The 113,688-nt window shown below is 63.8% G+C and carries 106 protein-coding genes (2 of these 106 only partly in view); 75 read left to right on the top strand and 31 right to left on the bottom strand.

All coding sequences use genetic code 11. The features are described 5' to 3' along the window. Window positions 1-70 carry the end of a 23S rRNA (uracil(1939)-C(5))-methyltransferase RlmD gene (gene rlmD, locus LDZ23_RS07855; RefSeq protein WP_034473733.1) on the top strand. It extends 1,346 nt beyond the left edge of the window, so 70 of the gene's 1,416 nt are visible here — the last part of the coding sequence; its start codon lies beyond the left edge, outside the window; the stop codon is at window positions 68-70. Between the two features lie 76 nt (window positions 71-146). On the opposite strand, the gene LDZ23_RS07850 is transcribed toward rlmD, so the two are convergent. Continuing rightward, window positions 147-845: a Bax inhibitor-1/YccA family protein gene (locus LDZ23_RS07850; protein WP_008349366.1), complete on the bottom strand. Its 699-nt coding sequence runs from the start codon at window positions 843-845 to the stop codon at window positions 147-149. Window positions 846-1,175: 330 nt separating this feature from the next. On the opposite strand from LDZ23_RS07850, the gene ndk reads away from it, so the two are divergent. The 17 genes from ndk to LDZ23_RS07765 all read left to right on the top strand — a co-directional run bounded on the left by ndk (window position 1,176) and on the right by LDZ23_RS07765 (window position 20,691). Then, entirely contained in the window at window positions 1,176-1,601 is a 426-nt protein-coding gene (gene ndk / locus LDZ23_RS07845) for a nucleoside-diphosphate kinase (RefSeq protein ID WP_008349368.1), read from the top strand. 147 nt (window positions 1,602-1,748) lie between these two features. After that, a complete protein-coding gene (gene rlmN, locus LDZ23_RS07840; protein ID WP_008349370.1) occupies window positions 1,749-2,891 on the top strand; it encodes a dual-specificity RNA methyltransferase RlmN in 1,143 nt (380 codons plus the stop codon). Between the two features lie 184 nt (window positions 2,892-3,075). Beyond that, window positions 3,076-4,203, top strand: a complete 1,128-nt coding sequence (locus tag LDZ23_RS07835; RefSeq protein WP_034473736.1) for a helix-turn-helix domain-containing protein — start codon at window positions 3,076-3,078, stop codon at window positions 4,201-4,203. A 131-nt stretch (window positions 4,204-4,334) separates the two neighbouring features. Beyond that, on the top strand, window positions 4,335-5,651 hold the full coding sequence (gene ispG, locus LDZ23_RS07830) for a flavodoxin-dependent (E)-4-hydroxy-3-methylbut-2-enyl-diphosphate synthase (RefSeq protein ID WP_008349373.1): 1,317 nt from the start codon (window positions 4,335-4,337) through the stop codon (window positions 5,649-5,651). A 6-nt stretch (window positions 5,652-5,657) separates the two neighbouring features. Beyond that, a complete protein-coding gene (gene hisS / locus LDZ23_RS07825) occupies window positions 5,658-7,007 on the top strand; it encodes a histidine--tRNA ligase (protein WP_008349374.1) in 1,350 nt (449 codons plus the stop codon). Window positions 7,008-7,109: 102 nt separating this feature from the next. Next, on the top strand, window positions 7,110-7,739 hold the full coding sequence (locus LDZ23_RS07820; RefSeq protein WP_008349377.1) for a tetratricopeptide repeat protein: 630 nt from the start codon (window positions 7,110-7,112) through the stop codon (window positions 7,737-7,739). A gap of 135 nt (window positions 7,740-7,874) precedes the next feature. Continuing rightward, window positions 7,875-9,020, top strand: a complete 1,146-nt coding sequence (gene bamB / locus LDZ23_RS07815) for an outer membrane protein assembly factor BamB (RefSeq protein ID WP_008349379.1) — start codon at window positions 7,875-7,877, stop codon at window positions 9,018-9,020. A gap of 392 nt (window positions 9,021-9,412) precedes the next feature. Beyond that, the gene (gene der, locus LDZ23_RS07810) at window positions 9,413-10,753 is read left to right on the top strand and encodes a ribosome biogenesis GTPase Der (protein ID WP_008349381.1); all 1,341 of its coding nucleotides are present in this window, start codon (window positions 9,413-9,415) and stop codon (window positions 10,751-10,753) included. 161 nt (window positions 10,754-10,914) lie between these two features. Beyond that, entirely contained in the window at window positions 10,915-11,151 is a 237-nt protein-coding gene (gene hfq / locus LDZ23_RS07805; protein WP_008349383.1) for an RNA chaperone Hfq, read from the top strand. An 87-nt stretch (window positions 11,152-11,238) separates the two neighbouring features. Then, entirely contained in the window at window positions 11,239-12,507 is a 1,269-nt protein-coding gene (gene hflX / locus LDZ23_RS07800; RefSeq protein WP_008349385.1) for a GTPase HflX, read from the top strand. A 60-nt stretch (window positions 12,508-12,567) separates the two neighbouring features. Then, window positions 12,568-13,944: an FtsH protease activity modulator HflK gene (gene hflK, locus LDZ23_RS07795; protein ID WP_244807387.1), complete on the top strand. Its 1,377-nt coding sequence runs from the start codon at window positions 12,568-12,570 to the stop codon at window positions 13,942-13,944. Window positions 13,945-13,954: 10 nt separating this feature from the next. Then, window positions 13,955-14,857 (top strand): protease modulator HflC, encoded by a 903-nt coding sequence (gene hflC / locus LDZ23_RS07790; protein WP_008349390.1) that lies wholly within the window; start codon window positions 13,955-13,957, stop codon window positions 14,855-14,857. 57 nt (window positions 14,858-14,914) lie between these two features. Further along, window positions 14,915-15,106, top strand: coding sequence for a DUF2065 domain-containing protein (locus tag LDZ23_RS07785; protein ID WP_033536382.1), 192 nt, complete (start codon window positions 14,915-14,917; stop codon window positions 15,104-15,106). A 114-nt stretch (window positions 15,107-15,220) separates the two neighbouring features. Then, a complete protein-coding gene (locus tag LDZ23_RS07780) occupies window positions 15,221-16,372 on the top strand; it encodes an ATP phosphoribosyltransferase regulatory subunit (protein WP_008349394.1) in 1,152 nt (383 codons plus the stop codon). A gap of 155 nt (window positions 16,373-16,527) precedes the next feature. After that, the gene (locus LDZ23_RS07775) at window positions 16,528-17,874 is read left to right on the top strand and encodes an adenylosuccinate synthase (protein WP_008349396.1); all 1,347 of its coding nucleotides are present in this window, start codon (window positions 16,528-16,530) and stop codon (window positions 17,872-17,874) included. A gap of 100 nt (window positions 17,875-17,974) precedes the next feature. Then, entirely contained in the window at window positions 17,975-18,535 is a 561-nt protein-coding gene (locus tag LDZ23_RS07770) for a phosphoribosyltransferase (protein WP_008349397.1), read from the top strand. A 263-nt stretch (window positions 18,536-18,798) separates the two neighbouring features. Continuing rightward, the gene (locus tag LDZ23_RS07765; RefSeq protein WP_034473738.1) at window positions 18,799-20,691 is read left to right on the top strand and encodes a potassium transporter Kup; all 1,893 of its coding nucleotides are present in this window, start codon (window positions 18,799-18,801) and stop codon (window positions 20,689-20,691) included. A 76-nt stretch (window positions 20,692-20,767) separates the two neighbouring features. On the opposite strand, the gene LDZ23_RS07760 is transcribed toward LDZ23_RS07765, so the two are convergent. Beyond that, window positions 20,768-23,104 (bottom strand): Tex family protein, encoded by a 2,337-nt coding sequence (locus LDZ23_RS07760; protein ID WP_034473741.1) that lies wholly within the window; start codon window positions 23,102-23,104, stop codon window positions 20,768-20,770. Window positions 23,105-23,317: 213 nt separating this feature from the next. Between LDZ23_RS07760 and LDZ23_RS07755 the strand changes: the two genes are divergently transcribed. From LDZ23_RS07755 to yoaA, 3 genes are all read left to right on the top strand, one after another. Then, window positions 23,318-24,154, top strand: a complete 837-nt coding sequence (locus LDZ23_RS07755) for a flotillin family protein (protein ID WP_051996708.1) — start codon at window positions 23,318-23,320, stop codon at window positions 24,152-24,154. Between the two features lie 101 nt (window positions 24,155-24,255). Further along, window positions 24,256-24,441 (top strand): DUF465 domain-containing protein, encoded by a 186-nt coding sequence (locus LDZ23_RS07750; protein WP_008349403.1) that lies wholly within the window; start codon window positions 24,256-24,258, stop codon window positions 24,439-24,441. Between the two features lie 83 nt (window positions 24,442-24,524). Beyond that, the gene (gene yoaA, locus LDZ23_RS07745) at window positions 24,525-26,753 is read left to right on the top strand and encodes a DNA repair helicase YoaA (RefSeq protein ID WP_008349405.1); all 2,229 of its coding nucleotides are present in this window, start codon (window positions 24,525-24,527) and stop codon (window positions 26,751-26,753) included. A 77-nt stretch (window positions 26,754-26,830) separates the two neighbouring features. Here yoaA and LDZ23_RS07740 read toward each other — a convergent pair whose 3' ends face one another. Continuing rightward, entirely contained in the window at window positions 26,831-27,664 is an 834-nt protein-coding gene (locus LDZ23_RS07740; RefSeq protein ID WP_008349407.1) for an outer membrane protein assembly factor BamD, read from the bottom strand. 97 nt (window positions 27,665-27,761) lie between these two features. Between LDZ23_RS07740 and LDZ23_RS07735 the strand changes: the two genes are divergently transcribed. Together LDZ23_RS07735 and pgeF are read left to right on the top strand one after the other, a co-directional pair. Then, on the top strand, window positions 27,762-28,925 hold the full coding sequence (locus LDZ23_RS07735) for an RluA family pseudouridine synthase (RefSeq protein WP_081851903.1): 1,164 nt from the start codon (window positions 27,762-27,764) through the stop codon (window positions 28,923-28,925). Beyond that, window positions 28,922-29,758: a peptidoglycan editing factor PgeF gene (pgeF, locus tag LDZ23_RS07730; RefSeq protein ID WP_034473743.1), complete on the top strand. Its 837-nt coding sequence runs from the start codon at window positions 28,922-28,924 to the stop codon at window positions 29,756-29,758. Before LDZ23_RS07735 ends, pgeF begins: the two co-directional genes overlap by 4 nt. Window positions 29,759-30,179: 421 nt before the next feature. Here pgeF and LDZ23_RS07725 read toward each other — a convergent pair whose 3' ends face one another. Continuing rightward, the gene (locus tag LDZ23_RS07725; protein ID WP_241484910.1) at window positions 30,180-30,407 is read right to left on the bottom strand and encodes a hypothetical protein; all 228 of its coding nucleotides are present in this window, start codon (window positions 30,405-30,407) and stop codon (window positions 30,180-30,182) included. Between LDZ23_RS07725 and phaC the strand changes: the two genes are divergently transcribed. From phaC to phaR, 4 genes are all read left to right on the top strand, one after another. Beyond that, window positions 30,406-32,094: a class I poly(R)-hydroxyalkanoic acid synthase gene (gene phaC, locus LDZ23_RS07720; protein WP_239295303.1), complete on the top strand. Its 1,689-nt coding sequence runs from the start codon at window positions 30,406-30,408 to the stop codon at window positions 32,092-32,094. The two genes, LDZ23_RS07725 and phaC, sit on opposite strands and share 2 nt — an antisense overlap. A gap of 77 nt (window positions 32,095-32,171) precedes the next feature. Further along, window positions 32,172-33,353, top strand: coding sequence for an acetyl-CoA C-acetyltransferase (locus LDZ23_RS07715; RefSeq protein ID WP_175982097.1), 1,182 nt, complete (start codon window positions 32,172-32,174; stop codon window positions 33,351-33,353). Between the two features lie 87 nt (window positions 33,354-33,440). Then, complete coding sequence (locus tag LDZ23_RS07710) at window positions 33,441-34,181, top strand: 3-ketoacyl-ACP reductase (protein WP_008349413.1); 741 nt, start codon at window positions 33,441-33,443, stop codon at window positions 34,179-34,181. A 155-nt stretch (window positions 34,182-34,336) separates the two neighbouring features. Further along, complete coding sequence (gene phaR / locus LDZ23_RS07705; RefSeq protein ID WP_033537161.1) at window positions 34,337-34,912, top strand: polyhydroxyalkanoate synthesis repressor PhaR; 576 nt, start codon at window positions 34,337-34,339, stop codon at window positions 34,910-34,912. A gap of 69 nt (window positions 34,913-34,981) precedes the next feature. Here the strand turns inward: phaR and LDZ23_RS07700 are convergent, their stop codons facing one another. Together LDZ23_RS07700 and LDZ23_RS07695 are read right to left on the bottom strand one after the other, a co-directional pair. Next, a complete protein-coding gene (locus LDZ23_RS07700) occupies window positions 34,982-35,563 on the bottom strand; it encodes a hypothetical protein (RefSeq protein ID WP_241484896.1) in 582 nt (193 codons plus the stop codon). A gap of 19 nt (window positions 35,564-35,582) precedes the next feature. Then, on the bottom strand, window positions 35,583-35,765 hold the full coding sequence (locus LDZ23_RS07695; protein WP_241484897.1) for a hypothetical protein: 183 nt from the start codon (window positions 35,763-35,765) through the stop codon (window positions 35,583-35,585). A 251-nt stretch (window positions 35,766-36,016) separates the two neighbouring features. On the opposite strand from LDZ23_RS07695, the gene rimO reads away from it, so the two are divergent. The 5 genes from rimO (at window position 36,017) to LDZ23_RS07670 (ending at window position 41,402) form a co-directional block, all read left to right on the top strand. Continuing rightward, the gene (rimO, locus tag LDZ23_RS07690; protein ID WP_051996654.1) at window positions 36,017-37,354 is read left to right on the top strand and encodes a 30S ribosomal protein S12 methylthiotransferase RimO; all 1,338 of its coding nucleotides are present in this window, start codon (window positions 36,017-36,019) and stop codon (window positions 37,352-37,354) included. A 4-nt stretch (window positions 37,355-37,358) separates the two neighbouring features. After that, entirely contained in the window at window positions 37,359-38,282 is a 924-nt protein-coding gene (locus LDZ23_RS07685) for a sugar kinase (protein WP_034473400.1), read from the top strand. Between the two features lie 28 nt (window positions 38,283-38,310). After that, window positions 38,311-39,495: a beta-ketothiolase BktB gene (gene bktB, locus LDZ23_RS07680; protein ID WP_034473401.1), complete on the top strand. Its 1,185-nt coding sequence runs from the start codon at window positions 38,311-38,313 to the stop codon at window positions 39,493-39,495. Window positions 39,496-39,518: 23 nt separating this feature from the next. Continuing rightward, entirely contained in the window at window positions 39,519-40,142 is a 624-nt protein-coding gene (locus LDZ23_RS07675; protein WP_372492607.1) for a hypothetical protein, read from the top strand. A gap of 66 nt (window positions 40,143-40,208) precedes the next feature. After that, a complete protein-coding gene (locus tag LDZ23_RS07670) occupies window positions 40,209-41,402 on the top strand; it encodes a cystathionine beta-lyase (RefSeq protein ID WP_034473405.1) in 1,194 nt (397 codons plus the stop codon). A gap of 38 nt (window positions 41,403-41,440) precedes the next feature. Here LDZ23_RS07670 and serB read toward each other — a convergent pair whose 3' ends face one another. Together serB and LDZ23_RS07660 are read right to left on the bottom strand one after the other, a co-directional pair. Beyond that, the gene (gene serB / locus LDZ23_RS07665; RefSeq protein ID WP_008349420.1) at window positions 41,441-42,280 is read right to left on the bottom strand and encodes a phosphoserine phosphatase SerB; all 840 of its coding nucleotides are present in this window, start codon (window positions 42,278-42,280) and stop codon (window positions 41,441-41,443) included. Between the two features lie 46 nt (window positions 42,281-42,326). Further along, window positions 42,327-43,283, bottom strand: a complete 957-nt coding sequence (locus LDZ23_RS07660; RefSeq protein WP_034473407.1) for a LysR family transcriptional regulator — start codon at window positions 43,281-43,283, stop codon at window positions 42,327-42,329. 100 nt (window positions 43,284-43,383) lie between these two features. Here LDZ23_RS07660 and LDZ23_RS07655 point away from each other — a divergent pair, with 100 nt between their 5' ends. The 11 genes from LDZ23_RS07655 (at window position 43,384) to LDZ23_RS07605 (ending at window position 56,162) form a co-directional block, all read left to right on the top strand. Next, window positions 43,384-44,400 (top strand): zinc-binding alcohol dehydrogenase family protein, encoded by a 1,017-nt coding sequence (locus LDZ23_RS07655; protein WP_034473410.1) that lies wholly within the window; start codon window positions 43,384-43,386, stop codon window positions 44,398-44,400. Between the two features lie 157 nt (window positions 44,401-44,557). Beyond that, window positions 44,558-45,109, top strand: coding sequence for a DUF6013 family protein (locus LDZ23_RS07650; RefSeq protein ID WP_008349423.1), 552 nt, complete (start codon window positions 44,558-44,560; stop codon window positions 45,107-45,109). A 296-nt stretch (window positions 45,110-45,405) separates the two neighbouring features. Next, a complete protein-coding gene (ku, locus tag LDZ23_RS07645) occupies window positions 45,406-46,314 on the top strand; it encodes a non-homologous end joining protein Ku (RefSeq protein ID WP_008349424.1) in 909 nt (302 codons plus the stop codon). A gap of 18 nt (window positions 46,315-46,332) precedes the next feature. Next, window positions 46,333-49,047, top strand: coding sequence for a DNA ligase D (ligD, locus tag LDZ23_RS07640; protein WP_034473413.1), 2,715 nt, complete (start codon window positions 46,333-46,335; stop codon window positions 49,045-49,047). A 20-nt stretch (window positions 49,048-49,067) separates the two neighbouring features. Beyond that, complete coding sequence (locus LDZ23_RS07635) at window positions 49,068-49,370, top strand: hypothetical protein (RefSeq protein WP_034473466.1); 303 nt, start codon at window positions 49,068-49,070, stop codon at window positions 49,368-49,370. A gap of 203 nt (window positions 49,371-49,573) precedes the next feature. Then, the gene (locus LDZ23_RS07630) at window positions 49,574-50,203 is read left to right on the top strand and encodes a biliverdin-producing heme oxygenase (RefSeq protein ID WP_008349429.1); all 630 of its coding nucleotides are present in this window, start codon (window positions 49,574-49,576) and stop codon (window positions 50,201-50,203) included. Further along, a complete protein-coding gene (locus LDZ23_RS07625; protein WP_244807386.1) occupies window positions 50,200-52,572 on the top strand; it encodes an ATP-binding protein in 2,373 nt (790 codons plus the stop codon). The genes LDZ23_RS07630 and LDZ23_RS07625 overlap by 4 nt, the downstream gene beginning before the upstream one ends. After that, a complete protein-coding gene (locus LDZ23_RS07620) occupies window positions 52,565-53,029 on the top strand; it encodes a response regulator (RefSeq protein WP_008349436.1) in 465 nt (154 codons plus the stop codon). The genes LDZ23_RS07625 and LDZ23_RS07620 overlap by 8 nt, the downstream gene beginning before the upstream one ends. Before the next feature lie 74 nt (window positions 53,030-53,103). After that, a complete protein-coding gene (locus LDZ23_RS07615) occupies window positions 53,104-55,041 on the top strand; it encodes a hybrid sensor histidine kinase/response regulator (protein ID WP_008349438.1) in 1,938 nt (645 codons plus the stop codon). A 132-nt stretch (window positions 55,042-55,173) separates the two neighbouring features. Beyond that, window positions 55,174-55,647 (top strand): VOC family protein, encoded by a 474-nt coding sequence (locus tag LDZ23_RS07610; RefSeq protein WP_008349441.1) that lies wholly within the window; start codon window positions 55,174-55,176, stop codon window positions 55,645-55,647. A 38-nt stretch (window positions 55,648-55,685) separates the two neighbouring features. Continuing rightward, window positions 55,686-56,162, top strand: a complete 477-nt coding sequence (locus LDZ23_RS07605) for a VOC family protein (protein WP_008349443.1) — start codon at window positions 55,686-55,688, stop codon at window positions 56,160-56,162. A gap of 1 nt (window position 56,163) precedes the next feature. On the opposite strand, the gene LDZ23_RS07600 is transcribed toward LDZ23_RS07605, so the two are convergent. Then, complete coding sequence (locus LDZ23_RS07600; RefSeq protein WP_034473421.1) at window positions 56,164-56,979, bottom strand: ABC transporter permease; 816 nt, start codon at window positions 56,977-56,979, stop codon at window positions 56,164-56,166. Continuing rightward, window positions 56,976-57,665, bottom strand: coding sequence for an ABC transporter ATP-binding protein (locus LDZ23_RS07595; protein WP_034473423.1), 690 nt, complete (start codon window positions 57,663-57,665; stop codon window positions 56,976-56,978). Before LDZ23_RS07595 ends, LDZ23_RS07600 begins: the two co-directional genes overlap by 4 nt. 124 nt (window positions 57,666-57,789) lie before the next feature. On the opposite strand from LDZ23_RS07595, the gene LDZ23_RS07590 reads away from it, so the two are divergent. After that, window positions 57,790-60,171 carry an AsmA family protein gene (locus tag LDZ23_RS07590; RefSeq protein WP_034473425.1) on the top strand — a complete coding sequence of 794 codons (2,382 nt, stop codon included), beginning with the start codon at window positions 57,790-57,792 and terminating at the stop codon, window positions 60,169-60,171. A gap of 15 nt (window positions 60,172-60,186) precedes the next feature. On the opposite strand, the gene LDZ23_RS07585 is transcribed toward LDZ23_RS07590, so the two are convergent. The 7 genes from LDZ23_RS07585 to LDZ23_RS07555 form a co-directional block, all read right to left on the bottom strand. Next, window positions 60,187-62,274, bottom strand: coding sequence for a TonB-dependent receptor family protein (locus LDZ23_RS07585; RefSeq protein WP_034473468.1), 2,088 nt, complete (start codon window positions 62,272-62,274; stop codon window positions 60,187-60,189). A 160-nt stretch (window positions 62,275-62,434) separates the two neighbouring features. Continuing rightward, window positions 62,435-62,827 carry a DUF2946 domain-containing protein gene (locus tag LDZ23_RS07580; protein WP_033537158.1) on the bottom strand — a complete coding sequence of 131 codons (393 nt, stop codon included), beginning with the start codon at window positions 62,825-62,827 and terminating at the stop codon, window positions 62,435-62,437. A gap of 503 nt (window positions 62,828-63,330) precedes the next feature. Beyond that, on the bottom strand, window positions 63,331-63,573 hold the full coding sequence (locus LDZ23_RS07575) for a DUF2795 domain-containing protein (RefSeq protein ID WP_034473428.1): 243 nt from the start codon (window positions 63,571-63,573) through the stop codon (window positions 63,331-63,333). A 39-nt stretch (window positions 63,574-63,612) separates the two neighbouring features. Then, the gene (locus LDZ23_RS07570; RefSeq protein WP_034473429.1) at window positions 63,613-63,879 is read right to left on the bottom strand and encodes a hypothetical protein; all 267 of its coding nucleotides are present in this window, start codon (window positions 63,877-63,879) and stop codon (window positions 63,613-63,615) included. Between the two features lie 228 nt (window positions 63,880-64,107). Further along, window positions 64,108-65,844 carry a ClcB-like voltage-gated chloride channel protein gene (locus LDZ23_RS07565; RefSeq protein WP_034473430.1) on the bottom strand — a complete coding sequence of 579 codons (1,737 nt, stop codon included), beginning with the start codon at window positions 65,842-65,844 and terminating at the stop codon, window positions 64,108-64,110. Window positions 65,845-65,998: 154 nt separating this feature from the next. Beyond that, complete coding sequence (locus LDZ23_RS07560) at window positions 65,999-66,802, bottom strand: aldo/keto reductase (RefSeq protein WP_008349461.1); 804 nt, start codon at window positions 66,800-66,802, stop codon at window positions 65,999-66,001. A 26-nt stretch (window positions 66,803-66,828) separates the two neighbouring features. Beyond that, the gene (locus LDZ23_RS07555; protein ID WP_034473470.1) at window positions 66,829-67,563 is read right to left on the bottom strand and encodes a glutathione S-transferase; all 735 of its coding nucleotides are present in this window, start codon (window positions 67,561-67,563) and stop codon (window positions 66,829-66,831) included. A gap of 191 nt (window positions 67,564-67,754) precedes the next feature. On the opposite strand from LDZ23_RS07555, the gene LDZ23_RS07550 reads away from it, so the two are divergent. Then, window positions 67,755-68,996, top strand: a complete 1,242-nt coding sequence (locus LDZ23_RS07550; protein ID WP_244807385.1) for a cystathionine gamma-synthase family protein — start codon at window positions 67,755-67,757, stop codon at window positions 68,994-68,996. Window positions 68,997-69,017: 21 nt separating this feature from the next. Here LDZ23_RS07550 and LDZ23_RS07545 read toward each other — a convergent pair whose 3' ends face one another. From LDZ23_RS07545 to LDZ23_RS07530, 4 genes are all read right to left on the bottom strand, one after another. Further along, window positions 69,018-69,956 carry a dimethyl sulfoxide reductase anchor subunit family protein gene (locus LDZ23_RS07545; RefSeq protein WP_034473434.1) on the bottom strand — a complete coding sequence of 313 codons (939 nt, stop codon included), beginning with the start codon at window positions 69,954-69,956 and terminating at the stop codon, window positions 69,018-69,020. Window positions 69,957-69,975: 19 nt separating this feature from the next. Further along, on the bottom strand, window positions 69,976-70,707 hold the full coding sequence (locus tag LDZ23_RS07540) for a 4Fe-4S dicluster domain-containing protein (RefSeq protein ID WP_008349470.1): 732 nt from the start codon (window positions 70,705-70,707) through the stop codon (window positions 69,976-69,978). 11 nt (window positions 70,708-70,718) lie between these two features. Further along, on the bottom strand, window positions 70,719-73,649 hold the full coding sequence (locus tag LDZ23_RS07535; protein WP_244807384.1) for a molybdopterin oxidoreductase family protein: 2,931 nt from the start codon (window positions 73,647-73,649) through the stop codon (window positions 70,719-70,721). Between the two features lie 75 nt (window positions 73,650-73,724). After that, window positions 73,725-74,795: a YeiH family protein gene (locus LDZ23_RS07530; protein ID WP_034473438.1), complete on the bottom strand. Its 1,071-nt coding sequence runs from the start codon at window positions 74,793-74,795 to the stop codon at window positions 73,725-73,727. A gap of 114 nt (window positions 74,796-74,909) precedes the next feature. Here LDZ23_RS07530 and LDZ23_RS07525 point away from each other — a divergent pair, with 114 nt between their 5' ends. The 8 genes from LDZ23_RS07525 (at window position 74,910) to LDZ23_RS07490 (ending at window position 83,280) form a co-directional block, all read left to right on the top strand. Further along, on the top strand, window positions 74,910-75,800 hold the full coding sequence (locus tag LDZ23_RS07525) for a LysR family transcriptional regulator (RefSeq protein ID WP_008349476.1): 891 nt from the start codon (window positions 74,910-74,912) through the stop codon (window positions 75,798-75,800). Window positions 75,801-75,941: 141 nt separating this feature from the next. Then, window positions 75,942-76,751, top strand: a complete 810-nt coding sequence (locus LDZ23_RS07520; RefSeq protein ID WP_051996656.1) for a sugar phosphate isomerase/epimerase family protein — start codon at window positions 75,942-75,944, stop codon at window positions 76,749-76,751. 56 nt (window positions 76,752-76,807) lie between these two features. Beyond that, window positions 76,808-77,809 (top strand): sugar kinase, encoded by a 1,002-nt coding sequence (locus tag LDZ23_RS07515; RefSeq protein WP_034473439.1) that lies wholly within the window; start codon window positions 76,808-76,810, stop codon window positions 77,807-77,809. A 44-nt stretch (window positions 77,810-77,853) separates the two neighbouring features. Further along, window positions 77,854-79,137, top strand: coding sequence for an MFS transporter (locus tag LDZ23_RS07510; protein ID WP_008349482.1), 1,284 nt, complete (start codon window positions 77,854-77,856; stop codon window positions 79,135-79,137). 783 nt (window positions 79,138-79,920) lie between these two features. Continuing rightward, window positions 79,921-80,889 (top strand): 2-hydroxyacid dehydrogenase, encoded by a 969-nt coding sequence (locus LDZ23_RS07505; protein WP_034473440.1) that lies wholly within the window; start codon window positions 79,921-79,923, stop codon window positions 80,887-80,889. A gap of 103 nt (window positions 80,890-80,992) precedes the next feature. Beyond that, entirely contained in the window at window positions 80,993-82,084 is a 1,092-nt protein-coding gene (locus LDZ23_RS07500) for a LacI family DNA-binding transcriptional regulator (RefSeq protein WP_034473442.1), read from the top strand. Further along, window positions 82,085-82,876, top strand: coding sequence for a YhfC family intramembrane metalloprotease (locus LDZ23_RS07495; protein WP_034473443.1), 792 nt, complete (start codon window positions 82,085-82,087; stop codon window positions 82,874-82,876). A 38-nt stretch (window positions 82,877-82,914) separates the two neighbouring features. Next, complete coding sequence (locus tag LDZ23_RS07490; RefSeq protein ID WP_008349491.1) at window positions 82,915-83,280, top strand: DUF3022 domain-containing protein; 366 nt, start codon at window positions 82,915-82,917, stop codon at window positions 83,278-83,280. A gap of 6 nt (window positions 83,281-83,286) precedes the next feature. Here the strand turns inward: LDZ23_RS07490 and LDZ23_RS07485 are convergent, their stop codons facing one another. Both LDZ23_RS07485 and LDZ23_RS07480 read right to left on the bottom strand, forming a co-directional pair. Then, window positions 83,287-83,715, bottom strand: a complete 429-nt coding sequence (locus LDZ23_RS07485; protein WP_034473473.1) for a PGDYG domain-containing protein — start codon at window positions 83,713-83,715, stop codon at window positions 83,287-83,289. A 118-nt stretch (window positions 83,716-83,833) separates the two neighbouring features. Then, window positions 83,834-84,352 (bottom strand): Spy/CpxP family protein refolding chaperone, encoded by a 519-nt coding sequence (locus tag LDZ23_RS07480; protein ID WP_034473444.1) that lies wholly within the window; start codon window positions 84,350-84,352, stop codon window positions 83,834-83,836. A gap of 160 nt (window positions 84,353-84,512) precedes the next feature. Here LDZ23_RS07480 and LDZ23_RS07475 point away from each other — a divergent pair, with 160 nt between their 5' ends. The 3 genes from LDZ23_RS07475 to LDZ23_RS07465 all read left to right on the top strand — a co-directional run bounded on the left by LDZ23_RS07475 (window position 84,513) and on the right by LDZ23_RS07465 (window position 87,229). Continuing rightward, window positions 84,513-85,403: a LysR family transcriptional regulator gene (locus LDZ23_RS07475; protein ID WP_034473445.1), complete on the top strand. Its 891-nt coding sequence runs from the start codon at window positions 84,513-84,515 to the stop codon at window positions 85,401-85,403. 111 nt (window positions 85,404-85,514) lie between these two features. Continuing rightward, the gene (locus LDZ23_RS07470; RefSeq protein WP_008349499.1) at window positions 85,515-85,970 is read left to right on the top strand and encodes an Lrp/AsnC family transcriptional regulator; all 456 of its coding nucleotides are present in this window, start codon (window positions 85,515-85,517) and stop codon (window positions 85,968-85,970) included. A 149-nt stretch (window positions 85,971-86,119) separates the two neighbouring features. Then, window positions 86,120-87,229 (top strand): saccharopine dehydrogenase family protein, encoded by a 1,110-nt coding sequence (locus LDZ23_RS07465; protein ID WP_034473448.1) that lies wholly within the window; start codon window positions 86,120-86,122, stop codon window positions 87,227-87,229. Here the strand turns inward: LDZ23_RS07465 and LDZ23_RS07460 are convergent. After that, the gene (locus tag LDZ23_RS07460; RefSeq protein WP_008349502.1) at window positions 87,226-87,804 is read right to left on the bottom strand and encodes a P-loop nucleotide/nucleoside kinase family protein; all 579 of its coding nucleotides are present in this window, start codon (window positions 87,802-87,804) and stop codon (window positions 87,226-87,228) included. The genes LDZ23_RS07465 and LDZ23_RS07460 overlap by 4 nt on opposite strands. A gap of 31 nt (window positions 87,805-87,835) precedes the next feature. After that, window positions 87,836-89,149, bottom strand: coding sequence for a cation:proton antiporter (locus tag LDZ23_RS07455; protein WP_034473451.1), 1,314 nt, complete (start codon window positions 89,147-89,149; stop codon window positions 87,836-87,838). Window positions 89,150-89,387: 238 nt separating this feature from the next. Here LDZ23_RS07455 and LDZ23_RS07450 point away from each other — a divergent pair, with 238 nt between their 5' ends. Beyond that, complete coding sequence (locus LDZ23_RS07450; protein WP_034473475.1) at window positions 89,388-90,770, top strand: FAD-containing oxidoreductase; 1,383 nt, start codon at window positions 89,388-89,390, stop codon at window positions 90,768-90,770. Between the two features lie 136 nt (window positions 90,771-90,906). On the opposite strand, the gene LDZ23_RS07445 is transcribed toward LDZ23_RS07450, so the two are convergent. The 3 genes from LDZ23_RS07445 to LDZ23_RS07435 form a co-directional block, all read right to left on the bottom strand. Continuing rightward, window positions 90,907-92,148, bottom strand: a complete 1,242-nt coding sequence (locus LDZ23_RS07445) for an MFS transporter (protein WP_034473453.1) — start codon at window positions 92,146-92,148, stop codon at window positions 90,907-90,909. Between the two features lie 31 nt (window positions 92,149-92,179). Beyond that, window positions 92,180-93,352 (bottom strand): hypothetical protein, encoded by a 1,173-nt coding sequence (locus LDZ23_RS07440; RefSeq protein WP_244807383.1) that lies wholly within the window; start codon window positions 93,350-93,352, stop codon window positions 92,180-92,182. Window positions 93,353-93,495: 143 nt separating this feature from the next. Next, complete coding sequence (locus LDZ23_RS07435) at window positions 93,496-94,062, bottom strand: ankyrin repeat domain-containing protein (RefSeq protein ID WP_034473454.1); 567 nt, start codon at window positions 94,060-94,062, stop codon at window positions 93,496-93,498. Between the two features lie 348 nt (window positions 94,063-94,410). On the opposite strand from LDZ23_RS07435, the gene LDZ23_RS07430 reads away from it, so the two are divergent. Next, a complete protein-coding gene (locus tag LDZ23_RS07430; protein ID WP_051996658.1) occupies window positions 94,411-95,058 on the top strand; it encodes a DUF938 domain-containing protein in 648 nt (215 codons plus the stop codon). Window positions 95,059-95,070: 12 nt separating this feature from the next. On the opposite strand, the gene LDZ23_RS07425 is transcribed toward LDZ23_RS07430, so the two are convergent. Further along, on the bottom strand, window positions 95,071-95,988 hold the full coding sequence (locus LDZ23_RS07425) for a DMT family transporter (RefSeq protein WP_034473456.1): 918 nt from the start codon (window positions 95,986-95,988) through the stop codon (window positions 95,071-95,073). Between the two features lie 97 nt (window positions 95,989-96,085). On the opposite strand from LDZ23_RS07425, the gene LDZ23_RS07420 reads away from it, so the two are divergent. From LDZ23_RS07420 to LDZ23_RS07405, 4 genes are all read left to right on the top strand, one after another. Beyond that, entirely contained in the window at window positions 96,086-97,006 is a 921-nt protein-coding gene (locus tag LDZ23_RS07420) for a LysR family transcriptional regulator (protein WP_034473457.1), read from the top strand. A 118-nt stretch (window positions 97,007-97,124) separates the two neighbouring features. Next, a complete protein-coding gene (locus LDZ23_RS07415) occupies window positions 97,125-98,282 on the top strand; it encodes a Rieske 2Fe-2S domain-containing protein (RefSeq protein ID WP_034473459.1) in 1,158 nt (385 codons plus the stop codon). Between the two features lie 101 nt (window positions 98,283-98,383). Beyond that, window positions 98,384-98,656: a hypothetical protein gene (locus LDZ23_RS07410; RefSeq protein WP_008349524.1), complete on the top strand. Its 273-nt coding sequence runs from the start codon at window positions 98,384-98,386 to the stop codon at window positions 98,654-98,656. A 558-nt stretch (window positions 98,657-99,214) separates the two neighbouring features. Beyond that, window positions 99,215-100,462, top strand: coding sequence for a porin (locus LDZ23_RS07405; protein ID WP_244807382.1), 1,248 nt, complete (start codon window positions 99,215-99,217; stop codon window positions 100,460-100,462). A 107-nt stretch (window positions 100,463-100,569) separates the two neighbouring features. Here the strand turns inward: LDZ23_RS07405 and LDZ23_RS07400 are convergent, their stop codons facing one another. Further along, window positions 100,570-101,328, bottom strand: coding sequence for an SDR family NAD(P)-dependent oxidoreductase (locus tag LDZ23_RS07400; protein ID WP_008349527.1), 759 nt, complete (start codon window positions 101,326-101,328; stop codon window positions 100,570-100,572). Window positions 101,329-101,488: 160 nt separating this feature from the next. Here LDZ23_RS07400 and LDZ23_RS07395 point away from each other — a divergent pair, with 160 nt between their 5' ends. The 3 genes from LDZ23_RS07395 to LDZ23_RS07385 all read left to right on the top strand — a co-directional run bounded on the left by LDZ23_RS07395 (window position 101,489) and on the right by LDZ23_RS07385 (window position 103,552). Further along, window positions 101,489-101,875 carry a hypothetical protein gene (locus LDZ23_RS07395; protein WP_008349529.1) on the top strand — a complete coding sequence of 129 codons (387 nt, stop codon included), beginning with the start codon at window positions 101,489-101,491 and terminating at the stop codon, window positions 101,873-101,875. A gap of 178 nt (window positions 101,876-102,053) precedes the next feature. Beyond that, a complete protein-coding gene (locus LDZ23_RS07390; RefSeq protein WP_008349530.1) occupies window positions 102,054-102,263 on the top strand; it encodes a hypothetical protein in 210 nt (69 codons plus the stop codon). Window positions 102,264-102,436: 173 nt separating this feature from the next. After that, complete coding sequence (locus LDZ23_RS07385; protein WP_008349533.1) at window positions 102,437-103,552, top strand: hypothetical protein; 1,116 nt, start codon at window positions 102,437-102,439, stop codon at window positions 103,550-103,552. Window positions 103,553-103,712: 160 nt separating this feature from the next. Here the strand turns inward: LDZ23_RS07385 and LDZ23_RS07380 are convergent, their stop codons facing one another. Continuing rightward, window positions 103,713-104,039 (bottom strand): DUF4148 domain-containing protein, encoded by a 327-nt coding sequence (locus LDZ23_RS07380; RefSeq protein ID WP_034473461.1) that lies wholly within the window; start codon window positions 104,037-104,039, stop codon window positions 103,713-103,715. A gap of 110 nt (window positions 104,040-104,149) precedes the next feature. Between LDZ23_RS07380 and LDZ23_RS07375 the strand changes: the two genes are divergently transcribed. The 10 genes from LDZ23_RS07375 to LDZ23_RS07330 form a co-directional block, all read left to right on the top strand. Then, on the top strand, window positions 104,150-104,743 hold the full coding sequence (locus tag LDZ23_RS07375) for a DUF4148 domain-containing protein (RefSeq protein WP_241484899.1): 594 nt from the start codon (window positions 104,150-104,152) through the stop codon (window positions 104,741-104,743). Window positions 104,744-105,054: 311 nt separating this feature from the next. Then, window positions 105,055-106,059: a 1,2-phenylacetyl-CoA epoxidase subunit PaaA gene (gene paaA, locus LDZ23_RS07370; RefSeq protein WP_239295562.1), complete on the top strand. Its 1,005-nt coding sequence runs from the start codon at window positions 105,055-105,057 to the stop codon at window positions 106,057-106,059. Window positions 106,060-106,076: 17 nt separating this feature from the next. Further along, complete coding sequence (paaB, locus tag LDZ23_RS07365) at window positions 106,077-106,361, top strand: 1,2-phenylacetyl-CoA epoxidase subunit PaaB (RefSeq protein ID WP_008349546.1); 285 nt, start codon at window positions 106,077-106,079, stop codon at window positions 106,359-106,361. A gap of 11 nt (window positions 106,362-106,372) precedes the next feature. Next, a complete protein-coding gene (gene paaC, locus LDZ23_RS07360; protein ID WP_008352722.1) occupies window positions 106,373-107,173 on the top strand; it encodes a 1,2-phenylacetyl-CoA epoxidase subunit PaaC in 801 nt (266 codons plus the stop codon). Beyond that, entirely contained in the window at window positions 107,173-107,685 is a 513-nt protein-coding gene (gene paaD, locus LDZ23_RS07355) for a 1,2-phenylacetyl-CoA epoxidase subunit PaaD (RefSeq protein ID WP_008349550.1), read from the top strand. Before paaC ends, paaD begins: the two co-directional genes overlap by 1 nt. Before the next feature lie 28 nt (window positions 107,686-107,713). Continuing rightward, entirely contained in the window at window positions 107,714-108,802 is a 1,089-nt protein-coding gene (gene paaE, locus LDZ23_RS07350) for a 1,2-phenylacetyl-CoA epoxidase subunit PaaE (protein WP_008352720.1), read from the top strand. A gap of 150 nt (window positions 108,803-108,952) precedes the next feature. Beyond that, the gene (pcaF, locus tag LDZ23_RS07345) at window positions 108,953-110,155 is read left to right on the top strand and encodes a 3-oxoadipyl-CoA thiolase (RefSeq protein ID WP_034474181.1); all 1,203 of its coding nucleotides are present in this window, start codon (window positions 108,953-108,955) and stop codon (window positions 110,153-110,155) included. A gap of 13 nt (window positions 110,156-110,168) precedes the next feature. Further along, window positions 110,169-111,683: a 3-hydroxyacyl-CoA dehydrogenase gene (locus LDZ23_RS07340; protein ID WP_034474182.1), complete on the top strand. Its 1,515-nt coding sequence runs from the start codon at window positions 110,169-110,171 to the stop codon at window positions 111,681-111,683. Between the two features lie 33 nt (window positions 111,684-111,716). Continuing rightward, the gene (gene paaK / locus LDZ23_RS07335; RefSeq protein ID WP_008349558.1) at window positions 111,717-113,057 is read left to right on the top strand and encodes a phenylacetate--CoA ligase PaaK; all 1,341 of its coding nucleotides are present in this window, start codon (window positions 111,717-111,719) and stop codon (window positions 113,055-113,057) included. A 254-nt stretch (window positions 113,058-113,311) separates the two neighbouring features. Next, on the top strand, window positions 113,312-113,688 hold the start of the coding sequence (locus LDZ23_RS07330) for an efflux RND transporter permease subunit (RefSeq protein ID WP_034474185.1). It continues 2,812 nt past the right edge of the window; 377 of the gene's 3,189 nt are visible here — the first part of the coding sequence; the start codon lies at window positions 113,312-113,314; its stop codon lies beyond the right edge, outside the window.

The following is a 113,688-nucleotide window of genomic DNA, read 5'->3' as shown; positions in this document are numbered from 1 at the left end:
CGCGGGCGTCGTGAACATGTTCCCGCACACGTCGCACGTCGAATCGATTGCGTTGTTCGAGCGCGACTGATCCGGCTGCGGCGCTTCGCAGGCACAAAAAAACCGGCCCGAAGGCCGGTTTTTCGTTTCTGCCGCGTTTGGCGCGCTTAGTTGCGGTTGCCGCCGAAGATGCCGAGCAGCGCCAGCAGGTTCGTGAACACGTTATACAGGTCGAGATAGATCGCGAGCGTCGCGCTGATGTAGTTCGTCTCGCCGCCGTTCACCACGCGCTGCACGTCGAACAGCATGTACGCCGAGAAGATCACGATGGCGAGCACGGAGATCGTCATCATGAGCGCGGGCAACTGCAGGAAGATGTTCGCGAACGCCGCCAGCAGAATGACGATCACGCCCATAAACAGGAACTTGCCGAGGCCCGAGAAATCGCGCTTGCTGACGGTCGCGATGGTCGCCATGGCCGCGAAGATCACGCCCGTGCCACCGAAGGCCATCATGATCAGTTGCGGTCCGTTCGAGAACCCGAGAATGAAGCTCAGGAGACGCGAGAGCATCAGGCCCATGAAGAACGTGAAGCCGAGCAGGACGACCACGCCCATGCCGCTGTTCTTGGTTTTCTCGATGGCGAACATGAAGCCGAACGCGATCGCGAGGAACGCGATGAAGCTCATTGCCGGGCTGGTAGCCGCGAACAGCGAGAAGCCCGTCGCGACGCCGACCCATGCGCCGAGCACCGTCGGCACCATCGAGAGCGCGAGCAGCCAGTAGGTGTTGCGCAGCACGCGGTTGCGCACCTCGACCGAGGTGACGCTGCCATTACGGCCAAAGCTGTAGGGTGATTCGTTCATGGTTTCTCCTTGCTCCAATTGTCTGTCGTTCGGTCTTCCCGCGACTTCGTCATATACGAATGATAAGGTGCGCGGACTTAAGCCAATATTAGAACCGCTTGGTGCCCGCGCCGCGTGGTTCCGGTTGCAATGCAGCGTTTTGTTCCAATATGGCCCCGGCGCGCGCCGAATTCAATAGCCCGAAAGGTCAGTTCGGCCGTCCGGACAGCCAAGTCCTCGCACGGTTTGATCCTTACGATGCCGTAAGGTTTCAATCGCAATCATACATTGCTTCGTGCTACAATTGTCGATTCGTTTTAATCCGTAAACCGTTCATTTTTTGGAGTTTTTATGGCGATCGAGCGCACCCTGTCGATTATCAAGCCGGACGCAGTGGCAAAGAACGTTATCGGCCAGATCTACAGCCGTTTCGAGAACGCAGGTCTGAAGATCATTGCGTCGCGCATGGTTCATCTGTCGCGCGCCGACGCCGAGAAGTTCTACGCCGTGCACGCCGCACGTCCGTTCTTCAAGGATCTGGTCGAATTCATGATCTCGGGTCCGGTGATGATTCAAGTCTTGGAAGGCGAGAACGCCATCCTGAAGAATCGCGACCTGATGGGCGCGACCGACCCGAAGAAGGCGGACAAGGGCACGATCCGCGCCGACTTCGCCGACAGCATCGACGCGAACGCGGTTCACGGTTCGGACGCGCCGGAAACGGCAGCGCAAGAAGTTGCGTTCTTCTTCCCGCAAGTGAACGTCTACTCGCGTTAATTTTCGCGTTGAAAGCCGCGATGGCTGTTCGGTCATCGCGGGCATCGCGCCTCGACGCAATAAAAGCGGTACGAAAAGAAGCAGAAATTGGCGCGAACGGTCCCGGGAAGATGCCGGGCTTCGCAATCTGAAATGGCAGAACTTGACATGACGAGCAGCACCACCGTCAATCTCCTCGATCTCGACGCCGCCGGGCTCACCGCGTACTGCGCGAGCCTGGGCGAAAAGCCGTTTCGCGCCAAGCAATTGCAGCGCTGGATCCACCAATATGGTGCCGAAGACTTCGACGGCATGACGGATCTCGCGAAATCGCTGCGCGAAAAACTCAAGGGCCGCGCCAACATGGCGATGCCCGACATCATCAGCGACCACGTTTCCGCCGACGGCACCCGCAAATGGCTGGTCGACGTCGGCAACGGCAACGCGGTCGAAACCGTGTTCATCCCCGAAGAGACGCGCGGCACGCTGTGCGTGTCGTCGCAGGCGGGTTGCGCGGTGAACTGCCGGTTCTGTTCCACCGGCAAGCAGGGCTTTTCCCGAAACCTGACGACGGGCGAGATCATCGGCCAGTTGCGCATGGCGGAGTTCGCGCTGCGCAAGTCGCTCGGGCGCGAAGTCGGCGGGCCGGGCAAGGGCGAGCGCGTCGTCACGAACGTCGTGATGATGGGCATGGGCGAGCCGATGCTCAATTACGACGCCGTCGTGCCGGCCATGCGCCTGATGCTCGACGACAACGCCTATGGCTTGTCGCGCCGTCGCGTGACCTTGTCGACCTCCGGCGTCGTGCCGATGATGGACCGCCTCGCGGCCGACCTGCCGGTGGCGCTCGCGGTATCGCTGCACGCGCCGAACGATCCGCTGCGCGACATGCTCGTCCCGCTGAACAAGAAGTACCCACTGCGCGAATTGATGGCCGCGTGTCAGCGTTATCTGAAGGTCGCGCCGCGCGACTTCATCACGTTCGAATATTGCATGCTCGACGGCGTCAACGACACCGAAGCGCACGCGCGCGAATTGCTTGCGGTGACGCGCGACGTGCCGTGCAAGTTCAATCTGATCCCGTTCAATCCGTTTCCGGAGTCGGGGTTGACGCGCTCGAAGAACGAGCAGATCAAGCGGTTCGCGCAGGTGTTGATCGATGCGGGCGTCGTAACGACCGTGCGCAAGACGCGCGGCGACGATATCGACGCTGCGTGCGGTCAACTCGCGGGCGCGGTGCAGGACCGCACGCGTCTTGCCGAACGCATGGGCCGTGCAGGCAGCAAGACGATCGAGGTGCGGGCGGTCTGACCGGGCGTCCGCATCGAAAAAAGCCGCAGCGGAGGGCGCAGCAAGCGTCTGGATGCGGCGCTAAAAGCCGAACATTTTGTTATAAAGCGGTCTGCAATGGCGCTGCGGTTGTATCGTGCACGGGGTTTTTGGAACCGAACGACGCAACAGCGCTATATAGAAGAATCGATGCGAGGAATTTGGCATGAGTGAGCCGCAGCACCCGACGCCTTTCGGCAGTCATTCCGGCAACAACCGGTCCGGCAGTCAGTACGACGGCCTGGGCGACGCGGAAAGGGCGGCATCGAATGCGAGCCAGGCGGGGAATCTGGACTCGATACAGGCGGTCGGCGCGCGTCTCGCGCAACTTCGCCAGGCAAAAGCATGGTCGATCGACGACGTTTCCGCGCGTCTCAAGGTATCGCCGCCGAAACTGCTCGCCCTCGAAGCGGGCGATATCAGCCAGTTGCCCGATCGCACGTTCGCGGCGGGCATCGTGCGCAGTTACGCGAAGATTCTCGGCGCCGATCCGGCGCCGTTCACGCAGGCGTTCCGGCGCAGCGGCGATGACATCGCGCAGAATCTGAAGGTGCCGGCGTCGGCGGGCGCGGGTCTGCCGCGCGGACGCGTGTCGGTGCCGCTCGGCAATTCGTCGGGCCGCAAGCGCTCGTGGATGTGGGGCGTGCTCGCCATCATCGTCGTGCTGGCCGTGCTCGTGATGTGGCACACCGGCGGCGATTCGAACAACTGGCTCGCGCGCCTCAAGGCGACGACGGGCATCGGTCTGTCGTCGACGTCCGCGCCTGCTTCGGCATCGAACGAAGCGTCGGGCACGACATCCGCGCCGACGCCCGACGAGGCCGCGGCCGCCAACACCGGCGAAGCGTCGCTGCCCGAAGTGGCGGCCGGCCCCGGCGAGCAGCCGATGCCGCGTCCGCTCGGCACGAATGCGCTGCCGGCTTCGTCGTCGACGCTGTCCGCGGTGCAGGGCGCGAGCGCGCCGGCTGCGGCGGCGCCCGCATCGGCCGCGAAGCCTGCTTCGGCTGTTGCGATGGCGGCGTCGGCTCCGGCCGTCGCGGGCAGCGGTTCGAGCGCGATCGAATTGAAAGTGAAGGAAGATAGCTGGTTCAGCGTGCGCGGCAAGGACGGCAAGGAACTGTATTCCGGACTCGTGCGCGCGGGCAACACCCAGCGCGTGGAAGGCGAGGCGCCGTTCAAGGTGACCGTCGGCAACGTGAAGGGCGTCGAGTCGCTGTCGGTCGATGACGAGCCCGTCGACGCCAAACGCTATTCGTCCGCACGCGGAAACGTCGCGCGTCTCTCGCTGCCTTGAGCTTGCGAGATCGATCTGTCCAGCGCGGCGGACAAGTCGAGGGCGTCACGGTGCAAGCCGTGACGCCCGTTTGAGGTTCCACACACGCGACCGGCGCCGTATCGGCGGCAAGGTTGCCAAAGGGTTTTTCGATGCAATCCGAAGCTCAATCCCTGATCAACAGCAAGATTTGTTCGACCGAGCCGGTCTTCGGCGGTCCGTTGACGCGCCGGTCATCGCATGCCGTCGACGTGCGCTGGGGTGGCCAGCTCGTGACGATCGGCGGCGATTCGCCGGTGCGCGTGCAGTCGATGACCAACACCGACACGGCGGACGCGATTGGCACGGCCATCCAGATCAAGGAACTGGCGCAGGCGGGCTCCGAGCTCGTCCGCATTACGGTGAATACGCCGGAAGCGGCGGCGGCCGTGCCGCATATTCGCGAGCAACTCGATCGCATGGGCGTGACGGTGCCGCTCGTCGGCGATTTCCACTACAACGGCCATCTGCTGCTGCGCGATCATCCCGCGTGCGCCGAGACGCTGTCGAAATACCGGATCAATCCGGGCAACGTCGGCCAGGGCGCGAAGCGCGACACGCAATTCGCGCAGATGATCGAAGCCGCGATCAAATACGACAAGCCGGTGCGTATCGGCGTGAACTGGGGCAGTCTCGATCAGGATCTGCTCGCGCGCATGATGGACGAAAACGCCGCGCGTTCGAATCCGTGGGAACTGCAAAGCGTGATGTACGAGGCGCTGATTCAATCCGCGGTCGGCTCGGCGGAGCGCGCCGTCGAACTGGGTCTCGGCCGCGACAAGATCATCCTGTCGTGCAAGGTCAGCGGCGTGCAGGATCTGATCGCCGTGTATCGCGAACTCGCGAAGCGTTGCAGCTTCGCGCTCCATCTCGGCCTGACCGAAGCGGGCATGGGCTCGAAGGGCATCGTTGCATCGACGGCGGCGCTTTCGGTGCTGCTGCAGGAAGGCATCGGCGACACCATTCGCATTTCGCTCACGCCGGAACCGGGCGGCGCGCGCACCGGCGAAGTCGTCGTCGGCCAGGAAATCCTGCAGACGATGGGCCTGCGCTCCTTCACGCCGATGGTCATCGCGTGTCCCGGCTGCGGCCGCACGACGAGCACGCTGTTCCAGGAGTTGGCGTCGCAGATTCAAAGCTACTTGCGCAACTCGATGCCCACGTGGCGCGATCAGTACCCCGGCGTCGAGAAGATGCACGTCGCGGTGATGGGCTGCATCGTCAACGGGCCGGGCGAATCGAAGCACGCCAATATCGGCATCAGCTTGCCGGGTTCGGGCGAGAATCCGGCGGCGCCCGTGTTCATCGACGGCGTGAAGGTGAAGACGCTGCGCGGCGAGCGCATCGCCGAGGAATTCCAGCAAATCGTCAGCGACTATGTCGAGCGTACCTATGGGCAGCGCGTCGAGACGTCCGCGGCATCACTCTAAAGACAGATGACTGAACAGAAGAAACGGCTCGAGAAACTGAGCGGCGTGAAGGGCATGAACGACATCCTCCCGCAGGATGCCGCGTTGTGGGATTTCTTCGAAACCACCGTCAAGTCGATGCTGCGCGCATACGGCTATCAGAACATCCGCACGCCGATCGTCGAGCACACGCAGTTGTTCACGCGCGGCATCGGCGAAGTGACCGACATCGTCGAGAAGGAGATGTACAGCTTCACCGACGCGCTCAACGGCGAGCATCTGACGATGCGCCCGGAGAACACCGCGGCGGTCGTGCGCGCGACCATCGAGCACAACCTGTTGTACGACGGCCCGAAGCGTCTGTGGTACGTCGGTCCGATGTTCCGTCATGAGCGTCCGCAGCGCGGGCGTTATCGCCAGTTCCATCAGGTCGGCGTGGAGGCGCTCGGCTTCGCCGGGCCGGACACCGACGCCGAAATCATCATGATGTGCCAGCGTCTGTGGGACGACCTCGGACTCACCGGCATCCGCCTCGAACTGAATTCGCTCGGTCAGGCCGAAGAGCGCGCGGCGCATCGCAAGGAACTGATCGCGTATCTGGAAAAACACGTCGATTCCCTCGACGAGGAAGCGAAGCGCCGGCTCTACACGAACCCGCTGCGCGTGCTCGACACGAAGAATCCGGCGATGCAGGAGATCGCGCAGAACGCACCGAAGCTCGTCGACTTTCTCGGCGACGCATCGCGCAAGCACTTCGAGGGCGTGCAGCGGCTTTTGAAGGCGAACAACATTCCGTTTACGATCAACCCGCGTCTCGTGCGCGGTCTCGACTACTACAACCTGACCGTGTTCGAGTGGGTCACCGACAAGCTCGGCGCGCAGGGCACGGTCGCGGGCGGCGGTCGCTATGATCCGCTGATCGAACAGCTCGGCGGCAAGCCGACGGCCGCGTGCGGCTGGGCCATGGGCGTCGAGCGCATCCTCGAATTGCTGAAGGAAGAGCAGCTCGTGCCGGAAGCCGAAGGCACGGACGTCTATGTCGTGCATCAGGGCGAAGCGGCGGCGGAGCAGGCGTTCATCGTCGCCGAGCGGCTGCGCGACACGGGTCTCGACGTCATTCTGCATTGCAGCCCGGACGGCGCGTCCGCGAGCTTCAAGTCGCAGATGAAAAAGGCCGACGCGAGCGGCGCGGCGTTCGCCGTAGTGCTCGGAGAGGACGAACTCGCGCAAGGTATGATCGGCGTCAAGCCGCTGCGCCGCTCGATCGACGAAACGTCCGGCGGACAAAAGAACGAGCAAGTGAACGTTCGGGCGGAAGACTTGACCGAATACCTAATCAATGCGATGGTTGCAACCGCCGATGACGAGGGTGCCTGAGATTCAGGCGCATTGCCGCGCGCGTGGGCCTGATCGGGGCGATCCGGCATCGTGCGCGGAACTCGTTGAGGGAATTGAAACGCAGGAAGGAATAGCTGGACGATGAGCTATCACGACGAACAAGAATCACTTGAAAGCGTAAAGGCCTGGTGGGCCAAATGGGGTAACACCACGACGTGGGTTGTGCTCGTGGCGCTCGTCATTGCGGCCGGGTACAACGGATGGAATTTCTGGCAGCGTCGTCAGGCCGCCGAGGCGTCGGTGCTTTACGACCATCTGCAGCAGGCAGTGGACGGAAACAATCAGGCGTTGGTCCAGCGCGTCGCGACGGACATGGAAGACAAGTTCGGCGGCACCGGCTACGCGCAGATGACCGCGCTCGCGGCCGCGAAATCGCTCTACATGGCGGGCAACACGGCTGGCGCGAAGGCGCAACTGCAATGGGCCATCGACCACGCGAAGGACGAAGAGTACAAGCAGATCGCGAAGCTGCGTCTGGCGCTCGTGCTGCTCGACGAGAAGAACTACGACGCGGGCCTGAAACTGCTCGCCGAGCAGCCTCTCGAAGCGTTCAAAGGCGTGATCGCGGACCGCCGTGGCGACCTGCTCGCAGCTCAAGGCAAACGCGACGACGCGCGCGCGGCCTACAAGGTCGCGCTGACGGCGCTGCCCGAGAACGACACGTCCGCCCGTCAGCTGATTCAGTTCAAGCTCGACGCGCTCGGCGGCTGATCCGGCTGGTTTCCAATCGGTTCGTCTTCGATCCCTGCCATCAGTCAATCAAGCCGCCCGCCACGGTGTCGCCATGAAGCGACGCGGCGGGCAGCGCCGATCAACCCAATTCACCAATTCATGTTGCGTCCACCGATGACATTTTTGAAACGCTACGCCGTGCCGCTCGCTTGCGCGATGACCGTCTTGTTGACCGCTTGCTCGTCGACCAAGGATGAACGCCGCGTGCCGGTACCGCTCGCGGAGTTCAAGCCGGTGCTGAACGTCAACCAGGCGTGGAAGGCAAGCGTCGGCAAGGCTGGCCGTTATCTGTTCTCGCCGGTCGCGGTCGGCGATTACGTTTATGCCGCGGGCGCGAACGGCTCCGTCGCTAAAATCGACGCGAAGACCGGTCAGGACGTCTGGCGCGTCAAATTGAAGGACGATCTGTCCGCGGGCGTCGGCAGCGACGGCAATCTCACGGCCGTGGGCGGTCTGAAGGGGCAGGTCGACGTGCTCGGCCCCGACGGCAAGCTGCTGTGGACAGCAACCGCGCCGGGCGAGATCGTTTCGCCGCCGCTGGTCGGCAACGATCTCGTGATCGTGCGTACGATCGACGGTAAGGTCATCGCGTTCAACGCGCAGACCGGCGAGCAGAAGTGGATCTTCCAGTTGCGCGCGGTGCCACTGAATCTGCGCGTCGCGGCCGGCATGACGTTCGCGGCCAATCAGGCTGTGCTCGCGGGCTTCCCCGGCGGCACGTTCGCGGCGATCAACCTGCAATCGGGCGATGCCTTCTGGCAAGCGCCGGTGTCGTATCCGAAGGGCGTGACCGAAGTCGAGCGCATCAACGACGTGACCGGCGCGCCGGGACTCGTCGGCGCGCAGACTTGCGCGGTGACGTTCCAGGGCCGTATCGGCTGCTTCGATGCAAATTCGGGCCGCCCGGTTTGGGAAAAGAACTTTTCGAGCGACAGCGGCCTGGCTCAGGACGAGCAGATCGTGGCCGCCGGCGACGACTGGTCGGTCGTCAATGCGTTCCGCGCGTCGGATGGCACGCCGCTCTGGAAGACGGACGTGCTGAAGAACCGCAGTGTCAGCGTGCCGTACATTCTCGGCCGCGCGGTCGTCGTGGGCGATTACAAGGGCTTCGTGCACTTCCTGAACGTGGAAAACGGCGAACTGATCGGCCGCGCGCCGACCGATGGCAGCGCGATCACCGCTGCGCCCGTGATGGCGGGCAACACGCTCGTCGTGCAGACGCATGACGGCGATCTCTACGGTTTCCGTCCGAGCAACTGATCGCAGCCGGACCGCGAGCGAGTCAGGCTTGCTCGCGGTCCTGAATAGCAAGCGCGCCGTCGATGTTGCGCGGCGCGGCAGGCTCGCCACGGCGAGCCGCACGAGAAAGAAGCGCTGCGTCATGCCCGCATCGCGATAAAACCCGCATGCAAAAGCAGGGTCGCAAGAACGAAGCGCGACGCGCGAAGGCGTCGTGCAAGAAGAGCCTCGAACGAGGCGGAACCGGCGAACGACCGCCGACGATCCGGCCGACCAGCGCGCCTCGCGTGCGGCAGGCCGAATCCATGCTAATTTTCGACAAGCGCAGCCATTGCGCGGCGTAGCGGAACGCAACGAGACGGTTGTACCGCCCGTTCCGCGTTCGCCTTGCGTTCAACCTTGAACAAAATCAGATGAAACCCGTGATTGCCCTCGTCGGGCGCCCCAATGTTGGGAAATCGACTCTTTTCAACCGGCTGACGCGCTCGCGCGACGCGCTCGTCGCGGATTTGCCGGGCCTGACGCGCGACCGTCATTACGGCGAAGGCCGTGTGGGCGGCGAACGCCCGTATCTCGTGGTGGACACGGGCGGCTTTGAGCCGGTGGCGAAGGACGGCATTCTGCACGAGATGGCGCGGCAGACGCGCCAGGCGGTGGAAGAGGCCGATATCGTCGTGTTCATCGTCGATGGACGCAATGGGCTCGCGCCGCAGGACAAGGCGATCGCCGACTATCTGCGCAAGACGGGCCGGCCGCTCTTTCTCGTCGTCAACAAGGCCGAAGGCATGAAGTACTCGGCGGTCGCGGCGGACTTCTACGAGCTCGGTCTCGGCGATCCGCGCGCGATCTCGGCGGCGCACGGCGACGGCGTCGTCGAAATGATCAACGACGCGCTGGATATCGCGTACAAGGATCAGCCGGAAGAGTCGGAAGACGAGAAGGCGAAACATGGCGTCAAGATTGCGATCGTCGGGCGTCCGAACGTCGGCAAGTCGACGCTCGTGAACACGCTGATCGGCGAAGAGCGGGTGATCGCGTTCGACATGCCGGGCACCACGCGCGATTCGATTTATGTTGATTTCGAGCGACAAGGCCGCAAATACACATTGATCGACACGGCCGGCCTGCGTCGGCGCGGCAAGGTGTTCGAAGCGATCGAAAAGTTTTCGGTCGTGAAGACGCTGCAGTCGATCGCGGATGCCAACGTCGTCATTCTTCTCCTCGATGCGCAGCAGGACATCTCGGAACAGGACGCGCATATCGCCGGTTTCGTGGTCGAGCAGGGCCGTGCGCTCGTGGTGGGCGTGAACAAGTGGGACGGTCTCGATTCGCATGTGCGTGAGCGCACGAAGTCGGACCTGACGCGCAAGCTCAAGTTTTTGGACTTTGCTAAATTCCACTACGTTTCGGCGCTGGAGAAGACGGGCATCGGCGCGTTGATGAAATCGGTCGACGACGCCTACGCCGCCGCGATGGCCAAGCTGCCGACGCCGAAGCTGACGCGCGCGCTCATCGAGGCGGTGGAATTCCAGCAGCCGCGCCGGCGTGGCCCGGTGCGTCCGAAGCTGCGCTACGCGCATCAGGGCGGGCAAAATCCGCCGATCATCGTCGTGCACGGCAACGCGCTCGACGCGATCACGGACACGTACAAGCGATATCTGGAAGGGCGCTTTCGCGAAACTTTTGGGCTCGCCGGCACTCCACTTCGCATAGAGTTTCGATCGAGTCGAAACCCTTACGCGGACAAGGAGTAAGAGCCGCGTGAAGCCTTACGCTTCGGTGCCGCTGGCCATTTGGCCGATCCGGCTACTGAAACGTAAAACAGCGAAAATCAGCTATAGTGTAGCGATTGTCGGCGGATCTCTTTTTCTTCGCCCACAATACTTCCAACCTGCAAAAAAACACGGAGTTTGCTATGAGCAACAAAGGGCAATTGTTACAAGACCCGTTTTTGAACGCACTGCGTAAAGAGCACGTGCCGGTCTCGATCTATCTGGTCAACGGCATCAAGCTCCAAGGGAACATTGAATCGTTCGACCAGTACGTCGTGTTGCTCCGAAATACGGTCACCCAGATGGTCTATAAGCACGCCATTTCGACGGTCGTGCCCGCTCGCCCGGTGAACTTCCACCCGGACGCTGAACCGTCCTAAACCTCGTCGCGGCCGGCGCGAGATTGCCACTTCTAATGCGAACATTAAGCAACTCGCCGGTCGCTTCAAATACTTAAACATATTAATTTGATTAACGCAGCGCTCGTCGGCATCGACTTCGGCAAGATCGATTTCGAAGCCAGTCTCGAAGAACTCAGTCTGCTCGCACAAAGTGCGGGCGCCCATCCCGCCGTCACGCTCACCGGCCGCCGTCAGAGTCCCGATGCCAAGATGTTCATCGGCAGCGGCAAGGTCGAGGAACTGCGTCTGCAGTGCGAAGCGAACGACGTCGAGCTCGTCATCTTCAATCACGCGCTCGCGCCCGCGCAGCAGCGCAATCTCGAAGTCGCGCTGAATCGCCGCGTGGTCGATCGCACGAGCCTCATTCTCGATATCTTCGCGCAGCGCGCCCGCAGTCACGAAGGCAAGCTGCAGGTCGAACTCGCGCAACTGCAATATCTGTCGACGCGCCTCATTCGCGCGTGGACTCACCTCGAACGGCAGAAGGGCGGCATCGGCCTGCGCGGTCCGGGCGAAACGCAGCTCGAAACCGACCGGCGTCTGATCGGCGAGCGCATCAAGGCGCTCAAGTCGCGTCTCGAGAAACTGCGCCGCCAGCACGGCACGCAGCGACGTCAGCGCGCGCGCAATCGCACGATGTCCGTGTCGCTCGTCGGCTATACGAACGCGGGCAAGTCCACCTTGTTCAACGCGCTCACGAAAGCGCAGGCGTACGCGGCGGACCAGCTCTTCGCCACCCTCGATACGACTTCGCGCCGCGTGTTCCTCGGCGAGGAAGCGGGCCATGTCGTCGTGTCGGATACCGTCGGGTTCATCCGCGAATTGCCGCACCAACTGGTCGCCGCATTCCGCGCCACGCTCGAAGAAACCATTCATGCGGACGTGCTGCTGCACGTCGTCGATGCATCGAGCGCGGTGCGCCTCGATCAGATCGATCAGGTGAACGAGGTGTTGCGCGGCATCGGCGCGGACAACATTCGACAGATTCTCGTCTTCAACAAGATCGATGCGGTGCCCGAGCTCGCGGCCCGTGGCGAAGCGGTTGAAAGGGACGAGTATGGTAATATTTCGCGCGTTTTCTTGAGCGCACGCACGGGTCAGGGGCTCGATGCGCTGCGCGCTGCCATCGCCGAAATAGCCACGGCGGAATCCGAAGAAACCGATGCGGGCCTACCCAGCGTGCTCGCCGAATTTCCGGGGCCGCACGAGGCGTCCGAAGCAACGCAATCCACGCAGTCCGGGTCAAACGCCATACACGACACGAACGCGCAGCCGGATGACCATCGGCCGGCCGTCGAGCGTGACAATCAAAAGGTTCCCGAGCACGGACACTGAGTGCCTTCGGAATTGCATCGACCCGGCGTCGACCCCGGCTGTCTAATGGTGAATCACCGAGTGAACGACTACAAAGAGCGGACTAACCGGCAAGCTGAGCCTGCCGTCTTTTCGATCAACGATCCGCGCTGGGGGCGGGGCGACGGCAATGGCGTGAAGAACGACTCGAAGCGTCCGCAGGACGGCAAGCGTCCGAACGGCAAGGACGAAGGTCCGCCCGATCTCGACGAGATGTGGCGCGAATTCAACCGCCGCATCGCGGGCGTGTTCGGCCGGAAGCCCGGCAACGGCGCGCCGCGCGAGAATGGCCGCGGCACGAAGATCGGGCTCTGCATCGTTATCGGCGTGCTTATCGCCATCTATCTCGGCAGCGGTGTGTTCGTCGTGCAGGACGGCCATGTCGGCGTCGTCTCCCAGTTCGGACAATATCGTCAGACGGTCGCGCAAGGCATCCACTGGCGTCTGCCGTATCCGTTCCAGTCGAGCGAGATCGTCGATACGTCGCAGATCCGCTCCGTCGAAGTCGGGCGCGGCACCGCGCTGTCGCAAGGCAACGTGCGCGACGCGTCGCTGCTGACGAACGACGCGGATATCGTCGACGTGCGCTTCGCCGTTCAATACCAGATCAAGTCGCCCACCGATTTCCTGTTCCGCAGCATCAACGCCGACGACAGCGTCACGCAAGCGGCGCAGTCGGCGATCCGCGAGATCGCCGGCAGTCTTTCGACGGACGACATGCTCTACAAGGATCGCGAAGCGCTCCGCGCGCGCCTCATCGAAACGATCCAGCGCTCGCTCGATACCTATCGCACCGGTCTGCAAGTGACGGGCGTCGCCGTGCAAAGCGTGCAGGTGCCGCAACAGGTGCAGTCGGCGTTCGAGGAAGCGGCGCGCGTGCGTCAGGACAACGAGCGCGCCCGCGATACGGCGCAAGCCTACGCGGATCAATTGTTGCCGCGCGCGAAGGCCGATGCCGCCAAGCTGATCGACGAGGCGAGGGCGTACAGCAATCGCGAAGTCACGCAGGCGCAGGGCGACGCGGAGCGCTTCAAAGAGGTGTACGCGGAATATTCGAAGGCGCCCGCGGTCATTCGTCAACGCATGTACCTGGACACGATGCAGCAGATCTACTCGCGCACGACGAAGGTGTTCGTCGATAGCAAGGCCGGCAATAACGTGGTGTATCTGCCGCTCGACAAGCTCGTCGAGGCCAATCGACAGCAGGTGAAGGAATCGGCGGATGCCGCCAGCGGCGCGGTGGCGTCGGGCGCGTCGGAAGCGCCTCAGGCGCGCGCGCAGGGCGCGGCGAGCGCATCGGCGCCGGCCGCGGTTGCGCCGGCCAGCGCGGCCAGCGGCGCGAGCGCCAATGCCGGCGGCGATCCGCTGCGTTCGCGCGATGCGTTCCGCTCCCGCAGTCGTCAAGACGACCTGCAATAAGGAGCGCGACATGAATCGAATTTTTGCGCTCATCGTCGCTGTCGTGATCGTGCTGTTCATCGGATCGTCGATGATCTTCACCGTCGACGAACGGCATGCCGCCGTCGTCGCCGCGCATGGCGAAGGCAATCCGCGTCTCGAAGGCCCGGGGCTGCATTTCAAGCTGCCGCCGCCGTTCCAGACGCTCACGCTCATCGACACGCGTACGCTCACCATCGACGAATCCGGCGCCGATCGTTTCTCGACATCGGACAAGAACGAAGTGCTGGTGAACACGGTGATCAAGTATCGCGTCGCCGATCCCTTGAAGCTCTTCGAAAGCAACGAGAAGAACACGCAGACGGCCGAGGAACGCATCACCGCGCTCACGCGCACCGCGCTCGCGAGCGGCTTCGCGAAGCGCTCGCTGACGGACGCGCTCGGCAATCAGCAGGCCATCGAAACCGACGCGCAAAAGAGCGTGGAAGGCGCGGCCGCGGCATTCGGCGTGCAAATGGTCGATTTGCAGATGACGCGCATCGACTTCCCGCCGGCCGTAGCGGATGCGGTCTACAAGCGCATGATTGCGGCGCGCCAGCAGGCGGCGGCGAACGAGCGCGCGAAGGGCACGGCGGAGGCGGACAAGATCAAGGCCGACGCCGAGCGCACGCAGCAGGCGATTCTCGCCGACGCGTACAGCCAGGCGCAGTCGATCAAGGGCGAAGGAGACAGCAAGGCGGCGGCCATAGCGGCCGATGCGTACGGACGCGATCCGCAGTTCTACCAGTTCTATCAGAGCCTCGAAGCGTATAAGAAGACGTTCAAGCCGGGCGACGTCATCGTCGTCGATCCGAGCAGCGACTTCTTCCGCTTCATGAAGAGCCCGACCGGCGGCGCGGCTGACACGCCGGCTCCGGCCACGGTGAAGCGCTGATCCCGTGCGCGCGCCGCGCGGCCAGCCTGTGCTGGCTGCGTGGCCTATAAAAATCCCTTGGACATGGCCGAGACGTTACTGCTCGCTCTTGCGTTGATGCTGATCATCGAAGGTATGTTTCCCTTCGTTTTTCCGACCGCGTGGCGCGACACTTTTCGCCGCATCGCGGAGCGGCCGACGCACCACATCCGCATCGGCGGGCTGGTCGCGATGGTGCTCGGCCTGATCCTGCTCCTGATCGCGACGTGAGCCGCGCCCGGCAGCATCGCACCGTTTCGCCTATCTTGTTTCTATCTTTTCGTCCCTGACCGACGAGCGCCACGCACGAAGCGTCGAGCCTCGCGTCCCGTAGGAATCGCATCGATGTCCACCTGGTTACTTCCCGAGAATATCGCCGACGTTCTGCCGTCGGAAGCCCGCAAGATCGAAGAGTTGCGCCGCCGTCTGCTCGACCGTTTCCGGTCCTACGGCTACGAACTCGTCATGCCGCCGATGCTCGAGTATCTCGAATCGCTGCTGACGAGCGGCGGAAGCGACCTGAATCTGCGCACCTTCAAGCTCGTCGATCAGCTGTCCGGGCGCACGCTCGGCCTGCGCGCGGACATCACGCCGCAGGTGTCGCGCATCGACGCGCATCTGCTGAATCGTCAGGGCGTGACGCGTCTGTGCTACGCGGGCGTCGTGCTGCATACGCGTCCGCGCGGCCTGCACGCCACGCGCGAGCAGATTCAGATCGGCGCGGAAATCTACGGGCACGCGGGACTGGAAGCGGATCTCGAGATCCAGCAATTGATGCTCGACTCGCTGCATCTCGCAGGTCTGACGAAAGTGCGTCTCGATCTGTGTCACGCGGGTGTGCTTGCCGCGTTGCTGGAACTCGAGCCGGCCGCGGCGTCGCTCGGCGAGGCGCTCTACGACGCGCTCGCGAGCAAGGACGTGCCGCGCCTCCACGAACTGACCGCGCATCTCGGACAGGTACCGCGCGAGGCGCTGCGCGCGCTGCCGTCGCTGTACGGCGATGCGTCGGTGCTGCAGATCGCGCGTGGCCGTCTGCCGAATCTGCCGGTGATCGCGCGCGCGCTCGACGATCTCGCGTTTCTCGCAGGGCAAGTCGAAGGCGCGGAACTGATGATCGATCTCGCGGACTTGCGCGGCTATGCGTATCACAGCGGCGTGATGTTCTCGGCTTACGTCGATGGCGTGCCGAACGCGGTCGCGCGCGGCGGCCGGTACGACGACGTCGGTCTGGCCTACGGCCGTGCGCGGCCCGCGACGGGCTTTTCGCTCGATCTGCGCGAAGTGGCGCGCATTTCCCCGGTCGACGCGCGCGGTAGCGCGATCCTCGCACCGTGGAAGCACGACGAGCCGCTGCGCGCGGCGATTCTCGCGCTCCGCGACGCGGGCGAAGTGGTGATCCAGGCGCTGCCCGGCCATGAACACGATCTGGACGAATTCGCGTTCGATCGCGTGCTCGTCGAACGTGACGGCAAGTGGACGGTCGAAACCCGCCCCTGAAGCGGCCAGCGCATACAGTCGCTTGATCGGCAAGGGATTTTGCTTAGCCGATTCCAATCGCGCGAGCGTGACGAAATCGCGAAACGCGTCCCGAAAAACTCGGAACCTTTCGCGAACATAGGTAAAATACGTTTTTAACCAGCTAACGAATCAACATGTCTGCCAGTGCAGTGAATGTGAACCCGGGGCGCAACGTCGTCGTGGTGGGCACCCAGTGGGGTGATGAGGGCAAGGGCAAGATCGTCGACTGGCTGACGGACCACGCCCAAGGCGTCGTGCGCTTCCAGGGCGGTCACAACGCCGGCCATACGCTCATCATCGGCGGCAAGAAGACCATTCTGCGCCTCATTCCGTCGGGCATCATGCGCGCGGGCACGGCCTGTTACATCGGCAATGGCGTCGTGTTGTCGCCGGAAGCGCTGTTCAAGGAAATCGACGAACTGGAAGCGGCTGGCATCGACGTCCAGAAGCGCCTTTTCATTTCCGAAGCCGCCACGCTCGTTCTGCCGTACCACGTTGCCATCGACCAGGCGCGCGAAGCCAAGCGCGGCGCCGGCAAGATCGGCACGACCGGCCGCGGCATCGGCCCGGCGTACGAAGACAAGGTCGCGCGTCGCGGCTTGCGCGTGCAGGATCTCTTCGACCGTGCGGTGTTCGAGGAACGCCTGCGCGAAGCGCTCGACTTCCACAACTTCGTGCTGACGCAATACCTCGGCGCGAAAGCCGTCGATTTCCAGGAAACGCTCGACACGATGCTCGGCTATGCCGACCGTCTCGCGCCCATGGTCACGGACGTCTCCCGCCGCCTCTACGACGCGAACCACACCGGCAGCAATCTGCTGTTCGAAGGCGCGCAAGGCACGCTGCTCGATATCGACCACGGCACGTATCCGTTCGTCACGTCGAGCAACTGCGTCGCGGGCGCGGCAACGGCCGGCGCGGGCATCGGGCCGCAGCGTCTGAACTACATTCTCGGCATCACGAAGGCGTATTGCACGCGCGTCGGCTCGGGCCCGTTCCCGAGCGAGCTGTACGATGCCGACAATCCGCAACGCCAGGAAAAGGTCGGCCTGGATCTCGCGACCGTCGGCAAGGAATTCGGTTCGGTCACGGGCCGTCCGCGCCGCACCGGCTGGCTCGACGCCGCCGCGCTGCGCCGTGCGATCCAGATCAACGGCGTCTCGGGCTTGTGCATCACGAAGCTCGACGTGCTCGACGGCCTCGATGAAGTGAAGCTCTGCACCGGCTACACGCTCGACGGCAAGCCGGTCGATATCCTGCCGCGCGGCGCATCGGAAGTCGCGCGTTGCGAGCCGGTATACGAAACGTTCGGCGGCTGGAAGGAAAGCACCATCGGCATCACGCAATGGGACGGCCTGCCGGAGAACGCGCGCGCCTATCTCACGCGCGTGCAGGAAGTCGCGGGCGTGCCGATCGACATGGTGTCGACCGGTCCGGACCGTGACGAAACCATCCTGCTCCGTCATCCGTTCAAGGTCTGAGCGCGACAAGCGCCTCGACCGCAACCGGACGCTGTAAAGAATGTGGCCGCATCTGCGGCCACATTTCGTATATAACCTAAGCATTTGAAAGAGTCTCACCATGATCGCGATGACGGACCCGCGCAACGACGACAAGAACCTCTGGGTCGGCTGGGATGAATACCACCGGCTGATCGAACTGCTCGCACTGAAGGTGCACGAGTCGGGCTGGAAGTTCGACAAGATCCTATGCCTCGCGCGCGGCGGCCTGCGCGTGGGCGACCAGCTCTCGCGCATCTACGACCTGCCGCTCGCCATTCTCGCAACGAGCTCGTACCGCGAGGCGGCGGGCACGGAGCAGGGCGATCTCGACATCGCGCAATACATCACGATGACGCGCGGCGATCTGTCCGGCAACGTGCTGCTCGTCGACGATCTGGTCGATTCGGGCGTCACGCTCGCACGCGTGCAGGAGCATCTGAAGGAACGTTATCCGGCAATCACGGCCGTGCGCTCCGCGGTGCTCTGGTACAAGGCATGCTCCAAGGTCAAGCCCGACTATCACGTTCAGCATCTTGAAACGAATCCGTGGATTCATCAGCCGTTCGAGGAGTGGGACACGGTCCGTCCGCACAACCTCGGCGCATGGATCAAGCGCGGCACGCAAAACGGCCGCGGCTGAGCGCCACGGCCTGACCGTTCGCGCCGATAACGCCGTTCGCCTGGCACCAAGCCGGGCGCAACGGCGTTTTTCATTGGCTGCAGCGAACAGCGAAGCGCGAAGGATTGTGTCCGACGCGCTTGCCGACGCGTGCGAGGCGCGATGCTACACTCTCAATCGCGTCTCTCGTGGCGCTGCAGCAACACGAGAGACGGCATCTTGGCGTGCGACGTTAGATAGAATGGCGTTCGTTTCTTTCCGCTCTGGACGGATATCTCGCTTTTATGACTAACACGACTCACGCGCACGAGCATAAACAACCATTGCCCTCGCTTGCGCTCGCGGCCATCGGCGTCGTTTTCGGCGACATCGGCACGAGTCCTCTCTACTCATTGAAGGAAGCCTTTAGCCCGTCGCACGGCATCGGCCTGTCCGAGGCGTCGATTCTCGGCGTCATCTCATTGCTCTTCTGGGCGATCGTCATGGTCGTCGCCGTCAAGTACGTGCTCTTCGTCATGCGCGCCGACAACAACGGCGAAGGCGGCGTGTTCGCAATGACGACGCTCGCGCTGCGCAGCGTGAGAGAGGCCGGCAAGGTCTCCGGCGTGCTCATGATGCTCGGCATCTTCGGCGCATGCATGTTCTATGGCGATGCGGTCATCACGCCCGCGATGTCGGTGCTCTCGGCAGTCGAAGGTCTGGAGATCGCGGCGCCCAAACTCACGCCCTACGTGCTGCCGATCACGATCGTCATCCTGATCCTGCTCTTCTGGATTCAGCGCCACGGCACGGCAGTGGTCGGCAAGCTCTTCGGCCCGATCATGGTCGTGTGGTTCGCGACGCTCGCTGTGCTCGGCGCCGCGCATATCGTGATCGAGCCGCGCATCATCGTCGCGCTCAATCCGTACTACGCGATTTCCTTCATGGCGCAGCACGTATTGCAGGCGTATATCGTGCTCGGGTCGGTCGTGCTCGTGCTGACCGGCGCGGAAGCGCTGTACGCGGACATGGGTCACTTCGGCGTGAAGCCGATCCGTTACGGCTGGTATGGCTTCGTGATGCCGTCGCTGCTGCTGAACTATTTCGGCCAGGGCGCGTTGCTGATGCACGATCCGAAGGCAATAGAGAATCCGTTCTTCCTGCTCGCGCCCGACTGGGCTTTGCTGCCGCTCGTGATCCTGTCGACGGTCGCGACGGTGATCGCATCGCAGGCGGTCATTTCCGGCGCGTATTCGCTGACGAGCCAGGCGATCCAGCTCGGCTACGTGCCGCGCATGAAGATCCTGCATACCTCGGAGCTCGCGATCGGCCAGATCTACATTCCGCTCGTCAACTGGATGCTGCTTTTCATCATCCTGTGCATCGTCATCGGCTTCAAGAGCTCGGAGAATCTTGCCGCCGCGTACGGTCTGGCCGTCACCGCGACCATGTTGACGACCACGATCCTCGTGTCGGTCGTGATGGTGAATCTGTGGGGCTGGAACCGCTGGCTCGTCGGCGGGATGATCGCCGTGTTCCTGATGATCGACATCGGCTTTTTCGGCGCGAGCCTGCTGAAAGTCGAGCAGGGCGGCTGGCTGCCGCTGTGCATCGGCGGGGCGCTCTTCTTCCTGCTGATGACCTGGTACAAGGGCCGCATGATCGTGAAGGACCGCACGGCCGCGGACGGCATTCCGCTGATGCCGTTTCTGCAGGGCCTGCTCGCGCATCCGCCGCATCGCGTGTCGGGCACGGCGATCTATCTCACCGGCAGCGATTCGCTCGTGCCCGTGAGCCTGCTGCACAATCTCAAGCACAACAAGGTGCTGCACGAGCGCACCATTTTCATGAACTTCACGACGCGTGACATTCCTTACGTCGACGACGCGCATCGTCTCCAAGTGAAGGACATCGGCGGCGGGCTGTTCCTCGTGAAGGCGGCGTACGGTTTCAACGAGACGCCGGACGTGAAGGCCGTGCTCGAACAGATCACGCGCACCCACGCAATGACCTTCGAGCTGATGGACACGTCGTTCTTCATGGCGCGCGAGACAGTCGTGCCGACGGAACTGCCGGGCATGTCGGTGTGGCGCGAGCGCGTGTTCGCGTGGATGCATCAGAACGCGGCGAAGCCCACCGATTTCTTTAGCATTCCCGCAAATCGCGTGGTGGAGCTGGGCACGAAGATCGAAATCTGACGCTGCATCGTTGCGAAGCGCAAAAAGACAACCCCACGTCGCAAGACGTGGGGTTTTTTGCTGACGCCGTGAGGCTTTATCGTTTCAGTTTTGCGAACGCCGCTGCCATCGCGCCGGCCGGTTCCGGCTCGCGACGCTGTTGCGGACGCTGACCCGACCGACGATCCTGACCGCCGCCGCGCTGCGAACCCGCGCCGCCGCCCGCGCCCGATGAAGCCGGAGCGAAGTCGTCGTCCAGACGCATGGTGAGGGCGATGCGCTGGCGCTTCACGTCTACCTCCAGCACTTTCACCTTCACGACCTGACCGGCCTTCACGACTTCGTGCGGATCCTTGATGAACTTCGTTGACATCGCCGAGACGTGCACGAGGCCGTCCTGATGCACGCCGATATCCACGAACGCGCCGAACGCCGCCACGTTCGTCACTACGCCTTCGAGGATCATGCCCGGCACGAGATCCGAAATCTTCTCGATGCCTTCCTTGAACGTCGCCGTCTTGAACTCGGGGCGCGGATCGCGGCCCGGCTTTTCAAGCTCGGCGAGAATGTCGCGCACGGTCGGCAGGCCGAAACTATCGTCGACGAATTCGGTCGGCGAGAGACCGGTCAACGCTTCGCGCTTGCCGAGCACATCGCCGATATGCTTCTTGATCTTCGCGAGAATGCGCTCGACGACGGGATACGCTTCCGGGTGCACCGACGAGCGATCGAGCGGATTCTCGCCGTTGTTGATGCGCAGAAAACCGGCTGCCTGCTCGAAGGTCTTGTCGCCCAAACGCGGCACCTTCTTCAGATGCTCGCGCGACGGGAACGGCCCGTTGGCATCGCGAAAATCGACTATATTGCGCGCGAGCGTCGCGTTCAGTCCCGACACGCGCGCGAGCAGCGCGACGGAGGCCGTGTTCGCATCGACGCCGACGGCGTTCACGCAATCCTCGACGACAGCATCGAGCGAACGCGCGAGTTCGCGCTGATTCACGTCGTGCTGATACTGGCCGACGCCGATCGCCTTGGGTTCGATCTTGACGAGCTCCGCGAGCGGATCCTGCAGACGCCGCGCGATGGAAACCGCGCCGCGCAGCGAGACGTCGAGTTCCGGAAACTCCTTCGCGGCGAGTTCGGACGCCGAATACACCGACGCGCCCGCTTCCGACACGACGATCTTCTGCAGCTTCAGTTCCGGATGCTTCGCGATGAGTTCGCTCGCGAGCTTGTCGGTTTCGCGCGAGGCCGTGCCGTTACCGATCGAGATGAGTTCCGCTTGCGTGGCTTGCGCGATGCGCGCGAGCTTCGCGAGGGAGCCGTCCCAGTCGCGGCGCGGCTCGTGCGGATAGATAGTGTCGGTCGCGAGCAGCTTGCCGGTGCGATCGACGACCGCCACCTTCACGCCCGTACGCAGGCCGGGATCGAGGCCGATCACGGCCTTCGGACCCGCGGGCGCGGCGAGCAGCAAGTCCTTCAGGTTGCGCGCGAACACGCGAATGGCTTCGTGCTCGGCTTCTTCGCGCAATTGCGTGAGCAGTTCGGTTTCGATATGCGGCTGAACCTTCACGCGCCAGCACCAGCGGCAGACGTCGGCGAGCCATTTGTCGGCAGCGCGTGAGCGGTTCACGATGCCGAAGTGGCCCGCGATCATCGCTTCGCACGGATGCGGAATCTGCGCGTCGAGTTCTTCGCCCAAGCCCAGCTTGACGCTCAGCACGCCTGCGTTGCGGCCACGGAACAGCGCGAGCGCGCGGTGCGACGGCACGGTGCGGATCGTTTCGCTGTAGTCGTAGTAGTCGCGGAATTTTTCGCCTTCCTCGCCTTCCTTGCCGTCCACCACCTTCGACATGACGAGTCCCTGATTGAACAGATGCTCGCGCAGCTTGCCGAGGATCTCGGCGGTTTCGCCGAACTGCTCGGAGAGGATGTCGCGCGCGCCGTCGAGCGCGGCTTTGGTATCGGCGACGCCTTTTTCCGCATCGACGAATTTCGCGGCTTCCGTTTGAGGATCGAGCGTGGGATCGGCGAGGAGCGCCTGCGCGAGCGGCTCGAGACCGGCTTCGCGGGCGATTTGCGCGCGCGTGCGCCGCTTGGGCTTGTACGGCAGATAGAGGTCTTCCAGCACCTGCTTGCTGTCGGCGCTTTCGATGGCGCCGCGCAGTTCGTCGGTGAGCTTGCCTTGCTCGTCGATGCTTTGCAGGATGGCCGCGCGGCGATCTTCGAGTTCGCGCAAGTAGAGCAGGCGCTCTTCGAGCGTGCGCAGTTGCGTGTCGTCGAGATTGCCGGTGACTTCCTTGCGATACCGGGCGATGAACGGGACAGTCGAGCCTTCGTCGAGAAGCTGCACGGCGGCGGCGACCTGGCGCGGCTGCACGGTGAGTTCGGTGGCAATGCGCTGTACGATCTTGAGTGCTACGGTTTCCGTCATGATTCTGCGCTGTCTGCGGCTCGCCGGCGAGATCCGCGCCGTGTGCGCGGCTTCGCGAAAGCGAGGCGCCGCGGGCGGGTGACGCTGTGACGAGCCAGGTTCGGACCGGGTTGCTGAAGCGGGGGATTTTGCCATAAATGGCGAAGCGCTCCGGCGTGCGGTGATAGAATTTGGGCATCGCACGAGCCGTTTTGCGCCTGATTCTTTATCACGTTGCCGTCCATCCATTTGCCCAACTTTCGCCTTCCAAACGTGCCGGTTGCCGCGGCGGTTTTGCTGCTTTGCGCAGCGGGCGCATTCGCGCCGCAGCGCGCGCTCGCTCAAGCCGCCAAGCCCGTCGATCCGGACACGTCCGTGAGTGCTCGTGCCCCGGATGCAGCGGCTCAGCCAAGCGCCGATGATTCCCTCCAAGCCGATTTCGCCCAGCGCCAGAAGGTGCTCGACCGGCGCACCGAGGAAAACAACTACCGCTACGGCGTGAAAGAGCACGACTGCTATAGCAAGTTCTTCGTGAATCATTGTCTGGACAACGCGCGCAACGAGATGCGCGAGACGCGCCAGCAGATCCGCCAGGAACAGCTCGCGCTCGACGACGAGCAGCGCGCCGAGCGGGCGAAGCAACGCGATCAGCAGAAGGCGATCAAGCGGGCGCAATACGAGGCCGAAGCGCCGCAGCGCGCGGCGAACGAGAAAGCGAGCCAGCAGGCCTACGAGGACAGGCAACGTCAGAACGCGCTGGCCGCCGCCCAGCGCGAAGCCGAAGCGCCGCAACGCGCGGCCAACCAGGCGGCGTACGACCGCAAGCAGGCGGACTACCAGAAGCAACTCGACGAAGCGCGCGCGCGCGGCGTGCAGGACGCGCAGGACCGCGAGCAAAAGGCGCAGCGCTACGAGCAGAAGCAGCAGGAAGCCGCGCAGCATCGCGCGGAAGTCGAAGCGCGTCAGAAAGAAGCCGCGAGAAAAGCGCAGGAAAAGGCGCAGCAGCAAGAGCAGCAGCGCCAGGAGCAATTGAAACTGCAGCAGCAGCAACAACAGCAGCAAGGTAAATAGGGCAGTCGGGCTCGTCGAACGGGCCCGCGCCAAGTGGATGAAAGGAGGCGAGCATGCAGCAGCGCTTTAGTGAATCCCCGCGCGCACCCCGACAACCCGCCATGGATGCCGCCCTGCTGCGCGATCGCATCGCGCAGTTGCAGGACGAGCATCACAGTCTGGACACGCTGATCGACAAGATGTCCGGCATCGATGACCTCGAGCTGAGGCGCCTGAAAAAGCGCAAGCTCAAGGTGAAAGACACCATACTCCTGCTGCAATTGCAGCTTGACTCGGACGCGCACTGAACGCCGCGTGCCCGCCGCGAGCGCGTGCTGCGACGGCGCCTCGCGTGCGCGGCCGCGCCGAAACCCGCAGGATTTAGCACGCCTTGAACTCACCCGCACAACCCAGTGATGACGCGAACGCGCCGCTCGCGCTGACCGATAAACGCGGCGTCGAGCTGGACGCCATCTTTTCCGCGCAAGGTCTGCTCGCACGCGCGATCGACGGTTATCGGCCGCGTGCATCGCAGATCGAAATGGCGCGTTCCGTCGCCGCCGCGATGGAAGCGTCCGGCCGCGCAATGCCCGAGCCCGCGATGTTCGAGGCGCAGCGCCGCCCGGCGCGCAAGCTCGGCCCGTCCGACAAACCCTATGCGCCCGACGAGCAGCCGGCCGATGACATCGGCATCGCGACGGCGAAGGCGGCTATCGACGGCGGCGAGAACACGCTCATCGTCGAGGCGGGCACGGGCACCGGCAAGACGTACGCGTATCTCGTGCCGGCGATGCTGTGGGGCGGCAAGGTCATCGTGTCGACGGGCACGAAGCATCTGCAGGATCAGCTTTTTCAGCGCGACATTCCGACCGTGCGCGACGCGCTCGCCGTCCCGGTTTCGGTCGCGATGCTCAAAGGCCGCGCCAACTATCTGTGTCACTACTATCTGGAGCGCACCGCGGACAACGGCCGTCTGCCGACGCGCCAGGACACGTCGCATCTACAGGAGATCGTCCGTTTCGCGAAGATCACGCGCACCGGCGACAAGGCCGAACTCGCGAGCGTGCCGGAGAATTCGCCCGTCTGGCCGATGGTCACGTCCACGCGCGACAACTGTCTCGGCCAGGAATGCCCGCACTACAAGGAATGCTTCGTGATGCAGGCGCGCAAGGAGGCGCAGCAGGCGGACATCGTCGTGGTGAATCACCATCTGTTCTTCGCCGATGTGATGCTGCGCGACACCGGCATGGCCGAGCTTCTGCCGACGGCGAACACGATCATCTTCGACGAAGCGCATCAGTTGCCCGAAACCGCGACACTCTTCTTCGGCGAGACGCTTTCGACGACGCAACTGCTCGAACTCGCCCGCGATACCGTCGCCGAAGGTCTGTCGCACGCGCGTGACGCCGCCGACTGGACCAAGCTCGGCGCGGCGCTGGAGCGCGCCGCGCGCGACGTGCGGCTCGCGTTCAAGGAAGATTCGGTGCGTCTGTCGCTCGGCCAGTTGCCGGACGACCATCCGATCTTCGAGGCGCTCGACACGCTCGAGACGCATCTTTCGGCGCTTGCCGCGGCGCTGTCCTCGCATGCGGAACGCGCCGAATCGTTGCAGGCGCTCGTGCGCCGCGCGCGCGAGTTGCAGGATCTGCTCGCGGGCTGGACGACGCCGCCGACATCGCTCGAACGCGCCGTCGTCGCGGATGAGGACGTCGCGAAGGAGGCCGCGAAGGAAGAGCCGAACGAAATGGTGCGCTGGATCGAGGTGTTTTCGCACACGGTGCAGTTGCACGAAACGCCGCTTTCGGTCGCGCCGATCTTCGCGAAGCAGCGCGCAGGCGTGCCGCGCGCGTGGATTTTCACGTCCGCGACGCTCTCGGTGCGCGGCGACTTCACGCATTACGCGGCGCAGATGGGCCTTAACGCGCGCCGTTCGATGACGCTGCCGAGCCCGTTCGATTATCCGTCGCAAGGGCTTTTGTACGTGCCGCGCAATCTGCCGCAACCGTCGTCGCCGCAATTCACCGATGCCGTCTTCGATGCCGCGCTGCCGGTGATCGAATCGGCGGGCGGCGGCGTGTTCGTGCTGTGCACGACGCTGCGCGCGGTCGACCGCATCGCCAATCGCATGCGCGATGTGATCGAGCGGCGCGGCTGGGACAATCCGCTGCTCGTGCAGGGCGATGCGAGCCGCACCGAACTGCTCGACCGTTTCCGCGCCTATGGCAACGCGATCCTAGTGGGCAGCCAGAGCTTCTGGGAAGGCGTCGATGTGCGCGGCGATGCGTTGTCGCTCGTCGTCATCGACAAGCTGCCGTTCGCGCCGCCCGACGATCCGGTGCTGGCCGCGCGCCTCGACGCGCTGACGAAGAAAGGTTTGAGCCCGTTCGCCGTGCATCAGTTGCCGCAGGCGGTCATCACGCTCAAGCAGGGCGCGGGGCGGCTGATTCGCGCGGAGACGGATCGCGGCGTGCTGATGATCTGCGACACGCGGCTCGTCGACAAGCCTTACGGCCGGCGCATCTGGCAAAGCCTGCCGCCGTTCAAGCGCACGCGCGAGCTGGACGTGGTGCGCGAGTTTTTCAGCGATGCCGCGAAGTGGAAGACGGAACTGGCCGAATAAGCATCGGGTTCGCAATTCTCGTCGACATGAAAAAACGGCCGGTGATCAACCGGCCGTTTCGCTTTTTGCTTTCTGGACTACCAGATCTGATACCACGGCTTGTCAGCGCCCGCGCGCCGCTTGCCGGTGACATACGGGCTGTCCGGGAACGTCGCTGCGAGCACGCGCTTGGTGTCGTCGGCGAGTTGCGGCTGATCGAGACGCTCGTACGACAGCATCATGATGTGCAGCGCGTCTTCGGTTGCCGGCGCGTTCTTGTACTCGCGAATGGCGAGCTGCGCGCGGTTGATCGCGGCCACATAAGCGCCACGGCGATAGTAATAATCGGCGGCGTGCACTTCATGCGATGCGAGCGCGTTCACGATATAGCGCATGCGCTGCGCGGCATCGGGCGCGTACTTGCTTTGCGGATACTTGTCGACGACGACCTTGAACGCGTCGTAGGACTCGCGCAGCGACTTCGGATCGCGCTCGCTCATGTCCTGACCCGAGAAGCGGCCGAAGAGGCCCAAGTCGTCGTTGAAGTGGATCATGCCCTTGAGATAGTACGCATACGCGATTTCGGGATGATCCGGGTGCAGCTTGATGAAACGGTCGATGGCCTGGTCGGCGTTGGCGGTTTCGCCGTCCTTCCAGTTGCAGTACGCGACGTTGATCTGCGCCTGCTGTGCGAAATGGCCGAACGGATCGCGGCCTTCGAGCCCTTCGAAATACTTCGCGCACTTGCCCCAGTCGCTGCCGGATAGCGCGTCCTGGGCCTCCGTATATAATTTGTTGTTATTCCATGTTGCCGTTTCGTCGGTCTTCTCGGGCAGGCCGTGACAGGCCGTGACGATGGCGACGCTCGCGGCCAGCGCCAGATACTTGATCGATTGACGCATCGAGAGATGAATGGTGTTGAAGGCTCGCATCAGTGCTTGCTGTTCCTGGCTGAATCTAGTTGATTCTTCGCTGTTCTAGCTGTTTTTCCGGCGCGGCTGTTCTTCCATGCCGCCGAATCTCGTTCAAATGACCCGCTCAAGTACTCGTCGTACCAAAGACCAACTCAAAGATTATAGCCCATGCGCTACCCCCGACGACGCAGCGCAGGCCGATTCGGGCGGCGGCGCGGCTCGCGAAGCGCCGCGCACGGCCCGCGTGCCCGACGAGCTCGCGGGCGACCGGCTCGACAAGGTGCTCGCGAAAATCTTCCCCGAGTTCTCGCGCAGCCGGTTGCAGGGCTGGATCGAGGAAGGGCGCGTGCTGGTCGACGGCGCGGGCGCGAAAGTGCGCCAGCCCGTCCCGCTCGGCGCGACGATCACGCTCGTCCCCGACCTTCTGCCCGAGCAGCTCGCGTTCGCGCCGGAGCCGGTGCCGCTGCATATCGTCTATGAGGACGAGGCGCTCGTCGTCATCAACAAGCCCGCGGGCATGGTCGTGCATCCGGCCGCGGGCAACTGGAGCGGCACGCTGCTCAACGGCCTGCTGCATCGTTACGGCGATGCCGCCGCCGGGCTGCCGCGCGCGGGCATCGTGCATCGGCTGGACAAGGAAACGTCCGGGCTGATGGTCGTCGCGCGCACGCTCGAGGCGCAAACCGACCTCGTGCGGCAGTTGCAGGCGCGGACGGTGAAACGCCGCTACGTCGCGTTCGTGTGGGGCAACATGCCCGACGAAGGCACGATCGACGCGCCCATCGGCCGCGATCCGCGCGAGCGCACGCGCATGGCGGTGGTAAAGACTGCGTCGGGAAAGCCCGCGCGCACGCATTTCCGCACCATCGACCGCACGACGTGGCACGGCCAGCCCGTCAGCGCCATCCATTGCGATCTGGAAACCGGCCGGACGCATCAGATTCGCGTGCATTGCGCGCATATCCAGCATCCGCTGCTGGGCGACCCGGTGTACGGGCACGCGCGCGGCAAGCGGTCGGTCAAGCCGCTGCCCAACGAATTCGCGCGACAGGCGCTGCACGCGTGGCGCCTCGGCTTGATCCATCCCGCGACGGGCAAGGAAGTGCACTGGCGCGCGGACGTTCCCGAAGACATCGCGACGCTCGCCGCGGAGCTCGGCTTCGGACAGGACGAAGAAGTCGAGTTCGATGAGGACGACGATTTCGCCGAAGTCTATGAAATGGGCGAAGGCGAAGAAGGCGACTGGGACGACGAAGATTACGAGGACGACGAAGCATGACGCGCGACGCTGCCGATTTGCCATCGAAAGACTGTCTCTGGCCGCAATGGAACGTGTCGCCGCGCGTGCGGGCATTCGTCACGACGCGTAATGGCGGCGTGAGCGATGCGCCTTATGGCGGCGGCGAGCCCGGCGCGGGCGGCCTCAATCTCGGTTTTTCCACGGGCGATGCGCCTGACGCGGTGAAGGAAAATCGCCGCCGCGCGCTCGCGTTGACGGGTTCGCGCGAAGCCGCGTGGCTCGAGCAGATCCACGGCACGGAAGTCGTGGAGGCGGGCGCCGTCATCGAGCGCCTCGCGCAGGGCGAGCGCACGCGCGCCGACGCCAGCGTGACGGATCGCGCGGGCGTTGTGTGCGTCGTGATGACGGCCGATTGTCTCCCGGTGCTGTTTTGCGACAACGACGGCCGCGCGGTCGGCGCCGCGCACGCGGGTTGGCGCGGTCTCGCGGGCGGCATCATCGAAAAGACGGGCGAGCGCGTCGCGTCGCTCGCGGGCGTGCCGGCCTCGTCGCTCAACGCGTTTCTCGGGCCGGCCATCGGGCCGCAGGCGTTCGAAGTGGGCGAAGACGTGCTCGACGCCTTCATCGCGGCGTCGCAAGAGGATCGCCGCGACGCGACGCGCGCCGCGTTCCGTCCCGTCGGCGGCGCACCGGCCAAGTATTTCGCCGATATCTACGCGCTCGCGCGTATGCGTCTTGCCGATCTAGGCATCGATGCCGCGCGCGTTCACGGCGGCACGCATTGCACCGTCACGGAAAAAGAGCGCTTTTATTCATATCGACGCGATCGCGTGACGGGCCGCATGGCCGCAATGATCTGGCTCAATGAATGACCATTGTCATTAGTGTTGGAACATACCCAACTATCGTTTCTTGCCTATGACGAAACCCCTTGCGAACGCAACATTTCGCATGGGGGAAAACGATAATTAAAAAAATATCGCACTGCGGCAAAATCGGGACGAAGCATTGACATGCCTGACATCCTAGAGCAAGAATGTTCCTGGAATTCAATCAATCGGGCACGGCGTAGCAAGGCTCAGACTTGCCACGCGCATAAGGCGCACCAACACTTGCGCGCTGGTCGAGGAAAGCCCGGCGATGCCTGCATCAGCAATCCAAGTCTTCCGAGACTCACAGGTCAATAGCGGGTATGGCTTCCAAATCTACTTCCTCATCTTCCCGCTCCCGTTCCGCCGACAGCACCTCGGCAGAAGCATCCGCCGAAACGACTGGCGTACAGCAGGCGTTCGATCAATGGCTGAACGCGTGGCGCAGCGTCGCCGATCCCGCGCAGTGGTCGAAATTCACTCCGCAGACGAATAGCGCGAATGATGCGGCCGCGGCGGCGGCATCGCCGTTCGCTGCTTTCAGTGCATTCGCCAACGGATTTCCGAACGGATTTCCGTCGACGGCATTCCCGTCGTTTCCGATGTCCGGCGCCATGCCGCAGATGCCCGATTTCACGAAGATGAACGGCATGGCGGAATTCGCCAAACTCGCGAGCAGCATGCCGGGCTTCGGCGCGGCGATGCAGGGGTTGCCCACGTTGCCGAAGATTCCGACCGCCGCGATCGCGCCCGAGCGTCTGCACGAGTTGCAGAGCAACTATTCGCGCGATGCCGCCGAGTTGCTCAAGCAGGCGGGCGCGCAGAGCATCGATCCGTCGGCGCTGAAGGATCGTCGCTTCACCGACACCGCATGGCAATCCACGCCGGCATATGCGTTCACCGCCGCGTGGTATCTGCTGAACGCGCGCTATCTGCAGGAACTCGCCGACGCCGTGCAGAGCGATCCGAAGACGCGCGAGCGCATCCGCTTCACGGTGCAGCAGTGGGCGGCCGCGGCCGCGCCGAGCAACTTCCTCGCGCTCAATCCCGACGCGCAGAAGACGCTCATCGAAAGCAAGGGCGAGAGCCTGCGCCAGGGCATGTTGAACCTGCTCGCCGACATGCAGCGCGGCAAGATTTCGCAGTCGGACGAATCGCGCTTTCTCGTCGGCAAGAACATCGCATCGACGGAAGGCTCGGTCGTGTACGAGAACGAACTCGTGCAACTGATCCAGTACAAGCCGCTCGCGCCGAAGGTGTATGCGCGCCCGCTTCTGATCGTGCCGCCTTGCATCAACAAGTTCTACATTCTCGATCTGTCGCCGGAAAGCTCGCTCGTGCGCTATGCGCTCGAAGAAGGGCATCAGGTGTTCATCCTGTCGTGGCGCAACGCGGATCAGTCGATCGCGCACAAGACGTGGGACGACTACGTCGAACAAGGCGTGCTGGAGACGATCGGCGTCGTGCAGGAGATCACGGGCGAAGACAAGATCAACACGCTCGGTTTCTGCATCGGCGGGACGCTTCTCGCGACCGCGCTCGCGGTGGCGGCGGCGCGCGGCGAGGAACCGGCCGCATCGATGACATTGCTCACCTCGATGCTCGACTTCTCGGATACCGGCGTGCTCGACGTGTTCGTCGACGAGGCGCACGTGCAGATGCGCGAGCAGGCGATCGGCGGCAAGAACGGCGCGCCAGCCGGTCTCATGCGCGGCATCGAGTTCGCGAATACGTTCTCGTATCTGCGACCGAACGATCTGGTGTGGAATTACGTCGTCGATAACTATCTCAAGGGCCGCACGCCGCAAGCGTTCGATCTGCTCTTCTGGAACAGCGATTCGACGAACCTGCCCGGCCCGATGTGCGTCTGGTATCTGCGCAACACGTATCTCGAGAACAAGCTGAAAACGCCGAATGCGCTGAAGGTGTGCGGCGAGCCGGTCGACCTGTCGCGTCTCACGGTGCCGACCTTCATCTACGGCTCGCGCGAAGATCACATCGTGCCGTGGAAATCGGCCTATGCGTCCGCGCCGATTCTCTCCGGACCGCAGACCTTCGTGCTCGGCGCGTCGGGGCATATCGCGGGCGTGATCAATCCGCCGTCGAAGAACAAGCGCAGCTTCTGGATGATCGACAGCAACGACGGGCATCTGCCCGAGAACCCCGACGCGTGGTTCGATGCCGCCGCCGAGCATCCCGGAAGCTGGTGGCCGACCTGGTCGAAGTGGCTCGCCGCGAACGCGGGCGAGCAGGTCAAGGCGGGCGCGGCGCAGGGATCGAAGACTTACCCGGTGATCGAGGCCGCCCCCGGCCGTTACGTGCTGGAACGCGACTTCTGAGCGGCGCGTGACCGTGCGCGCGAGCGCATGGAACCGTTCGTAGCCGCATTAACATTCGATGCCAAGAGGAAACTGAAATGACTGACGTAGTGATCGTATCGGCCGCGCGTACGGCGGTAGGCAAATTCGGCGGCTCGCTCGCGAAAATCGCGGCGCCGGAACTCGGCGCGACGGTCATCAAGGCCGTGCTGGAGCGCGCGGGCGTGAAGCCGGATCAGGTGAGCGAAGTGATCCTGGGCCAAGTGCTCGCGGCCGGTTCGGGCCAGAATCCGGCGCGCCAGTCGCTCATCAAGGCGGGCTTGCCCGACATGGTGCCGGGCATGACGATCAACAAGGTCTGCGGCTCGGGCCTCAAAGCGGTGATGCTGGCAGCGAACGCGATCATCGCGGGCGACGCGGAGATCGTCGTCGCGGGCGGCCAGGAAAACATGAGCGCGGCGCCGCACGTGCTGCCGGGCTCGCGCGACGGCTTCCGCATGGGCGACGCGAAGCTGATCGACACGATGATCGTCGATGGCCTGTGGGACGTCTATAACAACTATCACATGGGCACGACGGCGGAAAACGTCGCGAAGGAATTCGGCATCACGCGCGAGCAGCAGGACGCATTCGCGGCGCTGTCGCAGAACAAGGCGGAAGCCGCGCAGAAAGCGGGCCGCTTCAACGACGAAATCGTGCCGGTCGCGATTCCGCAACGTAAAGGCGAGCCGCTGCAATTCAACACCGACGAATTCGTGCGTCACGGCGTGACGCCCGAAGCGCTCGCGGGCCTGAAGCCGGCGTTCTCGAAGGAAGGCACCGTCACCGCTGCAAACGCATCGGGCATCAACGACGGCGCGGCGGCGGTCGTCGTGATGTCGGCGAAAAAGGCCGAAGCGCTCGGCTTGACGCCGCTCGCGCGCATCAAGGCGTACGCGAACGCGGGCGTCGATCCGAAGATCATGGGCATGGGCCCGGTGCCGGCGTCGAAGCGCTGTCTGGAGCGTGCGGGCTGGAGCGTGAACGATCTCGATCTGATGGAAATCAACGAGGCGTTCGCGGCGCAAGCGCTGGCGGTGCACAAGCAGATGGGCTGGGATCAGTCGAAGATCAACGTGAACGGCGGGGCGATCGCGATCGGTCATCCGATCGGCGCGTCGGGCTGCCGGATTCTCGTCACGCTGCTGCACGAAATGCAGAAGCGCGATGCGAAGAAGGGTCTGGCGTCGCTGTGCATCGGCGGCGGCATGGGTGTCGCGCTGGCGGTGGAACGTCCGTAACAAGTCACAGATAGTCACTGGCGGGATTGGGAAGGGCCAGCGGGCGGCAAGGAGATCGCCGTCCGCATAACGAAAATGGAGTGAGGAATGGCGAAGCGTATAGCGTATGTAACCGGCGGGATGGGCGGCATCGGCACCAGCATCAGCCAGCGCCTGCTTAAAGATGGCTTTACGGTCGTCGTGGGCTGCGGTCCGAATTCGCCGCGCCGGGTGAAATGGCTGGAAGACCAGAAGGCGCTCGGCTTCGAATTCATCGCCTCGGAAGGCAACGTCGGCGACTGGGAATCGACCAAGAACGCGTTCGACAAGGTCAAGGCCGAAGTCGGCGAGATCGATGTCCTCGTGAATAACGCGGGCATCACGCGCGACGTCGTGTTCCGCAAGATGACGCACGAAGACTGGACCGCCGTCATCGACACGAACCTGACGAGCCTCTTCAACGTGACGAAGCAGGTCATCGACGGCATGGTCGAGCGCGGCTGGGGCCGGATCATCAACATTTCTTCGGTGAACGGGCAGAAAGGCCAGTTCGGCCAGACGAACTACTCGACCGCCAAGGCCGGCATTCACGGCTTCACGATGGCGCTCGCGCAGGAAGTGGCCACCAAGGGCGTGACGGTCAACACGGTGTCGCCGGGCTATATCGGCACGGACATGGTGAAGGCGATCCGTCCGGAAGTGCTGGAGAAGATCGTCGCGACCATTCCGGTGCGCCGTCTCGGCACCCCGGACGAAATCGGCTCGATCTGCGCGTGGCTCGCGTCCGAAGAATCGGGCTTCGCGACCGGCGCGGACTTCTCGCTGAACGGCGGCTTGCATATGGGCTGACGGGCGGCGGCTTCCCGCAACGCCGAAACGCGCGCGGGAAGTCACCACTCGCCGGATTTATCAACGATGCGGCGAACATGCAGCAGCGCTTTTTTGCGACAACGCAAGACCTGCTTGCTGCCATCGCAGTAAAGTTTTGCGTTTAAAGGCGTTAAATGACCACCACTACTACTACAAAGAAACCCGCCGAACGACTCATCAAAAAGTATCCAAACCGTCGGCTGTACGACACGGAAACGAGCACCTACATCACGTTGTCGGATGTGAAACAGCTCGTGCTCGATCAGGAAGATTTCAAGGTGCTCGACGCGAAGTCCAACGACGACCTCACGCGCAGCATCCTTCTGCAGATCATTCTGGAAGAAGAGAGCGGCGGCCTGCCGATGTTCTCGTCGGTGATGCTCTCGCAGATCATCCGTTTCTACGGCCACGCGATGCAGGGCATGATGGGCACGTATCTGGAGAAGAACATCCAGGCGTTCATCGACATCCAGCAGAAGCTGACCGAGCAGAGCAAGGGCATCTACGACGGCAACGCGCTCAACCCCGAAGTCTGGTCGCAGTTCATGAACATGCAGGCGCCGATGATGCAGGGCATGATGACGAGCTACATCGAGCAGTCGAAAAACATGTTCGTGCAGATGCAGGAGCAGATGCAGTCGCAGGCGAAGTCGATGTTCAACACGTTTCCGTTCCCGACGCCCACGCCTTCGTCGACGGAAAAGAAGTAGTCCGGTTCGAGGGCGCGTGCGGGCGTCGAGGCTTGCGCGCCTCGGCGTGAGCGCTCGCGCGCCGTCCGTTCATTGCCCGCCCACGGCTTTCGTCGAATCGTACGCCAGCGCCGCGCCGAAATCGCCGCGATACGTATAGGCGCCGTGGTGCTCCAGTGTCGAGCGTGCATCCACGTACACCTTTCCGCCAGAATCCCGCCAGCGGCGGCAAAACGCGTAGTCCTCGGAAAGATAGCGCCCGGTTTCCGGCTCGACCATCACGTCGAAGAAGCGATGGCAGTAGCCGTGCAACGGCGAATCCGGCGGCGCGTCGGGCACGTAGCGCAACTCGGGCATGCGCGCGATCATCGTTTCGAGCACCGCGCGGCGTATGCACATGAAGCCCGTCGGCGCCTCGTCCACTTTCATGAAGCCGTCGTCGTCCACTTCGAGGCGCGCGCCGTCATGCAAATTCACCGGATAGCGCAACGCCCGTTCGAGAAACTGCGCTTGCGTGAGCCCGGCGGGAATCTCGCCCGTCCAGTCGATGCGCTCGAGCGGATACACGCCGGCGACGACATCGCGACCCGCGAGCAGCAGACGCAGCGCCTGCTCCGGCGTGAAGCCGATATCGGCATCGATCCAGAAGAGATGCGTGTGCTCCGTATGCATCAGAGAATGCGCGACGGCTTCATTGCGCGCGCGTGACGAGACTTTCGCCGGCGCAGATGCGCATCGAGCCTCGCACGCCGAGGCGCCAGAGCTCGTTGGTGAGCGCGAGCATGCTGGTGGCGTAGCCGGACGTCACTTGGCCCGAGTAGCAGGGCGTGACGAAGAGCGGATTGAAATGGCGCAGCGCTGAGTAGTCGAGCATGAAACCGATGTGTGATTCGAAGCAATGAGAGACGCGGGAAGCCGCGGATTCGCTCGAGTTTGCTGCGCGCCAGCTTCAATCGGAATGAGACAAAGGAAAAGGGGGCCGAGCCGTGTCCGCGGCTCGCCGATGTAAAATAGTGGATTGGCCTCTTGCGCTCCCACAAGACACTCTTCCCCGTGAAAAATTCTTTAGATTCAATCGATTCAATCGATTCACTCGCCAGGACGAAGCCCGCGCCGAAAATCGGCATGGTGTCGCTCGGCTGCCCGAAAGCGCTCGTCGATTCCGAGCAGATCATGACGCAGTTGCGCGCCGAAGGTTACGAAATCTCCGGCACCTATGACGGCGCGGACCTCGTCGTCGTCAACACCTGCGGCTTCATCGACGAAGCCGTGCAGGAAAGCCTCGACGCCATCGGCGAGGCGTTGAACGAGAACGGCAAGGTCATCGTGACCGGCTGTCTCGGCGCGAAAAAGAGCGCGAGCGGTTCGGGCCTCATCGAGGAAGTGCATCCGAAAGTGCTGGCCGTCACCGGTCCGCACGCGACCAACGAAGTCATGAACGCGGTGCATACGCATCTGCCGAAACCGCACGATCCGTTCACCGATCTCGTGCCGCCCGCCGGCATCAAGCTGACGCCGCGCCACTACGCTTACCTGAAGATTTCGGAAGGCTGCAACCATCGCTGCACGTTCTGCATCATCCCGTCGATGCGCGGCGATCTCGTCTCGCGCCCCGTCGCCGAAGTCATGCTGGAAGCCGAAAATCTGTTCAAGTCCGGCGTGAAGGAACTGCTCGTGATTTCGCAGGACACGAGCGCGTACGGCGTCGACGTGAAATACCGCACGGGTTTCTGGAATGGCAAGCCGCTCAAGACGCGCATGACCGAGCTCGTCGGCGCACTCGGCGAACTCGCCGCGCAGTACGGCGCGTGGGTGCGCCTGCATTACGTGTATCCGTATCCGAGCGTCGACGAAGTCATCCCGATGATGGCCGAAGGCCCGCTGCGCGGCCACGTTCTGCCGTATCTCGACGTGCCGTTCCAGCACGCGCATCCCGAAGTGCTGAAGCGCATGAAGCGCCCGGCGAACGCGGAAAAGGTGCTCGAGCGCGTGAAGACATGGCGCGAAATCTGTCCCGATCTGACGATTCGCAGCACGTTCATCGCGGGCTTTCCGGGCGAGACGGAAGAGCAGTTTCAGACGCTGCTGGATTTCCTGAAGGAAGCGGATCTGGATCGCGTCGGCTGCTTCGCGTATTCGCCGGTCGAAGGCGCAACGGCGAACGAACTCGACGGCGCGTTGCCCGACGAAGTGCGCGAGGATCGCCGCGCGCGCTTCATGGAACTCGCGGAAGAACTGTCCGCGAAGCGCATGAAGAAGAAGGTCGGCAAGACGCTCAAAGTGCTCGTCGATGAAGTGGGCGCGGAAGGCGGCATCGGCCGCACGGCGGCGGACGCGCCGGAAATCGACGGCGTCGTGTACATCGCGCCGACGACGAAGGCATCGAAGCGCTACAAGGCCGGCGACTTCGTGTCGGTGAAGATCACCGGCGCCGATGGCCACGATCTCTGGGGCGAGGTCTAAAGCCATGCCAGGGATGCCGCACGTCCTCGCGCTCGGCGAGGCCATGATCGAGTTCAATCAGTCGACGCGCGATCAGCCGAACTATCTGCAAGGCTTCGGCGGCGACGTCTCCAACTTCCTGATCGCGGCATCGCGCCAGGGCGCGGCGACGGGCTTCGTGTCCGCGGTCGGCAACGATCACTTCGGGCAATTGCTGCTCGATCTGTGGCGCGCGGAAAACGTCGATACGTCGACGGTGCGCGTCGATCACGATGCGCCCACGGGCGTCTATTTCGTGTCGCACGGCGAGAGCGGGCATCGCTTCGACTATCTGCGCGCGGGTTCGGCGGCGAGCCGCTACGCGCCGTCGCACTTGCCGCTCGATGCGATCGCCGCCGCGAAGGTCGTGCATCTGTCGGGCATCAGTCTCGCGATCGGCGTGGCCGCCTGCGATGCCGCGCTCGCCGCGATCGACCATGCGCGCACGCACGGCGTCAAGGTCAGCTTCGACACGAACCTGCGGCTGAAGCTGTGGCCGCTCGCGCGCGCCCGCGCGGTCATGCTCGAAGCGATCCGCGCAACCGACATCTGCCTGCCGAGCTGGGACGACGTCACGCTGCTCACCGGCCACGAAGACAAAGACGCGATCGTCGATGCGCTGCTGAAACTCGGTCCGAAGGTCGTCGCGCTGAAGCTCGGCAAGGAAGGCGCGTATATCGCGACGCCGGACGAGCGGCGCGTGGTGCCGGGCCGCGTCGTGCAGGCGGTCGATGCGACGGGGGCGGGCGACTGCTTCGGCGGCGCGTTCATCGCGCGCATCGTTGCAGGCGACGATCCTTTCGCCGCGGCGCGCTACGCGAACGTCGCCGCGGCTTTGTCGACGCAAGGTTTTGGCGCAGTGGCGCCAATCCCGCGAAAGGACGAGGTCGAGCGCGCGCTGGCAGAATAGCCGAACCTCAAACGAAGGAGACGACAACATGCAACGTGAAGTGGTGGTGGTAAGCGGCGTGCGCACGGCGATCGGCGATTTCGGCGGTTCGCTGAAGGACTTCAGCCCGACCGATCTCGGTGCACGCGTCGTGCGCGAAGCGCTGTCCCGCGCGAACGTCGCGGGCGATGAAGTCGGTCACGTCGTGTTCGGCAACGTCGTGCATACGGAGCCGCGCGACATGTATCTCGCGCGCGTCGCGGCGCTCGACGGCGGCGTCACGCAGCACGCGCCCGCGCTCACGGTGAACCGTTTGTGCGGCTCGGGCTTGCAGGCGATCGTGTCGGCGTCGCAGTCCATTCTGCTCGGCGATGCCGATGTCGCCATCGGCGGCGGCGCGGAAAGCATGAGCCGCGCGGCGTACATCATGCCCGCCGCGCGCTTCGGCCAGCGCATGGGCGACACGCGCATCGTCGACATGATGGTCGGCGCGCTGAACGACCCGTTCGACAAGATCCACATGGGCGTGACGGCCGAGAACGTCGCGGCGAAGTTCGGCATCACGCGCGAGATGCAGGACGCGCTCGCGCTCGAATCGCACCGGCGCGCGGCGAAAGCGATCGAAGCCGGCTATTTCAAGGATCAGATTCTGCCGATCACGCTCGCTTCGAAGAAAGGCGACACCGTGTTCGACCGCGACGAGCACGTTCGCCTGAACGCCACCGCCGAAGACTTCGCGAAGCTCAAGCCGGTTTTTGCGAAGGAAAACGGCACGGTGACGGCGGGCAACGCGTCGGGCATCAACGATGCGGCCGCGGCCGTCGTGCTGATGGAGCGCTCGGTTGCGGAAAAGCGCGGCGCGAAACCGCTCGCGCGGCTCGTCGCGTACGCGCACGCGGGCGTCGATCCGAAGATCATGGGCATCGGCCCGGTTCCCGCGACGCAGAAGGTGCTGGAGCGCGCGGGCCTCTCCGTCGACGATCTCGACGTCATCGAAGCAAACGAGGCGTTCGCCGCGCAGGCGTGCGCCGTATCGCAGGAACTGAAGCTCGATCCCGCGAAGGTCAATCCGAACGGCTCGGGCATTTCGCTCGGGCATCCGATCGGCGCGACCGGCGCGCTCATCACCGTGAAGGCGTTGTACGAACTGCAGCGCATCGGCGGGCGTTACGCGCTCGTGACGATGTGCATCGGCGGCGGCCAGGGCATCGCGGCGATCTTCGAGCGCATTTGAAGGACTCACGGATGATGCCAAGCATGAAAGGGCCGCGGACGGTCGCGGCCTTGACGATCTTCGCCGCGCTTGCCGCGTGCAATTCGCCGATGCCGGCGGGCCAGACCGGCGTGCAGGCACAGAACGCACGCGAGCCAGCGGGTGCCGACGCGCACGGCGCGCAAGCCGCGATCAAGGAACTTGCCCTGCCGCCGCTGAAGCCGCTCACGCCGAATCCGGAGTACGCGAAGTTTCCTCGCTACGTCGGCACGCTCGGCGACAAGCAGATCGAGATGAAACTCGGCGCGAAAACCGACGAGCCCTCCGGCGTGCACGGCGAGTACCGGTTCGCCGGCAGCCCGAACGTGATTCTCGTCGCGGGCGACCGCGACGGCGACACGCTCGAAATCGAGGAATCGAACGACGGCACGCACATCACGGGCAACTGGGTCGGCAAGTTCGCGGCGGACGGCAGCGTGTCCGGCGAGCGCATGAACCCGGACGATTCGAACCCGCAGCCGTTCGATCTGCGGCCCGCCGCGGCCGGCAAGACCTTGCCCGCGACGGGCACCGCGAAGGCGCCGCCCGCGCCGTCGCTGGAACCTGCGCCGCCCGCGCCGCCCAAGAATGCCGTGGGCGGCACGAGCAACGTCATCATCGGCGAATGATTCGCTCTGTCTTCACCCCGCCGGGCGTTCCGGCGGCGGTCTCTTTTCATTCCGTATTGCAAAGCCATGACTGATTCCAGCAGCAAGGACCGCGATCTGCAAACCCGCATCGTTCAGCCTGAAGACCGCATCACGCCCGGCTTCGAGTCGTTCTCGGTGCCGGTCGCGCGCGCATCGACGGTCGTGTTTCCCGATCTCGCCTCGATGCGCTCGCTCGTCTGGAGCGACGATTCGAAGTGGCGCTACGGCCTGCACGGCACGCCGACGACCATCGCGCTCGCGCAGCGTCTCGCCGCGATCGAGGGCGGCGAATTCGCGCTGCTGCAGCCGTCGGGGCTCGCCGCGATCTCCAACATCTACTTCGGTCTCGTGAAAGCGGGCGATCACGTTCTCGTGCCCGACAACGCCTACGGTCCGAATCGCGATCACGCCGACTGGCTCGCCGCCGATTTCGGGCTGCAAGTGACCTATTACGATCCGATGACCGGCGCGGGCATCGCCGATTCGATCCGTCCGAACACGAAGCTGATCTGGCTCGAAGCGCCCGGCTCGGTGACGATGGAAGTGCAGGACGTGCCGGCGATCGTCGCCGTCGCGCGCGCGAAGGGCATCGTCACGGCGATCGACAACACGTTTTCCGCGGGCCTCGCGTTCAAGCCGTTCGAGCATGGCGTCGACATTTCCGTGCAGGCGTTGACGAAATATCAGTCGGGCGGCAGCGACATCCTGATGGGCGCGACCATCACGCGCGATGAGGAACTGCACAAGAAGCTCAAACGCGCGCGGATGCGTATGGGCATCGGCGTGTCGGCGGACGATGCGTCGCTCGTGCTGCGCAGCCTGCCGTCGATGAAAGTGCGCTACGAAGCGCACGACCGCACCGCGTACGCGCTCGCCCAGTGGCTCAAGACGCGGCCCGAAGTGAAGGCGGTGCTGCATCCGGCGCTGGAGGATTGTCCCGGCCACGCGTTCTTTGCGCGCGACTTCAAGGGCGGTGCGGGCGGGCTGTTTTCGATCGTCTTCGATGGCCGCTACACGAGCGCGCAAGTCGATGCGTTCGTCGAAGCGCTCGAACTGTTCTCGATCGGCTGGAGCTGGGGCGGCGCGCACAGCCTCGCGATGCCGTACAACATCCGCTCGATGCGCACCGCGTCGCAATGGCCGCACGGAGGCGTGCTGGTGCGTTTCTACGTCGGTCTCGAAGCGGAAGCGGATTTGCGCGCGGATCTCGAAGCCGCGCTCGCCAAGGCGTTCGCCTGAATGAAAACGGCGCCCCGAAGGCGCCGTTTTCACATCGATCAGAAGAGCCGCAACAAGCCGTCGAGTCCGACGAAGTTGAACGCGAGACTCGCCGATTGCCGCACGACCGGCTTCGCGCGGAACGCGACCGATAATCCGGCTTCCGCCATCATCTTCAGGTCGTTCGAGCCGTCGCCCATTGCGATCGCGCGTTTCGGATCGATGCCGATCTGCGCGCACGTTTCGATGAGCGTGCGCGCCTTCACATCCGCGTTCACGATCTCGCCGACGACCTTGCCGGTCAGCTTCCCATCGACGATTTCGAGCGTATTCGCGCGCGTGTAATCGAGGCCGAGCCGCGCCTTCAGACGCTCGGTGAAGAACGTGAAGCCGCCCGACACGAGCAGCGTTTTCAGGCCCGCCGCGCGCGCGCCTTCGAGCATGCGTTCCGCGCCCGGCGACAGTTGCAGGCGCTCTTCGTAGACGCGTTCCAACGCGCTTGCATCGAGACCTTTGAGGAGCGCGACGCGGCGCGTGAGGCTCTCGTTGAAGTCCTTGATCTCGCCGCGCATCGACGCTTCGGTGATTGCCGCGACTTCGGCTTTCAGCCCGCAAAAATCCGCGATTTCGTCGATGCACTCGATCGTGATGAGCGTCGAATCCATGTCCATCGCGACGAGGCCGAAATCGGCGAGCTTCGCGTTCGCTTCGATAAAGGCGTAATCGAGCGCATGGGTGCCGCAATAAGCGTCGATGTCGGGGCGCTGCAGCGGATCGGCGTCGATGAGACGCAGAAGGGTGTCGTCGACGCGCTGCGTCTCTTTGGCGCGTGCGAGCGCCGCGAGCGGCCGCAGATGCGAATCGGAAATGGCGCTGGGACTTTGAATGACGAGGTTCATCAAAAAGAGCAGGAAAGGGCGGCGAAACCGCCATTGTAAAGAACCTTCAGCGCTGCACGCGCGCCGGATCGACATCCCAGTAAGGCGGCTCGCCGAACTGTACTGCGAGGAAGTCGATGAACGCGAGCGTCTTCGGCGGCACGAACGCGCGGCTCGGATACACCGCCCAGATCGCGACGGTCTGCGCGAGCGGGTAATCGTCGAGCACGGTGACGAGTTCGCCGCTCGCGAGCAAGGGCGCGACGCTCCACGTCGATTTGAGGCCGATGCCGATGCCCGCCGCGAGCGCATCCCGGATCACTTCGCCGTTGTCCGTCACGATGCGCCCGGACACGCGCACGTCGATGACGCCCGTCGGCGTGACGAAGCTCCAGTCGCGCTGATCGGCGAGGATCACGCATTCGTGATCGACGAGATCGGCGGGATGGCGCGGCGTGCCGTGTTCGGCGAGATACGCGGGCGATGCGCACAGCACGCGCCGGTTGCTCGCGAGCTTTTTCGCGACGAGCGTCGAATCCTTCAGCGCGCCGATGCGGATCGCGAGGTCGATGCCTTCATCGACGAGATCGACGATCTGATCGGTCATGCGCAAATCGACGGTCACGCCGGGAAACTGGCGCAGAAACGCCGGAATCAGCGGCGAGATGTGCTGGCGGCCGAGCGAAGACGGCATCGTCACGCGCAGCCGGCCATGCGGATGCGCCCGCGCGCGCCCGACCGATGCGCGCGCGGCTTCGGCGGCGTCGAGCAGTTCGCGCGCGCGCGCCGCGAAAATCTCGCCTTCCTGCGTGACGGAGACCCGCCGCGTCGTGCGATGCAGAAGCCGGGTGCCGAGCATGCGCTCCAGCCCGGCGATGCGCGCGCTCGCCACCGCCGGCGACAAGCCGAATTCCCGCGCCGCCGCCGACAGATTCGCCAGCGCCGCCGCGCGCACAAAAAGGCCGACGTCGAGCAGATCGAGCCGCTCGCGCGTCGTGTCTTCCGTTACAGGATCGCTCGCCATTCGATGGATTTCCCGAAAAATGTTTCAGCGATTATGACGGTTTTCGAAAGACCGATCGCACTTTAAGATCGAATCCAGTCCACTCACGACGGAGCAAAAAATGAAAGCCATCGGTTTGACCCGCTATCTCCCGATTTCCAATCCCGGATCGCTCGTCGATATCGAACTCGACAAGCCCACGCCGACCGGCCGCGATCTGCTCGTGAAAATCGAAGCGATCGCCGTCAATCCCGTCGACACGAAAGTGCGCGCGCCGAAAGACAAGATCGAGGAGACGCCGCGCGTGCTCGGCTGGGACGCGGCGGGCGTCGTGGAAGCGGTCGGCCCGGACGTGACGCTCTTCAAGGCCGGCGATCCGGTCTACTACGCGGGCGACATTACGCGTCAAGGCGTGAACAGCGAGTTTCATCTGATCGACGAGCGCATTGTCGGCGCGAAGCCGAAATCGCTCGATTTCACCCACGCCGCCGCGCTGCCGCTCACGACGATCACCGCGTGGGAAGCGCTCTTCGAGCGGCTCGGCGTGTCGGCGGAAGGCAAGGACGCGGGCAAGTCGGTGCTGATTATCGGCGGCGCGGGCGGCGTCGGCTCGATCGGCATTCAGCTGGCGAAGCGCGTCGCGAAATTGCAGGTGATCGCCACTGCCTCGCGGCCCGAATCGGCGAAATGGGCCGAAGACCTCGGCGCGGATCACATCGTCAATCACTTCGACGACATTCCGAAGCAGATGAAGGCAATCGGCTTTCCCGAAGTCGATTACGTGCTGATCTTCAACGACACCGACAAGCATTTTCCCGCGGCCGCCGACGTCATCAAGCCGCAAGGGGGCATCGCGTCGATCGTCGAGAACGCGCAGCCCGTTCCCGTCGAATTGCTGAAAGCGAAGAGCGCGGCGTTTCACTGGGAGTTCATGTTCACGCGCGCGATGTTCAAGACGCCCGACATGATCGAGCAGCACAAGCTGCTGTCCGAAGTGGCGCGGCTGATCGACGCAGGCACCATCCGCACGACGCTCGGGAAGAATCTCGGCGCGATCAACGCGGCGAATCTGCGCGAGGCGCATCGCCTTCTGGAAGAAGGGCGCACGGTCGGCAAGCTCGTGCTGACCGGCTTCTGACGAATGTGTTGACGAACATCATCGACGTTGCTGCTCACGCGGGTTTTCCACTAGGATGAGCCAGCGGGCGGGGCGCTAGACTGGATCGGCCCTACAGCTTGCCGGCGCTTCGCGGCGCCGGTCTTTCCTTCCAAGCGCTCGATACGGAGGTGGCGGCATGAATCGTCGTTTGATCGTTCGTCGCATCGTTTCCGTCGCCGCGCTCGCGCTGTTCGCAGCGACCGCCCACGCGACGCCAGGCATCAAGGTTCTCTCCGAAGCGCCCAATGACGGCCCCATCAAGTACACGGTGAAGATGGCGTCGAAGAATTTCGGCAACGAGCAGGAAACGCGCACCATCCGCTCGGGCCAGACCGACGACTTCACCTGGCAGGGCACCGCGCCGAGCGGCGCGCAGGCCGTACCGGACGGGTGCCCGCAGGCGGCGTCGGTGCCCAAAAGCGCCGACGGGCAAGCGGTGCGGCAAGTGCAGATCCGCTTCGCGCCGGTCGTCGCGGACAACGGCGCGGCGAACGTGCAGATCAGCTTTCGCGCATACGCGCCGAAGGGCACGAGCAAGGTGACCGTGGGCGGCAAGAGCCTGCAATGTCCCGTCGATAATCGCTTCAGCCAGATCGTGCGCTTCTCGATGCCGACCTCTACCGGCTCCAAGAAAACCGTCACGCTCGATGACGGCACGCAGTTGACCGTCACCGCGAGCCGCAAGTAACTCGATGGACGCGCCAGCCTTCCCGGCGCGTTTTTTCGATGCCGCATACGCAACTAACTGTCTCGTTTTCCGAACCGCGCAAACTTGTCGCGCAAACTCATCCTCAGTAAAGCTTACAGATGAACGGCCGCACGCAAGCGCGGGCGACCCGGCGCGCCGTGCGTCCGCACGCCCGCGCCGCTTGGCACGCTTTGTGCGAATCTTGTCGATGCCGCGCTGAAAACGGCGCGCAGAAACGCTTGGGCGCATGTTCCCGAGCGTATCCATCGATTCGATCCGACAGCGAAGGTGTCGCAATGCCGCACATGATCTGGAAAGGCGCGATCAGCTTCGGGCTGGTCCACGTGCCCGTGCAACTCTATCCGGCGACGCAGTCGGAGAAGGTCGGCTTCAACCTGCTCGACAAGCGCTCGATGGACCCGATCGGCTACAAGCAGATCAACAAGAACACGGGCAAGGAAGTCACGCGCGACAACATCGTGCGCGGCTTCGAATATGAGAAGGGCAAGTACGTCGTGATGACCGACGCCGAAATCCGCGCGGCCAATCCCGAATCGACGCAGACGGTCGATATTCTCGCCTTCGTCGATGCGCCCGAGATCTCGTTCCTCTCGCTCGATACGCCGTACTACCTCGCGCCCGATCGCAAAGGCGAAAAGGTCTACGCGCTGCTTCGCGATGCGCTGAAGGATACGGGCAAGGTCGGCATCGCGAGCGTCGTGCTGCACAACAAGCAACATCTGGCGGCGCTGATTCCGGTCGGCCCCGCGCTCGCGCTCAACACACTGCGCTGGGGCGACGAAGTGCGCGACTTCAGCCAGTTCAAGTTCCCGGACGAAGACACGAAAAAGGCCGGCGTCACGCCGAAGGAACTCGAAATGGCCAAGCGTCTCATCGACGACATGAGCGACACCTGGGACCCGACGAAGTATCACGACACCTTCAAGGACGACATCATGGCGCTCGTCGACAGGAAGGTGAAGGAAGGCAAGGTTGCCGAGGTGATGAAGATCGACGAAGGTGGCGAGGAAAAGGCATCCGCCGACATCCTCGACTTGTCCGAACTGCTCAAGCGCAGCCTGAAGAAAGGCGGCGCGGCGAAACGCGGCGGCAAGGCCGCGCAATCCGATGACGATTCGGGCGACGAAAGCGGCGAGGAAACCGCGCGTCCGGCACGCAAGACGACGCGCCGCAAACGCGCATAAGCGCACGACCCAACGACGATGGCTGAGAAACTCGAAACCTATCAACGGATGCGGCGTTTCGACAAGACGCCGGAGCCGTCCGGCGCCACGAAGCGCAGCGCGCGCGCGAAAAAGGCCACGCAAAGCGCGCTGTCCTTCGTGATTCAGGAACACGACGCACGCCGCTTGCATTACGACTTCCGTCTCGAACTCGATGGCACGCTCAAATCATGGGCGGTGCCGAAAGGGCCGAGTCTCGATCCGTCGGTGAAGCGGCTGGCGGTGCACGTCGAAGATCATCCGCTCGATTACGGCTCGTTCGAAGGCGAGATTCCCGAGGGCAACTACGGCGCGGGCAGCGTCATCGTGTGGGATCGCGGGACCTGGGCGCCGCAATCGGGCAGCGTCGAGGACGCGGCGCGCGAGTATGCAAAGGGCAAGCTCAAGTTCACGCTGGACGGCGAAAAGCTGCACGGCGGCTGGACGCTCGTGAAAAGCCACATGCGCGGCAGCGGCGACAAGGAGCAATGGCTGCTCATCAAGGAGCGTGACGACGAAGCGCGCCCCGAAGCCGAGTACGACATCTTGCTGAAGAAACCCGGCAGCGTGCTGTCCGATTCGCTCGGCGCACGCGACGAAACCGGTGCGCTGCGCGAGCGCAACGAACGCAAGGCGGGCGCGAAGAAAGCGCCGGCGCGCAAGACCTCGGCGAAAGCAGCGAAGGCGGGGAATGGTCACGCGCATCCGGATATCGTCGCAAATCGCAACGCCGAGTCGTTGCGCACGTTGTCGCACGAACCGGCGATCGAAGGCGCGCAAAAGGCGAAGCTGCCCGCGACGCTCAAGCCGCAACTCGCCACGCTCGTCGATGCCGCGCCGCCCGGAGATGATTGGGGCTACGAAATAAAGTTCGATGGCTATCGCGTGCTCGCGCGCATCGAAACGGTGAAGGGCAAGCGCGAAGTTCGCATCTATACGCGCAACGGCAACGACTGGACCGCGAAGTTCTCGAAGCAGGTGAAGGCGCTCGACAAGCTCGATATCGAAAGCGGCTGGCTGGACGGCGAAGCCGTGGTGCTCGACGAGCGCGGCTTGCCCGACTTCCAGGCGCTGCAGAACGCATTCGACGTGGGGCGCCCGCAAGACATCGTCGTCTATTTCTTCGACGTGCCGTATCTGAACGGCTACGACTTGCGCAACGTGCCGCTCGTGCAACGCCGCGCGATCCTGAAGGCGGTCATCGAGCCGCTCGACGATCCGGTGCTGCGCTTCTCGCAAGACTTCGCCTTTCACGCCGACGACCTGCTCAAGAGCGCTTGCGACATGGCGCTGGAAGGCATCATCGGCAAGCGGATCGACAGCACCTATGTCTCGGGGCGCAGTGCGTCGTGGATCAAGCTCAAGTGCAGACGCCGCCAGGAATTCGTGATCGGCGGCTATTCGGAGCCCTCTGGCAGCCGCGGGCAGTTCGGCGCGCTGCTGCTCGGCGTCTACGATACGGACGGCAAGTTGCAGTACGCAGGGCGCGTCGGCAGCGGCTTCGATCACGCGACGCTCGTCGCGGTGAAGAAGGAACTCGACAAGCGCGAGACTCAACGCATGCCCTTTGCAAGCGAGCCGCAGGAACGCAGCCGCACGCCCGTGCATTGGGTGAAGCCCGAGCTCGTGGCCGAATGCAATTTCGCGGAATGGACCAAGGAGCGCATCGTGCGACAAGCATCGTTCGTCAGTTTGCGGGACGATAAACCCGCGCGTCAGATCGTGAAGGAAGAGCCCGTGGCCGCGAAGAAAGTCGCGGCAAAGAAAATCGCGGCGAAGAAGACGACGGCCGCGAAAAAGGCCAAGGCGAGTCCGGCTGAAATCGAAGGCGTGAAGATCAGCCATCCGGATCGCGTGATCGACAAATCGACGGGGCTGACCAAGCTCGACGTCGTCGAGTATTACGCGTCGGTCGCCGACTGGATGCTGCCGCATCTGAAGGATCGGCCGGTGTCGCTCGTGCGCGCGCCGGAAGACATCGGCGGCGAGCTCTTCTTTCAGAAGCACAGCGCGAAGCTCGCGATTCCGCATATCACGCAGCATCCCGATATCGATCCGGGACATCCGCCGCTGCTCACGATCGAATCGTCGCAGGCGCTCGTCGGCACCGCGCAGATGGGCACGATCGAGCTGCATACGTGGAACGCGGTGGCGTCGAACATCGAGAAGCCGGATCGCATGATCTTCGATCTCGATCCGGGCGAAGGCGTCGGCTGGGAACGCATGATCGAGGCTGCGAAGCTCACGAAGGATCTGCTCGTCGAGCTCGGTCTCACGTCGTTCTGCAAGACGAGCGGCGGCAAGGGCTTTCATGTGGTCGTGCCGCTTGCGAAGCAGGCGAGCTGGGACGACATGAAGGATTTCTCGCAGGCCGTCGCGCAGCATATGGCGAGCACGCTGCCCAAGCTCTTCTCCGCGAAAATGGGCATGCAGAATCGCAAGGGCAAGATCTTCATCGACTATCTGCGCAACAACCGCGGCTCCAGCACGGTCGCCGCATTCTCGCTGCGCGCGCGGCCGGGGCTCGGCGCATCCATGCCGCTTGCCTGGGACGAACTCGATTCCGTCACGAGCGGCGATCAATGGCATATCGGCAACGTGCGCGAGCGGCTCGATGCGCTGAAGAGCGATCCGTGGGCGGGCTATGACAAGGCGCGTCAGCGGCTCACGGCGGAGATGAAGAAGCGGCTTGGCATGAACGCATCGCGCAAGTGAGCGTTCACAAGGAAACGAACATGAAGCAGGCGAACGCGGGCCCGGAGAGCGTGCCCGAACGCGGACGCGAAATGGCGAGCAAGGATCGCGAGAAGCAGGCGCGCGACGATGCGTCGAACGCGCCGCTGCCTCACGAGGCGGATCAGAACGTCGAATCGCAACGCGAACATGGCGCGCGCGATGTTGGCAAGCAGGCGCACGAGGACCTCGAACACGGTCTCGTCGACACGGACCGGCGCGGCGGCGGCGACTATCAGCGCGACACGCAGCGCGACGAACATGCGAATGCGAACAGCGGCGAAGGGCAGTCGAAGGAGCGCTGAACCGAACGGTGAAAAGCCTTCGCGGATGGCAGCGCGCGGGCCGCTTGCGTAGAATGATTCGTTGATCGGGAGCGGGCTTGAACGCAACGTTCGCCGCGTTTTTTCTACCGATGCGCGTATTTCAACAAGCGCGCAAACCGGTAAGCCCTTCCGATGCTTGCATCCCATGACCGCTTTGCGGACTGAAGCCAACACAACGGAACATGCCACTCGACCTTCTGTCCCGTCTGAAGAACGAAACCGCTGCGTGCCACGCGCGGCTGGAGAATGCGCTCGACCTGATGCGGGACGACCTTCAGCGCGACGAATACATCGCGCTGCTCGAACGATTCTATGGTTACGTCGCGCCGTGGGAAGACGCGGCGGCCGCGTGCCTGCCGTCGTCGCTCGCGGACTTTTTCGATGCGCGCCGCAAGGCGTCGCTCCTCGCCGCCGATCTCGCCGCGCTGACGGGTGAAACGCCGTCCGCCGGATCGCTGCCGCAAGCCGGCGCGCGCGATGACCTGCCGCGTATGGACAACATCGGCGATGCCATCGGCTCGATGTACGTGATGGAAGGCAGCACGCTCGGCGGCCGCTTCATCGCGCCGCATGTGGCCGCGCGTCTCGATCTCGCGCCGGGCATCGGCAACGCGTATTTCGACGGCTACGGCCCGCGCACGGGCAGCATGTGGAACGCGTTTCGCGAGACCGCGGCGGCAAGCGTGCCCGAACGCCTTCACGACGATGCGGTGAAAGCCGCCATCGCGACGTTCGAAAGTCTGCAAGCGTGGCTGTGTCCTGAAGCAATCGGCATCGAGTATTCGCAGCCCGCGCCGGGAGCGGGTTCATGAGCGAGTCCGCGAGCGAGCCGCCCATCGGGGCGAGGGCCGTGCGCGAAGCATCGCAAGGACCGCCCGATGCCGAAGCGCGCCGGCGCACGCTCAGCTCGGGCGTCGCCAGCCAGGACTGCGATGCCGAGCCGATCCACATTCCCGGCGGCATCCAGCCGCATGGATTTCTGCTCGTGCTGTCCGACGATCTGCACATCCTGCAGGTCAGCGAGAACCTCGTCTCGCTGACGAACGCGGGTGTCGACGAACTGCTCGGCGCTCCGCTCGATGTCGTGCTCGGCGCGGCGGGCGCGCAGCGCATCGGGCAGGCGGCCGCCACGTCCGCGCTCGACGACGCGCCGCTTTACATCGGCCCGATCGATCTCGCGCCGTCGTCGTCCGATAAGGCGTTGCGCCTCGATGTGACGATACATCGTCATGACGGCACGCTCATCGTCGAGATGGAGACCGCCGCCGCGACGGGCGATGCGTTCGCGTCGATGTATCCGCTCGTCCGCACGTTCGCGCGCGGGCTGCAGGAGGGCGGCAGCGTGCAGGCGCTCGCGGAGCTCGCCGTGCGCGAAGTGCGGGCGATCACGGGCTTCGGCCGCGTGATGCTCTATAGCTTCGACGAGGAAGGCCGCAGCCACGTGCTCGCGGAGGACCGCGACGCGAGTTATCCGTCGTTCCTGCATCAGTTCTTCCCGGCGTCGGACATTCCGCGTCAGGCGCGCGCGCTGTATCTGAAGAACCGTATCCGCCTCGTCGCCGATGTCGACTACACGCCCGCGCGCCTCGTGCCGAGCGTGAATCCCGTCACCGGCCGCCCCACCGATCTCACGTTTGCGACGCTGCGCAGCTTCTCGCCCGTGCATCTGGAGTACATGCGCAACATGGGCACGCATGCGTCGATGTCCGTGTCGATCGTCGTGCGGGGACAGTTGTGGGGACTCATCTCGTGTCACGATCACAGCGCGCGCATCGTGCCGTTCAATACGCGCGTCGCGGTCGAGCATCTCGGGCACATGCTGTCCTTGCAGATCGAAGCGAAGGAAGAGCGCGCCGAGGGCGAATATCTGAGCGCGCTGCGCCGCACGATGAGCCGCCTGATTTCGGCGATGGGCGAGCACGAGAACTTCGTCGCCGGCTTGCGCGCCGTGCCGGGCGACGTACTGAGTTTCGCGCGTTCCGCGGGCGCGGCGATCGTCTTCGACGATCAGGTCACGCTGCTCGGCGCGACGCCCGACGAGGACACCGTGCGCGCGCTCACGCACTGGCTCGCGGAAAACACGTCCGGCGTGTGGGCGACGGATTCGCTCGCGCGCGAATGGCCGCCCGCCAAGGCGCACGCAGACAAGGCGTGCGGCGTGCTCGCGGTGCCGGTCTCGCAGATCTTCCGCAACTATTTGCTTTGGTTCCGTCCCGAACTGATGCAGACGATCGAATGGGCGGGCGAGCCGGTCAAGATCGAAAGCGCGGATGGCTCGAGCGCGCCGCGCACGAGCTTTTCGCCGTGGCTCGAAACGGTGCGCGGCCATTCGGCGCTGTGGCGTCAGAGCGAGCTCGAAATCGCCGCCGAACTGCGCGGCGCGCTGCTGAACATCGTGCTGCGCCGCGCGGAAGAGCGCGCGGAACTCGCGACCGAACTCACGCGCGCGAACAAGGAGCTGGAGGCGTTCTCGTATTCGGTATCGCATGATCTGCGCGCGCCGCTGCGCCATATCGCCGGATACGGCGATCTTCTGCGCGAGCAGGAAGGCGAGCGCATGTCGGACAAGAGCCGGCGGTTTCTCAACAACATGCTGGAATCTGCGCGTTTCGCGGGCACGCTCGTCGACGACCTGCTGACGTTCTCGCAGATGGGCCGCGCCGCGCTCCGGCCCGCGCCGGTCGATCTCGGCCTGCTCGTGAAGTCGGTCGTGCAGGAAGTCGAGGTGGAAGGCTCGGGAAGAAGCATCGAATGGGTGATCGGCGATCTGCCGCGCGTGACCGGCGACGCCGCTTTCCTTCAGCTTGCGGTGCGCAACCTGATATCGAACGCGGTGAAATATACGCGGACGCGGGAATCGGCGAAAATCGAGATATTCGCGACCCGAAGCGGCGACGAATACGTGATCGGCGTGCGCGACAACGGCGTCGGCTTCGACATGAAGTACGGCGCGAAGCTGTTCGGGGTGTTCCAGCGCCTGCATCGCGCGGAAGAGTTCGAGGGCACGGGCATCGGGCTCGCCAACGTGCGGCGCATCATCGAGCGTCATGACGGGCGCACGTGGGCCGAAGGGCGGCTGGGAGAGGGCGCGGTATTCTATTTCTCGCTGCCCGTGACATTCCGCAACGCGAACGGGACGCAAGGCGCGCCAAATACAAAGTCAAGAAAAAACCATGCTTAAACCGATATTGCTCGTCGAAGACAATCCGAACGATCTCGAGCTCACGCTCGTCGCGCTCGACAAGAGTCAGCTCGCCAACGAGGTGATCGTGGCGCGCGACGGTCAGGAAGCCATCGACTATCTCACCTCCGAAGGCGAGTGGAAGGAACGCGCGCCCGGCAATCCGGCGGTGATCCTGCTCGACCTGAAGCTGCCGAAGATCGACGGCCTCGAAGTGCTCGACATGATCCGCTCGAACGCATCGCTGAAGAGCGTGCCGGTGGTCATGCTCACGTCGTCGCGCGAGGAGCAGGATCTCATCCGCAGCTATGAACTCGGCGTCAACGCATATGTGGTGAAGCCGGTGGAATTCGCCGAATTCGTCGAGGCGATCAGCGATCTCGGCGTGTTCTGGGCCGTGCTCAACGAGCCGCCGCCGGGCTCGACGCGCTTTCGCCGCCCGCCGCCCGCGCAATGACCGCTGCGCCCATGAGCACGAATCCGTCCCGGCCGGTGCGCCCGCAAGCGTCCTTTCAAGAGGACGCCTAGATCATGCAGCCTCTGCATCTGCTTCTCGTCGAAGACAACGCACTCGATGCGGAGCTGACGATCGCCCAGCTCGAACGCGCGGACTATGCGGTCGAGGCGTCGATCGTGTACGACTCCGCGGCGTTCATCGCCGAGCTGGAGAAAAAGCGCTTCGACGTGATCCTCGCCGACTTCGTGATGCCGACCTTCTCGGGCATCGAGGCGCTCACGATCGCGAGCGAGCGTTCCCCGGACACGCCGTTCATCTTCGTGTCGGGCTTGCTCGGCGAAGAGCACGCCGTCGATATGCTCAAGCGCGGCGCAACCGATTACGTGCTGAAACAGCGCCTGCAGCGGCTGCCCGCCGTCGTGCGCCGCGCGATGCGCGAGAGCGCCGAGCGCGCGCAACGCATCGCCGTCGAGCGGGCGTTGCGCGAAACGGAGACGCATTTCCGCCTGCTCATCGATGCGCTGAAGGATTACGCGGTCATCACGCTCGATCCCGAAGGCCGCATCCGCACATGGAACGCGGCGTCGGAGCGCATTCTGGGCTTTCCCGCGCAGGACGTGCTCGGCCAGTCCGCGAACATCTTCTATGCGCAGGAAGATCGCGAGGGCGGCGTGTTCGACGCCGAGCTGGAAACCGCGCGGCGCGAAGGCAGCGCGAGCGACGACCGCTGGCTCTGGCGCAAGGATGGCCATTCGTTTTTCGCCTCGGGCGTGACGACGGCGATCCGCAGCGAGCACGACGAACTGATCGGCTTTTCGAAGATCGTGCGCGACGCGACCGACGCCCACATGGCCGCCGACGCGCTGCGGCTCGCAAAGGATCAGGCGGAATCGGCGAATCGCGCGAAGGACCATTTTCTGGCGGTGCTCTCGCATGAACTGCGCACGCCGCTCACGCCGATTCTCGCCGCCGTGCGCCTGCTCGAAATGAAGCACTCGCTGCCGCGCGAGGCGCATCCGACGCTCGATCTCATCCGCCGCAATGTCGAGCTGGAAGCGCGCCTCATCGACGATCTGCTCGATCTCACGAGCATCGCGCGCGGCAAGCTGTCGCTGAATTTCGCGAGCGTCGCGCTCGATACCTTGCTGACGAGCGCGCTCGACATGTCCGAAGCCGATCTGCGCGCGAAGAGCCTCACGCTCGAAACGCATTTCGACGCGGGCCGGTTCGTCGTGCTCGGCGACGCGGCGCGCCTTCAGCAGATCATCTGGAATCTGATGAAGAACGCGGTGAAGTTCACGCCGGCGGGCGGGCGCATCGACGTGCGGACCTGGAATCCGGATCCGTCGACGATCGCCGTTTCCGTGACGGACAGCGGCATCGGCATCAGCGCGGAGGCGTTGCCGCGCATTTTCTCGGCGTTCGAACAGGCCGACGATTCCATCACGCGCTCGTTCGGCGGCCTCGGGCTCGGTCTCGCGATCGCGAGCACGCTCGCGCAGAAGCACGGCGGCACGCTTTCGGCCTACAGCGAAGGCCGCGACGCGGGCGCGCGCTTCACGCTGACGCTGCCGCTCGCGAAACTGCAACCCGCGCGCGAGGACGAGCCGCTCATCGAAGCCGCGAGCCGGGAACAGGGACGCGCGCTCAAGGTACTGCTCGTGGAGGACAACGAGCAGACGTCGTCGGCGATGGCCGAAGTGCTCGAAATGCTCGGCCACGAAGTGTCGGTTGCCGTAACGGTCGCTCAGGCGCTCGAACGCGCGAAGAGCGGGCCGTTCGATCTGCTCGTCAGCGATATCGGCCTGCCGGACGGCAGCGGACTCGATATCGCGCGCGCGTGGCAGAACCTGCAGCCCGACAAGCCGTCGGTGGCGATCACGGGCTACGGCATGGACGAGGACATCCGCCGTTGCCGCGAAGCCGGTTTTCGCGATCATCTGACCAAGCCGGTCAATTTCTCGCGGCTCGAAGCGCTGATTCAATCGCTCGCGGAACAGCATTCGAAATAAGCTATCGGCGCGCGCCGGTCGAAGAAATTTGACAGGCGTCTGCGGGCTTGTGTCGATTCGCGCGCGGCCCGTTCGTCGTAGGCTATGAGACCGCGCCAAACCCGGCGCGCTCACTCACTAAACGGAGCCGACATGTCCCAATCCGCCGTCAAGCCGATTCCCGAAGGCATGCGTTCGCTGACCCCGCATCTCGTGTGCGCGGGCGCCGCAGAAGCGATCGAGTTCTACAAGCGCGCGTTCAACGCCATCGAGCTGGGCCGCATGCCCGGGCCCGACGGCAAGCTCATGCACGCGATGGTCAAAATCGGCGATTCCATGCTGATGCTCGTCGATGAGTTCCCGCAATTCGGCTCGGTCGGTCCGAAGGCGCTGAACGGATCGCCGGTCACGATTCACCTGTATGTCGAAGACGCCGACGCCACCGTGAAGCAGGCCGAAAGCGCCGGCGCGAAAGTCACGATGCCCGTCGCCGACATGTTCTGGGGCGACCGCTACGGGCGTCTCGAAGACCCGTTCGGTCATCAATGGTCGGTCGCGACGCATACGCGTGACATGACGCCGGAAGAAATGAAGCAGGCGATGGCGCAGCAGCCTTGCGGTCAATGAACGAAACCACGCACGCAAGTGAGAACGGAGCAACGCACATGCACAAGATTTCGCCCTGTCTGTGGTTCCAAGGCGGCAACGCCGAAGAGGCCGCGAACTTTTATGTCAGCACGTTCAGGAACGCGCGCATCAAGGACATCATGCGCAGCACCGAGTCGGGCCCGAAGCCGGTCGGCAGCGTCATCGCCGTGATGTTCGAGCTCGAAGGCGAAGACTTCCTCGCGCTGAACGGCAATCCGGAGTTCGCGTTCACGCCGGCCGTTTCTATGTTCATCAAGTGCGAGTCGCAGGAAGAAGTCGACCATTACTGGGACAAGCTGATGGACGGCGGCCGTTCGCTGGCCTGCGGCTGGCTCACGGACCGCTTCGGCGTGACGTGGCAAGTTGCGCCGACGCGTCTGCTCGGCATGTTGCAGGACCCGGACCCGGTGAAAGCCGACCGCACCATGAAAGCGATGCAAGGGATGATCAAGCTCGATCTCCCGGCGCTCGAGCGGGCGTACAACGGCGAGTGAGCTACGCGGCGCGTTTGCGGGCTTTTCGTTCGACGAGCTTCGACGCCATGAACCGATGGTCCCGCGAAAACAGCCTCCGATACGTCAGCACGACGGCCCCGACCACGCCGAGCGCCGAGCCCGCCGCAATCAGAAACATGATGACGATCTGATACCGCACCGCCTGCAATGGCGACTGCCCGGCGAGCACCTGGCCGGTCATCATGCCGGGAAGGCTGACGAGACCGACCACGGCCATCTGATTCAACGTCGGAATCATGCCCGCGCGCACGGCCTGGCGCGCGGGTCTCTGCGCCGCTTCCCAGCGCGAGGCGCCGAGTGCGAGCGACATCTCGACCGCCGCGCGTCCCGAAGTCAGTTCTTCCGTCATGCGCTCGATGCCGAGCGACACGCCCGTCAGGCAATTGCCGAGGATCATCCCGAGGATCGGAATCGCGTATTGCGGCTCATACCACGGATGAATTCGGATCACGACGAACAGCCCGAACGCGCCGATCAGCCACGAACTGCCCCAAATCGACAGGATGCTGTCCGCGCGCTGTCCGCGATAAGTGCGCCGTCCGCGATCGGAGGCGGCGAATCCGGCGATGACCGTCATCAGCGCCATCAGCGGCAGCACGACATACCAGCGATTGAACGCGAACACCCAGCCGAGCACGTACCCGATCAGCAGCAATTGCACGACGGTGCGGATCGCGGCGACGAAGAGCTTGCGTTCGAGACCGAGGTCGAGCGCAACCGACAGCGCGCCATTGACGACAATCAGCGCCGCCGCCAGGCCGATATCGAAGAGACTGAGGTTCTGATAGCCGCTCATCGCTTGTCCTCGCCGAGTACGCCTGCGTTCATCGTCAGATGACGCGTGGCGACGCGCCGCGCCTGATCCGGATCGTGCGATACCCAGATGCACGCGCGCGCTTCATCGGCGTCGAACCACGCGGCCACGAGCGCTTCGATCGAGCGTGCCGACGCCGGATCGAGCGATGCGGTCGGTTCGTCGAGCAGCAGCACGTCGGGCGCGAGTTGCAGCACGCGCACGAGCGCGGCGATCTGCGCCTCGCCGCCGGACAGATCGCTTGCGAACTTGTCGAGGAAGTCCGCGCTGCGTCCGGCCGCCTGCGCGAGCCGCATCGCGATATCGCGATCGAAATGCGCGTCGCGATAAGCCTTCAGCGAAAACGGATAGCGCAGATTGTCTTCGACGGTGCCGTCGAGCATCGCGGGCCGTTGCGCGATATACGCGACGCGCCGCCTGTAAGCCGGAATCTGCGCACGCGCGATGCGCTCGCCGCGCCACGTAACGAAACCGGCATCGCACGCATCGAGCAGCGCGAGCGTGCGCAGAAACACGCTCTTGCCCGAGCCCGACGGTCCGGTGATCGCGGCGCGCTGGCTTTTGTCGAGTGCGAAATCCGTGGCATGCAGCAGCACCGTGCCGCGCGCGACGTCCCGGCGCATCACGCCATGCGTGGCGACGAGTTCGGTCGATGTCGCGTCCTGCATCGTGGGTGTGTGTGTCGTTCTCTGGATGAGCATCTTACGGACATTCGGCATTCAGCGGACGCATAAGCCGCGGGCACACGATGTGCTGCCGCAATCATAATCAGCAAAAAAGGATGGAGCCGTCATGGCGCAGGCCCGAACGACCGGAAAAAAAATCGGAAGGATCGTCGCATGGATTTTTGCCGTTCTGGCGGTTCTGATCGCAATACTGGTGGTCATTTTTCTGACGTTCGACTGGAACCGGCTGCGGCCCTGGGTGGACGACAAGGTATCGGAAGCAATCGGCCGCCGCTTCGAAATCACCGGCGATCTGAAAGTCGGCTGGCAGCGTCCGCCAAACGAGACGGGCTGGAAACGCTGGGTGCCGTGGCCGCGCTTCTCCGCTGAAAAAATCACGATCGCGAATCCGGACTGGGCGCGCCAGCAGCACTTCGCCACGCTCGATGAAATCGACTTCCAGGTCGAAGTGCTGCCGCTGCTCGCGCACGACATCGTGATTCCGACGATCAATCTCGTGAATCCGTCGATCGATGTCGAGCGGCTCAAGGACAATCGCAATAACTGGACGTTCAAGTTCAAGCAATCGACCGAGCCGTCGACCTGGAATCTCAAGCTCGGCGATATTTCACTCGCGAAGGGCACCGTCGATATCCACGATGAAGTCACGAAGGCCGAGATGCAGGTCGTCATCGATACGCTCGGCCAGGCCGTGCCGATCGGCGAGGTGATGAAGCAGCAGGAAGCGGCGTCGGCGAAGTCGTCGGCGGAAATGGTCGGCAAGAGCGGCGCGGCGAAGCTCAACAAACAAGCGGATGCGGCCGCGGCCTCGGAAGCGTCGGCGGCGTCGGCTGCATCGGCGGCGGCTGCGGCGAACGCATCGGCGCCGAATCCGGCGAGCACGTCGGCCAATACCAGCATCACGACCAAGGAAGGCCCGAAACCGCCGATTCCGCCGTACGCATTCGGCTGGACCGTGAAGGGCACGTACAACAACGGCAAGGTTTCGGGCGAAGGCAAGCTCGGCGGCGTGCTCGCCGTGCAGGACGCGAAGCGCCCGTTCCCGGTTCAGGCCGACGTGCGCCTCGGCGACACGCATATCGCGTTCGTCGGCACCGTGACCGATCCGGCGCATCTGGCCGCGCTCGATCTGCGCCTGTGGGTTCAGGCGGTGAGCATGGCGCATCTGTATCCGTTCACGGGCGTGACCTTGCCCGAAACGCCGCCGTTCGCGACCGAAGGGCGTCTGACCGGCCAGTTCCGCGAGGACGGCAACGTGTTCCATTACGAGAACTTCACCGGGCGCGTCGGCGGCAGCGATATCAACGGTTCGCTCGTCTATGCGGGCAAGAAGCCGCGTCCGCTCCTGAAGGGCGAGCTCGTGTCGCATCTGCTGCAGTTCAAGGATCTCGCGCCGATCATCGGTGCCGATTCGAACGCGAGCAAGGCGAAGCGCGGCGAGACGGAGAAGCAGCCGTCGTCGAAGGCGCTGCCGACCGAAGAGTTCAAGACCGATCGCTGGAAGGCCATTGATGCCGACGTCAAGTTCACCGGCCAGCGCATCATCAAGGATCCTGATCTGCCGATCACCGATCTGTACACGCACGTCATCATGAACGACGGCGTGCTGTCGTTCGAGCCGCTCAAGTTCGGCGTGGCGGGCGGCTCGCTCGCATCGAACATTCATCTCGACGGCAGCGCCGCGCCGCTCAAGGGCCGCGTGTCCGCGCAGGCGCGGCATCTGAAGCTCAAGCAGTTGTTCCCGACCGTGAAGACGATGCAATCCGCGCTCGGCGAGGTCAACGGCGACGCCGCGCTTTCCGCGACCGGCAATTCGCCCGCGGCGCTCGCGGCGACATCGAACGGCGAGGTGAAGGCGCTCATCACGGAAGGCACCGTGAGCCGTCTGTATATGGAGGCGGCGGGGCTGAACGTGGCGAACGTGGTCTACGAGAAGCTCTTCGGCAAGCGCGACGTGAACATCAACTGCGCGGCGGCGGATTTCGTCGTGACCGACGGCGTGCTCGATTCGCGCGTGTTCGCGCTCGATACCGACGATGCCGTCATCAATGTCGACGGCACGATCAATCTGAAGACCGAGGACATGGATCTCGGCATCCATCCGCACACGAAGGGCCTGCGCATTTTCTCCCTGCGCTCGCCGCTGTACGTGAAGGGCACGTTCAAGGATCCGCACGTCGGCGTGAGTCCGGTGCTCGCGCTGCGCGGCGCGGCCGCCGTGGGTCTCGGTCTCATCAATCCGTTCGCGGCGCTGATTCCGCTCATCGCGCCGAGCAACAACAAGCCGCTGCCTTGCCAGCAGATGCTCGCCGATATCGGCAAAGCGCCGACCGCGCCGCCCGCAGGGCAGAAGCAGAAGGCGAAGGCGGCGCCGGCGTACATGTCGTCGGATGCGGCGGCGACCGGCGTGGCCAAGTCCAAGGACAAGGACGCGAAGAAGCCGGCGGCGCCGGCGCCCGCCAGCGCCGCGCAGTATCGCGGCAGCTAAGTCGCCGCCGCGCGCTCAGAACGCGTAGCGCACGCCCGCGAAGATGCTGCGGCCTTCGCCCGGATAGAAGATCGCGGTCGACGACGCGGTGCGCGCATCCGCGATCGTGCTGATGTCGCTCACGTAGCGCTTGTTGGTCAGATTGCGCGCGTCGAGAAACACCGAGAGGCCGTTGCGAAAATCCATCCCCGCCTGCACGCCGATGAGCGTATAGCCCGGCACGCGCAACGTGTTGGCGTCGTCGGCCCACGCGCCCGCCGGCACCCAGTCGACGGATGCGGAAATGTGAAAGCCGTTCGGCCGCGCATAGCCGAGCACGGCGCGCAACACGTTCACCGGCACGCCCGCGATGCGGTTGTTGCCGTACTGCGGATCGTCCTTGAAGCGGAAATCGCTCAGGTTCCACGAGCCCGACAGCGTGATCCTGTCGCCCGCGCCCGCGTGCGTGACGTCGCGCCACACATCGACCGATACGCCGGCTTCGATGCCCTGCAGCACCGTCTTGTTCGCATTGAACGTCGATGCCGGTATGTCGGGATTCGTCGTGTACTGAAGCAACTGGTCGCGCACGAGCGAGCGATACGCGGTGACGTCCCAGCTCACGCGATCGCGCGTGCCGCGCGTGCCGAGCTCGAGCGTCCACGCATGCTGCGACGTGAGCGGCGTGAATTGCGTCGTGCTCGAAAAGGTCTGCGTGAGATCGCCGAAATCCGGCACGTCCTGGCTGCGCGTAATGTCCACATACGCCTGGATGTCGCGATTCGGCTGCCACATCAACCCGAGCTTCGGATTCACGCCGCTGAATGTCTCGCTAGCCGACTTGTAGTTCGGATCGGCCGCGAGCCCGCCGTGATCGACATACTTGCGCACGTCGCGCAACGCCTTGAAGCCGGCCATCAGCGCGACGGTCGGCAGGAAGAACAGACGGTCTTCGAAGTACGCCTCGTAGTTGTAGGCGCTTTGCGTCGAATCGAGCGTTTGCGCGCCTTCGTTGCCCGACACGTTCACGTACTGCCGCGCCTGCGTGTTGCCGCCGAAGAAACGCGCGCCCGCGATGACATCGTTGCGCATCCCGCTCACGTTGAACGTCGCGGTATAGCGCGGCGCGATGCCGTAGGTCCAGCCGTCCTGATCGATGACCTGGAAGATCGGGTGATACAGACTCTTGTGGATTGCCCATGTGACGATATCGAGCTGCCCGACATCGAGCTTGACGGTCGTCTTGTTGGCGATGCGCTCGGTGCGCGTATCGCGCGCCTGATCGCCCGCCAGCGCGCTCGCGGATGCCTTCGTCGGATTGTCGAGCGCGTCGGAAAGCGAGAGCGTGCCGGGAAGCTGCTGATCGACGACATACGCGCCGAGATAGAAGCGCGTCTCCACATCCGGCGAGAATCGATAGCCGATATTCGCGTTGAACTGCTCGTACTGGCCGCGCTCGTGATCGCGATAACCGTCCGCATGATTCACCGAGAAAGTGCCGATGAAATCCAGCGGACCCATCACGCGCGAAAACTGCGCGCTGCCCCGGATCGTGCCGAAGCTGCCGCCTTCGAGCCGCACGATGTTCGGCGCATCGGCGGTGTAGGCGGAAGGCGTGACGAAATCGATCGCGCCGCCCATCATCGACGAGCCGTACGCGAGGCCGTTGCCGCCCTTGTAGACATCGACGGATTGCAGCGCGAGCGGGTCGATCTGATAGTAGTCGCCGCTGCCATCGGCGAGATTGGTCGGGATGCCGTCCTGCAGTATCTCCAGCCCGCGCGTGTGATAGCCGCGCGCGAGGCCCGAGCCGCGAATCGAGAGGCGCAACTCCTGGCCGTAGCGGTTCTGCACGAAAACGCCGGGCACGTTCTTGAGGACGTCGCGCAACGTGAAGGCGTAGGTGTTCTGGTAATCGGCGCTATCGACGAAGCCGACCGAGCCGACCGTCGCGTCGAGCGTGCGCTTCTGATCGGCGACGTTTTGCGATGTCAGCGAATGTTGCGCCTGTCCTTGAACGATGACGGCGGGAAGCGTCGCGGGTTCGGCCTGCGCGAATGCGCGGGTCGCGGCGAGCGCGGTGAGCCCCGTCATGAGGGCGCGTTGTCGGGCGAGTCGCTTCATGGCAGCGTCCTCGCTTCTGCGTGTGCGGACGGCACGACGCCGCCCCTTGCTGAAAGTGAGCATGGTTCTTCTTCGAATTCGTGATGAATGAGCGCGGCGCGACGCGATGGACGCGCGGCGCCGTTCGATGCCGCGAAAGGCATCGATCCGTTAGGACGAATCAGACGAGAACCGGAGGGGCGCGAGGCTGCGCAGTGGTGAAAGGAGGCGCGGGACGCTCGATGTGAATCCGCGCGACCGCGACGCTGCGGCGCGCAGGAACGTCGAGCGCTGCGGGGGCCCGTGCATCGGAGATGGCGGGCGCGTGCGCGAAGAAGTGACAGTAGCCGCAAGCCTGGTCGTCGAGATGCGCGAGCGTGTCTGTCGAATGCGTCGAATGATGACCGCCCGAACGCTCGACTGTCGACGCATGCGCCGAACAGAGCTCGGCGGTGAGTTCGTCGGCATGCGCGCTGGCGGCGATCAGTTGCGAGACCATCGGCGCGAACGTGATCAGCAGCATTGCGAGCAATGCCAGCAGTGAACCCGTTCGTTGATGGAAGCGACTGCGCATGAGGACGAAGATTTGCAAATCCCGAGTGGCGGGATTATGCCACCCGCTTACTTTGTATTACAAAGCAAAGCGGACATAAATTTTCCCCATCAGCGCGCGGACATGTTGTCCCCATCAATTGGGGAGCACCCTGTTGAAAACGCGCCTAAAAGTCTGCTAAATGACTGATGCCGAAGGAAAAGTCATGCGCGCTTCAGGTTGCATCAATGCGAATCGGGCTTTGCATAACTTATCCCCAGCGCACGGGGAAAGGGCTGTGGAAAACCGCTTGGCGACTCATCTAGTTTCTTGATTTCGCGCTGAAATCCCCGCGCGACGCGCATCGCGCCACTTTTTCGCTCGCGCGCGCGACATCGATGCGATGCCCGACTTATCCACAATTTCTGTGGACAGTAGTGTTGAAAAGCCTCGCGTAGACGCGTTAAGTCTTTGATGAATAAAGATTTGTACGACCTGATCGAAGACGGGCGAGCGCGTGCATCGCGATCGTGCCGCGCGCAGGTTCAGATCGAGATTCCGGGACCGCCGTTGCTGCCCAGCAGTTGTTCGACCGAATTCGCGTCCGTGTAGTCCTGCTCGGGCAGGCCGTCGAACACGGTGATGACGTCGTTGGATACGCCAGCCTCGCGCGCCGCATCGACGATCGCGTCCTTGTTGGCGGGGTACTTCACGAGACGTAATACCTGGGCGATCTCGTTGTCGATCGGCTCGTCGTTCAAGGCGTGTTTTGCGTGCGTGTCGGTCATTCCGAGGTCCGGTGTCGAGTCAGTGAATGAGGAGGCGCGTCAGGTCTGGACCTGAATCGTCTGGCTCGCCATGCCGTGACTCGGCGTGCGCGATTTCGGCAGCGGCACATGACGCCAGCGCGCGTGATTGAGATCCTGCGCCGCGACTTCGGGCGCGGGCGGCGATACGGGCGCGGCGTTCACGCGCAGCGCGGCGCGCGTCGCGGCAATGGCGGCGGTGGATTCGTCGGTCGAACTCGTGTGCAGCGGCGCGGCATAGCACGAGACGGAAACCAGAGCCATCGACAACAACGTTGAGGTCTTCATCGGGCAACCCCTCCTCACGTAGGCAGCAGAAAAGACCAAGCAAAGCCTATGCCGATGGATATTTCCGCCACCCGCCGTGCGCTCGGACCATGACAGCGCCGCGCACACGGGCGCGACGAGTGGGCGTCGCGCAGACATACTTCGAGTGAATTGTGAAGTCGATCCGACCCGCGCGAAACGCGCGCACGCGAAGCGTGACGCGCCGCGAAATTGCACGGCTGCGCAGTTTCAGCGCGACGTCGGGTTCAGACGGAAGTATGCGTCCAGAAGTGAGGTTTTGTACACGACGCCGAGCAGCAACGGCTGCGTCTTTTTTTCGATGACCGGCAGGCGTTCGCCCTGGAACGCGAGGAAGTGCTGCAGTGCTTCGCCGAGCGACATGTCGGGCGTGAGCACGTCGAATTCCGGCTGAAGATAATCCGCGGCGGTTTTGGATGCGCAGGTCTTGTCGTCGAGCAGATCCGACGTGATGTTCTTCAGCGCCACCACGCCCTGAAAGCGCCCGGCGTCATCGACGACGTACAGATACTTCACCGGATATTCGAGGAACACGCGCGTCATGTCCTTGATGTTCGCGGACAGCGGCACGACGGTATCGGCGGGCTTGACGAGCTCGCGCATCTGCGTCGCGGCGAGACGCAGGCGCTCTTTCTCTTCACGCGTGCGCCGCAGCGTGACTTCGTACATCGACGTCTGCTCGGACGTGCGCGCGATGAAGTACGCGATCACGCACGAAACCATTAGCGGCAGCATGACCTGATACGACAGCGTCATCTCGAAGATCATCAGGATGGCCATGAGCGGCGCGTGCGTGGCCGCGGCGAGAAACGCGCCCATGCCGACCATCGCGTAGGCGAAGGGCGCGGACGTGGAGTTCGGCCAGATCGAATGCACGCCGATGCCGTAAAGACAGCCGAGCACCGCGCCGACGAAGAGCGTCGGCGTGAAGATGCCGCCGACCGCGCCCGAACCGGCGGTGGCCGCCGTCGCGATGATCTTGAAGACGAGCACGGTGAGCAGCGCGGTCCAGGTCCACGGTTCGTGCAGCAGCGAGTTCACGACTTCGTAACCGTTGCCCCAGACTTCGGGCCACCAGATCGATATCACGCCGACGATCAGCCCGCCCAGCGCGAGGCGCACGGGCAAGGGCAGGGGCAAGGTCGAGAAGCGTTTTTTCGATTCGGCGAGCAGCCGCAGGAAGTGCGGCGCGAGCGTGCCGCAGAGCAGTCCGAGCACGACGAAGAGCAGCACTTCGATGCCGGTGACGGTCGGGAACACCGGCATCTCGTACGGCGGCCTGTAGCCGGCGAACTCGCGCATCGTGATGTTGGCGACGACCGACGAGACGACGATCGGGCCGAAGCTTTCCATCGCCATCGAGCCGAGCACGAGTTCGGTGACGAAGAACGCGCCGGCGATAGGCGCGTTGTACGCCGACGTGATTCCGGCCGCCGCGCCGCACGCGACGAGCAGACGCAGGCGCGGCGGATCGAAGTGCACCCAGCGCCCGATCAGCGACGACACCAGGGCGGCGAGTTGCACCATCGACCCTTCGCGACCGATCGAGCCGCCGCTCGAAATCGTGATGAGCGACGACAAACTGCGCCATACGCTTTGCCAGACGGGCACGACGCCATCGCCGATGGTGACGGCTTCCATGTAGTCCGTGCTCGCATTCTTGCTCGCGCGCTTGCGGGCGATCAGCAGGCAGACGCCCGCGATGAGACCGCCCACGGCGGGCAACAGCACGCGCACGGGCCAGGGCAGGCTTTGCGCGAGCGCGACGAGACCTTCCGAATGATTGCCGAGGAGCCGCTGAAGGATCTCAATGCCTTCGCGAAAGACGGAGGTGGCGAAAGCACCGGCCACGCCGACGACCACCGCCCAGACGAGCATCGTATGCGAGTCCGACAGACGGAAAAGCCGTTGGGCGCGTGTACGGAGCTTGAGCAGAAAGGAGAGCACTTTTGCGAAATCGTGGAATGCTTAGAAGCAAATGGAATAAGGGACTCGCAAGGATAGCATTGCAGGGCGGCGCTGCGGACGTCGAAACGCGTTCGTCAGGGTCGAAAAAAAGCCCGGCACACGCCTGGCCGGGCTTCGTCGGAGCAATCGCGCGTCACCACTTCGGCGCGAACGGCGGATTCGCATTGCGCTTGCCTTCGTCGAGCGCATCGATTTTCGCGATGTCGTCGGCGTCGAGCTTCAGTTTCTGCGCGTCCCAGTTGGCTTTCTGATGCTCCGGATTCGTCGATGCCGACAGCACCACGATATCGCGCGAAAGCAGCCACGCGAACGTCACCTGCGCGGGCGTCGCGCCATGCTTCCCGGCGATCGCCTTGAGCGTCGCGTCCGTATGCGCGCGCCCTTCGCCGAGCGGCATGTACGCGGTCACTTTCACGCCGAGCTTTTGCGTCGCATCGACGAGCGCGCGGTTCGCGAGAAACGGGCTCACTTCAATCTGGTTGGTGACGATCGCGTCGCCGCCCGGCGCCTTCAGCGCTTCTTCGAGCAACGGCGCGGTGAAATTCGACACGCCGTAATGGCGAATCAGCCCGAGCTTCTGCGCTTCCTGCATCGCCGCGAGCGTTTCGGCGATCGGCACCGCGCCGTCGGGCGACGGCCAGTGCACGAGCGCGAGATCGATCGTGCCGATGTCGAGCTTCGCGTGACTGTCCGTGAGGCTCGCGACGAGCGCGTCGTGCGAGAGCCGTTCCCACCAGACTTTCGTCGTTACCCAGATAGCGTCGCGCGCCACGCCCGATTCGCGCACGCCCTGACCGACGGCCGCTTCGTTGTTGTAGTACTGCGCGGTGTCGATATGGCGATAACCAAGCTGCAATGCGCTCTTCACCGCGTTCGTGGTCTTCGCGGCATCGACGCGAAACGTGCCGAGACCGAATGAAGGAATCGTTTCTACCATGCTGGCTCCTGGTGAGTGTCGAGGTTTCAAGCGTCCTGATCGAGTTCGGGATAGTGCCTGAAAATGCCCGATTCGTTGAACGGGATGCGCCGTTCCGAATCGACGTAAGCCGCGATGTTCGGCCGTTGCAGCACCGCATCATGAATCGCGGCCACGCGCGGATACTGCGCGCCGAACTCCTTCATCGCGCGCGGAAAGGCGTAATGCAGGCCATCGACGATCTGGAAGATGGACAGATCCACGTAAGTCGCCGTATCGCCGATCATCTGCGTATCGCCGTGCGGGTTCTGCGCAAGCACGCGCTCGAAGTACTTCATGAACTTCGGCACGCGCTTGTCCAGAAAATTCTGCGTGCGGATTTTCGCCGCGTCCTTTTGATCTTCGTAATAGAGATCGGTCGCGAGCGGATGATGCGTGTCGTGCACTTCGGCGACGAAATCCGCGATCGTCAGTTGCAGGCCGTGCGCGACGTAGCGCAGGCCCTCGTCCTTCGGCGCGAGGTTCAGCTTCGGCCCGAGATAAAGAAGAATGTTCGCGACGTGCGGGACCATCAGCTCGCCGTCCCTGAGAAACGGCGGCGCAAACGGAATATGCGGCTCAGTCTTGCTGTTCAGGACTTTCATCATCGCGTCCATGCCGTAGCCGCTGTTCTTCGATTCGCGCGCGACGTCGATATATTCGGCGCCCGCATCTTCGAGCGCGAGCCGGACGAATTCGCCTCGGCCCTGCAATCCGTCCCAATAGTAGAGTTCGTAAGCCATGAGAAAGGGCTCCTCGTCGGGGCATGCCGCATCGGCGGCGAAGCGTGAGTGTGCGCGTTTTTGACGTTCGGCGGGAAACGCGCGAACGAAGAGGCGGACGAGCAACACGCGTTCCCGTCGCGCGGCGATGCCATGACTCGTCGTGAATCGTGCAAAATCGATGTTTTGCGTTTTCGAGTAGCGGAGAAGAGATGAACAAGCAAGGCTTCACCACAGGCATCGTTCACGGCGACAGAAACGCGGGCGGCGAGCACGGCGGCGTGCGCCAGCCGATCCACACATCGGTTCAGTACGGATTCGAGCGCGTGGAAGATCTGATCGGCGTCTTCCAGGGCACGAAGAAAGGCGGTTTCAACTACGCGCGTCAGGGCACGCCGACCACCGCCGCGCTCGAACGCAAGATCACGAGCCTCGAAGACGGCATCGGCTCGATCTGCTTCAGCACCGGCATGGCGGGAATCACCGCCATTTTCCTGACCTTGCTGCGCGCGGGCGATCATCTCGTATCGAGCCGCTACGTCTTCGGCAACACCAACAGCCTGTTCGGCACGCTGCGCACGCTCGGCATCGAAGTGACGATGGTCGATGCAACTTCCGCCGAGAACGTCGCGAACGCGATCAAGCCGAATACGCGCATGGTGTTCGTCGAGACCATCGCGAACCCCGGCACGCAGATTCCCGATCTCGAAGGCATCGGCGCGTTGTGCCGCGAGCGCGGCCTCGCGTATGTCGTCGACAACACGATCACGTCGCCGGCGCTGTTCCGGCCCAAGGCGGTCGGCGCGAGCCTCGTCGTCAATTCGCTGACGAAGACCATCGCGGGTCATGGCGCGGCGCTCGGCGGTGCGGTGACGGACACGGGTCGCTTCGACTGGAGCGCCTATCCGAACATCGCCGATGATTACCGCAAGTCGCCGTCCAAAGAGCAGGGCTTGCTGCAAGTCCGCAAGAAAGGGCTGCGCGACATGGGCGCGTCGCTGTCGTCGGAGCAGGCGCATTCCATCGCGATGGGCGCGGAAACGCTCGCCCTGCGCGTCGCGAAGTGCAGCGAGAACGCGCTCGCGCTCGCCCAGTATCTGGAGAAGCACGAGGCCATCGGGCGCGTGTTTTATCCGGGATTGAAGAGTCATCCGCAATACGAGATCGCTCAGGCGCTGTTCAAGGGTGCGTCGTGGCTGCTGTCGTTCGAGTTGCGCCGCGCAGACCGCATGATCGATGTCGTCAACGCGCTGCAGTTGCCGGTCAAGGCGACGGGCCTCGGCGACACGCGCACGCTCATCATTCCCGTTGCGCCGACGATCTTCTTCGAAGCCGGCCCCGAAGTGCGCAAGTCGATGGGCATTTCCGACGGCATGCTGCGGCTTTCGGCGGGCATCGAAGATATCGACGATCTGATCGCCGATTTCGAGCAAGCGCTCGAGCTCGCGGCATGACCTTGATGCGCGCCTCGCGCACTACGAGGCGCGCGCGTAGTAAATGTTCTGCGGATGGCGCGCTTCGGCGAAGAAGAACCATCGCTCGGCGACGAGCCCGAGATACTGCGTGACGCACGCGAGGCAGAAGAGCGCGACCGATTGCGCACCGATCCCGAGCAGCATCAGCACGAAGGGGACGGCGAACGCGCCGACGAGAAACGTCCACTTGATGCGCGCGATCGCCTGCGCCGAGCGTCCGTGAAAGAACTCGCGCAGATTGAACGCGCCCGCCGTGAAGCCCCGCGACTTCTGCACGACGTTCGGCCCCTTGATGCCGGTCGCGCTCTGCACGGTCGATTTCGGCCGCAGCTTCGCATTGCGCTTGAGCGCGGCGACGCGGGTCGCGCAGCCCGCGAGCGTCAACGTGCACGCACAAGCGGCGAGACCCGCCGCCAGTGACGGCGCGAGCCACGCGGCGCACGCGGTCGCCAGCGTGAATCCCGATGCGCAGCCGAGCAGCACGAAGTTGACCATCGTGAGCGGCGTCGCCCATTCCTGCAGGAAGCGCAGGCATGCGTAGATCATCGCGGTGCAGACGAAAAGCGCCGCCGACGCGATCACGCCGATCACGCCGACGGCAAGCGACCACGGCGCGCCGAGCCAGTGCGCGAAGCCGTGCAACGCGGCGCATCCGAGGAACGCGGGCAGGCACAGGCATTCGCGCGACAGCCACGACGTACGCCACATCGCGATGGCGCGCCACGCCCGCTCGGGATGCCCGAGATGGAAAAACGATGCGACGAGGCCCAGCCCGCCGAGCACGACCGACAACGCCGCGCCGAGGATGAAGAACAGTTGCGAAGGCGCGTCGATCAGACCGAGCTTCGCGCCCGCTTCGACACCGACGAGCGCAATCAGCAAGCCTTGCGCGGCGCCGCTCAATGTCGTGAGAAACACGACGGAAAACGCGGGTTTCATGTTCGAGCTCCGATGAAAGTCAGACGCGCACGGCCATCGACGCGAGATTGAGTTCGCCGTGCGCTCCGGGTGCGTCCGGCGCTTCGGCGCCTTGAGACTGACAGCCGCACGAGCCGCCGCCGCTGCTGCACGCATTCACGGGACGACGCGGCAAATAATGATTCGCGGGCTTCGTGTCCCATTCGGGCATCAACTGATAGCCGCCGCGCTCCTCGATCGCCTTCGACACGACCGACTCGGGATCGTGGATATCGCCGAAGAGCCGCGCCGACGTCGGACACGCGAGCACGCACGCCGGCTTGCGATCGCGTTCGGGCAGCGCCTCGTTGTAGATGCGATCGGCGCACAGCGTGCACTTCGTCATCTCCTTGCGCGCTTCGTCGAGCTCGCGCGCGCCGTACGGACACGCCCACGCGCAGTACTTGCAGCCGATGCACTTGTCGAAGTCCACGAGCACGAGTCCGTCTTCCTTGCGCTTGTAGCTCGCGCCGGTCGGACAGACGGGCACGCACGGCGGATCCTCGCAGTGCAGGCACGACTTCGGAAAGTGGATCGTATCGGCGAGCGGAAATTCGCCGGCTTCATACGTCTGCACGCGGTTGAAGAAGGTGCCGGACGGATCGGCGTCGTACGGGCGCTGATCCGCGAGACTGCCAGCTTCGCCGGACGTGTTCCATTCCTTGCAGCTCGTCACGCAGGCGTGGCAGCCGACGCAGACGTTCAGATCGATCACCAGGGCCATTTGAGTCATGCCGGTCTCCTTCAGTTTTTTACGTCGCGCTTGATGGCGTTGCGCAAGCGCGCCGCGAACTCGCCGCGTCCGGCGAAGTACGTCTGCACGACGCGTTGAACCGATCCCGTCATGCCGGGCGATGGACGCATCGGCGCGAATTGCGGCAGCGTGTGGTCGGCATCGCTTTCGGCGGGATAGACGCGCACGCGCACGTCGTACCACGCGGCTTGTCCGGTGATCGGATCGGAGTTCGAAAAGCGCAGGCCTTCGCGCGCGGACGCAGGAAGCTCATCCGTGATGAGGTGATTGAGCAAAAAGCCCCGCTGCGATTCGTTCGCGTCGGGACCGAGGCTCCACGCGCCCGATGCCTTGCCGATCGCGTTCCACGTCCACACCGTTCCGGGCTCGACGGCTTCGCTATAGCGCGCCATGCAGCGCACCTTGCCCCATTGCGATTCGACGTAAATCCAGCCGCCGTCCTCGATGCCGTTCGCCTTCGCCATGCGCGGATTCATGTACAACAGGTTCTCGCCGTGAATCTGCCGCAGCCACGCGTTCTGCGAGTCCCACGAGTGATACATCGCCATCGGGCGCTGCGTGACGGCCGCGAGCGGATACTGCGCGAGATCGGTCGTATCGAGTTCCAGCGGCGCGTACCAAAAGGGCAGCGGATCGAAATATTCCTCGATGCGTGCGCGCAAGTGTTCCGGCGGCTGCCGGCCTTTCGTGCGACCCTGCGCGGCGAGGCGGAACTTCTGCATCACGTCGGAATAGAGCTGGATCAGGATCGGCTCGTTGAACTTGCGAAAACCTTTATCGACGGCGAATTGCAGGTACGGCCCGTTCTGGCCGCGCATGTATTGCAGCTCTTGGGCCAGCGTGTAGTGGTAGACGCAATCGTGCTTTGCGTACTCTTCCCATTGATTCGGATTCGGCTCGCCGACGAGCGCGTCCTTGCCGTCCTTGCCGCGCCAGCCGATCAGAAAGCCCACGCCCGACCCCGGCGCCGTCTGATGATTGACGATGAAATCCGGATAGTCGCGATACTTGCGCGTGCCTTCGGGCGTCGTGAACGCGGGCAGCTTCAGGCGGCTGCCGAGCTCGACGAGCACTTCCTGGAACGGACGGCATTCGCCGGTGCGCGGCACGACCGGCACGCGCACGGAATCGACGGGACCGTCGAACTCGGAGATCGGGCGGTCCAGCATCGACATCGCGTCGTGTCGTTCGAGGTAGGTCGTATCGGGCAGGATGAGATCGGCGAATGCGGTCATCTCCGACTGGAACGCATCGCACACGACGATGAACGGAATTTTGTATTCGCCGTTGCCGTGCTTGTCGGCGAGCATGTTGCGCACTTCCATCGTGTTCATCGACGAGTTCCATGCCATGTTGGCCATGAAGATCATCAGCGTGTCGATGGGGTACGGATCGCCGCGCCATGCGTTCGTGATGACGCTGTGCATCACGCCGTGCACCGCGAGCGGATATTCCCACGAGAACGCCTTGTCGATGCGAACCGGCGTGCCGTCGTCGTGGATGAAGAGGTCCTCCGGCGCGGCGGGCCAGCCGAGCGGCCCGCTCGCGAGCGGCGTGTTCGGCTTCACCTGATCGGGGTGATTCGGCGGTTTCGCCGATGGCGGCACCGCGCGCGGAAACGGCGACTTGTGCCGGAAACCGCCCGGACGGTCGATCGTGCCGAGCAGCGACATCAGCACGGCGAGCGCGCGGATCGACTGGAAGCCGTTCGAGTGCGCGGCGAGACCGCGCATCGCGTGAAAGGCGATCGGGTTGCCCGTCACGGTGTCGTGCTTCCTGCCCCAACAATCGGTCCATTGAATCGGCAGCGTGATCTTGTGATCGCGGCTCGTCTGGATCATTTCGGCGGCGAGGCGTTCGATCGTCGCGGCGGGAATACCGGTGATGTCCGCGGCCCATTCCGGCGTGCACGTCGCGACCTGCTCGCGCAGCAAGGCGAAGGAGGGCGCGACGCTCGTGCCGTCGTCGAGCGTGTAGCGGCCATCGAGCGCGGGCGCGGCATCGTCGGCATGATGCGCGACCGCGCGATTCGTCTTCGTGTCCCACCAAAGATGATTCTGCGGAAAGAGCGGATTCGATTCGGCCGCGCTTTCGTCCTTCACGAAAAGGCCGAACGTGTCGCTCGCTTCGTTCATATCGAGCAGTTCGGCCGCGTTCGTATAGCGCGTGACGAATTCGTGATCGTAGGCGTCGGCGGCGATCAGTTCGTGGATCAGCGCCATGAAAAGCGCGCCGTCTGTGCCGGGGCGGATCGGCACCCATTCGTCGGCGATGGCCGCGTAGCCCGTGCGGACCGGATTGATCGCGATGAAGCGTCCGCCCGCGCGCTTGAATTTCGATATCGCGATCTTGAGCGGATTCGAGTGATGATCCTCCGCCGTGCCAATCATGAAGAAGAGCTTCGCGCGGTCGAGATCCGGGCCGCCGAATTCCCAGAACGAGCCGCCGATCGTATAGATCATGCCCGCGGCCATGTTCGCCGAGCAGAAGCCGCCGTGGGCCGCGTAGTTGGGCGTGCCGAAGTTCTTCGCGAAGAGGCCGGTCAGCGCCTGCATCTGGTCGCGTCCGGTGAAGAGCGCGAATTTTTTCGGATCGGTGGCGCGCAGGTGTGCGAGACGCTTTTCGAGCGTATCGAGCGCGACCTCCCACGAGACCGGCTCGAACTGCGCTTCGCCGCGCAGTGCGCCGGGTTTTCGCATCAGCGGCTGCGTGAGGCGTGCGGGCGAATACTGCTTCATGATGCCCGACGCGCCTTTCGCGCAGATCACGCCTTGATTGAGCGGATGGTTCGGATTGCCGTCGATGTATCTGACTTCGCCGTCGCGCAGATGCACGCGGATGCCGCAACGGCACGCGCACATGTAGCACGTCGTGGTCTTGACATCGAGCTTCTCGTTCTGGGTACGAGCGCCGTGTTCCATGAGTGCTCCTTCTAAAGCGTTATCGCGCGACGGGGACGTTCGCGCGATTCGGTACTTCACTGCATCGGCGATCGATCAGCCGAAGAGGCGTTCGACGCCGAGCGTGATCGCGAGGCCGCCGCCGACCAGCCACGCATACAGGATCGCGCCGGTTGCAAGCGCACGCGGGCCGGCCTGACGGATCTGCGCGATGCGCGTCTCCATGCCGAGCGCGGTCATGGCCATCGTGAGCGCGAAGGTGTCGAGCGTGTTGATCGTGCTCGTGGCGGCATCGGGCAGAACGTGCAGCGAATTCACGACGACGAGCGCGAGAAAGCCGAGCGCGAACCAGGGCACCGCGATCTTGCCGTTGCCTTGCGCCGCGCCGTCCGCCGTGTTGCGCGAGCGGCTGATCCAGAAACCGATCACGAGCAGCACGGGCACGAGCAGCATCACGCGCGTCATCTTGACGATGGTCGCGATATGCGTCGCTTCCGGGCTGACGTTGCTCGCCGCACCGACGACCTGCGCCACTTCGTGAATCGTGCCGCCGAAAAAGAGGCCCGCGCCGAGCGTATCGAGATGCAGCCAGCCGGCGTTGAACGCGAGCGGGTAGAGGAACATCGAGAGCGTGCCGAACAGCACGACGCTGCCCACCGCCATCGCGCTCTTGTGCGGCTTCGATTGCAACGTCGATTCGAACGCGAGCACCGCGGCCGCGCCGCAAATCGCGCTGCCGGCTGCCGTGAGGAGTGCGGTATCGCGATCGAGCTTCATCAGCTTCATGCCGGCCCACGTACCGATGACGAGCGTGCTGACCACGACCAGCACCGACACCGTGAAACCCGACACGCCGACTTGCGCGATTTCCTGAAGGCTGATGCGCAGCCCGAAGAACGCGACCGCGATGCGCAGCAGCTTGCGCGCGGAAAAGTTGACGCCGGCCGCCCAGCTTTCCGGCATGCCGTGACGCAGCGCATTGCCGTAGATCGCGCCCGCGACGATGCCGACGATCAGCGGGCTGATGCCGAGCCCGGCGATAGCGGGCAGCGAAGCGAGGCGCGTGACGGCGGCGGCGAACAAGGCGACGAAGAGAATGCCGTTGAGTTGCCCGCGTCTGGATGATGCGGCCGGCGCGAACGTTTGGGCGGACTGAACCGTGGACATGGATGAACCCGTTTGATGATGATGACTCGATGGGCTAATCCTATTCTCGATATATGAATATGAAAAATCGTGATTTAGAATGGGAAGTATCGTACCACCTTATATTTGAAACAGATGACCCCGGAACAACTGATAACGTTCGCAACGGTCGCAGAGCACGGCAACATCAGCCGGGCGGCGGTGGCCTTGCATTTGTCGCAGCCCGCCGTGTCGGGGCAGTTGCGCCTGCTGCAGGAGGAATTCGGCGAGCCGCTTTATCAGCGTGATGGCCGCGGCGTGCGCCTGACCGCAGCCGGCGAGCAGTTGCTCGGCCATGCGGAACGCCTGCGCGAGACATTTCGCGCGGCGCACGCGCTGCGCGACGCATTGCGCGGGCTGGAGCGCGGCACGCTGCGCATCGGCGCGAGCACGACGCCAGCGAGTTATTTGCTGCCGTATCTGATCGCTGCGTTTCACAAGCGCTTTCCGGAAGTCGTCGTGACGACCATCGACGGCAATACCGCCGATATCGTCGCTGCGCTCGGCTCGCTCGATATTGCGCTGGTCGAAGGCGCGCCGGGACACGATCTGCCGCTCGGCACCACCGTCACACCGTGGCGCGAGGACGAAATCGTCGCGATCCTGCCGAATGGTCATCCGCTTGCCGACGGGCGCGATGCCGCCACGCTCGATCAGTTGAGCGAGCATCCGCTCGTGCTGCGCGAGCCCGGCTCGGGCGTGCGGCAGATCATCGAGCGCGCGTTCGCCGATTGCGATGCGCCCATGCGGGTCGCGCTGGAAATCGCGGGCGTCGAGGGCGTGAAGGAGGCGGTGCGCGCGGGCATGGGCATCGGCTTCGTATCGGCGATGTCGATCCGCCACGAGGACAGCGCGTTGCGTCGCGTGCGTATCGCGCCGCGACCGCTCACGCGGCGTTTTTCCATTTTGCTGCCGCACGCGGCAACGCCGTCACGCGTCGCGGCGCGTTTCCTGGAGTTATGCGAGGAACCGGGTCTCATCGGCTAGGGAATTCCACTATGGCGCGTCGATGGCGGTCTGACGCACCATTCGTTCTCAACAGGGGCGCTGCGGCGTCCTTTTCGAAAATCGTTTATGGAACCGGTTCCACCGAGGAATTTCGAGGCCAAAACCCATAGTGAGAAGCGAGTGAATCAAAAATCCCGCATCGATGAAAAGCGCGCAGAAGTCGTGATCGTAGCGAGCGCGTTCGGCGCCGATGCGATCCGTCGCGATGGCCACGCCGCGTGGGCGGCGGTCGCGGCGCGCGCGGGTGCGGATGGCTTCGAAGTGCGTCGCGAGTTGTTCGCCGATGACGCCGATTCGCAGCCCGATGCACTCGCGCAGCTCGGCGCACGGATTCGCGCGCACGGCTTGTGGGCGGTCCATTCGACGCCCGCGACGCTGTTCCGCGACGACGGCGCGCTCGATCTCGATTCGCTGCGGCTCGCCATCGACGAAGCAGCGGCGATGGACGCGCGCATCGTCAAGCTGCAACTGGGCGGCACGGAGCGTGGTGTCGCGACCGATCCGGCCACGCTCGATCGCCTGATGTCGGCGATCGCCGCGTCGAAAGCGCGCGTGGTCGTCGAAAACGGACAACTGAAGGCAGGCGGCACGATCGGCGCGTTCGATGCGCTCTTCGCCGCGCTGCCCGCGCGAAGCGGCCTCGCGATGACTTTCGACACCGGAAACTGGCACTGGGCGGAGCAGGATCCGCTCGACGCGGCGCAGCGCCTCGCGCCGCACGTCGCGTATGTGCACTGCAAGGCGGTGATGGGCGAGGGCGCGCGCCGTTTTGCCGCCGCGCCCGCGAACGGCGACGCGCGTTTCGCGACGCTGCTCGCGCAGTTGCCGGGCGATGTGCCGCGCGGCATCGAATATCCGTTCATTCCGGGCGCGGACGGTTCGCTCGACGCCGACGCGGCGCGCCAGGTCGCACGAATCGCGGCATTTTGAATGCCACTTTGAATTACGCATTTTGCATTCAGCATTCATCTGCAAAGGAACCCGACATGCAAGCCAAGCCTGAAGCCCTCGACGTCGTCACTTACGGCGAAGCGATGACGATGTTCGTCGCCGCCGTTACCGGCGATCTCGCGAAGGCCGGTCAATTCACGAAGCGCGTCGCGGGCGCGGATCTGAACGTCGCGATCGGTTTGTCGCGCCTTGGCTTCAAGGTGGGCTGGATGAGCCGCGTCGGCAACGATTCGTTCGGGCGCTATGTGCTCGACGTACTCGCATCCGAAGGCATCGACGCGCGCCGTGTGACGATCGACGAGCGTTATCCGACGGGCTTTCAGCTCAAAGGCAAGTGCGACGACGGCAGCGATCCGGCCGTCGAGTATTTCCGCAAGGGTTCGGCCGCGAGCCATTTGTCGCTCGACGACTACGCCGCCGATTACGTGCTCGGCGCGCGTCATCTGCATCTGACGGGCGTGGCGCCCGCGATCTCGGCGACCTCGCGTGAGCTTGCGTTCCACATGGCCCGCGAAATGCGGGCAGCGGGCAAGACGATCTCGTTCGATCCGAATCTGCGTCCGACGCTGTGGCCGTCGCGCGAGGCGATGGCCGAATCGCTCAATGCGCTCGCCGCGCTCGCCGACTGGGTGCTGCCGGGGGTGTCCGAAGGATTGACGCTGACGGGCTATGCGAAGCCCGAGGACATCGCCGCGTTTTATCTCGATCGGGGAGCGAAGGGCGTCGTCGTGAAGCTGGGCGCGCACGGCGCGTATTTCCGCACGGCGGACGGCGAGCAGGGCATCGTGCCGGGCGTGCCGGTCGAGAAGGTCGTCGATACGGTCGGCGCGGGCGATGGCTTCGCGGTCGGCGTCGTGAGCGCGCTGCTCGAGGGACGCGATGTGCGTCACGCGATCGCGCGCGGCAATCGCATCGGCGCGCTGGCGATTCAGGTGATCGGCGACAGCGAAGGACTGCCGACGCGCGCCGCGCTCGATCTGCTCGAAGCACAGGATTCCAACGACAAGACGGCCAAAGCCGCGTTCGATCTGGCTTGAAAGCCACCAACCGAGACTCAACCGAATTGCGTTCGGAGACAACCATGCAAAGTTCTTCCAATCCCACGCTGGCCGTGCGCCGCTGGTGGGCGATCATGCCGATCGTCTTCATCACGTACAGCCTCGCGTATCTCGACCGCGCCAACTACGGTTTCGCGGCGGCGGCGGGCATCAATCAGGATTTGGGCATCAGCAAGGGACTGTCCTCGCTGATCGGCGCGCTGTTTTTTCTCGGCTATTTCTTCTTTCAGATTCCGGGCGCGATCTATGCCGAACGGCGCAGCGTGAAGAAGCTCGTGTTCTGGAGTCTCGTGCTGTGGGGCGGCTGCGCGACGCTCACGGGCATGGTGAGCAATATCCCTTCGTTGATGGCGATCCGCTTCGTGCTCGGCGTCGTCGAGGCTGCGGTGATGCCGGCGATGCTCGTCTTCATCGCGAACTGGTTCACGAAGTCGGAGCGCTCGCGTGCGAATACGTTTCTGATTCTCGGCAATCCGGTGACGGTGCTGTGGATGTCGGTCGTATCCGGTTATCTCGTGAACTCGTTCGGCTGGCGCCACATGTTCATCGCGGAAGGTTTGCCGGCGGTGGTGTGGGCGGTGATCTGGTGGTTCATCGTGAAGGACAAGCCCGCACAGGTGAGCTGGCTCACGGATCAGGAAAAGAACGATCTCGATGCGACCTTGCGCGCCGAGCAGGCCGCGATCAAGCCGGTGAAGAACTATCGCGAGGCGTTCAAGTCGCCGGCGGTGATCAAGCTGTGTGCGCAGTATTTCTGCTGGAGCATCGGCGTGTATGGGTTCGTGCTGTGGCTGCCTTCGATTCTCAAGAGCGGATCGACGCTCGGGATGGTCGAGACGGGCTGGCTGTCGGCGGTGCCGTATCTTGCGGCGACCATCGCGATGCTGCTGGCTTCGTGGGCCTCAGACAAGCTTCAGGCACGCAAGGCTTTTGTGTGGCCGTTTCTGCTGATCGGCGCGGTGGCGTTTGCAGGTTCCTACCTTCTCGGGTCGACGAACTTCTGGGCTTCTTATGCGTTGCTCGTGATCGCAGGGGCTGCGATGTATGCGCCCTATGGGCCGTTCTTTGCGATCGTGCCGGAGTTGCTGCCGAAGAATGTCGCCGGGGGGGCGATGGCGCTCATCAATAGCATGGGGGCGTTGGGGTCGTTCGTCGGGTCGTATTTTGTGGGGTATTTGAATGGGGCTACTGGATCGCCCTCTGCCTCTTACGTTTTCATGAGCGCCGCGTTGTTGATGGCTGTTTGGCTTACGCTGGCGGTTAAGCCGCAGGCGGCGGTTCGGGCTGGGGTTGTTGTGAGGCCTTGAGGTTTTTGCTTTCGCTTTTCGCTTTTGCTTTCGGTTTCGCCGGATCCCGTTGTCGTGTCGGTCTATTGGCACTGCCCCTGTGCGGGGCGGCAGTCACTTTCTTTGCCGTCGACCAGAGTTAGCGCTTTAGCGCTTACTCTGGTCCTGTGCAAAGAAAGCAACCAAAGAAAGCAGCTCGTCACGGCCCGCGGTCACACGCACGTTGGGTAGTACTCTCGTCCTAGGTGGCACTCGCCTAAAGAGTGCCCTCAAACACCTAATCGGGCTTGGCTCGCGCGCGGTCTGACGAGCTAGTTTTCCAAGGACACTGGTTCAGCACGAAACTGCTTCGGCACAGCGCTACGCGCTGCCGCCGGGTCTGCAAGGGAAACCGACGGGCTGCCAGTGCAGTGAGACGGAGGCATTAGTAGAGAAGCACATGCATCCCCGATTGACCGGTCGGCCGCGAAGCGGGCCGGAGCTATATGGTGCTGAACCAGTTTGGTGTGTGGTGCGATGTGACAGACCGTGCGCGAGCCAAGCCCGATTAGGTGTCTGAGGGCACTCGTTAGGCAGCCCACGATGGACGAGAGGACTACCCAAATTGCGTGTGACCGCGGGCGTATCGGAAGCTGCTTTCTTTGGTTGCTTTCTTTACACAGGACCAGAGTAAGCGCTAAAGCGCTAACTCTGGTCGACGGCAAAGAAAGTGACTGCCGCCCCGCACAGGGGCAGTGCCAATAGACCGACACGAAAACGGGATTCCACAGAAGCCCGAGCCAACCAACCCAGACAAAGCAAACCATGACCAAAAAAATCGTAGCCTACAAGGCGTTGCCAAGCGACGTAGAAGCCTATCTCCGCGCCCACGCGGAAGTGGTGAACATCGATCCGAAAAACCACGCCGCATTCGTGGAAGCGCTAACAACCGCCGACGGCGCCATCGGTGCGAGCATAAAGATCTCCCCCGACATGATCGAAGGCGCCCACCGCCTGAAAGCACTGTCGACGATCTCCGTAGGCTTCGACCAGTTCGACGTGCAAGACCTCACCCGCCGCGGCATCGTGCTTACGCACACGCCGGACGTGCTCACCGAATCCACCGCCGACACGGTCTTCGCGCTGATCCTCGCAAGCGCGCGCCGCGTCGTCGAACTCGCCGAATGGGTCAAGCAAGGCAACTGGAAGGCAAGCATCGGTGAAGCGTGTTTCGGCGTCGACGTGCAAGGCAAGACACTGGGCATCGTCGGCCTGGGACGCATCGGCGGGGCCGTCGCACGGCGCGCGGCGCTCGGCTTTCGCATGAACGTGCTCTACACGAATCGCAGCGCGAACGAGCAGGCCGAAAAGGAATACGGCGCAAAGCGTGTCGAGCTCGACGAACTGCTCGCGCAATCCGATTTCGTCTGCCTGCAAGTGCCGCTCACGCCGGAAACGCGCGGTCTCATCGGGGCGAACGAATTGCAGAAAATGAAACGGAGCGCGATTCTGATCAACGCCTCGCGCGGACCGACCGTCGATGAAAACGCGCTCGTCGATGCGCTAAAAAACGGCACGATCCGCGGTGCAGGCCTCGACGTGTTCGAGCAGGAACCGCTTCCCGCCGACTCGCCGCTGCTCGCGATGAAAAACGTCGTCGCACTGCCGCATATCGGCTCGGCTACGCACGAAACGCGTCACGCGATGGCGCGAAACGCCGCGGAAAATCTCATCGGCGCACTGAACGGCACGCTCACGCAGAACATCGTCAATCCCGACGTGCTCGCGCGCTGAAACCGTGGGTCGCCCGGTCATGCGCTAACATGCGCGATGCGAGGAGAACGATAATGACGGCATCGCGACTCGCTTCACGGCGAAGCGCGCGCCCACGACCACTATGTCCGACGACCCCACATTGACGAACCGCCCGCCTGCATTCGGCGCGCGCCGCGCGACCATCACCGATGTCGCCCGCGAAGCAGGCACCGGCAAGACCAGCATCTCGCGCTATCTGAACGGCGAGCTCGGCGTGCTGTCGCCCGATCTGCGCGAGCGCATCGAGGCGGCCATCGCCAAGCTCGACTATCGGCCGAATCAGATGGCGCGCGGCCTGAAGCGCGGCCGCAATCGTCTGATCGGCATGCTGCTCGCCGACCTCACGAACCCGTATTCCGTCGAAGTGCTGCAAGGCGTCGAAGCAGCGTGCCACGCGCTCGGCTATATGCCGCTCATCTGTCACGCAGCCAACGAGATCGACATGGAGCGGCGCTATCTGCAATTGCTGACGACGTATCGCGTCGAAGGCGTCATCGTCAACGCGCTCGGCGTGAAGGAAGAACTGCTGCAAGGCTTTGCGCGCGGCGGCATTCCGGTCGTGCTCGTCGATCGCTCGGTCGAAGGTTTCATCACCGACATGGTCGGGCTCGACAATCCCGCCGCCGTGCAGATCGCGACGCGTCATCTCGTCGACGAAGGTTTCGACGAGCTGCTGTTCGTCGTGCAGCCGGTCACGCATGTCAGCTCGCGGCGTCTGCGCGAAGCCGCGTTTCGCGAAACCGTCGCGGCGCTCCATGCAAGCGGCTCGACGCTCGTGATCGATCTCGCCGATGCGGCGCCCGCGCTCGCGGAACTCGACACGCGCGTCACGGCGGCGAAAGCCGCGGGCAAGCGCGTCGCGCTCTTCGCGGCGAACGGGCCGGTCGCGCTGCGCGTCGCGGTGCATCTGAAGGAACGCCACGGCGCGGACTGGCAGGCGAGCGTCGCGCTGATGTCGATCGACGATTCCGAATGGGCGCAGCTCGCCGGCATGACGGCGGTCCGCCAGCCGACGTACGATATCGGCCGGCGCGCGGTCGAATTTCTGCATGAGCGTCTCGGCGGCGCCGCGATGCCCGCGCGCGAATGTCTGCTGCCGGGCGAACTCGTCGTGCGCGCATCGACGACACGCGCGAATCACAACGACGAGCAACAAGCTTCGCAAGGAATCTGAATGATCAGTGTTACGACGTTGCTGAGCCTCGCGCTCGCGACGCTCATCATCGCGGCCATGCCCATCGTGCTGTACAGGAAGCTGCGGCCGCGCTTCGCGATCGTGCCGCGCTACGCGATTCTCGGCATCGCCGTGTTCGCGCTCTTCGCGATGGTCATCGAACGCGCGCTGCACGGCTTCATGCTGAGCAATCCCGTCACGTCGGCGTGGCTCGTCAATCCGGCCGTGTTCGTCGTTTATGGCGCGCTCGCGGCGGGGCTGTGCGAGGAAGTCGGACGCTTTCTCGCGATGAAATGGCTCATCTCGCGCGAGCCTGACGCGCTCGACCGGCACGGTCCGGCGCTCGGCTACGGCATCGGGCACGGCGGGGCGGAGGCGTGGATCGTCGGCGTGCTCGTGCAGGTGCAATGGATCGTCTATGCGGTGCTCGCGAATCGCGGCACGCTCGACGCGCATTTCGCGACCGCGCCGCTCGAAGCGATCGCGCGCATTCATCTCGTGCTGATGAGTCTGTCGCCGGTGTCGGCGGGCATCTTCCTCGTCGAGCGTGCGAGTGCGTTCGTGCTGCAACTCGGCTTTTCCGCGCTGATGTGGCAAATGCTGCGCGAGCGTTCGCGCCACGCGCTCGCAGTCCTCGTTGCCGCGCATGCGCTCGTCGGCTTGCCAGCCGCGCTTTTTCAGGCGCGGCTCGTGCCGCTCATCGCCGCCGATGCGGTGTATCTCGTGCTCGGCGCGATCGTCGCGGTGGCGCTCGTGCGCTACTACCGGCGAGCCGCCGCCCGCGGCGGTTGAGCGCATCCGCGCCTGCCTGAATCAAATATCGACATCGAATGGACGACTATCAATACGACTGCCCGAGCGCGGATATCGACATGCTCGCGCATGTGATCTGCGATCTCTTTCCCGAGCAGACGCAGTTCGCCGAACGCAAGGACGATGAAGGCCGCACATCGCTCGTGATTCATTACGTGGCGATGCGCTTCGGTTCGAGCGCGCGGCGCATCACGATCGACGTGCGTTTCGATCCGGCCGCGCTCGCGCGTTATCGCGCATTGCCGCCACGCATGCACGCGCGCAGTTACGCGGTGCTGCGTGCCTATGTGGAAGCGACGCTCGGATCGCTCGAAGAGATGTACGCGGACGGCCAGACCGTGCCGCGCGAAGTGGACATCGAGATGGGCGAGGACTTCGCGTGAGCGCGCTCAGGCTTCGCGATAGACCTTCGCGAAGCGCGCTGCCTTCACGACGCCGAAATCGCCCGGCGCGTATTGCATGACCCAGTCGCCGGCAGCGCCGGTGAGGGTGTCGCCTGCCGCGGATCGCGCGATCGAGAAGGGTTCGTGCATCTGCTTCGCGAGCACGACGTTCGGACGGTTGCGATAGATGCCCGCCTCGCCGTGCGCGATGCCGCCTTCCGGCACGTACTTCGGATCGAAGCGTTCGCGCGACACGACCCAGCGCTCGCCGCTGGAAGCGGTGACGATCGCATCGCCGCTTGCATAGCGGTTCGGCCCTTCGAGGCTCATGAGTTCGCCCGCGGCAGCCGCGAATTCCACGGTGACGGCTTCGTCCTTCACGACGCGGCGTGCGGCGGGATCGGTGGCGAGATCGAGTTGCGAAAGATGGAGCATGGTGCGATCGGCGAAGATGGTGAGGGAGCGGATCGTAACGGCATTCGCGTCATTTTGCACTCGGCGGACGCAAAAAAGCCCGCATCATGCGATGCGGGCTTTCCGATCCGGCGCTCGTTCAGGGCTTCGTCGTCGATGCCGCATCCGCGCCCGCCGCGCGCGAACGATGGTGCGCGCCGCCGCGGCGCGCCTTGCCGTGCTCCGAGCGGAAGCTCGTATCGGCGAGTTTCTTCTGCTCGGGCGAAAGGCTCGCGTAAAGCGGCTCGAAAGCTTCGACGAGCCGCTTCGTGCCGTCCGCGTTGGCTTGCGTGATCTGCTCGTATTGCTTCATGTCGTCGAGCGCGGACATCGTGTCGCGCTGGGCGATGCGCTGGCGGTACAGATCGGCCATGGTGCGGCCGTTGTCGCGCATTACATCGGCGAACTTCGACCACTGCGCTTCCTGCTGCGGCGTGATCTTGAGGCTCGAATGCAGTTCCGCGATACGCTCCTCGACGCGCGCCTCGCGCTTGCTGGCGGCCGGTGCGGACGCAGCGTCCTGCGCGGCGGGCGCCGATGCGGCCGTGGGCGCCGAACTCTGCGCGAAAACCGGGCTCAGTGCGCAGAAAGCGGCCAATGCAACGAGTGTTCTTTTCATTCAAAGTACCTTCGATCGATATAGGAAGCGGCGTGCTTCGTAAGCTGCATGCAAAGCAGCGAAGATCACGCCATCGGCGGATATTAGTATCACGATTGCATGCGGATTCGCCCGCATTGCCACAACTGCTTACATTCGAAACGTCTCTGGAAAAAACGCAGTGGATACCTTGTTGAGCATGCGGGTCTTTGTCGCGATCGTCGAGGCGGGCAGTCTGAGCGCCGCGGCCGAGCGCTTTTCGATCTCGGCGCCGATGGCGGGCAAGCACTTGCAGGCGCTGGAGGCGCGGCTCGATGCGCGTCTCATTGTCCGCACGACGCGTCGTCAGAGCCTGACCGAGATCGGCCGTGAATATTACGAACGCTGCCGCCGCATTCTCGCGGAAGTCGATTCTGCCGACACCCTCGCCGAATCGATGAGCGCGACGCCGCGCGGCGTATTGCGCGTCACCGTGCCGCTGACTTACGGCGTGCAGTTCGTCACGCCCGCCGTGACCGAGTTTCTCGCGGCGTTCGCGCAGATCAGCGTCGAGCTCGATCTGACCAACCGCATGGTCGATATCGTCGAGGAAGGATTCGACGCCGCCGTGCGTATCGGCACGCTCGCCGATTCGAGCTTCGTCGCGCGGCCGCTCAAGCCGTATGCGATGACGGTATGCGCGTCGCCTTCCTATCTTGCGCGCGCGGGCACGCCCGCGACCCCCGCCGATCTCGCGAGCCACGAGTGCCTCGGCTTCTTGCATCTCGGCCGCGAGGCGAGCTGGCGGCTCGAAGGCGAGGACGAGGCGATGCATGCGCGCCGCACGCAGTCCGCGCGCTTTCGCACGAATAACGGGCAGGCGCTCAGGAAGGCCGCGCTCGCCGGCTTCGGCCTCGTGCTTCAACCGCATGCGCTCGTCGAAGACGAACTGAAGAGCGGCGCGCTCGTCGCGGTGCTCCAGGACTTTCTGCCGAAGCCTTCGCCCGTTCATCTCGTCTATCCGCGCGATACGCGCGCGACGCCCAAGCTCGCGAGTTTCGTCGATTTCATGGTGACGAAGCTCGGTGTCTGACCGGCGTTCGTATCGCAGCGTCTCGGCGATAATGCAAACACAAAATGCCGGATGCCAGATGGCATTCAAAACGCATAAACCAAAACACAAAACGCCAAGGACGACGCCCACATGAGACCGCCGCGCCTCGATCAGCTCGACGACATCGATCGCAATCTCGTCGCGCTTCTGCAGATGAACGCGCGCGAGAGCGTCGCGAATCTCGCGCGGCAACTGGGCGTTGCGCGCACGACGGTGATCGCCCGCATGGCGCGGCTCGAAAAGAACAACGTGATCGCGGGCTACGGCGTGCGGCTCGGCCAGGATGTGCTCGACGCGAGCATTCAGGCGTACGTCGGCATCAAGCTCACGCCGAAATACGGCCGCGATCTGCAGAAGCGCTTCGCACGCATGCCGGAGATTCAGTTGCTCTGTGCGGTGAGCGGCGAATTCGATTACGTCGCATGGCTGCGCGCCGATTCGCCGGACCGCCTGAACGACCTGCTGGACGAGATCGGCGTGCTGGAAGGCGTCGAACGGACGACGACGTCGATTATCCTCGCGCGCAAGATCGATCGCGCCGGTTGAGACTCGACGATACAAACGGGATCGATCGATCGTCGAAACGACGAAAACCGTCGTCGAAGCGCATCATTTTGCGTCTAGGATCAATATTCGCGCGCTCCTAAACTGTGTGAACAGGTGTATCGGCTAACTCGCACATACAGGAGACGAATATGAAAGTGGCCCTCGTCGGCGCCGGACTGATCGGTCAAAGCATTGCGCATTTGCTGCGTGAAACGGGGGATTTCGACGTCGTCGCCTTCGATCGCGACGAACACGCGCTCGCGCTCATCGATGCGCAAGGCATCCCGACGCGCCGCGTCGATTCCGCCGATACGCCCGCGCTTCGTCAGGCGCTGATCGGTTTCGACGCGCTGATCAATGCGCTGCCGTATTACCTCGCGGTCAACGTCGCATCGGCGGCGAAAGCGGCGGGCGTGCATTACTTCGACCTCACCGAAGACGTGCGCGCGACGCACGCGATCCGCGCGATCGCCGACGACTCCGAGCTCGCGTTCATGCCGCAATGCGGTCTTGCGCCGGGCTTCATCGGCATCGTCGCGCACGATCTGGCGAAGCGTCTCGACGACGTGCGCGAAGTAAAGATGCGCGTCGGCGCGCTGCCCGAGTTTCCGACCAATGCGCTGAAGTACAACCTTACATGGAGCATCGACGGGCTCATCAACGAGTATTGCCAGCCGTGCGAGGCGATCCGCGAAGGCCGCACGCAATGGGTGCAGCCGCTCGAAGGCGTCGAGCATTTTTCGCTCGATGGCATCGAGTACGAGGCGTTCAATACATCGGGCGGGCTCGGCACGCTCTGCGAAACGCTTGCCGGCAAGGTCGAGACGCTCGACTACAAATCGGTGCGCTATCCGGGGCATCGCGATCTGATGAAGTTCCTGCTCGACGATCTGCGTATGTCCACCGATCGCGACGGTCTCAAGACGATGCTCAAGCGCGCGGTGCCTTCGACGGCACAGGACGTCGTATTGATCTTCGTCACGGTGACGGGCATGCGGCGCGGGCAACTCGTGCAGGACGTGTTCACGCGCAAGATCTTCGCGAAGGATGTGTGCGGCGTGCCGATGAGCGCGATCCAGATCACGACCGCCGGCGCGATCTGCGCGGAACTCGATCTCTTCCGCGAAGGCGTGCTGCCGCAGAGCGGCTTCGTGCGTCAGGAGCAGGTGCCGCTCGACGCGTTCCTCAACAACCGCTTCGGCAAGCTGTACGAAGGCGCCAACGCGGTCGCGACGGCACGCCAGCTCGCGGCGGCTTAAGCGACGAGGCGCGCGACCAGTTCGCCGCCCGCTTCACCGGATGGCGTCGTGTTGTCGAACATCACGAGCGTCCGCGCGAGCGCTTCATCGGGGACGAAGAGGCGCTTGCGATATTCCTCCCAATGCGCGAGCTTGTACGCATCGTTCGGATCGCCGCGCGCAACGATCCGTTCGCGCGCCACATCTTCATCGACATGCACCCAGACGACGCTTATGGCGACATCGTCATCGATGCCGAGCCACGCGCGATCGAAAAGGCGTCCATTGCGCACCTCGCGCGTCAGCGGCGCGACGATCACGACGCTCACGCCGAGCGCGAGATTTTCGGCGGCGGTATCGATGAGACAGCGATACTCCGGATCGCGAAAATGTTCTATGAAAAGCGGGCTGTCGCGATCGTGCGGATCGCCGGTGAGCGCGCCGATCGCCGCGGCGCTGTATGCACCGTAGAGCGTGTCCTTGTCGAGCAGGCAGAAGGGCTCGCCAGTCGCATGCATGAGCGGCGCGAAGAGTTGCTTCGCGAGCGTCGTCTTGCCGGTGCCGGCATGACCGCAGAAGAAAATCAGATGCTTCACGCCGGGTCGGTCCTGGATGATAGTTGCATCGCTAAATATCGGTTCGCGCGCGCTGATATCGCTTCATGAGCGGCGTCGCGGTGATGCCGTGCACGATGACAGACGCAGCGATCGTCGCGATGACGAGCGGCACGAGCGGCGCGGCCACGTCATGCGGCGCTTGCTCGAGTGCAAAGAGCAAATAATAGAACGAGCCGACGCCGCGTATGCCGAACCAGCTCATGAGACGTCTTTGCGCGCCCGTCGCCTGCGAGCCGATGAGCGACGCCTCGACCGCCGCCGGCCGCAGCACAAGAAAGAGCGCGACGATGAGCGCGCAGGTCCGCCACGAGAGCAGTTCGCGCCACATCGTCGCGAGCACGGCACCGACCATCAGCATGATCGCCACTTCGGCGATGCGCTCCAGTTCGATCGTGAAGCCGTGCACGCGCTCGGCCATGAAGGCGTGCGCGCGTTCGGGATCGGCTGCGGCGGCGCCGACGTCGTCCGCATCGATCTTGCCGACCGCCTGGCGCGGGGACTTGTCGCCGCTTTCTTTTTGCTCGACGCGGCGCATGGAGAGACCGGCTGCGAAGACCGCGAGAAACGCGTACGTGTGCAGCAATTCGGCGACGCCGTACGACAGCGCGATGAGGCCGAGCGCAAAGAAACCTTCCGGTCCGAGCGCCTGCCCGTGGCGCGTGCGCAGATACGCGACAAGCCGCACCGACAGCGCGCCGAGCAGCCAGCCGCTCACGAGCGCGCCCGCGATGCCCCATATCGCCTGCAATGCGAAGTTCCAGTGCAACGCTTCGCTTGGCGACGCCTCGAAGCGGCACACCGCGATGCCGAGCAGCGCGAAGGGCAGCGCGATGCCATCGTTGAGTCCGCCTTCGCCCGTCAGCGAAAAGCGCAGCAGGTCGACGTCGCCGGGCGTCTCGACCTGAACGTCATGCGCGAGCACGGGATCGGTCGGCGCGAGCATCGCGGCGAGCAGCAGCGACGGTCCCCAGCTGAGACCGAGCACATAGACGCCGAAGAGCGTGAGCGCGGCGACGGTGAGGATCATGGCGACGAAGCCCAGGCGTACCGGGAGAAGCCAGATGCGATCGGTGGGCGGCACGCGCAGCCGCAGGCCGATCGCGAATAGCGACACGAGCATCGCCACTTCGGTGATGCGCCGGAGGACCGTTGCTTCGGTCGCGAGGTCGAGTGTCAGCAGATTGGCGAGCGCGGGACCCATCGCGAAGCCGATCGCCAGGTAGCACATCGCGGTGCTGACCGGCAGGTGCTTGAACGTCGAACTGGCGAGGCCCATGAAAATGAGCACGCCGCCGACGACGAGAAACCACATCGTCTCGATCATGAATGCCTTCGGACTTCATATGCTGATGGTTGAGCGGACCGCGCCGCGATGCGCGGGACGTTCTGTTCGGACGCAGCACGCGCCGTGCCCGTATCCGAATCACGCGCTTCGGGCAGCGCGCCTGCCTGTTCGCCGACTTGCGCGTAAGATGCATTCGGTTCCCGCATGGGCATTCTTCATCCGCTTCATTCGCACGGTCTTTTGCGTTACGAATGCAAAAAACCAGGGGAGAACGAGCATGTCACAGCACTTCGACGCAGTCGTGATCGGTACGGGGCAGGGCGGTTCGCCGCTTGCCGTGCGGCTCGCGGAAAGCGGCAAGCGCACGGCCATCATCGAGCGGCATCTTTTTGGCGGCACCTGCGTGAACGTCGGTTGCACGCCGACCAAGACTTATGTCGCGAGCGCGCGGGCCGCGCATGTCGCGCGCACGGCGGCGCAGTACGGCGTGATGATCGGCGGCGACATCCGCATCGACATGGCGCGTGTGAAGGCGCGCAAGGACGAGGTGATCGGCGGCTCCCGCACGGGCATCGAGAAATGGCTGCGCGGCACGCACAATCTCACGGTCTTCAAGGGACACGGGCGCTTTACAGGGCCGCGAGCGCTGTCCATCGAGGCGGCCGACGGTTCCACGCAGGAGATCGACGCCGACCTCATCATCATCAACACGGGAACGCGCGCGGTGGTGCCGAAGGTCGATGGGCTCGAACGCGTCCCGTATCTGACCAACTCGACGATTCTCGAACTGACCGAAGTGCCGGAGCATCTGGTGATTGTCGGGGCGAGTTATATCGCGCTCGAATTCGGGCAGATGTTCCGGCGCTTCGGCAGCCGCGTGACCTTGCTCGTGCGCGGCGAGCGGATCCTCACACGCGAGGACGAGGACGTCGCCCGCGCGATGCAGGACGTGTTCGTGCGTGAGGGCATCGACTTTCGCTTCGGCGCGGAGATGTCGCGCGTGGAGCCGATGGCGGGTGGCGTGCGTATCGTCAGTGGCGATGAGGTCATCGATGCATCGCATCTGCTGTTCGCGACGGGCCGCACGCCGAACACCGACGATCTCGGTCTGGAGCATGCGGGCATTGCGGTGAGCCGGCACGGCATGATCGATGTCGACGGCCAGTTGCGCACCAAAGTCGATGGCGTGTATGCGCTCGGCGATGTGAACGGGCGCGGCGCGTTCACGCATACGTCGTGGAACGATTACGAGATCATCGCTTCGAATCTGCTCGACGGCGAATCGCGCAGCGTCGATACGCGCATCATGGCTTATGCGGTTTTCGTCGATCCGCCGTTCGCGCGTGTGGGGATGAGCGAGGAAGACGTGCGCAGGGACGGACGCGAGGCGCTTATCGCGACGATGCCGATGTCGCGGGTGGGGCGCGCTCGGGAGCGCGGTGAGACCGATGGCTTCATGAAGGCGCTCGTGGATGCGCGGACGAAGCGGTTCTTAGGGGCGGCGATTTATGGCATCGAAGGGGATGAGGCCATTCATGCCTTCATCGACATCATGAATGCGGATGCGCCCTATACGACGTTGCAGCGGGCGATGCATATTCATCCGACGGTGAGTGAGTTGATTCCTACTTTGCTTGAGGGGTTGACGCCTTTTGAGTGAGTTTTTCTTTGTTTTCGCCGGATCCCGTGTTCTTAGTGGTCTAGTGGCGTTGCCCCTGTGCGGGGCAACGCTAATAAACCGACACGAACGCAGGATTTCACCGAAGCATGAGCAAGAGACAATAGAAACGAAGCCCTCAAACCTTCACCGACGGCTCAGCCTCATCCTCCTTCACCGCATTCGCGATACGCGTCTCCGGCATAGCAAGCCACACCATCAACACCGCAAGCGCCCCGGCCCCGGCGAGCCCAAAAAAGCTCATCGCAGTGCCGAAGCGATCCGCGGCAAAACCGGCCGCCGCCGTCGAAAGCGTCGCCCCGACGCCCGCAGCCAGCCCAAAAAACCCGATCGTCAGGTTGTAATGCCCGCGCCCACCAGCGACATCCGCCGCAATCAGCGGAAGCATCACACCGAACACGGCTGCGCTGATGCCATCGAGCATCTGCACCGGCACGAGCAGATACGGGCTGCTCACGCCCGCGAACAGAATCGCGCGTATAGGCAACGCGCAGAACCCGAGAATCAGCACCGGCCGGCGTCCCCACTTCTGCGCCTGCCGTCCGACCCACGGCGACAACGCCGCGACGATGAACTGCGGCACGATGATGCACGCCGCAATCACAAGTTGAACGTTGTCGCCCATGTGCGCCGTGACTTCGCCCGCGGCGAGATTCAGCATCGCCGCGTTCGACAGGTGAAAGAGCACCACGCACGCCGCGAAAATCAAAAGACGCCTGTCCTTCAGCAACTCGCGCAACGATTCGCGTTCCTCGCCTTCAGGCGTGAGCTTGGGTTTGCCCGGCGGTGCGCGCGGCACGACGGGCGGCGCATCGTAGTGAATCATGCGCAGCGCGACGATCGCCGGCAACGCGAGCGCGGCCGTCAGGAAGAACACCGAGCGCAGCGACAGATACTCGCCGAACGCGCCCATCAACGCCGCTGTCAGCGCACTGCCGATCGACGCCCAGCGCGCATTGCGGCCGAGCCGGTCGCCGAGATCGGCGCGTGAGACGAGGGCGAGCGAGATCGCCGCCATCGCCGGGACGAGCATGCAGCTCGCGAAACCGTGCAGCACTTCGGCCGCAAAAACCGGCACGAACGTCGGGCTCGCGGCGAGCAGCAGCGCACTCACGATGATCGCGATGATCGCCGAGAGAGCAGCGAACTTCTTGTTGCGCATCGCATCGACGAGCGCGCCTGCCGGCAACTGGCTCGCCATCGCGCTGATCGTGCCGACGGAAAGCATCAGGCCGATCTCGCCCTGCGTCCACTTGTTGGCCGCAAGATACGAAGCAATGAAAGGGCCGAAGCCGGTCTGCACGTTGGCGACGAAGAAGTTCAGCCAGTCGAGCGCGCGCAGACTGCGTGCAATTACCATGTTGTGATTCTGTTATCGATGTCGTTATCCGCTATCTCGTCAGGCGCGCGCCCGAAGCGGGCGCTTGCGCCGGCGCCGCGCCTGAAGCCGTCGCGCTCGCCGCGCCAGTCGATGCCGATGCCGCGCTCGCAGCCGTCGCCGGCGCGGGCACCACAGGCGACACGATCTTGATCGGCTGCTCGGGCGAGTAGGTGGGCGCGGCCTTCAGTTGCGCGTCGTTGAAATCCATCTGCAGCAGCCACTGCTTGTTGCGCGAAAACACATGCAGGTCGCCCCAGTTGGCCGCGACATGCCGCTTGTCGCCCGCGAGCGAACTCGATAGATCGAGCACCAGCGCCTGAGGCTGCGCCTGAGCGTCGACGAGCACGTCGACCACGCGTCCGATGCGCGCGCCGCTTCTTTGCGTCACCGTCGAATCGACGAGCTGCATGAAGTTCGCGGGCGCCTCCGCAACGGGCTGCGGCTTCGGCACCGGTTCGGCCGGCTTGCCCTTCGCGGGCGGTGGTGGCGGCACGAAGGTGATCGGCGCGGTCTTCGAATTCGGCGTGAAGCGGAAGGCCGTCCACGGGAAGTTGACCTTGCGGTCGCCGACGCCGAGGAAGCCCGCGAGATTGACCATCAGAAGCTTCGGCTTCGCGGATGCATCGACGTACATGTCCACCGCACGGCCGACGACCTTGCCGTCCGGACGCTGCACTTCGGCGTCGAGCAGGCCGTGCAGCTGATCGTGCTGCATGATGCGCGTCGAGATGATCTGCGGCGGAGGCGGCGGCTCGGGCGGTTCAGGCGGTGGCGTGACGGCCGGCTCCGGCGGCTTCGGCTTGACGATGCGGCGCTTCGGTTTCGGCGCCGGCGCGGGTTTCACGGCAGACGCGGGCTCCGGCGCCTGCACGGCGGGCAAAGGTTCTTCGGGCTCGGCAGAGCCGGCTTCTTCCGGCGCCGGAATATAAGAGTGTTCGACGATCGGCGCGGGCACCTGTTGCTGCATCAGCCCGCATGCGGAGAGCGCGAAGGCGGCGATGACCGGAAGGCTCGCGGTGACGCGCAGCGCGCGCAACGTTCTCGCGATGGCGACGATGAACGCGGCCACGGACAGCGACAGACGTGCGGCTGCATTGAAGACGCGGCCCGCCCGGCATGCGCGCCCAAGCGCGTGAAGGTCTGTCGGCGACGCATCACCCCGATGCGAGATACCGCCTGTCATCGCAAAAGCTCCATGGTTCCGAGTCACCTGCTTGTCTGGTTCGTTGTTGGATCGGTGCTTGTCAGATCGATTCGACGCGCGCGAGGCGTCGTTCGTTCGCGGATTGAATCATGCATGCGAAGTGCATTCTGCCAATCGACGCTTCACGCTTCGGATGGCCGCGCATGGCCGTTCGATGCCTTCGCGAGTCGTGCCGCGGTGTCGGGCGCGCCCATCTTCTCGGCGGCATCGCGTGCGCTGAAGCCGCCGGCATCGCGCGCATCCGGGTTCGCGCCGCGCGCGATCAACAAGTCGACGATCTCGACGCGATTGAACATCGCCGCGATCATGAGCGCGGTGCGCCCGTCGGGCGATGCGCCTTCCACATCCGCGCCATGTTCGAGCAGCGTTTCGATCACCTTGCGAAAGCCCTTGAACGCGGCGCCCGCAATCGGCGTCTGGCCATTGTCGTTGCGCAGGTTGGCATCGGCGTTGTGCTGAAGCAGGACGCGCACGGCGTCGGCGTGACCGTGATAGCTCGCGAGCATCACGAGGCTGTCGCCCTTGTCGTTGCGCAGATTCGGCGGCAGGCCCTTGGTCAGGAGCGCGTCGAGCATCGCGGCGTCGCCGCGGCGAGCGACATCGAAGACCTCGCTCGCGAACGCGATCATGTCGTCATCGGGGCCATCGCTGGATTGCTTCGTCGGGGGCTCTTTCGGATCGTGCTGCATGGTTCACTCCAATTCGATCGCGCCGCGTGCGCGGGCCAGAGTTTGTCGGGATGCATCGGCGCGCTCGATGTCATGCTGCGCCGGCGGTTTGCACGCGTTCGGAATGCATTCAATCTGGCATTCAGAATGCACGGCGCATGCATGCAAAATGCGAAAGCGGACGCGGGATCAACCGGGAGCATACACAGGTTTGCTTGCAATCCGCGCTTTCCGCGCGCTTCGGGACAGCACGAATCGCGCCATGCCGGTCAGCATTGGCGGCTCGCCGTTATGTCGCTTGACGCGTCTTCGTGCGTCCCATTAGGCTCGTCGCGAATCGACCGTTAAGCGCCCGCACGCGCTCTCGCAATGAATCCGACACCATCCGCCTCCGGCGATCCGCCGCCTCCCGACATTGCCGTGCGCCGCCGCGCGCCCGCCGCCGAACGTAATCGCGATGCGATTCTATCGGTCCTCACGCGCGTCCTGCCGCAAAGCGGCGTCGTGCTGGAGATCGCAAGCGGCACCGGTCAGCACGCCGTGCACTGCGCGGCTGCACTGCCGGGCCTCGTCTGGCAGCCTAGCGATGCCGATGTCGAAGCACGCGAATCCATCGCCGCATGGCGCGCTCACTCGGGGCTCGCCAACCTGAATGCGCCGCTCGCGCTTGATGTGCGCAACGACGATTGGGGCATCGCGAACGTGGCGGCCATCGTGTGCATCAACATGATCCACATCGCGCCGTGGGAAGCGGCCGAGGCGCTCTTTCGCGGCGCGGGCGCGCGTCTCGATGCGGGGGGCGTACTGTACCTGTACGGGCCGTATCGGCGCAATGGAGTGCATACCGCCCCGAGCAACGAAGCGTTCGATCAGCAACTGCGCGCACGCGATCCGCGCTGGGGCGTGCGTGACATGGAAGCAGTCGAGGCGCTTGGCGAGAAGGCCGGCCTCGCGTTCGTCGAGACGGTCGCGATGCCGGCCAATAACTTCAGCGTCGTATTCAAAAAACCCGCGTAACGACGTCCGCGTTCACGCTTCGCCCGGGCGCGCTGCGAACATGCCGCGCCAGGACACCGTCGCCATCAGCGAGGCCGCGACGATCATCCCGCCGCCGATCCAGCCCGCCATCGACACACGTTCGCCGAGCCACGCGCTCGCGAAGAGCGCGCCGAACGCGGGCTCGCTGCCCATCAGGAGCGAGACGCGCGTCGGGCTGCTGCGGCCGATCGCGTAGTTCTGCGCGAAGAAGGCGAAAAGGGTGCACGCGCACACGAGATACAGCACCGATCCCCAGAACATGCCGTGACCGGCGAGAGCGGGCAGCGACTGCCATTGCGATGGCGCGAAAACCAACGCGATGACCGCGCTGCCCGATGCGACCACGCCCGCCTGCACCGCCGTCACCGTAAGCGCGGGCAGGGGAGCCGCGCGCAACACGCGCTTCGTCACGCAAACGGACAGCGCGCGCAGCACGGCGGCGGCGAGGATCAGTCCATCGCCGGCATTGAAGTCGAAGGACAGCGCGCCGTCGCTCGCGAGCAGCCACGCGCCCGCGAACGACACGCCGACCGCCAGCCACTCGGCCGCGCCGGGGCGTCGCCTGAGCAGCGCCCATTCGACGAGCGGCGTCAGCACGACGCACAAGCTGATCAGAAACGCGGCGTTCGCGGCGCGCGTATGGAGCACGCCGAATGTCTCAGCTAGAAAAATCGAAAGCAGCAGCAAGCCGAGAACGAGCACGCCGCGAAGGGCCGCCGCGCTCGCGTGCCGCAGATGCCGCAGGTTGACGGCGAGCAGACAGAACGTGATGCCGAAGCGCAGCGCGAGCAGCCCCAGCACCGGATAGAACGCGAGCGCGCTCTTGACGATGCCGTAGCTGCTGCCCCACACCATCGCGACGGCGAAGAGCAGGAGATCGGAAAGAGGAAGCAGGCGTCGGACGGTCATGGAGCGGCTCCGTGAGAAAGTAGCCGTCATTGTCGAATGATGCGTTCAGCGCGATAATCGGCTTCAGTCGCACAGCTTTCTTGTCACCAATGCACAAATGAATCCCGCCGATCTTTTCGACCTGATGCCGGACATGGCCGTATTCGCGCGCGTCGTCGATGCGGGCAACTTCTCGGTCGCGGCGCGGCAACTGGGCAGCACGCCGTCGACGGTCAGCCGCCAGATCAAGCGTCTTGAAGAGGCGCTCGCCACGCGGCTGCTCGAGCGCTCGACGCGCAAGATCCGCGTTACCGAGTCGGGGCTTCAGGTGTATCGGCATTGCCGCGACATGGCCGCGGCGGCGTCCGGCGCGGTCGATGCGGCGGGGCAGGTGTCGGGCAAGCCGCAGGGCCGCGTCGCGCTGTCGGCGCCGACGGCTTACGCGAAGTCCGTGATTCATCCGCTCGTGCCGGCGTTTCTCGCGGCGTATCCGGATGTCGATCTTCAGCTCGTCTTCAGCGATCACGATATCGATCCGCTCGACAGCGACGTCGATCTCGTCATCCGCGCGACGAGCCATCCGCCGCAAGGGCTCGCCGCGCGCCCGCTCGGACGCGTGCGCTGGCTGCTGTGCGCGTCGGCGGGCTATCTGCGGGAGCGTGGCGCGCCGGCGCATCCGCGCGAGCTGGCGCTGCACGATTGCATCCATCTGGGCGAAACCGCCGACGACAACCGCTGGCGCTTCAGCAACAACGGCGAAACGGTGACAGTCGCGGTGCGCGGGCGCTATATCGCGAATCACGCGGGCGCGCGGCTGGACGCGGCCGAAGACGGGCTCGGCATCGCGGCGCTGCCGGAATTCGCCGCCCGCGATGCGCTCGCGTCGGGCAGCGTGCAGGCCGTGCTCGCGGACTGGGACATGCAGGCGCGGGCGTATCAGGGACCGGTGTGGCTGCTTTATCCGCCGAATCGCTTTCTGCCGCCGAAGGTGCGCGCGTTGATCGATCATCTGCACGCGCATCTCGGGCAGCAAGCGTGAGCGCGAGAATCCGGCGCGCGCCGAAATGAGCGACGCCGTGTAGACTGCGAATGGTCGTTCATTGCGCCGCGCGGCTCGCGGCGTTCAAACCGATCTCCCTTCACCGGAGGCGTCGTACATGCACGCAGCGTTGCCGCAAGGCGAGCAGGAAGCCGGATCAACCGATACACCCGCCAAGCCGCCGCGGGATCTGCGCCGCGTCGACATTCATCCCGATCACTGGTATCCGCTCGCGTGGTCGCGCGAGGTGAAAGCGGGGCGCGCGCACGGCGTGCGTTTCGCGGGCGATCCGATCGTGCTCGTACGCACCGCCTCGGGCAAGGTCTTCGCGCTGGAAGACCGCTGCGCGCATCGGCAGGTGCCGTTGTCGGCGGGTGTCGTCGACGGGGAATCGATCCGTTGCTGCTATCACGGCTGGACCTACGACTGCACCGGCCGCTGCACCGACATCCCTTATCTCGGACGCGAACGCCTGCCTAACGGCGTGCGCGCGTATCCGTGCCGCGAGGCGGGCGGGCTGGTTTTCGTGTTCACGGGCGACCCGGCGCTCGCCGATGCCGCGAAGTTTCCCGATCTCGGCTCCGCCACCGATCGCGCATACAAGACGCGCCGCTTCGGCCGCGCGGTGAAGTGCCACTACTCGTTCATGCACGAAAATCTGATGGACATGAACCATCAGTTCCTGCATCGGCGGCAGATGGGCAGCATGCGCGCGCGCTCGCTCGGCAGACGGCGCGGCGAGGACTGGATCGAAGTCGATTACACGTTCGCGCGCGAAGCGGGCAAGCAGCCGATCGGCGAAGCGCTCGTCTTCGGGCAAAAGCGCGGCTCGAAGCCCGACGACGGCCAGAAGGACGTGATGACGATCCGCACCGAGTACCCGTATCAGACGCTCAAGATCCGCACCAAGGACGACACGATGGTGATGGACCTGTGGATCGCCTACGTGCCGCTCGACGCCGAGCAGCGCACGAACCGCACGTTCGGCCTGTTGTCGATTCGCCGCCCGAAAATCCCCGGCCTGCTCGATGCCGCGTGGCCCTTGCTCGTGTGGTTCACCGAGCGCATCTTCAAGGAGGATCGCTGGATCGTCGAGCGCGAGCAGGAGGCGCACGACCGGCAGGGCGCGGACCACAATCACGAGGTGTTCCCGGTCATCGTCGAGCTGCGCGCGCTTTTGATGGAGCGCGGCGTGCCTCACGGCGCAGGCAGGGGCCCGCGGGACGCCCGGCGCGTGCACGTCATCCAGCCGGTGCAGGAACTGCCCGCATCCTGAGGCGTGCGGCGCTGTGCCTCGCTCGCACCCGATTGCACGCTTCGCGCCGCGGCGCTATACAGAGAGCAGAGAGCGGAAACCACACACGGAGGACCATCATCATGAACAGCGACCCGACCAAGCCGCGCGACGACGCATCGGGTATCGGCGAGGCGCATCCGGACGTCGAGCATTTCGATGCGGCCATCTCGCACGTCGACGAGTCCTACGCCGCGGGCAAGATGGCGGCGGGCGCGGCGAAGGGCATTCTGTACAGCATCATCGAGACGCTCGGCACGCTCGTCGGCGATCCCGATCTGCCCTCGCATGCGCGTTCGGGCTACGAAGGCCTGCTTGAAACGGCGCGCGAACTGCGCTCGAAGATCGAGCACTAGCCGACCCGGTCGGGCGACGCAAGCTTGCAGCGCGTTCGCCCGATGTCAATTTCGCGTCTGCGCATCGTCGGGTAACTGTCAGATCTATTCCGATGCAGCGCCGTCGACCGTCGCCTGCACGACGCACGCGAATTTTCCGCGAGCCTGTTCGGGCTATCGCGCTTCCCCTCCCCAAAGAATGGCAATTGGCTTGTATCTCCGAAAGCGGACAAGCCTTGTCCCGTCAAGCCGCGTCCTTTCTGACTGCGGTCGAATCCCTCGTTATCTCTAGCCGCCGCGCCGTCGATTCCGCCCCGTTCGGACCGTCATCGCGCCACATTGCTGTCAGCTTTCTGTCAGTTTCGTGACCGTTTGCCCAATATCTGCGAACCAGAAAATACTGGTTAACCAGGCAGTGAAAAAAAACGACACAAAACCGCGTCTTTCTTTCGCATTCGGACTGTAAGCCATACACTTGCCAGCGATAAAAGTTACGAGTTGAAACATAAGAAGTCGCCACGGCGGCACCGGTTCCAAGACTCGCATGCAAGTAAATTGCCCACCGCTTGAGGAGAAAAAATGAAGGGTTTCACGATGACCAAGGCAGCAATCGTCGCAGCCACGGCGTTCGCCGCCGCGGCACCGGCGTTCGCGCAAAGCAGCGTCACGCTGTACGGTATCGTCGACGATTCGATCGTCTATCAAAGCAGCCAGACCAACCTGGCCAAGACGAATCCGGGCCGCTCGAACATCAAGACCGGATCGGGCATTTGGGCCGGTAGCCGCTTCGGTTTGAAGGGCGCCGAAGATCTGGGCGGCGGCAACAAGGCCATCTTCCAGTTGGAATCGGGCTTCGACATCAACAGCGGACAAGCGCAGTTCACCAACGCGCTGTTCGGCCGCCAGGCATGGGTCGGTCTGACGAACCCGGCATACGGTACGTTGACTGCGGGTCGCCAGTACACCTCGTACTACACGCTGCTCTCGCCGTACAGCCCGACGAACTGGCTGACCGGCTACTTCGGCGCGCACCCGGGCGATCTGGACGGTTTGGACACGATCTACCGCGCGAACAACTCGATCGTCTACACGTCGCCGAAGTTCTACGGCCTGACGGTGAGCGGCTCGTACTCCTTCGCTGGCGTGCCTGACAGCGTGTACCAAGGCTCGACCTGGACGGCTGCGCTGCAGTATCAGCAAGGCCCGATCGGCGGCACGGTGGCGTTCTCGCGCATCAACAACGCGGCGGAAGGCGGCGGCGTCTACAGCAGCAGCTCGACGACGATCAACAGCACGGCAGCGACCGATGGTTCGGGTCAGCCGGGCGTGTCGGCGGTGACGGCTGGCTACCAGCGCGCACAAGCGCAGCAGCGCTTCGCGGTTGCAGGCGGCTACCAGTTCAACAGCGCGTGGGACATCTCCGTCACGTACACGAACGTTCAGTACATTCCGGGCGTGAACTCGCGCTTCACCGACGAAGCCGTGTTCAACACGGCCGGCACGGTGCTGCACTGGAAGGCGACGTCGGCATGGGATTTCGCAGCGGGCTACAGCTACACGTGGGCCAGCAAGGCGAACGGCATCAACGACGCAGCGTCGTACCACCAGTTCAACCTCTCGCAGTACTACTCGCTGTCGAAGCGCACGGGCCTGTACGCACTGGAAGCATTCCAGCGCGCGAACGGCAACACGCTGGCTGTTCCGTCGAACACGTCGACGAACCGTCAGACGGCCGCCAACGCGACAATCGGCGATGGCTTCCAAAGCGCGCCGTCGGCATCGCGCAGCATGTTCGCAGCGGGCGTGGGTATCATCCACCGCTTCTAAGCGATGCTTCGCGGCGTGATCCATTAGGCATTACGCATGTGGCATGCAAAAAACCGGACGCCTCGGCGTCCGGTTTTTTTTGTCCGCACGCGGCGCATTTCCTCGTGTCAGATGAACATCCCGCCCGATACCTCGACGCGCTGCGCCGTCATCCAGCGATTGCCGTCCGAGAGCATCGCCACGATCGCGCCGCCGATATCGTCCGGCACACCCGCGCGCCCGAGCGCCGTGTTGTCCGCGACGAACCGGTTGGTGTCGTGATCGTCGCGCACGACGCCGCCCCCGAAATCCGTCTCGATCGCGCCCGGCGCAATGGTGTTCACCGTGATGCCGTGCGGCCCGAGTTCCTTCGCGAGATAGCGCGTGAGCACCTCGATCCCGCCTTTCATCACGGCATAGGCCGCGAATCCCGGCAACGCGAAACGCGTGAGTCCGCTCGACACATTGAGAATCGCGCCTTCCTCATGCAGATAGGGCAGGAGCGTCTGCGTCAGAAAGAACGGTCCCTTCAGCTGGATATTGACGAGTTCGTCGAACTGCGCGGGCGTCGTCTCCGCGAAGAGCGCATGAATGCCGATGCCCGCGTTGTTCACGAGAAAGTCGAAGTTCTCGCGCTCGAACGTATCTTCGAGCGTCTTGCACAGCGCGTCGCCGAAAGCGGCAAAGGTGTCGCAATGCGCGACGTCGAGCGGCAGCATGGCCGCCTTGCCGCCGGATTTCGCGACCTCATCGACGAGCGAGCGCGCCGCGTCCGCGTTGCGGTTGTAGGTGCCGATCACGCCGGCGCCTGCCTGCGCGAGCTTCAATGCGGCGTTGCGTCCGAGTCCGCGGCTCGCGCCGGTGATGACCGCGATTTTGCCGCTCATGGTTCCATTCACGGTGACAGCTCCTTCGATTGCGTGGCCGATGGTTCATCGTAGGACGGCGCGACGTGCGCAGAAAGGCGCGTCGATGCTGCGATGCACAGATGGCGGGCGCGGCCTTTGCTGCACCGTCTCGATCAATGTGCATACCGGAGAACGCACCATGGCCGATCGTGAAAGCAGGGAAATCCCTTCCGAGCCGCCCGCAAGTCTCGAACGCCCGTTCAGGCTCTTTGCGGTGGAGCAGCGCGTGCTCGCGCAGAACGTCGACGGCAAGGTGATCGACATCGGCGGAATGGATTCGAAGAACGGCCAGTTCTGCGCCTGCATGGATTCGGGCGATATCGCCACGGAGCCGAAGCGCAGCGCCGAACTTGCGTTGAAGGCGCTCGTCGGCAAGCTGACGTTCGATTATCTCGACGGGCTGTTCACGAGCGAACGCGAAGCGGAGGTGAGCGGCCGTCTGCAGGATTATCCGAGTGTGGAGTTCGAGCTCGACGAGACCTTGCCGCGCGACATGACCGACCGCACGCCGCCGCATCTTTTCTAATGATCACATGCGCGCGAATGAAAGCGACTTATTGATACGGGTTGCTAAATAATTCCGAGACCATGCCGTCCAGCGTTTGTACGACAAAAGCGCCGCGCCGCGCAGCATTTCCCTCGATGTGCGATGCTAGTCGAGCGGCGACGCCCGGGGCTTGCCGCGCTCAATCGCGGGGTGAATCATGAAAAGAACGCCTTTCGCCACGGTCATCGTCCTTGCGGCGGCGACGCTCGCCGCACCAGCTTTCGCACGCGACGACGGTCCGCGCTTCGCGCAGGACCGGCTCGATGCGCTCGTCGCGCAACACGAGGAAGCGAGCCGGCACATCGCTCAGCCATCCGCACCGGCTGAGCACGCGCAGTCGAACACGCCGCACCACGGCGCTTCGTGATCTGACGTTGCTCGGGGCCTGACGAAGGCGTCGGGTCGCCACGTCGTTGATGAGACGGCGCGCAACGCGCCGGATGGGATCGTTCGTGTCCAAAGGTATGAAATTTGCGGACGCCGCCCGGGTGTTCCGCGGCTGCGTGCCGACGATCCTCCTCATCACCCTCATATAAAGCCATGACAAGGAAAGCCGTATCGATCGCAATTCTCTCCGTCGCCTTTCTCGCAGCGGGATGCGCTGGCATCGGCCCGGGTCGCCTGAAGGCCGATCAGGTCGATTACGCCCGGGCGCTCGGCGATGCGAAGAAGCGTGAAATTCTTGCCGCGATTGTCGGCTTGCGCTTCGCCGATGCGCCGTCGTTTCTCACGGTGAGCAGCATCATCGCCGCGTACACGTTCGATACGACGGGCGGCGTCGTGCTCAACGCCGGCTCCGGCGCGCAGCCGAACTACGCGCAGGCAACGGGCAGCGTCTCCTACTCGAATCATCCGACTTTCACGTTCACGCCGACCACGGGCGACGCCTACGCCAGCGCGTATATCCGGCCGCTTTCGCCGACACTCGTCTTGCCGCTCGCCGAAAGCGGCATTCCGATCGATCTGCTGTTGCGCATCACCGCGCAGTCGATCAGTGGCTTGCAGAACGGCACGGCGTTGGGCGGGCCGAACGCATCTGGATCGCCCGAGTTCTTCCTGCTTCTGCAGGCGCTTCGCAGGCTGCAGCTAGCGGGCGAATTGAACATCGAGACGCGCAACGCGGATGACGACAAGAGCGGCAAGCCCGACAAGGCCGCGAAGGGCAACAGCGCCGACAAGGGCGGCGTATTCATCACGCTCGGCGCGACGCGCAGCGGTTCGAACAAGGCTGTCGTCGACGATCTCACGCTCGTCAGAAAACTGCTGCACCTCTCGCCGAAGATGAAGACTTACGAAATCGTCTATGGGCAGTCGTCGGACCACAACCGCATCCCGATGGTCACGCGCTCGGTGCTCGGCATCCTCACCGATCTCGGCGCGCAGATCGCCGTTCCTGACGAGCAGGTGGGCAGCGGCGCGACCAAGCCGGGCATCGGGTTGATCGGCGGAGAAACGCGGCCGACGATCATCGTGAAAGTTGGCGAGAAGGCGCCGCAGGATGCGTACGTGAGCGTGCTCTACGACAAGGCCAACTACTGGATCGATCGCAGCGACTTCGATTCGAAATACGCGTTCACGGTCGTGCAGAATCTGATGGCGCTTGCGGAAGTCACGGACACGGCGAAGTCGCCGGTCGTGACTATTCCGGCGAACTGACATCGAGCGTCTGAGCCGGCAAGGTCGATAGCGATCATGCAAAGTGCGAAATGCCATCATGCATGATGTATTCCGCACGCAAAATGCATAGGGCGACATCGATACGATGTCGCCCTATGCATTGCTGCTTATGCGATGCGTCTGTCGACGCTATCTGAACTTACTGGCCGAAGTATGTACCGAGCGCCCGCGGCTGAACGCCGGTGCTGCGGCCTGATTGCGACGAACCATTGGCGACCGAACCGTAGGCGCTCGATTGGGGTGTCACTTGCGCAAGCTGCTCCGAGCTCACGCGGGCTTGCGCTGCCTGGATGTTCGACGGATAAGACGGGTCGCTGATGTTCGGGTTGTAGCCTGCCTTTTCGAGTTGGACCAGTTCGGCGCGTACCTGAGCGCGGCTCAGCGGCGCATCCGATTGCTGCGCGAACGACAGAGCGGGAACGGCGAGGGCAGCGGCGACGGCGACTGCGGAAATGAACGTCTTCATGATGACTACCTCCGATTCGGATTTCTGATCGTGCTGCCCGTTTCGTCTTAAGCAGCTTGTGAACGGAGTGTAAAGACGCGCTTGCCGAAGATCATTCTCGTTTCCGTTGAATGATCTTTGTCGATATCGGAATAATTGCGCGAGTCTTCATTGCATTGCGCGAAACTGACCGCGCGATGACGGTGACGGCTGGCCTGGTCGACGGTCTTTTCGCTCCACTGCATCTTCGGCGCTACCACGCGCCGCTCGATCCTTACCGATTCCGTAAAGATGCTTCTTCGTCACGACGAATGATTGCTTGCAGTTGTGCACTTACACTCTGCGTCGTCCATTCTGCATGGCTCGAACCGCGAGTCGGCCGATTTATCGAAAACGGGGAGAGCCGGATCATGAAATCGTGGGTCAACGCAGTCGTCGCAGTCCTGGTGATGTCCGCACCGCTCGCATCGTTCGCCCAGTTCAGCGCGGCAGTGGGCCGTGCAGAACTTAGTGGTGAACTCGTTCAACTTCAGAAGGCAGGTTATTCGCCGGTCGCGGAAGACGCGTCGTACCCGGCGAAACTGCAGGCGGCCGAAATGCGCGTTGGCGATATGCGTGCGGCGCAGGCGCGGGCAGAAGGATACGGATCTTCGACAGGTGCGGCGGCGCAATCGGGCCGTGCGACCATGCGGGTCGATACGCAAGGCGCGTTCTTCGGGCAGTGAGCGTCAGGAAGCGGCGGTGAGCCCCCGCAATGCGAGCGGTTCTGGTCGATTGCATACAAAACTCGAAATGCGCTTTCGCACGATTTGCGTGAACGTGAAGCGACCTCTGCCACCCAATCACCGGTGGTTTTGCCCAGTCCGGCTTTCGGCTGGGCTTTTTTGCGTGCGGATGACTTCATGGGTCAGACTCGGTTCCGGGTTAACGCGACGCTATTTATATCGACATAGTTGCATGCAAAATTAATCAACCGGACGGTCGGTTAATGGATATACTCGCTCCATCGCATCTCAAAAAGACGGCGGAGCCCCGCATGTACACGCAATCCCTCGACCTCCCCAGCGCGACGTCCGCAGCCGAAAGCCACGAAGCCGCAGCCTCCGCCGCCCAAACCCGCTTCGACGCGGTGATGCAGGCCGACGGCAAGATCGAGCCGCAGGACTGGATGCCCGAGGCGTATCGCAAGACGCTGGTGCGTCAGATCTCGCAGCACGCGCATTCGGAGATCATCGGGATGCAGCCCGAGGGCAACTGGATCAGCCGCGCGCCGAGCCTCAAACGCAAGGCGATTCTGCTCGCGAAGGTGCAGGACGAAGGCGGCCACGGTCTGTACCTCTACAGCGCGGCCGAAACACTGGGCGTCTCGCGCGATCAACTGGTCGCCGCGCTGCACGCAGGCAAGGCGAAATATTCGAGCATCTTCAACTATCCGACACCCACGTGGGCCGATGTCGGCGTGATCGGCTGGCTCGTCGATGGCGCCGCGATCATGAACCAGATTCCGCTGTGCCGCTGCACCTACGGGCCGTATGCCCGCGCGATGATCCGCATCTGCAAGGAGGAGTCGTTCCACCAACGCCAGGGCTTCGACGCGCTGCTCGCGATGATGAAAGGCACGCAAGCGCAGAAGGATCTCGTGCAGCAGGCGGTGAACCGCTGGTGGTGGCCGGTGCTGATGATGTTCGGCCCGAGCGACAAGGATTCGATCCACAGCGGCCAGTCGTTCGCGTGGGGCATCAAGCGCATCTCGAACGATGACCTGCGTCAGAAGTTCGTCGATGCGACCGTCGAGCAGGCGAAGATCCTCGGCGTCACGTTGCCCGATCCCGATTTGAAGTGGAACGAAGCGCGGCAAGCGCACGACTACGGCGCGATCGACTGGGACGAGTTCTGGCGCGTGGTCAACGGCGACGGTCCGTGCAACAAGGAGCGCCTCGCCACGCGCGTGAAGGCGCACGATGACGGCGCGTGGGTTCGCGAAGCCGCACTGGCGTATGCAGAGAAGCAAAAAGCCCGCGCCCACCAACAAGCTGCATGAGCATGGAGACGATGAAGATGAACAAGGAATGGCCGATCTGGGAAGTGTTCGTGCGCAGCAAGCAGGGACTGGATCACAAGCATTGCGGCAGCCTGCACGCACCGGACGCGGGCGCGGCGTTGCGCATGGCGCGCGACGTGTACACGCGTCGTCAGGAAGGCGTGAGCATCTGGGTGGTGCCCTCGGCGGCGATCACGGCATCGGACCCGGCAGACAAGGCCGAGTTGTTCGAGCCCGCGGGCGACAAGATCTATCGGCATCCGACGTTCTTCGTGCTGCCCGACGAAATCAATCACATGTAAGGGCGCGCGACATGAGCCAGAAAGAACATCTCGCCTACGTGCTGCGTCTTGCCGACAACGCGCTGATTCTCGGACAGCGCAACGCGGAGTGGTGCAGTCACGGCCCGGCACTGGAAGAGGATATTGCGCTGGCGAACATCAGTCTGGATCTGATCGGTCAGGCGCGTTTGCTCTACACGCATGCTGCTTCGCTCGAAGCATCGCTCAACGGCAACAAAAAGACCGAAGACGATTACGCGTACTTCCGCACCGAGCGCGAGTTCGCCAACTACACGATCGCGGAGTTGCCGCACTTCGGCCCGCTCGCGGGCACGACGCGCACGGAGCGCGATTACGCGGTGACGATCGTGCGCAACTTCCTGTACTCGGCGTTGATGATGGAAGTGTGGAGCGCATTGCAATCATCGAACGATGCGCAACTCGCGGCGATCGCGGCGAAGTCGATCAAGGAGACGAGCTATCACCTGCATCACGCGCGCGACTGGCTGGTGCGTTTCGGCGATGGCACTGCGGAGTCGCATCGGCGTGCGCAGGCTGCGCTCGATTATCTGATGCCGTACACGCGCGAGTTCTTCGCGACCGATGCAATCGAACAGGCCGTCGCCGATGCGGGCATCGCGCCGCTGGCGAGCGAGTTCGAAGCGGCGTGGCGCGAGCAGGTTGCATCGGCGCTCGATGAAGCGACGCTCCGAGCGCCCGTAGAAGTGCAGCACGTCACGACGGGCAAGCAAGGCGAGCACTCGGAGCACATGGGTTATCTGCTGGCGGAGATGCAGAGCCTGGCGCGTCAGCATCCGGGTGCGAGCTGGTAATGCAGGCCATGCAAACCACGATCGAACGCGCGTGGCACGTGCTCGAGTCGGTGCCCGATCCGGAGATTCCGGTGGTATCGATTCGCGAGCTGGGCATCTTGCGCGATGTGCGTCACGGCGACGATGGCGTGCTCGAAGTGGTGATCACGCCGACGTACTCGGGCTGTCCTGCGATGTCGCAGATTGCTGAGGACATCGCCAAAGCGATCGATGATGCGCAACTCGGCGCGCATCGCATCGAGACGGTGCTGGCGCCTGCGTGGACGACCGACTGGATCACCGATGACGCGCGCGAGAAGCTGCGCCGCTATGGCATCGCGCCGCCGACGGGCGCATGCGTTAGCACGGAAAAGCCGATCCGCTTCGTGGCGCGCAAGCCCGCGACGATCGCGTGCCCGCGCTGCGGCTCGACGCACACGGAGAAGCTGGCGCAATTCGGCTCGACGGCGTGCAAGGCGTTGTATCGATGCATCGATTGCCGCGAGCCGTTCGATTACTTCAAGCCGTACTGAACCTCACTGACAAGCGAGCCGAGAAAACATGGCGACTCCGCAATTTCATCCGCTGCGCATTCGCGACGTGCGCCCCGAAACCGCCGATGCGCTCACCGTTTCATTCGATGTGCCGCCCGCATTGCGCGATGCGTTTCGCTTCACGCAGGGCCAGTTCGTGACGCTCAAGACGCATATCGATGGCGAGGAGACGCGCCGCTCGTATTCGATCTGCGTGGGCGTGACCGACTACGATCGCGATGGCGAATTGCGCATCGGCATCAAGCGCGTGCGCGGCGGGCGCTTCTCGAACTTCGCGTTCGAGACCTTGAAGCCCGGCCATGAGATCGAGGTGATGACGCCCGACGGACGCTTCTTCACGCATCTGAACGCGGATCACGCAAAGCATTACGTGGCGTTCTCGGGCGGCTCGGGCATCACGCCGGTGCTGGCGATCATCAAGACGACGCTGGACATGGAGCCGACGAGCCGCTTCACGCTGGTGTACGGCAATCGCAGTGTCGACGCGATCATGTTCGCCGAGGAACTCGAGGATCTGAAGAACCGGTATATGGACCGGTTCTCGCTGTATCACGTGCTGTCCGATGATTTGCAGGATGTCGAGTTGTTCAACGGCGTGCTGGATCAAGAGAAGTGCAAGGCGTTTCTTTCGACGCTGCTCTCGCCTGAAGAGATCGATGAAGCGTTCATCTGCGGCCCCGGCCCGATGATGGATGCCGCTGAAGCCGCACTGAAAGAAGCGGGCGTGCCGCCGAAGCAGATTCATGTGGAGCGCTTCGGCACGCCGTTGCCGCAGGCGGGTGCGCCGACGATCGAGATTACGGAGAGCACGCCGGCGGCGGATCTGGAACTGGTCATCGATGGCAAGAAGCGCAAGCTGCGTCTGCCGTATGAAGGCGTGAGCGTGCTCGATGTCGGTCTGAAGGCAGGGCTCGCGTTGCCGTACGCGTGCAAGGGCGGGGTGTGCTGCACGTGCCGCGCGAAAGTGCTCGAAGGCGAAGTGAAGATGGACAAGAACTACACGCTCGAACAACACGAGATCGATGAGGGTTTCGTGCTGACCTGCCAGTGCCATCCGGTGAGCGAGCGCGTGGTTGTGAGCTTCGACGAGCGGTAAGCGACGTCCCGATTCATTAGAAAGTCGCGCATCGCAACGGTGCGCGTGAAGCCGAAGCGATTCCAAATCTATTCAAGCGCCGAAGTCGTTAGCAATGCAACTATTGCGCGGCTTCGCTGCGAAAGATCATTCTCCACATCGAGACTTGTCATGACTGAAGCCTTCATTTGCGACGCGATTCGTACTCCATTCGGCCGCTACGGCGGCGTTTTCAAGGACGTCCGCGCCGACGATCTCGGCGCCGTGCCCATCACCGCGCTCATGAAGCGCAACGCGTCGGTGGACTGGACGCAGATCGACGATGTGATCTACGGCTGCGCGAATCAGGCTGGCGAAGATAACCGCAACGTCGCGCGCATGTCGAGCTTGCTCGCGGGTTTGCCTATCGACGTGCCGGGCTCGACGATCAACCGTCTGTGCGGCTCGGGCATGGACGCGGTCGGCAGTGCCGCGCGCGCGATCAAGGCCGGCGACGGTTCGCTGTATGTTGCGGGTGGCGTCGAGAGCATGACGCGTGCGCCTTTCGTGATGGGTAAAGCATCGAGCGCATTCTCGCGTTCGGCTGATATCTTCGATACGACCATCGGCTGGCGTTTCATCAATCGCGCGATGCGTGTGCGATATGGCGTCGACTCGATGCCGGAGACCGCGGAGAACGTCGCGGTCGATTTCAACATTTCGCGCGATGCGCAAGATCGCTTCGCGCTGCGCAGCCAGCAGCGTGCGGCACGCGCACAGGCCGATGGCACGCTCGCACAGGAAATCGTCGCGGTGAATGTGCCGCAAAAGAAGGGCGAAGCGATCGCGATCGATCGCGACGAGCATCCGCGCGAGACCTCGCTCGAATCGCTCGCGAAGCTGAAGGGCGTCGTGCGTCCCGACGGCAGCGTGACCGCGGGCAACGCGTCGGGCGTGAACGATGGCGCATGCGCGCTCATCATCGCGAACGAGGATGCTGCGAGGCGTCATGGACTCACGCCGCGAGCGCGCATCATCGGCATGGCGACGGCGGGTGTCGAGCCGCGCATCATGGGCATCGGTCCCGCGCCCGCGACGAAGAAGCTGCTTGCACGTACAGGCCTCACGCTCGATCAGTTCGACGTCATCGAACTCAACGAGGCCTTCGCATCGCAAGGCATCGCGGTGCTTCGTCAACTGGGCCTTGCCGAGGACGATCCGCGCGTGAATCCGAATGGCGGCGCCATCGCGCTCGGTCATCCGCTCGGCGCATCGGGTGCGCGCCTCGTCACCACCGCAATGTACGAACTCGAGCGCCGCAACGGGCGCCATGCGCTATGCACGATGTGCATCGGCGTGGGTCAGGGCATCGCGATCGCAATCGAGCGCGTCTGAGGGACCTGGCGACATGACACAGGCCATTCAGACATCGGCGATCGTCGGCGTGATCGGCGCCGGCGCGATGGGCGCGGGCATTGCCCAGGTCGCAGCGCTCGCGGGGCACACCGTGCTGCTTTACGATCTCGATGCGAAAGCGCTCGACAAGGCGCGCAATGCAATCGCGGCGAACGTGCAGCGCCTGATCGACAAGAAGAAGCTCGAAGAGTCCGCAGGACAGCAAGCCATCGATCGCGTGCGCGTCGTTACGAGTCTCGCTGACTTGCGCACGGCATCGCTTGTCATCGAAGCCATTGCGGAACGTCTCGAGCTCAAGCGCGCGCTGTTCATCGAGCTCGAAAGCATCGTGACGCACGAGTGCATGCTCGCGACCAACACGTCATCCATTTCGATCACGGCGATCGCGGCGCCCTTGAAGCATCCGTCGCGCGTGGTCGGGATGCACTTCTTCAATCCGGCACCGCTGATGGCCCTCGTCGAAGTCGTGCACGGACTCGCAACATCCGATGCGGTCGCACAAACCGTGCATGCCACAGCCGCGGCATGGGGCAAGACGCCGGTACATGCAAAATCGACGCCGGGATTCATCGTCAATCGCGTGGCTCGGCCGTTCTATGCGGAAGGCTTGCGCGTGCTCAACGAGCAGGGCGCTGACGCCGCTTCCATCGATGCCGTCATGCGCGATTCGGGCGGCTTCAGAATGGGTCCATTCGAGTTGATGGACTTGATCGGCCACGACGTGAATTTCGCCGTGACGCAATCGGTGTTCAACGCGTACTTCAACGATCCGCGCTTCACGCCTTCGCTGATTCAACAGGAATTGGTGAACGCGGGCTTTCTTGGTCGCAAGACCGGCCGTGGCTTTTATGACTATGGCGCTGATGCCGCGAAGCCTGTCGCGCGCATCGAAACGAATGCTCATACGCCTTCGAAGATCGTGCTCGGAGAAAGCGTGCCTTTATACGAACGCCTGCAAGCGCGCATCGCGCCGGCGAGCGTCGCTGGAAACGACATGCCCGGACTGATCGCACAAATCGATGATGCGTATCTTTTCCTTACCGATGGACGCACGGCGACGGAACGCGCGCATGCGCTCGGCATCGACAACATCGTGTTGATCGATCTCGCGCTCGACTATGCGAACGCGCAAAGCGTGGCGCTCACGCACGCGCGTCAATGCTCCGGCGAAGCCTACGCTGCGGTAGCCGGCGCATTGGCGCAAGCCGGTTATGCAGTCGTGCCATTGAACGATGTCGCCGGCATGACCGTGATGCGAACCGTCGCGATGCTCGTCAACGAAGCGGCCGACGCCGTGAATCAATGCGTTTGCACGAGCGCCGATCTCGACCTCGCGATGGAGAAGGGCGTGAACTATCCGCTCGGACCGCTCGCGTGGGGCGAACGCATCGACATCGGCCGCGTTCACGACGTGCTGCTTCATCTCGCTGCGCATTACGGCGAAGACCGTTATCGCGCATCGCCGCTCATCGCGGCATTGCGTTATTCGGGCCAGCGCTTTCACTGAAGCGAAGACGCATCATTCATTCATCGAGCATTCATGCAGGAGACAACCGTGGTTCAATCCATTGCACAGCAAAGCGAACTGGAACCGATCGAGCGCGCGAGCCGGGACGAGCTTCAGGCACTGCAACTCGAACGCCTGAAGTGGACGTTGCGTCACGCCTATGAAAACGTCGCACACTATCGCCGTGCTTTCGACGCTGCGGGCGTGCATCCAGACGACCTGCGCGAGCTATCCGATCTCGCGCGTTTCCCGACCACGACGAAAACCGACCTACGCGACAACTATCCCTTCGGGCTCTTCGCCGTGCCGCGCGATCAGGTCGTGCGCGTGCATGCATCGAGCGGCACGACGGGCAAGCCGACGGTGGTCGGCTATACCGCGAAAGACATCGACACGTGGGCCAACGTCACGGCGCGTTCAATCAGAGCTGCTGGTGGGCGCAGAGGCGACACGCTGCACAATGCGTTCGGCTATGGTCTCTTCACCGGCGGTCTCGGCATTCACTACGGCGCCGAACGTCTGGGCTGCATGGTGGTGCCGATGTCAGGCGGTCAGACCGAAAAGCAGGTTCAACTGATCCGCGATTTCGCGCCGAAGATCATTCTCGTCACGCCGTCGTACATGCTGAATCTGCTCGATGAAATGACACGGCAGGGCATGGACCCGGCGAACACGTCGCTCAAGATCGGCATCTTCGGCGCCGAGCCATGGAGCCAGGGATTGCGCAGCGAGATCGAAACGCGTGCGGGCATACAGGCACTCGACATCTACGGCCTCTCGGAAATCATGGGTCCGGGCGTTGCGTGTGAATGTATCGAGACGAAGGATGGCCCGACGATCTGGGAAGATCATTTCTATCCCGAGATTATCGATCCCGTGACGGGCGAAGTGCTTCCGGAAGGCAGCACGGGCGAACTGGTCTTCACTTCGCTCACGAAGGAAGCGATGCCGATGATCCGTTACCGCACGCGCGATCTCACTTCGTTGCTGCCGCCGAGCGCGCGCTCGATGCGTCGCCTCGCGAAGATCACGGGCCGCTCGGATGACATGCTCATCATTCGCGGCGTCAATGTGTTCCCGAGCCAGATCGAAGAGTTGATCCTTGCGATTCCGCGCCTGAGCGGCCAGTATCAGTTGTGCGTGTCGCGCGACGGCCACATGGATTCGCTGTCCGTCTCAGTCGAAGCACGCCCGGAAGTCTGCGCAACGCTGAACGAGAGCGACCGCGCCGGTCTCTCGCGCGAACTTCAGCATCGCGTCAAGACGATGGTCGGCGTATCGACGCAAGTGCGCGTGCTCGATTCCGGCGAACTGCCGACGACGGCAACCGGCAAGGCCAAGCGCGTACTCGATCTTCGTCCCGTAGCGGCATAACTTTCCGCATCGCCAAGCGCCTCGCGCTCTGCGAGGCGCAATTCATTTCCAACAATTGGAACGCGCGTTCCGTTTTCGGTGCGGCCCCGCATTCTTCTGCAGAAATCTTTCCGCAAAAACCCTCGCAACCGTTTGCGCAAATTGTTTTGTAAGCTTCAGTTGTGTCATCGTATCGAGTGCATTTGCGTCTGCGGGCGCAGTGTCGTCGCATAGCATTCGAATAACGAACAACGAACGGGGCAGGCGAAACCTAGATGTGGATTGTCAGACTCGCGCTGAAGCGCCCGTACACATTCATCGTCCTGTCGTTGCTCTTGCTGATCATCGGTCCGCTCGTCATCGTGCGGACGCCGACCGATATCTTTCCGAATATCGATATTCCCGTTGTCAGCGTTATCTGGTCTTATACGGGCCTGCCGCCCGATCAAATGGAGCGCCGCATCACGCTCAATTACGAGCGCGGGTTGTCGGTGGCGGTCAACGACATCGAGCACATCGAGTCGGAATCGCTGCCGGGCATTGCGGTCATTCGCATCTACTTTCAGCCTAATGCGAATGTCGATGAAGCTATCGCCGAGATTACCGCGCTCTCGCAAACGCAATTGCGCTCGCTGCCGCCCGGCATCACGCC

The sequence above is a fragment of the Caballeronia zhejiangensis genome (assembly GCF_022879815.1).
Taxonomy (GTDB): domain Bacteria; phylum Pseudomonadota; class Gammaproteobacteria; order Burkholderiales; family Burkholderiaceae; genus Caballeronia; species Caballeronia zhejiangensis.
The sequence above is the reverse complement of the archived record's forward strand: the minus strand, read 5'-3'. Positions and strand labels throughout refer to the sequence as shown.

Excerpts from the sequence above, each read along its gene's own strand:
- LDZ23_RS07850 (WP_008349366.1), bottom strand. The coding sequence starts at position 845 with ATGAACGAATCACCCTACAGCTTTGGCCGTAATGGCAGCGTCACCTCG.
- ndk (WP_008349368.1), top strand. The coding sequence starts at position 1,176 with ATGGCGATCGAGCGCACCCTGTCGATTATCAAGCCGGACGCAGTGGCA.
- rlmN (WP_008349370.1), top strand. The coding sequence starts at position 1,749 with ATGACGAGCAGCACCACCGTCAATCTCCTCGATCTCGACGCCGCCGGG.
- LDZ23_RS07835 (WP_034473736.1), top strand. The coding sequence starts at position 3,076 with ATGAGTGAGCCGCAGCACCCGACGCCTTTCGGCAGTCATTCCGGCAAC.
- ispG (WP_008349373.1), top strand. The coding sequence starts at position 4,335 with ATGCAATCCGAAGCTCAATCCCTGATCAACAGCAAGATTTGTTCGACC.
- hisS (WP_008349374.1), top strand. The coding sequence starts at position 5,658 with ATGACTGAACAGAAGAAACGGCTCGAGAAACTGAGCGGCGTGAAGGGC.
- LDZ23_RS07820 (WP_008349377.1), top strand. The coding sequence starts at position 7,110 with ATGAGCTATCACGACGAACAAGAATCACTTGAAAGCGTAAAGGCCTGG.
- bamB (WP_008349379.1), top strand. The coding sequence starts at position 7,875 with ATGACATTTTTGAAACGCTACGCCGTGCCGCTCGCTTGCGCGATGACC.
- der (WP_008349381.1), top strand. The coding sequence starts at position 9,413 with ATGAAACCCGTGATTGCCCTCGTCGGGCGCCCCAATGTTGGGAAATCG.
- hfq (WP_008349383.1), top strand. The coding sequence starts at position 10,915 with ATGAGCAACAAAGGGCAATTGTTACAAGACCCGTTTTTGAACGCACTG.
- hflC (WP_008349390.1), top strand. The coding sequence starts at position 13,955 with ATGAATCGAATTTTTGCGCTCATCGTCGCTGTCGTGATCGTGCTGTTC.
- LDZ23_RS07780 (WP_008349394.1), top strand. The coding sequence starts at position 15,221 with ATGTCCACCTGGTTACTTCCCGAGAATATCGCCGACGTTCTGCCGTCG.
- LDZ23_RS07775 (WP_008349396.1), top strand. The coding sequence starts at position 16,528 with ATGTCTGCCAGTGCAGTGAATGTGAACCCGGGGCGCAACGTCGTCGTG.
- LDZ23_RS07770 (WP_008349397.1), top strand. The coding sequence starts at position 17,975 with ATGATCGCGATGACGGACCCGCGCAACGACGACAAGAACCTCTGGGTC.
- LDZ23_RS07765 (WP_034473738.1), top strand. The coding sequence starts at position 18,799 with ATGACTAACACGACTCACGCGCACGAGCATAAACAACCATTGCCCTCG.
- LDZ23_RS07760 (WP_034473741.1), bottom strand. The coding sequence starts at position 23,104 with ATGACGGAAACCGTAGCACTCAAGATCGTACAGCGCATTGCCACCGAA.
- LDZ23_RS07750 (WP_008349403.1), top strand. The coding sequence starts at position 24,256 with ATGGATGCCGCCCTGCTGCGCGATCGCATCGCGCAGTTGCAGGACGAG.
- LDZ23_RS07740 (WP_008349407.1), bottom strand. The coding sequence starts at position 27,664 with ATGCGAGCCTTCAACACCATTCATCTCTCGATGCGTCAATCGATCAAG.
- LDZ23_RS07735 (WP_081851903.1), top strand. The coding sequence starts at position 27,762 with ATGACCCGCTCAAGTACTCGTCGTACCAAAGACCAACTCAAAGATTAT.
- pgeF (WP_034473743.1), top strand. The coding sequence starts at position 28,922 with ATGACGCGCGACGCTGCCGATTTGCCATCGAAAGACTGTCTCTGGCCG.
- phaC (WP_239295303.1), top strand. The coding sequence starts at position 30,406 with ATGGCGGAATTCGCCAAACTCGCGAGCAGCATGCCGGGCTTCGGCGCG.
- LDZ23_RS07725 (WP_241484910.1), bottom strand. The coding sequence starts at position 30,407 with ATGCCGTTCATCTTCGTGAAATCGGGCATCTGCGGCATGGCGCCGGAC.
- LDZ23_RS07715 (WP_175982097.1), top strand. The coding sequence starts at position 32,172 with ATGACTGACGTAGTGATCGTATCGGCCGCGCGTACGGCGGTAGGCAAA.
- LDZ23_RS07710 (WP_008349413.1), top strand. The coding sequence starts at position 33,441 with ATGGCGAAGCGTATAGCGTATGTAACCGGCGGGATGGGCGGCATCGGC.
- phaR (WP_033537161.1), top strand. The coding sequence starts at position 34,337 with ATGACCACCACTACTACTACAAAGAAACCCGCCGAACGACTCATCAAA.
- LDZ23_RS07700 (WP_241484896.1), bottom strand. The coding sequence starts at position 35,563 with ATGCATACGGAGCACACGCATCTCTTCTGGATCGATGCCGATATCGGC.
- LDZ23_RS07695 (WP_241484897.1), bottom strand. The coding sequence starts at position 35,765 with ATGCTCGACTACTCAGCGCTGCGCCATTTCAATCCGCTCTTCGTCACG.
- rimO (WP_051996654.1), top strand. The coding sequence starts at position 36,017 with ATGGTGTCGCTCGGCTGCCCGAAAGCGCTCGTCGATTCCGAGCAGATC.
- LDZ23_RS07685 (WP_034473400.1), top strand. The coding sequence starts at position 37,359 with ATGCCAGGGATGCCGCACGTCCTCGCGCTCGGCGAGGCCATGATCGAG.
- bktB (WP_034473401.1), top strand. The coding sequence starts at position 38,311 with ATGCAACGTGAAGTGGTGGTGGTAAGCGGCGTGCGCACGGCGATCGGC.
- LDZ23_RS07675 (WP_372492607.1), top strand. The coding sequence starts at position 39,519 with ATGAAAGGGCCGCGGACGGTCGCGGCCTTGACGATCTTCGCCGCGCTT.
- LDZ23_RS07670 (WP_034473405.1), top strand. The coding sequence starts at position 40,209 with ATGACTGATTCCAGCAGCAAGGACCGCGATCTGCAAACCCGCATCGTT.
- serB (WP_008349420.1), bottom strand. The coding sequence starts at position 42,280 with ATGAACCTCGTCATTCAAAGTCCCAGCGCCATTTCCGATTCGCATCTG.
- LDZ23_RS07660 (WP_034473407.1), bottom strand. The coding sequence starts at position 43,283 with ATGGCGAGCGATCCTGTAACGGAAGACACGACGCGCGAGCGGCTCGAT.
- LDZ23_RS07655 (WP_034473410.1), top strand. The coding sequence starts at position 43,384 with ATGAAAGCCATCGGTTTGACCCGCTATCTCCCGATTTCCAATCCCGGA.
- LDZ23_RS07650 (WP_008349423.1), top strand. The coding sequence starts at position 44,558 with ATGAATCGTCGTTTGATCGTTCGTCGCATCGTTTCCGTCGCCGCGCTC.
- ku (WP_008349424.1), top strand. The coding sequence starts at position 45,406 with ATGCCGCACATGATCTGGAAAGGCGCGATCAGCTTCGGGCTGGTCCAC.
- ligD (WP_034473413.1), top strand. The coding sequence starts at position 46,333 with ATGGCTGAGAAACTCGAAACCTATCAACGGATGCGGCGTTTCGACAAG.
- LDZ23_RS07635 (WP_034473466.1), top strand. The coding sequence starts at position 49,068 with ATGAAGCAGGCGAACGCGGGCCCGGAGAGCGTGCCCGAACGCGGACGC.
- LDZ23_RS07630 (WP_008349429.1), top strand. The coding sequence starts at position 49,574 with ATGCCACTCGACCTTCTGTCCCGTCTGAAGAACGAAACCGCTGCGTGC.
- LDZ23_RS07625 (WP_244807386.1), top strand. The coding sequence starts at position 50,200 with ATGAGCGAGTCCGCGAGCGAGCCGCCCATCGGGGCGAGGGCCGTGCGC.
- LDZ23_RS07620 (WP_008349436.1), top strand. The coding sequence starts at position 52,565 with ATGCTTAAACCGATATTGCTCGTCGAAGACAATCCGAACGATCTCGAG.
- LDZ23_RS07615 (WP_008349438.1), top strand. The coding sequence starts at position 53,104 with ATGCAGCCTCTGCATCTGCTTCTCGTCGAAGACAACGCACTCGATGCG.
- LDZ23_RS07610 (WP_008349441.1), top strand. The coding sequence starts at position 55,174 with ATGTCCCAATCCGCCGTCAAGCCGATTCCCGAAGGCATGCGTTCGCTG.
- LDZ23_RS07605 (WP_008349443.1), top strand. The coding sequence starts at position 55,686 with ATGCACAAGATTTCGCCCTGTCTGTGGTTCCAAGGCGGCAACGCCGAA.
- LDZ23_RS07600 (WP_034473421.1), bottom strand. The coding sequence starts at position 56,979 with ATGAGCGGCTATCAGAACCTCAGTCTCTTCGATATCGGCCTGGCGGCG.
- LDZ23_RS07595 (WP_034473423.1), bottom strand. The coding sequence starts at position 57,665 with ATGCAGGACGCGACATCGACCGAACTCGTCGCCACGCATGGCGTGATG.
- LDZ23_RS07590 (WP_034473425.1), top strand. The coding sequence starts at position 57,790 with ATGGCGCAGGCCCGAACGACCGGAAAAAAAATCGGAAGGATCGTCGCA.
- LDZ23_RS07585 (WP_034473468.1), bottom strand. The coding sequence starts at position 62,274 with ATGAAGCGACTCGCCCGACAACGCGCCCTCATGACGGGGCTCACCGCG.
- LDZ23_RS07580 (WP_033537158.1), bottom strand. The coding sequence starts at position 62,827 with ATGCGCAGTCGCTTCCATCAACGAACGGGTTCACTGCTGGCATTGCTC.
- LDZ23_RS07575 (WP_034473428.1), bottom strand. The coding sequence starts at position 63,573 with ATGACCGACACGCACGCAAAACACGCCTTGAACGACGAGCCGATCGAC.
- LDZ23_RS07570 (WP_034473429.1), bottom strand. The coding sequence starts at position 63,879 with ATGAAGACCTCAACGTTGTTGTCGATGGCTCTGGTTTCCGTCTCGTGC.
- LDZ23_RS07560 (WP_008349461.1), bottom strand. The coding sequence starts at position 66,802 with ATGGTAGAAACGATTCCTTCATTCGGTCTCGGCACGTTTCGCGTCGAT.
- LDZ23_RS07555 (WP_034473470.1), bottom strand. The coding sequence starts at position 67,563 with ATGGCTTACGAACTCTACTATTGGGACGGATTGCAGGGCCGAGGCGAA.
- LDZ23_RS07550 (WP_244807385.1), top strand. The coding sequence starts at position 67,755 with ATGAACAAGCAAGGCTTCACCACAGGCATCGTTCACGGCGACAGAAAC.
- LDZ23_RS07545 (WP_034473434.1), bottom strand. The coding sequence starts at position 69,956 with ATGAAACCCGCGTTTTCCGTCGTGTTTCTCACGACATTGAGCGGCGCC.
- LDZ23_RS07540 (WP_008349470.1), bottom strand. The coding sequence starts at position 70,707 with ATGACTCAAATGGCCCTGGTGATCGATCTGAACGTCTGCGTCGGCTGC.
- LDZ23_RS07535 (WP_244807384.1), bottom strand. The coding sequence starts at position 73,649 with ATGGAACACGGCGCTCGTACCCAGAACGAGAAGCTCGATGTCAAGACC.
- LDZ23_RS07530 (WP_034473438.1), bottom strand. The coding sequence starts at position 74,795 with ATGTCCACGGTTCAGTCCGCCCAAACGTTCGCGCCGGCCGCATCATCC.
- LDZ23_RS07525 (WP_008349476.1), top strand. The coding sequence starts at position 74,910 with ATGACCCCGGAACAACTGATAACGTTCGCAACGGTCGCAGAGCACGGC.
- LDZ23_RS07515 (WP_034473439.1), top strand. The coding sequence starts at position 76,808 with ATGCAAGCCAAGCCTGAAGCCCTCGACGTCGTCACTTACGGCGAAGCG.
- LDZ23_RS07510 (WP_008349482.1), top strand. The coding sequence starts at position 77,854 with ATGCAAAGTTCTTCCAATCCCACGCTGGCCGTGCGCCGCTGGTGGGCG.
- LDZ23_RS07505 (WP_034473440.1), top strand. The coding sequence starts at position 79,921 with ATGACCAAAAAAATCGTAGCCTACAAGGCGTTGCCAAGCGACGTAGAA.
- LDZ23_RS07500 (WP_034473442.1), top strand. The coding sequence starts at position 80,993 with ATGTCCGACGACCCCACATTGACGAACCGCCCGCCTGCATTCGGCGCG.
- LDZ23_RS07495 (WP_034473443.1), top strand. The coding sequence starts at position 82,085 with ATGATCAGTGTTACGACGTTGCTGAGCCTCGCGCTCGCGACGCTCATC.
- LDZ23_RS07490 (WP_008349491.1), top strand. The coding sequence starts at position 82,915 with ATGGACGACTATCAATACGACTGCCCGAGCGCGGATATCGACATGCTC.
- LDZ23_RS07485 (WP_034473473.1), bottom strand. The coding sequence starts at position 83,715 with ATGCTCCATCTTTCGCAACTCGATCTCGCCACCGATCCCGCCGCACGC.
- LDZ23_RS07480 (WP_034473444.1), bottom strand. The coding sequence starts at position 84,352 with ATGAAAAGAACACTCGTTGCATTGGCCGCTTTCTGCGCACTGAGCCCG.
- LDZ23_RS07470 (WP_008349499.1), top strand. The coding sequence starts at position 85,515 with ATGAGACCGCCGCGCCTCGATCAGCTCGACGACATCGATCGCAATCTC.
- LDZ23_RS07465 (WP_034473448.1), top strand. The coding sequence starts at position 86,120 with ATGAAAGTGGCCCTCGTCGGCGCCGGACTGATCGGTCAAAGCATTGCG.
- LDZ23_RS07455 (WP_034473451.1), bottom strand. The coding sequence starts at position 89,149 with ATGATCGAGACGATGTGGTTTCTCGTCGTCGGCGGCGTGCTCATTTTC.
- LDZ23_RS07450 (WP_034473475.1), top strand. The coding sequence starts at position 89,388 with ATGTCACAGCACTTCGACGCAGTCGTGATCGGTACGGGGCAGGGCGGT.
- LDZ23_RS07445 (WP_034473453.1), bottom strand. The coding sequence starts at position 92,148 with ATGGTAATTGCACGCAGTCTGCGCGCGCTCGACTGGCTGAACTTCTTC.
- LDZ23_RS07440 (WP_244807383.1), bottom strand. The coding sequence starts at position 93,352 with ATGACAGGCGGTATCTCGCATCGGGGTGATGCGTCGCCGACAGACCTT.
- LDZ23_RS07435 (WP_034473454.1), bottom strand. The coding sequence starts at position 94,062 with ATGCAGCACGATCCGAAAGAGCCCCCGACGAAGCAATCCAGCGATGGC.
- LDZ23_RS07430 (WP_051996658.1), top strand. The coding sequence starts at position 94,411 with ATGAATCCGACACCATCCGCCTCCGGCGATCCGCCGCCTCCCGACATT.
- LDZ23_RS07425 (WP_034473456.1), bottom strand. The coding sequence starts at position 95,988 with ATGACCGTCCGACGCCTGCTTCCTCTTTCCGATCTCCTGCTCTTCGCC.
- LDZ23_RS07420 (WP_034473457.1), top strand. The coding sequence starts at position 96,086 with ATGAATCCCGCCGATCTTTTCGACCTGATGCCGGACATGGCCGTATTC.
- LDZ23_RS07415 (WP_034473459.1), top strand. The coding sequence starts at position 97,125 with ATGCACGCAGCGTTGCCGCAAGGCGAGCAGGAAGCCGGATCAACCGAT.
- LDZ23_RS07410 (WP_008349524.1), top strand. The coding sequence starts at position 98,384 with ATGAACAGCGACCCGACCAAGCCGCGCGACGACGCATCGGGTATCGGC.
- LDZ23_RS07405 (WP_244807382.1), top strand. The coding sequence starts at position 99,215 with ATGAAGGGTTTCACGATGACCAAGGCAGCAATCGTCGCAGCCACGGCG.
- LDZ23_RS07400 (WP_008349527.1), bottom strand. The coding sequence starts at position 101,328 with ATGAGCGGCAAAATCGCGGTCATCACCGGCGCGAGCCGCGGACTCGGA.
- LDZ23_RS07395 (WP_008349529.1), top strand. The coding sequence starts at position 101,489 with ATGGCCGATCGTGAAAGCAGGGAAATCCCTTCCGAGCCGCCCGCAAGT.
- LDZ23_RS07390 (WP_008349530.1), top strand. The coding sequence starts at position 102,054 with ATGAAAAGAACGCCTTTCGCCACGGTCATCGTCCTTGCGGCGGCGACG.
- LDZ23_RS07385 (WP_008349533.1), top strand. The coding sequence starts at position 102,437 with ATGACAAGGAAAGCCGTATCGATCGCAATTCTCTCCGTCGCCTTTCTC.
- LDZ23_RS07380 (WP_034473461.1), bottom strand. The coding sequence starts at position 104,039 with ATGAAGACGTTCATTTCCGCAGTCGCCGTCGCCGCTGCCCTCGCCGTT.
- LDZ23_RS07375 (WP_241484899.1), top strand. The coding sequence starts at position 104,150 with ATGATCTTTGTCGATATCGGAATAATTGCGCGAGTCTTCATTGCATTG.
- paaA (WP_239295562.1), top strand. The coding sequence starts at position 105,055 with ATGTACACGCAATCCCTCGACCTCCCCAGCGCGACGTCCGCAGCCGAA.
- paaB (WP_008349546.1), top strand. The coding sequence starts at position 106,077 with ATGAACAAGGAATGGCCGATCTGGGAAGTGTTCGTGCGCAGCAAGCAG.
- paaC (WP_008352722.1), top strand. The coding sequence starts at position 106,373 with ATGAGCCAGAAAGAACATCTCGCCTACGTGCTGCGTCTTGCCGACAAC.
- paaD (WP_008349550.1), top strand. The coding sequence starts at position 107,173 with ATGCAGGCCATGCAAACCACGATCGAACGCGCGTGGCACGTGCTCGAG.
- paaE (WP_008352720.1), top strand. The coding sequence starts at position 107,714 with ATGGCGACTCCGCAATTTCATCCGCTGCGCATTCGCGACGTGCGCCCC.
- pcaF (WP_034474181.1), top strand. The coding sequence starts at position 108,953 with ATGACTGAAGCCTTCATTTGCGACGCGATTCGTACTCCATTCGGCCGC.
- LDZ23_RS07340 (WP_034474182.1), top strand. The coding sequence starts at position 110,169 with ATGACACAGGCCATTCAGACATCGGCGATCGTCGGCGTGATCGGCGCC.
- paaK (WP_008349558.1), top strand. The coding sequence starts at position 111,717 with ATGCAGGAGACAACCGTGGTTCAATCCATTGCACAGCAAAGCGAACTG.